The sequence below is a fragment of the Streptomyces xylophagus genome (genome assembly GCF_000716435.1).
Taxonomy (GTDB): domain Bacteria; phylum Actinomycetota; class Actinomycetes; order Streptomycetales; family Streptomycetaceae; genus Streptomyces; species Streptomyces xylophagus.
The window spans coordinates 57,672-169,601 of the sequence record NZ_JNWO01000009.1; the positions used below are offsets into that span (position 1 = coordinate 57,672).

Annotated in this window: 111 protein-coding genes, 1 pseudogene and 1 riboswitch (2 of these 113 running past the window's edge); of the genes and pseudogenes, 62 read left to right on the top strand and 50 right to left on the bottom strand. The window is 69.7% G+C overall.

The genetic code is table 11. The annotated features are described in order from the left end of the window. Positions 1-2,347 carry the 5' portion of an endonuclease/exonuclease/phosphatase family protein gene (locus tag OO70_RS22305; RefSeq protein WP_078651529.1) on the bottom strand. The gene continues 32 nt to the left of window position 1, outside the view, so 2,347 of the gene's 2,379 nt are visible here — the first part of the coding sequence; the start codon lies at positions 2,345-2,347; its stop codon lies beyond the left edge, outside the window. 399 nt (positions 2,348-2,746) lie between these two features. Between OO70_RS22305 and OO70_RS22310 the strand changes: the two genes are divergently transcribed. Then, on the top strand, positions 2,747-4,510 hold the full coding sequence (locus OO70_RS22310) for a beta-ketoacyl-[acyl-carrier-protein] synthase family protein (protein WP_051741500.1): 1,764 nt from the start codon (positions 2,747-2,749) through the stop codon (positions 4,508-4,510). A 54-nt stretch (positions 4,511-4,564) separates the two neighbouring features. Here OO70_RS22310 and ku read toward each other — a convergent pair whose 3' ends face one another. Then, a complete protein-coding gene (ku, locus tag OO70_RS22315) occupies positions 4,565-5,602 on the bottom strand; it encodes a non-homologous end joining protein Ku (protein ID WP_456113477.1) in 1,038 nt (345 codons plus the stop codon). Between the two features lie 76 nt (positions 5,603-5,678). On the opposite strand from ku, the gene ligD reads away from it, so the two are divergent. Continuing rightward, on the top strand, positions 5,679-6,560 hold the full coding sequence (gene ligD / locus OO70_RS22320) for a non-homologous end-joining DNA ligase (RefSeq protein WP_043674270.1): 882 nt from the start codon (positions 5,679-5,681) through the stop codon (positions 6,558-6,560). Positions 6,561-6,654: 94 nt separating this feature from the next. Beyond that, positions 6,655-7,959, top strand: a complete 1,305-nt coding sequence (locus OO70_RS22325; protein WP_234336906.1) for a vanadium-dependent haloperoxidase — start codon at positions 6,655-6,657, stop codon at positions 7,957-7,959. Between the two features lies 1 nt (position 7,960). Here the strand turns inward: OO70_RS22325 and OO70_RS22330 are convergent, their stop codons facing one another. After that, the gene (locus tag OO70_RS22330; RefSeq protein ID WP_043674271.1) at positions 7,961-8,764 is read right to left on the bottom strand and encodes a nuclease-related domain-containing protein; all 804 of its coding nucleotides are present in this window, start codon (positions 8,762-8,764) and stop codon (positions 7,961-7,963) included. Positions 8,765-8,860: 96 nt separating this feature from the next. Here OO70_RS22330 and OO70_RS22335 point away from each other — a divergent pair, with 96 nt between their 5' ends. The 11 genes from OO70_RS22335 (at position 8,861) to OO70_RS22385 (ending at position 18,934) form a co-directional block, all read left to right on the top strand. After that, positions 8,861-9,367, top strand: coding sequence for a protein-tyrosine phosphatase family protein (locus OO70_RS22335; protein ID WP_043674273.1), 507 nt, complete (start codon positions 8,861-8,863; stop codon positions 9,365-9,367). Positions 9,368-9,492: 125 nt separating this feature from the next. After that, entirely contained in the window at positions 9,493-10,227 is a 735-nt protein-coding gene (locus tag OO70_RS22340; RefSeq protein ID WP_043674275.1) for a hypothetical protein, read from the top strand. Further along, positions 10,227-11,471: a sensor histidine kinase gene (locus OO70_RS22345; protein ID WP_043674278.1), complete on the top strand. Its 1,245-nt coding sequence runs from the start codon at positions 10,227-10,229 to the stop codon at positions 11,469-11,471. The genes OO70_RS22340 and OO70_RS22345 overlap by 1 nt, the downstream gene beginning before the upstream one ends. 156 nt (positions 11,472-11,627) lie before the next feature. After that, complete coding sequence (locus OO70_RS22350) at positions 11,628-12,122, top strand: SH3 domain-containing protein (RefSeq protein WP_043674284.1); 495 nt, start codon at positions 11,628-11,630, stop codon at positions 12,120-12,122. Positions 12,123-12,183: 61 nt separating this feature from the next. Then, positions 12,184-13,548, top strand: coding sequence for an FtsW/RodA/SpoVE family cell cycle protein (locus tag OO70_RS22355; protein WP_043674287.1), 1,365 nt, complete (start codon positions 12,184-12,186; stop codon positions 13,546-13,548). A gap of 8 nt (positions 13,549-13,556) precedes the next feature. Continuing rightward, positions 13,557-15,017 (top strand): penicillin-binding transpeptidase domain-containing protein, encoded by a 1,461-nt coding sequence (locus OO70_RS22360; RefSeq protein WP_043674886.1) that lies wholly within the window; start codon positions 13,557-13,559, stop codon positions 15,015-15,017. A 45-nt stretch (positions 15,018-15,062) separates the two neighbouring features. Next, positions 15,063-15,581 (top strand): DUF3291 domain-containing protein, encoded by a 519-nt coding sequence (locus OO70_RS22365; RefSeq protein WP_043674290.1) that lies wholly within the window; start codon positions 15,063-15,065, stop codon positions 15,579-15,581. 59 nt (positions 15,582-15,640) lie between these two features. Next, a complete protein-coding gene (locus OO70_RS22370) occupies positions 15,641-16,579 on the top strand; it encodes an AurF N-oxygenase family protein (protein WP_043674293.1) in 939 nt (312 codons plus the stop codon). Positions 16,580-16,721: 142 nt separating this feature from the next. Next, a complete protein-coding gene (locus tag OO70_RS22375; protein WP_043674296.1) occupies positions 16,722-17,369 on the top strand; it encodes a TetR/AcrR family transcriptional regulator in 648 nt (215 codons plus the stop codon). Positions 17,370-17,379: 10 nt separating this feature from the next. Then, on the top strand, positions 17,380-17,706 hold the full coding sequence (locus OO70_RS22380) for a hypothetical protein (protein ID WP_043674298.1): 327 nt from the start codon (positions 17,380-17,382) through the stop codon (positions 17,704-17,706). A gap of 103 nt (positions 17,707-17,809) precedes the next feature. Beyond that, positions 17,810-18,934 carry a C40 family peptidase gene (locus OO70_RS22385; RefSeq protein ID WP_234336907.1) on the top strand — a complete coding sequence of 375 codons (1,125 nt, stop codon included), beginning with the start codon at positions 17,810-17,812 and terminating at the stop codon, positions 18,932-18,934. Here OO70_RS22385 and OO70_RS22390 read toward each other — a convergent pair. From OO70_RS22390 to OO70_RS22410, 5 genes are all read right to left on the bottom strand, one after another. Beyond that, entirely contained in the window at positions 18,931-20,184 is a 1,254-nt protein-coding gene (locus OO70_RS22390) for a styrene monooxygenase/indole monooxygenase family protein (RefSeq protein WP_043674301.1), read from the bottom strand. The two genes, OO70_RS22385 and OO70_RS22390, sit on opposite strands and share 4 nt — an antisense overlap. A 69-nt stretch (positions 20,185-20,253) precedes the next feature. Continuing rightward, positions 20,254-20,916: a GTP-binding protein gene (locus OO70_RS22395; RefSeq protein WP_043674304.1), complete on the bottom strand. Its 663-nt coding sequence runs from the start codon at positions 20,914-20,916 to the stop codon at positions 20,254-20,256. After that, complete coding sequence (locus OO70_RS22400) at positions 20,897-21,307, bottom strand: DUF742 domain-containing protein (RefSeq protein WP_033282123.1); 411 nt, start codon at positions 21,305-21,307, stop codon at positions 20,897-20,899. Before OO70_RS22400 ends, OO70_RS22395 begins: the two co-directional genes overlap by 20 nt. After that, positions 21,304-21,807: a roadblock/LC7 domain-containing protein gene (locus OO70_RS22405; RefSeq protein WP_043674308.1), complete on the bottom strand. Its 504-nt coding sequence runs from the start codon at positions 21,805-21,807 to the stop codon at positions 21,304-21,306. The genes OO70_RS22400 and OO70_RS22405 overlap by 4 nt, the downstream gene beginning before the upstream one ends. Beyond that, positions 21,804-24,551, bottom strand: coding sequence for a sensor histidine kinase (locus OO70_RS22410; protein WP_043674311.1), 2,748 nt, complete (start codon positions 24,549-24,551; stop codon positions 21,804-21,806). Before OO70_RS22410 ends, OO70_RS22405 begins: the two co-directional genes overlap by 4 nt. Before the next feature lie 352 nt (positions 24,552-24,903). Between OO70_RS22410 and OO70_RS22415 the strand changes: the two genes are divergently transcribed. Beyond that, complete coding sequence (locus tag OO70_RS22415; protein WP_043674314.1) at positions 24,904-25,692, top strand: protein phosphatase 2C domain-containing protein; 789 nt, start codon at positions 24,904-24,906, stop codon at positions 25,690-25,692. A gap of 15 nt (positions 25,693-25,707) precedes the next feature. On the opposite strand, the gene OO70_RS22420 is transcribed toward OO70_RS22415, so the two are convergent. After that, a complete protein-coding gene (locus OO70_RS22420) occupies positions 25,708-26,229 on the bottom strand; it encodes a MarR family winged helix-turn-helix transcriptional regulator (RefSeq protein WP_043674317.1) in 522 nt (173 codons plus the stop codon). A gap of 218 nt (positions 26,230-26,447) precedes the next feature. Between OO70_RS22420 and OO70_RS22425 the strand changes: the two genes are divergently transcribed. Then, positions 26,448-27,266, top strand: coding sequence for a lysozyme (locus tag OO70_RS22425; protein WP_043674321.1), 819 nt, complete (start codon positions 26,448-26,450; stop codon positions 27,264-27,266). Positions 27,267-27,341: 75 nt separating this feature from the next. Here OO70_RS22425 and lon read toward each other — a convergent pair whose 3' ends face one another. Next, complete coding sequence (lon, locus tag OO70_RS22430) at positions 27,342-29,759, bottom strand: endopeptidase La (protein WP_043674326.1); 2,418 nt, start codon at positions 29,757-29,759, stop codon at positions 27,342-27,344. Positions 29,760-30,001: 242 nt separating this feature from the next. On the opposite strand from lon, the gene OO70_RS22435 reads away from it, so the two are divergent. Next, complete coding sequence (locus OO70_RS22435) at positions 30,002-30,814, top strand: GNAT family N-acetyltransferase (protein ID WP_051741529.1); 813 nt, start codon at positions 30,002-30,004, stop codon at positions 30,812-30,814. On the opposite strand, the gene OO70_RS22440 is transcribed toward OO70_RS22435, so the two are convergent. Beyond that, complete coding sequence (locus OO70_RS22440; RefSeq protein WP_043674894.1) at positions 30,790-31,362, bottom strand: TIGR03086 family metal-binding protein; 573 nt, start codon at positions 31,360-31,362, stop codon at positions 30,790-30,792. The genes OO70_RS22435 and OO70_RS22440 overlap by 25 nt on opposite strands. A 141-nt stretch (positions 31,363-31,503) precedes the next feature. Here OO70_RS22440 and OO70_RS22445 point away from each other — a divergent pair, with 141 nt between their 5' ends. Beyond that, on the top strand, positions 31,504-33,012 hold the full coding sequence (locus OO70_RS22445) for a sulfatase family protein (RefSeq protein WP_051741502.1): 1,509 nt from the start codon (positions 31,504-31,506) through the stop codon (positions 33,010-33,012). Here the strand turns inward: OO70_RS22445 and OO70_RS22450 are convergent. After that, on the bottom strand, positions 33,009-33,947 hold the full coding sequence (locus OO70_RS22450; protein WP_043674332.1) for a rhomboid-like protein: 939 nt from the start codon (positions 33,945-33,947) through the stop codon (positions 33,009-33,011). The genes OO70_RS22445 and OO70_RS22450 overlap by 4 nt on opposite strands. 193 nt (positions 33,948-34,140) lie before the next feature. Between OO70_RS22450 and OO70_RS22455 the strand changes: the two genes are divergently transcribed. The 5 genes from OO70_RS22455 (at position 34,141) to OO70_RS22475 (ending at position 41,140) form a co-directional block, all read left to right on the top strand. Beyond that, entirely contained in the window at positions 34,141-34,818 is a 678-nt protein-coding gene (locus tag OO70_RS22455; protein ID WP_043674335.1) for a spermine/spermidine synthase domain-containing protein, read from the top strand. 113 nt (positions 34,819-34,931) lie between these two features. Further along, on the top strand, positions 34,932-35,672 hold the full coding sequence (locus tag OO70_RS22460; protein ID WP_043674338.1) for a response regulator transcription factor: 741 nt from the start codon (positions 34,932-34,934) through the stop codon (positions 35,670-35,672). Next, on the top strand, positions 35,669-36,775 hold the full coding sequence (locus OO70_RS22465) for a sensor histidine kinase (RefSeq protein ID WP_043674341.1): 1,107 nt from the start codon (positions 35,669-35,671) through the stop codon (positions 36,773-36,775). Before OO70_RS22460 ends, OO70_RS22465 begins: the two co-directional genes overlap by 4 nt. 281 nt (positions 36,776-37,056) lie before the next feature. After that, entirely contained in the window at positions 37,057-40,872 is a 3,816-nt protein-coding gene (locus OO70_RS22470) for a multifunctional oxoglutarate decarboxylase/oxoglutarate dehydrogenase thiamine pyrophosphate-binding subunit/dihydrolipoyllysine-residue succinyltransferase subunit (protein ID WP_043674344.1), read from the top strand. An 85-nt stretch (positions 40,873-40,957) separates the two neighbouring features. Continuing rightward, entirely contained in the window at positions 40,958-41,140 is a 183-nt protein-coding gene (locus tag OO70_RS22475) for a DUF6104 family protein (RefSeq protein ID WP_019075209.1), read from the top strand. 56 nt (positions 41,141-41,196) lie between these two features. Here the strand turns inward: OO70_RS22475 and OO70_RS22480 are convergent, their stop codons facing one another. Further along, on the bottom strand, positions 41,197-42,042 hold the full coding sequence (locus OO70_RS22480; RefSeq protein ID WP_043674897.1) for a hypothetical protein: 846 nt from the start codon (positions 42,040-42,042) through the stop codon (positions 41,197-41,199). Between the two features lie 175 nt (positions 42,043-42,217). Here OO70_RS22480 and OO70_RS22485 point away from each other — a divergent pair, with 175 nt between their 5' ends. Both OO70_RS22485 and OO70_RS22490 read left to right on the top strand, forming a co-directional pair. Then, positions 42,218-43,411, top strand: coding sequence for a DUF4097 family beta strand repeat-containing protein (locus OO70_RS22485; protein ID WP_078651530.1), 1,194 nt, complete (start codon positions 42,218-42,220; stop codon positions 43,409-43,411). Between the two features lies 1 nt (position 43,412). Continuing rightward, positions 43,413-44,492, top strand: a complete 1,080-nt coding sequence (locus tag OO70_RS22490) for a PadR family transcriptional regulator (RefSeq protein ID WP_043674351.1) — start codon at positions 43,413-43,415, stop codon at positions 44,490-44,492. A gap of 77 nt (positions 44,493-44,569) precedes the next feature. Here the strand turns inward: OO70_RS22490 and OO70_RS22495 are convergent, their stop codons facing one another. The 4 genes from OO70_RS22495 to OO70_RS22510 all read right to left on the bottom strand — a co-directional run bounded on the left by OO70_RS22495 (position 44,570) and on the right by OO70_RS22510 (position 48,060). Then, on the bottom strand, positions 44,570-45,139 hold the full coding sequence (locus OO70_RS22495; protein WP_043674354.1) for a Clp protease N-terminal domain-containing protein: 570 nt from the start codon (positions 45,137-45,139) through the stop codon (positions 44,570-44,572). Beyond that, the gene (locus OO70_RS22500; RefSeq protein WP_043674355.1) at positions 45,139-45,348 is read right to left on the bottom strand and encodes a helix-turn-helix domain-containing protein; all 210 of its coding nucleotides are present in this window, start codon (positions 45,346-45,348) and stop codon (positions 45,139-45,141) included. The genes OO70_RS22495 and OO70_RS22500 overlap by 1 nt, the downstream gene beginning before the upstream one ends. A gap of 156 nt (positions 45,349-45,504) precedes the next feature. Beyond that, complete coding sequence (locus tag OO70_RS22505; protein ID WP_043674358.1) at positions 45,505-46,470, bottom strand: zinc-binding dehydrogenase; 966 nt, start codon at positions 46,468-46,470, stop codon at positions 45,505-45,507. Positions 46,471-46,836: 366 nt separating this feature from the next. Next, the gene (locus tag OO70_RS22510) at positions 46,837-48,060 is read right to left on the bottom strand and encodes an NAD(P)-dependent malic enzyme (RefSeq protein WP_043674361.1); all 1,224 of its coding nucleotides are present in this window, start codon (positions 48,058-48,060) and stop codon (positions 46,837-46,839) included. A 500-nt stretch (positions 48,061-48,560) separates the two neighbouring features. On the opposite strand from OO70_RS22510, the gene OO70_RS22515 reads away from it, so the two are divergent. From OO70_RS22515 to OO70_RS22525, 3 genes are read left to right on the top strand one after another with little or no spacing between them, the layout of a single operon-like run. Then, positions 48,561-49,517 carry an ABC transporter substrate-binding protein gene (locus OO70_RS22515; RefSeq protein ID WP_043674364.1) on the top strand — a complete coding sequence of 319 codons (957 nt, stop codon included), beginning with the start codon at positions 48,561-48,563 and terminating at the stop codon, positions 49,515-49,517. A 33-nt stretch (positions 49,518-49,550) separates the two neighbouring features. Continuing rightward, the gene (locus OO70_RS22520) at positions 49,551-50,489 is read left to right on the top strand and encodes an amino acid ABC transporter permease (protein ID WP_043674368.1); all 939 of its coding nucleotides are present in this window, start codon (positions 49,551-49,553) and stop codon (positions 50,487-50,489) included. Next, positions 50,486-51,292: an amino acid ABC transporter ATP-binding protein gene (locus OO70_RS22525; protein ID WP_324604869.1), complete on the top strand. Its 807-nt coding sequence runs from the start codon at positions 50,486-50,488 to the stop codon at positions 51,290-51,292. Before OO70_RS22520 ends, OO70_RS22525 begins: the two co-directional genes overlap by 4 nt. 79 nt (positions 51,293-51,371) lie before the next feature. On the opposite strand, the gene OO70_RS22530 is transcribed toward OO70_RS22525, so the two are convergent. The 3 genes from OO70_RS22530 to OO70_RS22540 form a co-directional block, all read right to left on the bottom strand. Then, positions 51,372-52,163, bottom strand: coding sequence for a hypothetical protein (locus OO70_RS22530; RefSeq protein WP_043674369.1), 792 nt, complete (start codon positions 52,161-52,163; stop codon positions 51,372-51,374). Further along, positions 52,160-52,654 (bottom strand): SigE family RNA polymerase sigma factor, encoded by a 495-nt coding sequence (locus tag OO70_RS22535; protein WP_043674902.1) that lies wholly within the window; start codon positions 52,652-52,654, stop codon positions 52,160-52,162. The genes OO70_RS22530 and OO70_RS22535 overlap by 4 nt, the downstream gene beginning before the upstream one ends. Before the next feature lie 127 nt (positions 52,655-52,781). Further along, on the bottom strand, positions 52,782-53,540 hold the full coding sequence (locus OO70_RS22540; RefSeq protein WP_043674373.1) for a class I SAM-dependent methyltransferase: 759 nt from the start codon (positions 53,538-53,540) through the stop codon (positions 52,782-52,784). Positions 53,541-53,654: 114 nt separating this feature from the next. Between OO70_RS22540 and OO70_RS22545 the strand changes: the two genes are divergently transcribed. Next, a complete protein-coding gene (locus OO70_RS22545; RefSeq protein WP_043674375.1) occupies positions 53,655-54,284 on the top strand; it encodes a CGNR zinc finger domain-containing protein in 630 nt (209 codons plus the stop codon). On the opposite strand, the gene sodX is transcribed toward OO70_RS22545, so the two are convergent. Then, the gene (gene sodX / locus OO70_RS22550) at positions 54,188-54,622 is read right to left on the bottom strand and encodes a nickel-type superoxide dismutase maturation protease (protein WP_043674905.1); all 435 of its coding nucleotides are present in this window, start codon (positions 54,620-54,622) and stop codon (positions 54,188-54,190) included. The two genes, OO70_RS22545 and sodX, sit on opposite strands and share 97 nt — an antisense overlap. A 145-nt stretch (positions 54,623-54,767) precedes the next feature. Here sodX and sodN point away from each other — a divergent pair, with 145 nt between their 5' ends. From sodN to OO70_RS22570, 4 genes are all read left to right on the top strand, one after another. Next, complete coding sequence (gene sodN, locus OO70_RS22555) at positions 54,768-55,163, top strand: superoxide dismutase, Ni (protein ID WP_019058247.1); 396 nt, start codon at positions 54,768-54,770, stop codon at positions 55,161-55,163. A 142-nt stretch (positions 55,164-55,305) separates the two neighbouring features. Continuing rightward, positions 55,306-55,716, top strand: a complete 411-nt coding sequence (locus OO70_RS22560) for a helix-turn-helix transcriptional regulator (RefSeq protein ID WP_019072194.1) — start codon at positions 55,306-55,308, stop codon at positions 55,714-55,716. A gap of 10 nt (positions 55,717-55,726) precedes the next feature. Further along, positions 55,727-56,143 (top strand): VOC family protein, encoded by a 417-nt coding sequence (locus tag OO70_RS22565; protein WP_043674377.1) that lies wholly within the window; start codon positions 55,727-55,729, stop codon positions 56,141-56,143. Positions 56,144-56,186: 43 nt separating this feature from the next. Continuing rightward, positions 56,187-56,939 (top strand): VOC family protein, encoded by a 753-nt coding sequence (locus OO70_RS22570; RefSeq protein ID WP_043674379.1) that lies wholly within the window; start codon positions 56,187-56,189, stop codon positions 56,937-56,939. Between the two features lie 4 nt (positions 56,940-56,943). On the opposite strand, the gene OO70_RS56115 is transcribed toward OO70_RS22570, so the two are convergent. The 7 genes from OO70_RS56115 to OO70_RS22605 all read right to left on the bottom strand — a co-directional run bounded on the left by OO70_RS56115 (position 56,944) and on the right by OO70_RS22605 (position 62,746). Continuing rightward, complete coding sequence (locus OO70_RS56115; protein ID WP_051741504.1) at positions 56,944-57,297, bottom strand: DUF952 domain-containing protein; 354 nt, start codon at positions 57,295-57,297, stop codon at positions 56,944-56,946. Positions 57,298-57,306: 9 nt separating this feature from the next. Then, entirely contained in the window at positions 57,307-58,524 is a 1,218-nt protein-coding gene (locus OO70_RS22580) for an RNA polymerase sigma factor (RefSeq protein ID WP_043674381.1), read from the bottom strand. Positions 58,525-58,529: 5 nt separating this feature from the next. Continuing rightward, positions 58,530-58,943: a YciI family protein gene (locus tag OO70_RS22585; protein WP_043674384.1), complete on the bottom strand. Its 414-nt coding sequence runs from the start codon at positions 58,941-58,943 to the stop codon at positions 58,530-58,532. 85 nt (positions 58,944-59,028) lie between these two features. Next, entirely contained in the window at positions 59,029-59,214 is a 186-nt protein-coding gene (locus OO70_RS22590; protein ID WP_043674386.1) for a hypothetical protein, read from the bottom strand. A 4-nt stretch (positions 59,215-59,218) separates the two neighbouring features. Beyond that, positions 59,219-59,824 (bottom strand): GNAT family N-acetyltransferase, encoded by a 606-nt coding sequence (locus OO70_RS22595; RefSeq protein WP_043674388.1) that lies wholly within the window; start codon positions 59,822-59,824, stop codon positions 59,219-59,221. Between the two features lie 292 nt (positions 59,825-60,116). After that, positions 60,117-61,226 carry a family 2 encapsulin nanocompartment cargo protein polyprenyl transferase gene (locus OO70_RS22600; RefSeq protein ID WP_043674390.1) on the bottom strand — a complete coding sequence of 370 codons (1,110 nt, stop codon included), beginning with the start codon at positions 61,224-61,226 and terminating at the stop codon, positions 60,117-60,119. Between the two features lie 113 nt (positions 61,227-61,339). Then, positions 61,340-62,746, bottom strand: a complete 1,407-nt coding sequence (locus tag OO70_RS22605; protein ID WP_043674393.1) for a family 2B encapsulin nanocompartment shell protein — start codon at positions 62,744-62,746, stop codon at positions 61,340-61,342. A 298-nt stretch (positions 62,747-63,044) separates the two neighbouring features. Between OO70_RS22605 and OO70_RS22610 the strand changes: the two genes are divergently transcribed. Then, positions 63,045-63,635 carry an N-acetylmuramoyl-L-alanine amidase gene (locus OO70_RS22610; protein ID WP_043674395.1) on the top strand — a complete coding sequence of 197 codons (591 nt, stop codon included), beginning with the start codon at positions 63,045-63,047 and terminating at the stop codon, positions 63,633-63,635. Positions 63,636-63,673: 38 nt separating this feature from the next. Continuing rightward, positions 63,674-64,597, top strand: a complete 924-nt coding sequence (locus tag OO70_RS22615) for a 1-aminocyclopropane-1-carboxylate deaminase/D-cysteine desulfhydrase (protein WP_043674398.1) — start codon at positions 63,674-63,676, stop codon at positions 64,595-64,597. Between the two features lie 26 nt (positions 64,598-64,623). Here the strand turns inward: OO70_RS22615 and OO70_RS22620 are convergent, their stop codons facing one another. Next, entirely contained in the window at positions 64,624-66,219 is a 1,596-nt protein-coding gene (locus tag OO70_RS22620; RefSeq protein ID WP_043674400.1) for a Na+/H+ antiporter, read from the bottom strand. A 62-nt stretch (positions 66,220-66,281) separates the two neighbouring features. Between OO70_RS22620 and OO70_RS22625 the strand changes: the two genes are divergently transcribed. The 3 genes from OO70_RS22625 (at position 66,282) to OO70_RS22635 (ending at position 68,355) form a co-directional block, all read left to right on the top strand. Beyond that, entirely contained in the window at positions 66,282-66,542 is a 261-nt protein-coding gene (locus tag OO70_RS22625) for a UBP-type zinc finger domain-containing protein (RefSeq protein WP_043674403.1), read from the top strand. 266 nt (positions 66,543-66,808) lie between these two features. Continuing rightward, a complete protein-coding gene (locus tag OO70_RS22630) occupies positions 66,809-67,222 on the top strand; it encodes an ATP-binding protein (protein WP_020130755.1) in 414 nt (137 codons plus the stop codon). A 17-nt stretch (positions 67,223-67,239) separates the two neighbouring features. After that, the gene (locus OO70_RS22635) at positions 67,240-68,355 is read left to right on the top strand and encodes an RNA polymerase sigma factor SigF (protein WP_078651517.1); all 1,116 of its coding nucleotides are present in this window, start codon (positions 67,240-67,242) and stop codon (positions 68,353-68,355) included. A 16-nt stretch (positions 68,356-68,371) separates the two neighbouring features. Here the strand turns inward: OO70_RS22635 and OO70_RS22640 are convergent, their stop codons facing one another. Beyond that, positions 68,372-68,830 carry a hypothetical protein gene (locus OO70_RS22640; protein WP_043674408.1) on the bottom strand — a complete coding sequence of 153 codons (459 nt, stop codon included), beginning with the start codon at positions 68,828-68,830 and terminating at the stop codon, positions 68,372-68,374. 116 nt (positions 68,831-68,946) lie between these two features. Here OO70_RS22640 and OO70_RS22645 point away from each other — a divergent pair, with 116 nt between their 5' ends. Together OO70_RS22645 and OO70_RS22650 are read left to right on the top strand one after the other, a co-directional pair. After that, positions 68,947-69,915, top strand: a complete 969-nt coding sequence (locus tag OO70_RS22645) for a diacylglycerol/lipid kinase family protein (RefSeq protein ID WP_043674410.1) — start codon at positions 68,947-68,949, stop codon at positions 69,913-69,915. Positions 69,916-70,234: 319 nt separating this feature from the next. After that, the gene (locus OO70_RS22650; protein WP_006142322.1) at positions 70,235-70,492 is read left to right on the top strand and encodes a WhiB family transcriptional regulator; all 258 of its coding nucleotides are present in this window, start codon (positions 70,235-70,237) and stop codon (positions 70,490-70,492) included. A gap of 230 nt (positions 70,493-70,722) precedes the next feature. On the opposite strand, the gene OO70_RS22655 is transcribed toward OO70_RS22650, so the two are convergent. Both OO70_RS22655 and OO70_RS22660 read right to left on the bottom strand, forming a co-directional pair. Next, positions 70,723-72,189 (bottom strand): sensor histidine kinase, encoded by a 1,467-nt coding sequence (locus OO70_RS22655; protein ID WP_043674413.1) that lies wholly within the window; start codon positions 72,187-72,189, stop codon positions 70,723-70,725. A gap of 377 nt (positions 72,190-72,566) precedes the next feature. Beyond that, positions 72,567-73,196, bottom strand: coding sequence for a TetR/AcrR family transcriptional regulator (locus OO70_RS22660; RefSeq protein WP_043674415.1), 630 nt, complete (start codon positions 73,194-73,196; stop codon positions 72,567-72,569). A gap of 108 nt (positions 73,197-73,304) precedes the next feature. On the opposite strand from OO70_RS22660, the gene OO70_RS22665 reads away from it, so the two are divergent. After that, entirely contained in the window at positions 73,305-74,057 is a 753-nt protein-coding gene (locus tag OO70_RS22665; protein WP_043674912.1) for an SDR family oxidoreductase, read from the top strand. A 35-nt stretch (positions 74,058-74,092) separates the two neighbouring features. Here the strand turns inward: OO70_RS22665 and OO70_RS22670 are convergent, their stop codons facing one another. Continuing rightward, a complete protein-coding gene (locus OO70_RS22670) occupies positions 74,093-75,163 on the bottom strand; it encodes an SIS domain-containing protein (protein WP_043674418.1) in 1,071 nt (356 codons plus the stop codon). Between the two features lie 215 nt (positions 75,164-75,378). Here OO70_RS22670 and nagB point away from each other — a divergent pair, with 215 nt between their 5' ends. After that, a complete protein-coding gene (gene nagB / locus OO70_RS22675; RefSeq protein ID WP_043674423.1) occupies positions 75,379-76,164 on the top strand; it encodes a glucosamine-6-phosphate deaminase in 786 nt (261 codons plus the stop codon). A 104-nt stretch (positions 76,165-76,268) separates the two neighbouring features. Here the strand turns inward: nagB and OO70_RS22680 are convergent, their stop codons facing one another. From OO70_RS22680 to OO70_RS22695, 4 genes are all read right to left on the bottom strand, one after another. Further along, positions 76,269-77,807 (bottom strand): glycoside hydrolase family 3 protein, encoded by a 1,539-nt coding sequence (locus tag OO70_RS22680; protein WP_043674424.1) that lies wholly within the window; start codon positions 77,805-77,807, stop codon positions 76,269-76,271. Between the two features lie 9 nt (positions 77,808-77,816). Further along, positions 77,817-78,680, bottom strand: coding sequence for a carbohydrate ABC transporter permease (locus OO70_RS22685; protein ID WP_043674426.1), 864 nt, complete (start codon positions 78,678-78,680; stop codon positions 77,817-77,819). Continuing rightward, positions 78,677-79,660, bottom strand: coding sequence for a carbohydrate ABC transporter permease (locus OO70_RS22690; protein WP_043674431.1), 984 nt, complete (start codon positions 79,658-79,660; stop codon positions 78,677-78,679). Before OO70_RS22690 ends, OO70_RS22685 begins: the two co-directional genes overlap by 4 nt. Before the next feature lie 99 nt (positions 79,661-79,759). Beyond that, a complete protein-coding gene (locus OO70_RS22695) occupies positions 79,760-81,046 on the bottom strand; it encodes an extracellular solute-binding protein (protein WP_043674436.1) in 1,287 nt (428 codons plus the stop codon). 309 nt (positions 81,047-81,355) lie between these two features. On the opposite strand from OO70_RS22695, the gene OO70_RS22700 reads away from it, so the two are divergent. From OO70_RS22700 to OO70_RS22745, 10 genes are all read left to right on the top strand, one after another. Then, positions 81,356-82,120 (top strand): GntR family transcriptional regulator, encoded by a 765-nt coding sequence (locus tag OO70_RS22700; RefSeq protein WP_043674441.1) that lies wholly within the window; start codon positions 81,356-81,358, stop codon positions 82,118-82,120. Between the two features lie 101 nt (positions 82,121-82,221). Beyond that, positions 82,222-84,369 (top strand): carbon starvation CstA family protein, encoded by a 2,148-nt coding sequence (locus OO70_RS22705; protein ID WP_043674444.1) that lies wholly within the window; start codon positions 82,222-82,224, stop codon positions 84,367-84,369. Beyond that, the gene (locus tag OO70_RS22710; protein ID WP_043674449.1) at positions 84,341-84,541 is read left to right on the top strand and encodes a YbdD/YjiX family protein; all 201 of its coding nucleotides are present in this window, start codon (positions 84,341-84,343) and stop codon (positions 84,539-84,541) included. The genes OO70_RS22705 and OO70_RS22710 overlap by 29 nt, the downstream gene beginning before the upstream one ends. 173 nt (positions 84,542-84,714) lie before the next feature. After that, the gene (locus tag OO70_RS22715; protein ID WP_043674452.1) at positions 84,715-84,978 is read left to right on the top strand and encodes a DUF3311 domain-containing protein; all 264 of its coding nucleotides are present in this window, start codon (positions 84,715-84,717) and stop codon (positions 84,976-84,978) included. Beyond that, positions 84,975-86,576, top strand: coding sequence for a monocarboxylate uptake permease MctP (gene mctP, locus OO70_RS22720; RefSeq protein WP_043674458.1), 1,602 nt, complete (start codon positions 84,975-84,977; stop codon positions 86,574-86,576). The genes OO70_RS22715 and mctP overlap by 4 nt, the downstream gene beginning before the upstream one ends. 107 nt (positions 86,577-86,683) lie before the next feature. Next, the gene (locus tag OO70_RS22725) at positions 86,684-87,190 is read left to right on the top strand and encodes a GNAT family N-acetyltransferase (RefSeq protein ID WP_043674460.1); all 507 of its coding nucleotides are present in this window, start codon (positions 86,684-86,686) and stop codon (positions 87,188-87,190) included. Between the two features lie 42 nt (positions 87,191-87,232). Beyond that, positions 87,233-87,389: riboswitch (cobalamin riboswitch) on the top strand. A 100-nt stretch (positions 87,390-87,489) separates the two neighbouring features. Then, positions 87,490-89,919: a ribonucleoside-diphosphate reductase subunit alpha gene (locus tag OO70_RS22730; RefSeq protein WP_043674463.1), complete on the top strand. Its 2,430-nt coding sequence runs from the start codon at positions 87,490-87,492 to the stop codon at positions 89,917-89,919. Further along, positions 89,919-90,947, top strand: coding sequence for a ribonucleotide-diphosphate reductase subunit beta (locus OO70_RS22735; protein ID WP_043674465.1), 1,029 nt, complete (start codon positions 89,919-89,921; stop codon positions 90,945-90,947). The genes OO70_RS22730 and OO70_RS22735 overlap by 1 nt, the downstream gene beginning before the upstream one ends. A gap of 285 nt (positions 90,948-91,232) precedes the next feature. Next, on the top strand, positions 91,233-93,317 hold the full coding sequence (locus tag OO70_RS22740; protein ID WP_043674467.1) for a putative Ig domain-containing protein: 2,085 nt from the start codon (positions 91,233-91,235) through the stop codon (positions 93,315-93,317). A gap of 126 nt (positions 93,318-93,443) precedes the next feature. Then, positions 93,444-93,905: a hypothetical protein gene (locus OO70_RS22745; protein WP_043674469.1), complete on the top strand. Its 462-nt coding sequence runs from the start codon at positions 93,444-93,446 to the stop codon at positions 93,903-93,905. Here OO70_RS22745 and OO70_RS55390 read toward each other — a convergent pair. Beyond that, positions 93,880-94,038 (bottom strand): hypothetical protein, encoded by a 159-nt coding sequence (locus tag OO70_RS55390; RefSeq protein WP_199827375.1) that lies wholly within the window; start codon positions 94,036-94,038, stop codon positions 93,880-93,882. The genes OO70_RS22745 and OO70_RS55390 overlap by 26 nt on opposite strands. Positions 94,039-94,131: 93 nt before the next feature. Here OO70_RS55390 and OO70_RS22750 point away from each other — a divergent pair, with 93 nt between their 5' ends. Continuing rightward, positions 94,132-95,094 carry a GlxA family transcriptional regulator gene (locus OO70_RS22750; RefSeq protein WP_043674473.1) on the top strand — a complete coding sequence of 321 codons (963 nt, stop codon included), beginning with the start codon at positions 94,132-94,134 and terminating at the stop codon, positions 95,092-95,094. Positions 95,095-95,140: 46 nt separating this feature from the next. Here the strand turns inward: OO70_RS22750 and OO70_RS52595 are convergent. The 9 genes and pseudogenes from OO70_RS52595 to OO70_RS22790 all read right to left on the bottom strand — a co-directional run. Next, a pseudogene (locus tag OO70_RS52595) lies at positions 95,141-95,704 on the bottom strand (terpene synthase family protein); the annotation flags it as partial. A 233-nt stretch (positions 95,705-95,937) separates the two neighbouring features. Continuing rightward, complete coding sequence (gene def / locus OO70_RS22755) at positions 95,938-96,588, bottom strand: peptide deformylase (protein ID WP_043674476.1); 651 nt, start codon at positions 96,586-96,588, stop codon at positions 95,938-95,940. Positions 96,589-96,827: 239 nt separating this feature from the next. Then, positions 96,828-97,808, bottom strand: coding sequence for a tetratricopeptide repeat protein (locus OO70_RS22760; RefSeq protein WP_043674479.1), 981 nt, complete (start codon positions 97,806-97,808; stop codon positions 96,828-96,830). A 104-nt stretch (positions 97,809-97,912) separates the two neighbouring features. Next, positions 97,913-99,163 (bottom strand): HD-GYP domain-containing protein, encoded by a 1,251-nt coding sequence (locus tag OO70_RS22765; protein WP_043674482.1) that lies wholly within the window; start codon positions 99,161-99,163, stop codon positions 97,913-97,915. Positions 99,164-99,167: 4 nt separating this feature from the next. Continuing rightward, positions 99,168-100,475: an HD-GYP domain-containing protein gene (locus OO70_RS22770; RefSeq protein WP_043674485.1), complete on the bottom strand. Its 1,308-nt coding sequence runs from the start codon at positions 100,473-100,475 to the stop codon at positions 99,168-99,170. A 114-nt stretch (positions 100,476-100,589) separates the two neighbouring features. Beyond that, the gene (gene rsrA / locus OO70_RS22775) at positions 100,590-100,892 is read right to left on the bottom strand and encodes a mycothiol system anti-sigma-R factor (protein WP_043674488.1); all 303 of its coding nucleotides are present in this window, start codon (positions 100,890-100,892) and stop codon (positions 100,590-100,592) included. Continuing rightward, complete coding sequence (sigR, locus tag OO70_RS22780) at positions 100,889-101,572, bottom strand: RNA polymerase sigma factor SigR (RefSeq protein ID WP_019072149.1); 684 nt, start codon at positions 101,570-101,572, stop codon at positions 100,889-100,891. The genes rsrA and sigR overlap by 4 nt, the downstream gene beginning before the upstream one ends. A gap of 236 nt (positions 101,573-101,808) precedes the next feature. Next, positions 101,809-102,474: an alpha/beta hydrolase family protein gene (locus OO70_RS22785; RefSeq protein ID WP_051741507.1), complete on the bottom strand. Its 666-nt coding sequence runs from the start codon at positions 102,472-102,474 to the stop codon at positions 101,809-101,811. A 1-nt stretch (position 102,475) separates the two neighbouring features. Further along, a complete protein-coding gene (locus OO70_RS22790; protein ID WP_043674491.1) occupies positions 102,476-103,291 on the bottom strand; it encodes an SOS response-associated peptidase in 816 nt (271 codons plus the stop codon). A 50-nt stretch (positions 103,292-103,341) separates the two neighbouring features. Between OO70_RS22790 and OO70_RS22795 the strand changes: the two genes are divergently transcribed. The 4 genes from OO70_RS22795 (at position 103,342) to OO70_RS22810 (ending at position 106,939) form a co-directional block, all read left to right on the top strand. Continuing rightward, positions 103,342-104,064, top strand: a complete 723-nt coding sequence (locus tag OO70_RS22795) for a M50 family metallopeptidase (protein ID WP_043674494.1) — start codon at positions 103,342-103,344, stop codon at positions 104,062-104,064. A 124-nt stretch (positions 104,065-104,188) separates the two neighbouring features. Beyond that, the gene (gene aroA / locus OO70_RS22800; RefSeq protein WP_043674496.1) at positions 104,189-105,517 is read left to right on the top strand and encodes a 3-phosphoshikimate 1-carboxyvinyltransferase; all 1,329 of its coding nucleotides are present in this window, start codon (positions 104,189-104,191) and stop codon (positions 105,515-105,517) included. Between the two features lie 12 nt (positions 105,518-105,529). After that, complete coding sequence (gene rsgA / locus OO70_RS22805; RefSeq protein ID WP_043674498.1) at positions 105,530-106,540, top strand: ribosome small subunit-dependent GTPase A; 1,011 nt, start codon at positions 105,530-105,532, stop codon at positions 106,538-106,540. Between the two features lie 75 nt (positions 106,541-106,615). Further along, on the top strand, positions 106,616-106,939 hold the full coding sequence (locus OO70_RS22810) for a DMT family transporter (protein ID WP_043674501.1): 324 nt from the start codon (positions 106,616-106,618) through the stop codon (positions 106,937-106,939). A 55-nt stretch (positions 106,940-106,994) separates the two neighbouring features. Here OO70_RS22810 and OO70_RS22815 read toward each other — a convergent pair whose 3' ends face one another. Beyond that, positions 106,995-107,600 (bottom strand): TetR/AcrR family transcriptional regulator, encoded by a 606-nt coding sequence (locus OO70_RS22815; RefSeq protein WP_043674504.1) that lies wholly within the window; start codon positions 107,598-107,600, stop codon positions 106,995-106,997. A gap of 216 nt (positions 107,601-107,816) precedes the next feature. Here OO70_RS22815 and hisN point away from each other — a divergent pair, with 216 nt between their 5' ends. The 3 genes from hisN (at position 107,817) to OO70_RS22830 (ending at position 110,133) form a co-directional block, all read left to right on the top strand. Continuing rightward, a complete protein-coding gene (gene hisN / locus OO70_RS22820; protein WP_043674507.1) occupies positions 107,817-108,617 on the top strand; it encodes a histidinol-phosphatase in 801 nt (266 codons plus the stop codon). 214 nt (positions 108,618-108,831) lie between these two features. Next, positions 108,832-109,401, top strand: coding sequence for an NUDIX domain-containing protein (locus OO70_RS22825; protein WP_051741508.1), 570 nt, complete (start codon positions 108,832-108,834; stop codon positions 109,399-109,401). A 69-nt stretch (positions 109,402-109,470) separates the two neighbouring features. Beyond that, positions 109,471-110,133 carry an HAD family hydrolase gene (locus OO70_RS22830; protein ID WP_234336908.1) on the top strand — a complete coding sequence of 221 codons (663 nt, stop codon included), beginning with the start codon at positions 109,471-109,473 and terminating at the stop codon, positions 110,131-110,133. 152 nt (positions 110,134-110,285) lie between these two features. On the opposite strand, the gene OO70_RS22835 is transcribed toward OO70_RS22830, so the two are convergent. Then, entirely contained in the window at positions 110,286-110,486 is a 201-nt protein-coding gene (locus tag OO70_RS22835) for a hypothetical protein (protein WP_043674509.1), read from the bottom strand. 181 nt (positions 110,487-110,667) lie between these two features. Next, positions 110,668-111,057 carry a DUF6415 family natural product biosynthesis protein gene (locus tag OO70_RS22840; protein WP_043674923.1) on the bottom strand — a complete coding sequence of 130 codons (390 nt, stop codon included), beginning with the start codon at positions 111,055-111,057 and terminating at the stop codon, positions 110,668-110,670. Between the two features lie 226 nt (positions 111,058-111,283). On the opposite strand from OO70_RS22840, the gene OO70_RS22845 reads away from it, so the two are divergent. Beyond that, the gene (locus OO70_RS22845; protein WP_043674512.1) at positions 111,284-111,544 is read left to right on the top strand and encodes a hypothetical protein; all 261 of its coding nucleotides are present in this window, start codon (positions 111,284-111,286) and stop codon (positions 111,542-111,544) included. Further along, positions 111,516-111,930: the 5' portion of a DUF6879 family protein gene (locus OO70_RS22850; RefSeq protein ID WP_043674515.1), read on the top strand. It continues 113 nt past the right edge of the window; 415 of the gene's 528 nt are visible here — the first part of the coding sequence; its start codon is at positions 111,516-111,518; its stop codon lies beyond the right edge, outside the window. The genes OO70_RS22845 and OO70_RS22850 overlap by 29 nt, the downstream gene beginning before the upstream one ends.

Sequence of the window (111,930 nt, forward strand, 5' to 3'; positions counted from 1 at the left end):
GGACGATCTGCGGATCGTGGTCGCTCGCCTGGTCCGCGAACTCCGCGTTGATGTGGACGACGTCGTAGTTGAACGACGTCACCGCGGGGCTGGTCAGGATGTGGTCCAGGGTCTGGGAGTTGCCGTCGTAGACGTAGGTGTAGCGCTCGGCGGCGGGGAGGGTGGTGATCAGGGGCTTGAGGACCTTGTCGGCCGTCAGCGTGGTCACCGTCTGGGAGAACTCGTAGTCGTTCAGGTCGCCGAGGACGACCGCCTTGGCGTTCTTGTCCGCGGCCAGCAGGGTCTTGACGAAGGTGTTGACCTCCGCGGCCTGGGCCGCGCGCTGGGTCTCCGAGCTGCGGGCCGGAGGCTGGTAGCGGCCGTGGATCGGCTGGTCGCCGCCCTTGGAGATGAAGTGGTTGGCGATCACGAAGACCTGCTCGCCCTGGAAGGTGAACTCGCCGACCAGGGGCTTGCGGCTGTCCTCCCAGGCCGCGTTGGTCGGGTCGATCCGGCCCGGGGAGTAGGTGAGTTCGACGCCGTGGCGGGTCTTCACCACGCTCGTGGCCGTGGTCGCGTCGCCGCCCGGGTGGTCGGTGAAGGAGACCCGCTTGGGGTTGAAGAGGAAGACCTGGCGGATGTTGCCCCCGGGCTCGCCGCCGTCCTGGTCGTTGGTCGGCGAGATGTAACGCCACTTGTAGACCGGGCCGCCGGCCGCGCGGACCGCGTCCGTGAAGCGCTTCAGGGTTCCCTCGGCCGTCACCGTGCCGTCGTTCGTCGCGCCGTTGTCGTCCTGGATCTCCTCCAGGGCCACGATGTCGGGCGAGTTGAGGTTGACCGCGACGCCCTCGGCGAGCCGGTCGAACTTCTCCTGGGTGTCGAGCGCGTCCAGGTTCTCCACGTTGTACGTGGCGACCGCCAGCTCGTCCTTCTTCTGACGGCGGGTCACCTCCTGCTTCAGGCCGTTGTCGACGAGGGTGCCGAGCTGGGTGGCCTGGACGTTGTAGCCGCCGTATGTGGAGTAGTCGAGGGGGCCCGTGGTCGTACCTGAGAGTTCGTCACCTACGTTGGCCGCGGGGAAAGTTGAGGTCGTGTCGAGCGACATCACCTCGATGCGGCCCGTGTTGGGCTGGTCGTAGGAGGAGTAGAGCGTGCCGCCGCGCGCCGTGGCGTTCTCGTCCGGCTTGACCGTGACCCACAGCTCGCCGTACGCGTCGCTCGCGCCGACCACGCGTGCGTCGGCGAACGTGACCCGCATGCCCTCCAGGGACTCGAAGAAGTCCTGGGAGTAGACGGTCGGTTGGAGCGCGAGGGACTCGATGCTGCCGCCGGACGCGGTCGGGATGTAGGCGTCGGGGATCGAGGTCGCGTCCAGTGTCACGGCGTCCGGCAGGGCGTTGCCGCTGGAGAGGACCGTGGTGGTCGGGCCGGTGATCTCGGTGTTCGACTGGCTGGTGCTGCTCGGGTAGTACTCGCTGACCTTGCCGGTGACCAGGATCGAGTCGCCGACCGACACCGTGGGCTTGGTGGAGCCGGTGTAGACGAAGACGGCCTCGCTGGTGCGCGGGTCGGTGTCGGGGGTCGGGTCCTGGATCCAGTAGCCGAGGGAGCCGCTGCTGCGGACGCCGGTGACGATGCCCGGGACGCGGGTGACCGTCTGGCCGGAGTACGGCGAGAGGCGGGTCGTGCCCTGGATGTCGTGGACGCGCACGGTGCCGGGGTCGGTCGGCGAGCCGCCGTCACCGCCGCCGTCGCCCGAACCGGGCGTCTGTCCGGCCGAGTTGACCGGCGACGGAGTGCCCGCGGTGAAGTCGGCCGCGTTGTCGTCGGTGTCGGCGAGGGAGTCGGCGCGCGCGACGGCGGCCGTGTTGGAGGCGCCGGTGGCCGGGCCGCTGCCCTCGCGGACGACCGCGGTGCCGTAGCCCGTGAGGTCGACGATGCGGGTGTCGGCCGCGCAGTCCGCGGCGGTCTTGCAGGTCAGCGCGGTGGTGCCGGAGACCAGGGCGATCGTGCCGGAAGTGGCGCTCATGGCGATCGAGCCGCTGGCGTCGGTGGTCGGCAGCGCGGTCGTGCCGCCGCTGCCCGTCCCCTCGCCGACCAGGTAGCGGGCGCCGGGGGCGACCGAACCGGTGAGCGCGGTGACCTGCCAAGTGGAGCCGGAGGACGGCGTACCGGGCAGGTACTGCACGCTGTAGCCCGACAGGTCGTAGGCCGCGGAACCGGCGTTGCCGAGTTCCACGAAGTCCCGGGTCAGGGTGGCTCCCGAGTTGCCACCGCCGCCATACACCTCGGCAATCACCGCTGAGGCGGAGGGAGTTGCGGACGCGGCGGGCAGGGCGGTGAAGGCGAATGCTCCCGCCGCGCCCACCGCGACGATCGCTTGGGCGGTGCGGCGGGCGCGGGGTCTGCGCCCTTCAGGTCTGGACACGCTGGCGGTCTCCTCGTACTTCGTGTAGCTGCCGATACCGGTACCTGTGGGGAGTCGGCTCAAGTTACGCGCGTAGAAAGGGAGTTGCCAGAGGGCCTCGCGTTAAATCCAGGGAACAAGTGAGTGCGGGGACGGCGATCGCGGTCGCGAACGTGATGTTCCACACATAACCCTGGTGATCAACTTGGGCAACTCGCCCCATTCGGGCGGGCCTTGAGGGCTCTCGCACCACAACCGGTTCACCTTTCAACCGTGGCCTTTTTCGTTTTCGTCCTATTCACTCTGGATGGTTTGCCGTAAGGCATAAGCCCGTTCCGTCCCCAGGAAGTGTGTAGAGATATGTCCCATTCATCCGATTCGTCGCAAGTCCCCTTCGCTCCCCACCCGGTGACCGCCGCCGAGGTCATCCCCGGTGACCTGATCGCCCTGGCCCCGGGCGACGCCGAACGCGACTGCTGGTACGTCGTGACCCACACGCTCCCCGAGACGCCCGAGACGATCCGGGTCACCCTGCGGCCGCCGCTCGGCGGCACGGACCACGACGAGGTGCTCGGCCGGGACCGCCGGGTGACCAGCGCGTGCCGCCGCCTGGACGCCGGGGCGGTGCCGCGACTCGTCTCCGACGACCTCGCCGGCGCCGAGTTCCGGGAGGGCGACCGGGTGACCTCGCTGCGGGTGGTCGATCCGGGGGCGGCCGAGGTGTCGTACGAACGGCGTTGGGGTGTGTGGCACCGGGACCTCGACGGGGCGACGGAGGACGTCGCGACCGATGCCGAGGTGCGGCACTGGGGTGGCGCGGAGTTCGTCGTACGGCATCATCCGCGGCCGGAGCGGGAGGTGGCCGCGCACGGGCCGCGGCGGGTCGTGGTCACCGGGCTCGGGGCCGTGACGCCGCTCGGGGTCGGGGTCGGGGAGCTGTGGCAGGGGCTGTTGGACGGGCGGCACGGGATTCGGGAGCTGGACGGCGAGGAGTTCGCGGAGCTGCCCGTACGGCTGGCCGGGACCGTGCCCGTCGATCCGGCGGAGCTGCTGCCGAGGGCGGCGGCGCGGCGGATGAACCGGGCCGCGCAGTTCGCCGTTCTCGCCGCGCGGGAGGCGTGGGGTGACGCCGGGTTCGTGGCGGGCGGCACGCGGGAGAGCGGGCTCGATCCCGAACGGGTCGGTGTCAGCCTCGGCGCGATCCTCGGGGACGCGTCCGTGCTCGTCGGCGGCGACCGCAAGCTCCGGGACAAGGGACCCCGTGCCGTCTCACCGCTCACCACCCCCATGACCGTGCCCTCGCAGGCCGCGTCCCAGGTCTCCCTCGATCTGCACATCACCGGCGAGGCCCGCACGGTCACCGCGGCCTGCGCCTCCGGCACCGAGGCGATCGGCGCGGCCATCGACCGCATACGGTACGGCCGCGTCGACATCGCCCTCGCGGGCGGGGCCGAGGCGGTCGTCACGCCGGCGATCATGGCGTCGTTCGCCGCGATGCGGGCGTTGTCCACGCGGGGGTTGGCGGACGGTTCGTCCCCGTCGCAGCCGTTCGGGAAGGGCCGGGACGGATTCGTGAACGGGGAGGGCGCCGGGGTGCTCGTCCTGGAGGCCGAGGAACACGCACGCGCGCGTGGAGCGCGGATCTACTGCGAGGCCGCCGGGTGGGGGCTGTCCGCCGACGCGCACCACATGGCGGCGCCGGATCCGTCGGGTGCCGGGGTCGCGCTCGCAGTACGGCGGGCGGTGCGGGACGCGGGCGGGCATGTCGTGGACGTCGTCCATGTGAATGCGCATGCCACGGCGACAGTGGAAGGTGATCTCGCCGAAGCCGGCGCGCTGCGGGCCGTGTTCGGGCGACGGGACGTTCCCGTCACCGCGCTCAAGGGGCACCTCGGGCATCTGCAGGGCGCGGCGGGCGGGGTCGAGGCCGTGGCCACGGTGCTCACGCTGCATCACGGGGTGGTGCCGCCGACCGTGGGCGCGGAGGAGTTGGACGAGGCGATCGGGCTCGATGTGGTGACGGGGGTGGCGCGGGAGTTGCCCGGGGGCGGGGATCTCGCGTTGAGCAACTCGTTCGGGTTCGGGGGGCACAACGCGGTGCTGGCGCTGCGGCGGGTGGGGTAGCGCTGCGCGGGGACTGACGAGGGGGCGCGAGAGGGTCGGCGAGGGGGCTGCGGCTCAGGCTGTTCGTTTGCGGGGAGTCGCCTTCTTTGCCGGGGTCTTCTTCGCCACCGTCTTCTTCGTGCTCTGCGTCGACTTCTTCGCCGATGCCGAGGCTGCGGCCTTCTTCGTGGTGGCCGCCTTCTTCGTCGCCTTGGACGTCGACTTCCTGCCCGTGGCCTGCTTGGGGGTCGCTCGGGAGGAGCCCGAGGAGATCGGCCTGACCTCGGCCTTCGCCGCCGCATCCGCACGACCCGCCTGCTCACGACCCGGTTCCTCGCCGCGCGACTCCTTCGCCTCGCGGACGCTCTTCTCCAGGGCCGCCATCAGGTCGAGGACCTTGCCGCCGGGGGCCGGGGCCGGGGAGGTCGCGGGCTGTTCGCCGGAGGCCTTCGCGGTGATCATCTCCTCGACCGCCTCGCGGTAGTCGTCGTGGAGGTCCGCGAGGTCGACCTCGCCGAGGGTGTCCATCAGGGCGTCCGCGAGGTCGAGTTCCTTGTCGCGGACGGTGACCGTCGTGTCGGGGGCGACGCCCTCGGGGGCGCGGATCTCGTCCGGCCAGAGCAAGCCGTGCATGGCGATCACGTCGTCGACCACGCGCAGCATGCCCAGGCGTTCCCGGCCGCGCAGCGCGTACTTCGCGATGGCCACCTTCTGGCTCCGCTTCAGCGCCTCGCGCAGCAGGGTGTACGGCTTGGCCGCGGGGACGCCGTTCGCGGAGAGGTAGTACGCGGCGTCCATCTGGAGCGGGTCGATCCGGTCGGCCGGCACGAACGCCACGATCTCGATCGTCTTCGCCGTCGGGATCGGCAGCTGGGCCAGGTCCTCGTCCGTGATCGGGATCATCGTGCCGTCCGCGTCCTCGTACGCCTTGCCGATCTCGGACTGGGTGACCTCTCGGTCCTCCAGTTCGCAGACCTTGCGGTAGCGGATGCGGCCGCCGTCCTCGGTGTGGATCTGGCGGAAGGAGACGGAGTGGCTCTCGGTCGCGTTCACCAGCTTGATCGGGATGCTGACCAGGCCGAAGGAGATGGCGCCGTTCCATATGGATCGCACCTGCGGCACCCGCCTTCCAGTTGTCGACCGGTTTGTTTTTAGACCGGTTTATTACGTTTCGTGGGATTCTCATCGTATGACGCCGATCACGGAGGTGGAGGGGCGAAGGCTCGCGCTCAGCAACCTGGACAAGGTGCTGTACCCGGCGACCGGCTTCACCAAGGGCGAGGTCCTGCACTACTACGCCACGACCGCCGAGGTCCTGCTGCCCCATCTGCGCGACCGGCCGCTGTCCTTCCTGCGCTATCCGGACGGGCCGGACGGTCAGGTCTTCTTCGCGAAGAACGTGCCACCGGGTACGCCCGACTGGGTCACCACCGCCGAGGTGCCCCGGTCGGAAGGACCGGCCCGGATGGTGCTGGTGCAGGATCTGGCGTCCCTGATGTGGGCGGCGAACCTCGTCACCGAGTTCCACACGCCGCAGTGGGTGATCGGGGCGCCGGGCCTCGCCGACCGGCTCGTCCTCGACCTCGATCCGGGGGTGCCGGCGACGGTCGTCGAGTGCTGCGAGGTCGCGGTGTGGCTGCGGGAGCGGCTCGCCGCCGACGGGATCTCGGCGTACGTCAAGACGTCCGGGGCGAAGGGGTTGCATCTGCTGGCGGGGGTGGAGCCGGTGCCTTCGGAGCGGGCCGTCGAGTACGCGAAGTCACTGGCCGTGGAGGCGGAGAAAGCCATGCCGCGGCTCGTCGTGCATCGGATGACGCGGAGTCTGCGGCCGGGGAAGGTGTTCGTCGACTGGAGCCAGAACGCTGCGCGGAAGACGACGGCGACGCCGTACACCTTGCGGGCACGGTCCGGGCCGACCGTCTCCGCACCCGTGGCCTGGGACGAGATCGAGGCGTGCCGTTCCCCTCGCCAACTCGCCTTCCTCGCCCCGGACATGGGCCCCCGCCTGCGGGATCACGGCGATCTGCTGGCCCCGCTCCTCGACCCGGGGCACGCCGCTCCCCTGCCCTGAGTTCAGCGGGCTGACCAAAACGCGGAATTCCCCGGTCCGCCCCGGCGGCGGGTCCACCCTTGGCCCACCGAAAAAGAGCCCAAGGGGGTCACCCGTGAGTAAGGACCAGCATGGACTGACAGCACCACGCTCCCGCACCGTCCGCCGCGGCTTCCTCGTCGGCCTGACGGTCCTGACCCTGGGCGCCGCGCCCTGGGCCCCGACCGCCGCCGCGGTTCCCGCACCCGCCGCGAACGCCGAGGTGATCACCGACTGGAGCGAGACCGCCGTGGCCACGGTCAACGGCGACGCCAAGCGTCCCGGAGCGGAGCAGTCCCTCTGGTACGGCTTCGTCTCGGCCGCCGTCTACAACGCGGTCGTCGGCATCGAGGGCCGCTACACCGAGTACAAGTGGCACGAGCGCGGGCCCCGGTCCGCCTCCCCGGAGGCCGCCGCGGCGACAGCCGCCCACCGCATCCTGCTCACCTACTTCCCGGCTTCACAGGCCCGGCTCGACACCGCGTACACCGCCTCCCTCGCCAAGATCCCCGACGGAACGGCCGAGAACCAGGGCGTCGCCTTCGGCGAGCGGGCCGCCGCGAGGATCGTGCAGTTGCGCGAGAACGACGGGCGCGGTGCCCCGGTCACGTTCGACAAGCCGCCCGCGCCCGGCATCTGGCGGCCCACCCCGCCAGCCAACGCCCCGATGGCCGTGCCGTGGCTCGCGAAGGTGCGGCCGATGCTGCTCGACTCGCCGGATCGACTACGGCCGGGACCACCGCCCGAGCTCACTTCGAAGCGGTACGCCAGGGACTTCGCCGAGGTGAAGGCCATGGGAGCGAGGACCGGCTCGGCGCGGACCGCCGCGCAGACCGAGACCGGGCTGTTCTTCGGTGACGTACTGCCGGTGCAGTTCCAGGCCGCCCTCCGCGGCTACACCACCCGCCACGGGCTGGGCCTCGTGGACGCGGCCCGCCTGTTCGCGGCCGTGGGCACGGCAACGGCCGACGCCTCCATCACCGCGTGGAACACCAAGCTGACCTACGGCCAGTGGCGCCCCATCACCGCGATCCAACTGGCCGACACCGACGGCAACCCGGCCACCGCACCGGACCCGTCCTGGGTGCCGCTGCTCGACACGCCTCCCTACCCGGACTACATGAGCGGCCACTGCACCAACGACGGCGCGGCGATGCGCGTCCTGTCCCGCCTGACCGGCGGACACATCGACTTCCGTATCTCGTCGGCCGTGACCGGCACCACCCGTACGTACACGTCCGCGGCCGCCTACAACCGGGACGTGATCAACGCCCGGGTCTGGGGCGGGATCCACTTCCGCACGAGTGACATCGTCGCCAACCGGATCGGCACCCGGATCGGTGATCTCACGCTCGCCCACTACTTCAGGCCGCTGAAGTAGCTCACAGCCTCCCCCACGTGTGCCGGTCCCGCGCCATCGCGTGCAGCGCCTCCACGTCCGCCGGCTTCAACACCCCTCCTGTCCTTGCCAGTCCGGACAGTTCCGTGTCCTGGAGTACGCGGACCTCGCGGAGCGGGGCCGTCACCGTGACGTCCGCCGGGCCGGCCAGGGCGAGGACCGGGTGGACCTCGGCGGTCAGCGCGTACGAGGCGCGGTCCGCGTCGGAACGGACGCGGCGGAGCAGCGGGAGGGGGTCCCGGCGGCCCAGGGTGACCATGGGGTCGGCGATCCGGACGCGTTGTTTGCGGGCGTACAGCGTGTGCAGGACGAAGAGGCCGCCGGGGCCGATCGCCAGGTGGTGGAGGCGGTCGCCGCCGGGGAGCGGGATCGAGTGGAGGGCGTGCCAGCCCGCGCCGTCGAGCGCGTCCAGGGCCTCGCCGACGGCCTGTTCCGCCAGCAGGGCGCGGCGGCGCGGGTCGGGGCGGAGCCGGTGCTGGGGGCCCGGGTCCCGGTCGAGGGCCACGTGGAGCGCCTCGCCGGGGCGGTTGGGGGCCAGGTCGTCGTCCGGGAGGAGACTGAGCCGCGCGAGTTCCGCGGGCGTCGGCACCGGTGGCGGGCCCACGGTGACCGGGCCGGTGAGGAAGGGACCGAGGGCGTGCAGCACGTCCTCTCTGCGGTCCTCGCTGAGCAGGTTGATCCGCGCCGCCTCCCTGTCGTACCAGGCGACGTTCCTTCCGTCCGTGTGACAGACGTACAGCCGTTCCTGACCATGGCGCCAGGTCGGTACGACGCGTAGTCCACTCATGCGTCATCACCCCTCGACCATGGGAACAGGCGGGGTGCTCAAGGGGCAAGAACCCGGTTACCTTTGGGTCAGTCGCTGGGGCTTGGGGAGGCGCCGTTGCGGACGCGCAGGAGGCAACCCGACGTACCCGCTCCGGACAGTCCGTGGAGCGAGATCGTCACCGGTCTGTGGATGGGCGGACACGAGTTCAGGGGGCGGTCGGGGCAACTGGAGTTCGCGGTCGTGCGGGACGAGTTCGCTCTCGTGCAGACGCTGCTGCGCCTGCCGGGGCACGGGCCCGACCCGGGCGTGGAGCACCATGTGTGGCCGATTCCCGACGGACCGCTGGACGGGACACAACTGGCGGGCGTGATACGGCTGGCCGTCGCCGCGTGCGACGCGCTGGCCGAGGGCCGGAAGGTCCTGGTCCGCTGTTATCACGGCTACAACAGGTCGGGCCTGGTCGTCGCCCACGCGCTGGTCCGTCGTGGGTACTCCACCGAGGAGGCGATACGGCTGATCCGCACCCGCCGTTCCCCGTGGGCGCTGCACAACGAACTGTTCGTCGAGTATCTGCGGGCGGGACTGTCCACGGCCCGGCTGCTGGAGGAACTGGCCGAATAGCCGAGTGATCGAGTGACCGAGCGGCCGGGTAATCGTTTCCCCTGCCTGCCCTCGAGTGCGAACAAAAAGGACTTCCGTACGAATAGGGTGTACGGGTCCCACACCAGCACCTCTCCAGGAGAACAGTGCCGCTCAGCCGTCCCGCCCGCGCCACCGCCGCCGTCGCCCTGCTGCTCGCGACGGCGGTGGCCTGCGGTGACACCGGTGACCTGCGTGCTGCGGGGGCGACCCCGACGGCGACCAGCCCCGCCAGGCTCTGGCCGAATCTCTCGCCCGCCTCCTCCCCCGCCTACGACTTCGACGAGGCGGACACGGAGACCGTGAAGGGCGTCACCGTCCCCGGGGACGACATCCGCAAGGTGGACCCGGTGGCCGTCGTACGGGCCGAGATCGCCGCGAACCCCACTGACTACGACGGCTCCAAGGCGCCGTATCACGGGACCGCCGAGGGGATCGCCGACTGTGCGAAGGGCGGGGACCGGAGCGGGTGTCCCGTCCTCAAGCCGTACTACCGCGACCTGACCGGCGACGGACACGACGACCTGACGCTCGGCTTCCGGTTGCTGCCCACGAAGATGACCGCCGTGCGGGTCTACACCGTCGAGAAGCACCGGCTCGTGCAGGTCATGGCCAACGACGACGCGGTGAGCGGGGTCGAGCTGGCCGGGCGTTCGGTGATCATCCGCTCGCCGTCCGAGCTGGCGGGGTACGAGTACCGCGTGCAGTGGACATGGGACGCGGACCAGAAGGCGATGCTGCTGACCCACGACGAGTTCCTGCGCACCGGCGGCCGTAAGCACGGAGTCCGCCGCGCGACCCCCGCGCCCGCCTCTTCGCCCACCCCTTCGGCGACCCCGTGATGCGGCTCGCGCTGCCCCGGTGGGCCGGGACCCTCGCCTTCAAGGCCGCCGCGTTCATCACGGTGATGTGCTGCGCGCTGGCCGCCATGCTCGGCGTCCTCGTGCATGTGTCGGTGACCGACCGGACCGTCGGCCAGGCCCGCAGCCTCGCGCTGTCGCGGCTGAAGGAGGCGACGATGCAGTACGAGGCCGGGGACTCGCTCGTGCACGGCGCCGGCGTCGATCCCGAGAGCCTGCCCGTGCCGTTGCGGGAACTGGCGGCGGACGGGGAGCGCGGCACGATGGTCGGCCGGCACCGGGGGCGCCCCACCATGTGGGCGGCGGGCCCGGCCTCCGGCGACCGGGTACTGGCCGTCGCGGTCGACTACTCGCAGGGCGCCGACACCATCGCCGGGCTCGACCGCGCCATCGTGTGGTCCTCGGCGCTGGCGATCGGGGCGACCCTGCTGGTCGGCGCGTTCGCGGTGACCCGGGTGACCCGGCGGCTGCACGGGACCGCGCAGGTGGCCCGGCGGATCAGCGCGGGTGACCTGGACGCGCGGGTCGACGATCCCCGTACGAAGGACGCGACCCTGCCCCAGGACGAGGTGGCCGCGGTGGCCGCCGCGCTCGACACCATGGCCTCGTCGTTGCAGGGCAAGCTGCTGACGGAGCAACGGTTCACCGCGGATGTCGCGCACGAGCTGCGCACCCCGCTGACCGGGCTGCACGCGGCGGCCGAGCTGTTGCCGCCGGGGCGGCCGACCGAGCTGGTACGGGACCGGGTCGCCGCGCTGCGCACCCTCACCGAGGATCTGCTGGAGATCTCCCGGCTCGACACCCGGCGGGAGAAACTGGAGCTGGACACCGAGCGGTTGGGGGCGGTGGCCGAGCGGGTCGTACGGGGTTCCGGTACGGACACCGAGGTCAGGGTCGTGCGGGACGAGTGGGTGGAGACGGATCGGCGGCGGCTCGAGCGGGTGCTCGGGAATCTTGTCGCCAACGCGCATCGGCATGGGCGGGGGCGGGTGGTGGTGAGCGTGGACGGGGCGGTGGTGACCGTGCGGGATCACGGGGACGGGTATCCGGAGTACCTCGTCGCGCACGGGCCTCAGCGGTTCCGTACGGAGGGTGGGGCTCGGGGGCATGGGCTGGGGTTGACCATCGCGTTGGGGCAGGCGGAGGTTTTGGGGGCTCGGTTGGAGTTCTCGAATGTGGACGCCGGGGATGGTGGTGGGGCGCTTGCGACGTTGACCTTGCGATGAGAGCGGTAGTTCGTTGACTGCGGGCCGGTGGGGGCTGGTCGCGCAGTTCCCCGCGCCCCTAAAGAACCTCGTGTGGACCAGTGTGACGAGCGGCCCCTGCACTCCCCTCCTAATGTGGCGATTAGTCAGGTTCGCCCCATTTCTGGAGGTACCCCCATGCCCCTCAGCCTCTCCCTTCGCCGTCTTGGTATAGCGGTCGCCGCCGGTGCGCTCGTGACCGCTGCCGCTGTCACTCCCGCCGTGGCCGACGACGAGTGGGGCGACGAAGACCCGGGCATCAGCCGCCCGGCGGACGACGACGGTGGCCGTGGCGACTACAACCAGCAGGACGACGACGGCGGTCGCGGCGACTACAACCAGCAGGGCGACAACGACGGCCGTGGTGACTACGACCAGCACGGCGAGCACAACAACCCCCGCCTGTACCGGGGCGTCGTCACGGCGCACGAACTGGCCCTGCGCTCCCGACCGGACCGCGGCAGCAGGATCATCCGGTACGCCCACCGCGGCGAGCACGTCTCGATCTTCTGCAAGACCAGCGGCTCCAACGTCCAGGGCAACCACCTCTGGTACCTGCTCACGGACGGCACCTGGGCCTGGGGTTCGGCGCGCTACATCGACAACATCGGACCCGCGCCCCGCTGGTGCTGACGGACGAGACACACTCCGCACCCAAGGCACACAACACGTCCCATTTGGGTAAGTTCCGGACATGACCAACGCCGGAACCACCGTCACAGCGGACCCTCCCACACCCGCTGTACGCCTCCCCCGGCGCCGCGGCATCGAACTCACCCTCATCGTCGTAGCCGTACTCCTCTCGGTGTACGGCTACTGCGCTGTCGGTCTCGCCAAGAACGGCACGGTCCCGCCCGGCGCCGCCGGTTACGGCGCCGGGCTCGGCGTGCTCGCCCTGCTGGCCCACTTCGCAGTGCGCTTCCGGGCCCCGTACGCCGACCCGCTGCTGCTCCCGATCGGCGTGCTCCTCAACGGCCTCGGCCTGGTGCTCATCTACCGGCTCGACCTGGAGACCCCGGGCGACCGCGCCGCCCCCACCCAACTCGTGTGGTCGACGCTGGGCGTGACCTTCTTCATCGTCGTGGTCGTCGCCCTCCGCGACCACCGCGTCCTGCAGCGCTACGCGTACGTCTGCGTGGCCGCCGCCCTCGCCCTCCTCACCCTCCCGGTCCTCTTCCCGGCCGTAAACGGCGCTCGCATCTGGATCCGGATCGCCGGATTCTCCATCCAGCCGGGCGAGTTCGCGAAGGTGCTCCTGGCGATCTTCTTCGCCGCGTACCTGGCGGCGAACCGCAACGCGCTCGCCTACGCCGGCCGCCGCGTGTGGCGCCTCCAACTCCCCACCGGCCGCGTGCTCGGCCCGATCGTCGCGATCTGGCTGCTGAGCGTCGGCGTCCTGATCATGGAACGCGACCTGGGCACCTCGCTCCTCTTCTTCGGCCTGTTCGTGACCCTCCTCTACGTCGCCACCGGCCGCACCGGCTGGATCGCGGTCGGGCTGCTGCTGGCCGCCCTCGGCGCGGTCGCCGTCGGCTGGCTCGAACCGCACGTCCACAGCCGGGTCCAGGACTGGCTGCACCCCTTCGCGTCGATCGAGGCGGGCCACGGCCCGAACCAACTCGCCCAGTCCCTCTTCGCGTTCGCGGCCGGCGGCATCCTCGGCACGGGCCTCGGCCTCGGCCACTCGATCCTCATCGGCTTCGCCGCCAAATCGGACTTCATCCTGGCCACAGCGGGCGAGGAACTGGGCCTGTCCGGCCTCTCCGCGATCTTCATCCTCTACGGCCTTCTCGTGGAGCGCGGCTACCGGGCCGGCCTGGCCCTCCGCGACCCCTTCGGCCGGCTGCTCGCGGTGGGCCTCGCCTCGATCGTCGCGCTCCAGGTGTTCGTGATCGCGGGCGGGGTGACGGGCCTGATCCCGCTCACCGGCATGGCGATGCCGTTCCTCGCCCAGGGCGGCTCCTCGGTCGTCACCAACTGGGCGATCGTGGCCCTGCTGATCCGGATCAGCGACTCGGCCCGCCGCCAGTCCGACTACGACATCGAGGTGGCAGCGTGACCGACGCCATGACCCGGCACATCCGCCTCGCGGCGGTCTTCTGCACCCTGCTCCTGCTCGCCCTGCTGGTGAACGCCACCCGCATCCAGGTCTTCCAGTCCCCCACCTACGACGGCAACCCCGCCAACCGCCGCCCCACGATCGCCCGTTACGACCAGCCGCGCGGCGCCATCCTCGTCGGCGACAGACCGGTCACAGGCTCCCGCGACTCCGGCGAGCAGCTCCGCTACGAACGGACGTACAGGAACGGGCCGTTGTACGCGCCGGTCACCGGCTTCGCCTCGCAGGAGTACGGGACGACGTTCCTGGAGCACTCCGAGGACGGCATCCTCTCCGGCACCGACTCGATGCTCTCGCCGTTCCCCCTGTGGAACGACCTGACCCGCGCCCAGAACTCCGGCGGCAACGTCGTCACCACCCTCAACCCGGCCGCACAGCAGGCGGCTTACGAAGGACTCGGCGCGCGCACGGGGGCGGTGGCCGCGATCGAACCGTCGACCGGCCGCATCCTCGCCCTGGTCTCCACCCCGTCCTACGACCCCGGGGCCCTGTCGGGCAACGGCCGTGCCGCGAACCGGGCTTGGGCGCGACTGAACGCCGACACGAACAAGCCGATGCTCAACCGGGCGGTACGGCAGACGTATCCGCCGGGTTCGACGTTCAAGGTGGTCACCGCGGCGGCGGCGCTGGACGCGGGTGTGGTGACGGACCTGGACGCGGCGACGACCTCACCCGACCCGTACACCCTCCCCGGCACGTCGACCACGCTGACGAACGAGGGCGACGGCTGCGGGGACGCGCCGCTCCGGTCCGCCTTCGAGTGGTCGTGCAACACGGTGTTCGCGAAGCTGGGCGTGGATGTGGGCGTGCGGGACATGGGGGCCACGGCGGAGGCGTTCGGCTTCAACGACGCCGACGTGAAGGTCCCGTTCGCGGTCTCCCCCAGCACCTTCGACACCTCGGTGGACAAAGCCCAGTTGGCGCTGTCGTCGATCGGGCAGTACAACACGCGGGCCACGCCGTTGCAGATGGCGATGGTCGCGGCGGCGGTCGCGAACGGCGGGCAGGTGCGGCAGCCGTACCTGGTGGAGCGCACGACACGGAAGGGCGGCGAGACGATCTCGACAGCCGGATCGTCCCGTCCCGTCCGCCAGGCCATGCACCCCGCAACTGCCGTACAGATGAAGGAACTCATGGAAGACGTGGTCACGGAAGGCACCGGCACGAACGCGGCGATCCCCGGCGCGACCGTCGGCGGCAAGACCGGCACCGCGCAGCACGGCATCGGCAACTCCGGTACGCCGTATGCCTGGTTCGTGTCCTGGGCGCAGGGCGACCGCGACATGGAGCCGAAGGTGGCGGTCGCGGTGGTGGTGGAGGACGCGTCGGCGGACCGCTCGGACATCAGCGGGGGCGGGGACGCGGCGCCGATCGCGAAGGCGGTGATGGAGGCGGTGCTCAATTCGTGAGACGGGGGTACCGGGAACGAACGGCGCCGACCTACCGTTCGGTACATGACTGAGCCCTTAAGCGCCCCCGCGTACGAACTCGCCCAGGTCAACATCGCCCGTCTCCGATTCCCCCTGGATTCCCCGGAGTTGAAGGACTTCGTGGACGCCCTCGACCCGGTGAACGCCGTCGCCGACGCGGCCGAGGGTTTCGTGTGGCGCCTCCAGTCCGACTCCGGCAACGCGACCGACGTCCCCGTCCTCGGCGACGACTGGCTGATCGTCAACATGTCGGTGTGGCGCGACCCGAACGCCCTGACCGCGTTCATGTACCAGGGCCGGCACCGGGAGTTGCTGGCGCGCCGCCGCGAGTGGTTCGAGCTGATGCGGGAGGCGATGTCGGCCCTGTGGTGGGTCCCGACGGGCCACCACCCCACGGTGCGCGAGGCGGAGGACCGCCTCCTCCACCTGCGGGCCCACGGCCCGACGCCGTACGCGTTCACGCTGCGGACGTCGTTCCCGGCACAGGGGGCGGAGCCAGTGGCGCCGGTGGACATCCCGGAGGGGCTGGGCTGTTCGGTCTAGGACAGCGGGGTCTCGCGAGGGGGTTGACGGGCTTGCTGACAAGCAGTCTCATAAGTGCCATGACGAGCCTCACGGACGTGGACGCCATGGTCGGGCTGCGCGACGCACTCGGGCTGCTGAAAGACCGCGAGCAGGTCGCCGAGCGGCTGCTCGCCTCCTCCGCGAAGCACTCCTTCGACCCCGACAAGGAACTGGACTGGGCCGCGCCCTTCGAGGAGGGCAAGTGGTTCTGGCCGCCTGAACTGGTGTCGCTGTACGACACCCCGCTCTGGAAGCGGATGGGCGAGGAGCAGCGCATCCTCCTCTCGCAGCACGAGGCCGCGGCGCTCGCCTCGCTGGGGATCTGGTTCGAGCTGATCCTGATGCAGCTGCTCGTCCGGCACATCTACGACAAGGCGGCGACCAGTGCGCATGTGCGCTATGCGCTGACCGAGATCGAGGACGAGTGCCGGCACTCGAAGATGTTCGCTCGGCTCATCTCCCGGGGTGATACGCCCTGGTATCCGGTGAGCCGGGCCCATCAGAACCTGGGGCGGTTGTTCAAGACGATCTCCACGACCCCTGGTTCCTTCACGGCCACCCTGCTCGGGGAGGAAGTCCTCGACTGGATGCAGCGGTTGACGTTTCCGGATGAGCGGGTGCAGCCGTTGGTGCGGGGGGTGACCCGTATCCATGTCGTGGAGGAGGCGCGTCATGTCCGGTACGCCCGCGAGGAGTTGAGGCGCCAGATGGTGACCGCGCCGCGGTGGTCCCAGGAGTTCACGCGGGTCACCTCCGGGGAGTTCGCGCGCATCTTCTCGATCGCGTTCGTGAATCCCGAGGTCTACACGAACGTGGGGCTCGATCAGCGGGAGGCGGTGGCTCAGGTGCAGGCGAGTGGGCATCGGCGGGAGGTCATGCAGGCGGGGTCGAAGAAGCTGACGGACTTCTTGGACGACATTGGTGTGCTGCGAGGTGTCGGCCGACGGTTGTGGAGGGCTTCGGGGCTATTGGCTTGAGTTCACAGTGCGGGTCGGTGGGGGCTGGTCGCGCAGTTCCCCGCGCCCCTTAAGAGCGGCTCCACTGGTCCCACCTATAGGGGCGCGGGGAACTGCGCGACCAGCCACGACGCACCCGCAGCCGCCGGACTACCCTGCACCCATGCCCCCTGCCGCGCCCGCCTACCGCCGCCTCAACGTCGAGGAGCGGCGCAGCCAGCTCCTCGACGCCGCTCTCACCCTCTTCGCACACCGCGCCCCCGAAGAGATCTCCCTCGACGACGTGGCAGAGGCGGCCGGGGTCTCACGCCCCCTCGTGTACCGGTACTTCCCGGGCGGGAAGCAGCAGCTCTACGAAGCCGCCCTCCGCTCCGCCGCCGAAGAACTCCAACAGTGCTTCGACGAACCCCGCGAGGGCCCCCTCCTCCCCCGCCTCGCCCGCGCCCTGGACCGCTACCTCGGCTTCGTCGACCAGCACGACGCCGGGTTCAGCGCACTGCTCCAGGGCGGCAGCGTCGTGGAGACATCGCGTACGACGGCCATCGTGGACGGCGTACGGCGGGCCGCCGCCGTACACATCCTCAGCCATCTCGGCGTCGCCGAACCCGGCCCACGCCTGCGGATGACCGTACGGATGTGGATCACGGCCGTAGAAGCGGCGTCCCTCATCTGGCTCGACGAGGACAAGCAGCCGCCCGTCGACGAGCTGCGGGACTGGCTGGTAGAGCAGTTCGTGGCGGTGCTCTCGGTGACCGCGCGGCGGGACCCGCAGACGGCCGCGCTGGTCCAGGGCCTCGCGGTGGATGGCTGACACTGGTGGCGTGAAGAGCGAAGACACCCCGTTCGAGGGCGGCCCGATGGACGGTCGCTCCCTGCCCATCCTGCTCGGCCCGACCGGCACCCCGCCGAAGACCTACCGCATCCCGGTCCCCGACGCGGCCGGCGGCCCGCCCACGGTGCTCGTGTACCGCAGGGTGCCCCGGGGCCACAGCAAACGGCTGGGCCTCCCCAAGGGCTGGAAGTACGAGTACGACCCCGAAGGCAAGCGCGGCAGCACTCTGCGCTGGCCCTGGACAAAGCCGGACTCCGCACCTGACTCCGCACCGGACGCCACGCCGGGCGGCAAGCCGGACAACACCCACGGGTGACGCCGTTGCGCCGAACCGCGCACACCCGGCGCGCGGACCCGGCGCCCGCGACTGATGCTCACGGTGCGGGGCGGAAGGGCCGCCGCGCACCGGAGGTGATGACGTGTCAGGAAGGCTCCTGCGTCTGGTCTGTACGGCGGCGGTGGCGGCCGGCACCGTCCTCGCACCGCTGCCCGCCGCGGCCGTACCCGATCCGCAGGCCCCCGGACAGCGGCCCGTGGCCGAACTGCTGACGGACCTTCAGACCCTGTACCGGGACGCCGAACAGGCCACCGAGACGTACAACGCCACCGAGGAGAAGCTGAAGAAACAGCGCGCCGAGGTCGACCGCCTCGACGCCGAACTGGCCCGCGCCCGCCTCACCCTGCACGACAGCCGCGGCGCGGCCGGCCGGCTGGCCCGCGAGCAGTACCAGAACAGCACGGCCATCTCCCCGTACGTACGCCTGCTCCTCGCCCGCGATCCGCAGCACGCGCTCGACGAGCGCCATGTCATCGGGCAGTTGGCGCGGGAGCGGGCCGAGACGGTGGGCCGGCTGGTCGGCAGCGAGAAGAAGAGCGACGGCCTGGCCCGCGAGGCCCGCAAGGCCCTGGACGGTCAACTCACCCTGGCCGCCCGTCAGAAGAAGGACCAGGACGACGTCCGCAAGCGCCTCGCCGACATCGAGAAGCTCCTCACGTCCCTCACCCCCGACCAACTCACCGCGCTGACCGACGCCGAGAAGACCACCACCGACAAGGCCCAACAGAAGCTGGTCACTTCAGGCGCCCTGGGCGACGACACCCGCGAACCCTCCCGGGAGGGAGACCGGGCCCTGCGCTACGCCGTACAGCAGATCGGCAAGCCGTACGAGTGGGGCGCGGAGGGCCCGAAGACGTACGACTGCTCGGGCCTGACGTCGGAGGCATGGGGTCATGCGGGTACCCCGATCCCGAGGACCAGTGAAGAACAGTGGGCCGAGCTGCCAAGGGTCCCGCTCAATGAACTCCGCCCCGGCGACCTGGTGATCTACTTCCCGGAGGCCACGCACGTGGCGCTGTACTTGGGCGACGGAAAGATCGTCCAGGCCCCCCGCACAGGCGAGACGGTCCAGGTATCACCTGTGGCGTCCTACCCCATCCTGGGAGCCGTACGTCCAGATTCTTTGCCTAAAGGGGCGCGGGGAACTGCGCGACCAGCCCCAACGGACCCGCACCCGCCGACTCCCCACAGCCCCAACGGCGACTAGGCCCCCGCCACAGAAGCCAGGTACGCCCCAGTCTTCTCCGGCTCATAGAAGAAGTTCTCGAAATCAGCCGGATCATCAAACGCGTTGGCGAACCGATCCGCCACCGGCTGCAACTCCCCAGCCGCCCCAATAAGGTTGAGAACATGCTCCGGCGGCGGACCCAACATCGCGTTGGTCCACTTCGTAACGTGCCGCGCAGTCGACCAGTACCGCTCGAACGTCGCAGACATCCAGTCCCCGTCGAACTCCTTCTCCCCGTGCTCAAGGATCGACGCGAGATACGACGCGGCGCACTTGGACGCGGAGTTGGAGCCCTGCCCGGTGATCGGGTCGTTCGCGACGACGACGTCGGCGACGCCGAGCACCAGGCCACCGCCCGGCAGCTGACCCACCGGATTACGGACGGTGGGCGCGTACCGCCCGGCCAACGTCCCACCCGCGTCGGTCAGTTCGACGCCCCGCGCCCGCTCGTACTCCCACGGCGTGAACTTCTCCATGAGTTCCAGGGTCAGGGAGAGGTGTTCCGCCGGGTCCTTGATGCCGTTGAAGACGTCCAACGGCCCGCCGGGTATGCCCTCCCAGAACAGGATGTCCGCGCGCCCGGACGTGGTGAGCGTCGGCATGACGAACAACTCGCCCACGCCCGGCACCAGGTTGCAGCGGACCGCGTCGTACTCCGGGTGTTCCGGGCGCGGGCCCAGACCGTGGACGTAGGAGACGGCCAGCGCGCGCTGCGGCTCGGTGTACGGGGAGCGCTCCGGGTCGCGGGCGAACATCGAGACCAGCTCGCCCTTGCCCGCCGACACGAGGACGAGGTCGTACGTACGGGAGAAGTAGTCGAGGTCGCCGACTGCCGCGCCGTGGATGACCAGTTGGCCGCCGCGCTGGGCGAACGTCTCCATCCAGCCGGCCATCTTGACCCGCTGGTCGACCGACTGCGCGTACCCGTCGAGCCTGCCCACCCAGTCGATCGCGCGCTGTGTCGGCCCCGGGTCGTGCGAGCCGGGGGCGGCGACCGAGACGCCGAGTCCTTGGATCTTCGGGGCCTGGGACTCCCAGAAGTTCACCTGGAGCTCGCGCTCGTGGCCCAGCGCCGTGTCGAACATGCACTGCGTCGACATGACCCGCCCGGAGCGGATCTCGTCCGCGGTCCGGTTGGACATCAGGGTGACCTCGTACCCGTGCGACTGGAGTCCGAGGGCGAGTTGGAGCCCGGACTGGCCGGCTCCGACGACGAGTATCTTCCGCATACGGGTGGTGGCTCCTTGGTCGCGACTGCTCGATGACTGCTCGAGGACTGGTCGGGGACTGGTCGGGGACTACTCGGGGGTGACGTCCAGCGCGTGGCCGACGAGTGCGAGCAGGGTCTCGATGGCCGAGATCCGCCGCCGCGCGTCCATGATCACGACAGGTACGTGCGCGGGGATCGTCAACGCCTCCCGCACGTCCTCCGGGTCGAACCGCTCGCTGCCGACGAAGTGGTTGACCGCGACGATGTACGGCAGCCCGCAGCTCTCGAAGTAGTCCAGCGCGGGGAAACAGTCCTTGAGGCGGCGGGTGTCGGCGAGGACGACGGCGCCGATCGCGCCGCGTACCAGGTCGTCCCACATGAACCAGAACCGCTGCTGCCCCGGCGTACCGAAGAGGTAGAGCACCAGGTCGTCGTCGAGCGTGAGGCGGCCGTAGTCCATGGCGACCGTGGTGGTCATCTTGCCGGGGGTGGCCGTGAGGTCGTCGGTCTCCTCGCTGGCCTCGGTCATCAGCGCCTCCGTCTGGAGGGGCTCGATCTCGGAGACGGCACCGACCAGGGTGGTCTTGCCGGCCCCGAAGCCGCCGGCCACCACGATCTTCGTGGCGACGGGCGCGCGGGTGCGGTCCGTCTGCCAGGGCCGCAGTTGCTCCTCTTCGTCGAGGAGTCGCTTCTCGTCGTTGAGGAGCGGGGAGACGCCGTAGGCGGCGGCGTCAGAGACGACGGAGTCCACTCAGCACCTTTTCCAGCAGAGCGCGGTCAGGACGGCCCGTACCGTGCGCGGTTCCGGTTCCGTACACACGGATCTTTCCCTGGTCGGCGAGGTCGCTCAGGAGCACGCGGACCACGCCGAGCGGCATCTTCAGCAGCGCGGCGATCTCGGCCACCGTGCGCATACGGCGGCAGAGTTCGACGATGGCCCGCATCTCCGGCATGACCCGGGTGTTGAGCGAGCCGTTCGTCAACTCCTTGCGCTCCTCCGGGGCTTCGAGCGCCGCCACGAAGGTCTCCACGAGGAGGACATGGCCGAAACGGGTACGGCCGCCGGTGAGCGAGTAGGGGCGTACCCGGGCGGGCTTGCGGTCGCCGCCGCGCACCGGGAGCTTGTTGGGCGTACGGCTCATCGGGCGCTCCCCCCGGACACGTCTTCGAGGGATTTTCGCAGCTCGCTGCGGAGTTCGGGCGTCAGCACATGGCCGGCCCGGCCCACGAAGAGCGCCATGTGGTACGACACGACGCTCATGTCGCAGTCCGCGGAGCCGTGCACGCCGAGCAGCGAACCGTCGCTGATCGACATCACGAAGAGGCTGCCCTCCTCCATCGCGACCATCGTGTGCTTCACCGGCCCGGAGTCCATCAGCTTCGCGGCGCCGATGGTGAGGCTGCCGATGCCGGAGACGATGGTGGCGAGGTCGGCGGCGGAGCCACGCGGAGTGGTGCGCTTGGCTTCGAGTGCCTCGCGGGCCTCCGTGTTCCTCCCCGGATCGGAGGAGAGGAGCAGCAGGCCGTCCGAGGAGACGACCGCGACCGACTGGATGCCGGGCACCTCCTCGATGAGGTTGCTCAGCAGCCAGTGCAGGTTGCGGGCTTCACTGCTCAGTCCGAAGGTACTGGGCGCGGTCAACTGCTTGCCTCCTCGACGGTGCCCCCCGTGGCTGCTTCGGATCGTGCGGTTGCGCTTCGCGGTGCCGGGACCGGGTTCTGGCCGGTCTTCTCGGCGATCTCCGCTTCTACGTCCCGGTAGCCGGCGGAGGCGCCCGCGCGGAAGCCGCCCAGTCTGCGGCGCAGGGCGTCGGCGTCTACGGTGCCGGTTCGCCGGCGCGGGGCTTGTGCGGGTTGGGTGATCTTGGGGGTGCGTTTGGGGAGGCCCTTGGCTGTCACCGGGTCCTCGTCGGGTGCTCGCTCGTGTTCCACGGCTTCGGCTTCGCCTTCAGCCGTGATCTGATTCCCACCCGCACCGCCCGTGCGGCCTTCGTTGTCGGGTGCGGGTGGCCCCTGTGGGGCGGACTCGCCGTCGGCGGCCGACCGTTCGTCTGCGGCCGTGACTGCTCGGTCCTCCGGCGCCGGCGGTAGCAGGAGTTCCATCGTCATTTCCGCCGGGGACTCCGCCGGAATGGTCTGCCGTACCGCCTTCTCCGCGAGGGCGACCAAGGGGTCGTCCTGCTCCGAACGGCCGTACAGGACGTTGGAGTTGACCTCCGCGTCCGCGCCCGGCAGGGAGTAGGAGTGCGTCTCGCCGGTCATCGGCGCGGACGACGGGACCGCCGAGGTGGGGGCCCCGGCGAGCAGGGGGCTCGGGAGGACCACGACCGCCGCGATGCCGCCCTGCTTCTGGTCGCGGAGCTGGACGCGGACGGCGTGGCGGTGGGCCAGGCGGGCCACCACGTACAGGCCGAGGCCGAGGCCCTCCTCGCCCTCGTGGTCGTAGGGGGAGTCCGGGTCGAACTCGGTGAGGCGGGTGTTGAGGTTCTCCATGCGGCTGACGGTCATGCCGATGCCCTCGTCCTGGACGGAGAGCATGACCTCGCCGTTCTCCAGGAGCCAACCGGAGATCTCGACAGGGGTGTCCGGCGGGGAGAACGAGCTTGCGTTCTCCATGAGTTCGGCCAGGAGGTGGGAGAGGTCGTCCGCCGCGAAGCCCGCCACGTGGGCGTGCGGCGGGAGTGCCGAGATGCGGACGCGTTCGTAGCGCTCGATCTCGCTGACGGCCGCCCGGACCACGTCGACCAGCGGGACCGGGCCCGCGTGCTGCTGGACGTGTTCGGTGCCGGCGAGGACGAGGAGGTTCTCGCTGTGGCGGCGCATGACCGTGGCGAAGTGGTCGAGCTTGAAGAGGGTGGAGAGCCGGTCGGGGTCCTGCTCGCGCTCCTCCAGGCCCTCGATGACGGCGAGTTGGCGCTCGACCAGGCCGAGGGTGCGCAGCGCGAGGTTGACGAAGGTGCCGCCGATGCTGGTGCGCAGGCGCTCCAACTGGGCGGCGGAGTCGGTGACTTCGGAGCGGAGTTCCTCGCGGGCGTCGGCCATCTTCTGACGCTGGCCGACGAGGTGCTTGCGGTCGGCCTCCAGGGTGGCGATGCGCTCGTGGAGGGCGGCGGCGTGCGCGTGCAGGGTGTTGACCGAGCGGACGACCTGGGCGAACTCGTCGTTGCGACCGGTGAACTTGATGGGCTCTTCGGTGGTCGGGTCCTCGGCCTCGGCCAGGCGCGCCGAGCCCCGGCGCAGCACCGACAGCGGGCGGGTGAGGGTGCGGGCCATGGCGGTGGCGATGCCGACGGCCAGCAGCATGAGGGCGCCGAGGATCGCGACGCGGAGTTCCAGCGCCTTGACGTCGTCGTCGCGCAGCTGGGCGAGATCCTTGACGCGGTTCACATAGAGCGCGGATTCGTCGCCGCGCATCAGGTCGACGCGGGCGGAGAGCGCCGCGTCGAGCTTCTTGGTGCTGGTGTCCAAGTCGCTGTCGGACAGCGTGGGTTGGTCGGTGAGGGAGGCGAGGTACTTCTCGGCGGAGTTGACCTCGGGTCCGGTGACCGTGGAGTCGTAGCCGGCGACGGCCGACTTCGGCGCGGTCTCGCGGAAGTCGGCGAGGGCGGCGTCGGAGCGCAGCCGGGCCTGCTGCGCGGCGGCGCTGAGGGCGTCGCGCTGCTTGGACTGGGCGCTCGTGGAGGTGGTCTCGGTGACCGCGAGGCCGGTGATGGGGCTGATGACCGTCTGGGTGGTCGTCGGCACGTTCAGGGCCGCGAGGAGCAGTCCGCGGGCGGCGGCGGCCTGCTGGACGGCGGCGTCGAGTTCGGCGAGCGCGTAGGCGCCGGAACCGGCCCGCGGCGGCATCTTCTCGGCCAACTGCTCGGCGAGCCGGTGCAGTTCGGTGATGGCACCGGAGTACGCGTCGTGCGCCTCCAGGGCGCTGCTCTTGCCGGTGAGCGCGGCCCGTCGTACGGCGGCGACGTCGTCGAGGTCCGAGCGGAGCGCGGCGGGAATGTCGGTGTCGGCGCGCAACTCCTCGACCTGCCGGTCGACGCGGGCGCTGCGGTCCTCGTCGGGGGCCTGGGACTTGGGGCGTCCGGCGGCGATGTACGGGGTGACCTCGTCCCGCTCGTCGGCGAGCGAGTGGGCCAGCGACAGGGCGTCCTGGGTCTGCCCGGCGAGCGTCACCAGGTCCTGGGAGTCGCTCAGTTGGCCCGAGGCGGTGATGAGCGACGGGACACCGGCCGCGGCGATGGCGGCGGCCACGACCGCCACGGCGATGATCAGCCGGTTGCGTACATGGGTGCTGCGCCCCCTGCCCGCGGGGTCGGGCGCGGCGGCACCGGTGGCGCCCCCCTGAGGGGCCGTCTGCTTGCCTGTGCGCCGAGGCCGCTTCTTCTGCACCGGTGCTCGCATTCCTGACTCGTGTACCCATGGGCCCGGGTGACGCTCCGTCATCCCGGTACGGCGACCCTCCCAGTGCCGGTGGGCAGCGGTCGCGCATCATCCGGGCCGCCACCCGAAGGAGTGAACCCCGGAGGGGAGTTGGCGGGCAAGTTCCGGCGGCCGGTCCAACACCCTCGCGCAGGGTGCCGGTTGGACGTGAGCGGCGGGCTTTGGCAGGATTCGCCGCCACGCATTCCCGGAGTGATCCATTCCCTCCCAAACCAGGCGTCTGACCTGCACGACTGCGCCGATTCGACCATGCGTGCCAACCATTTGCGGACCCTGTGAAGAGGTCGTGCAGACTGGCCGAATGCGTACGGAACTTGTCTCGGAACCCGGCGACCCGGGCCGCCCCAACGAGGACTTCGCGAGCGTCGGCCTTCCGGCCTCGGGACAGGGCGGTTCACTGATCGTCCTGGACGGAGTGACACCGCCGAGAGGGGAGACGGGCTGTCTGCATTCGGTCCCCTGGTACACCGCCCGGCTGGGCGGCGCACTGACCGAACTGACCGTTTCCTGCCGGGATCTGACCCTCGCGGAGATTCTCTCCCGGGCGATCCTCCGAACAGCCGAGGCCCACTCCACCACCTGTGACCTTTCTCACCCACGCACCCCGCAGGCAACGGTCGTACTGGCCCGCTGGTCACCGCGGGAGATCGAATACCTGGTCCTCTCGGACTCGGCCCTGCTGCTGGAATCACCGGCCGGCGAGGTGACCGCCGTACTGGACGACCGCCTGTCCCGCCTGCCACGCAGCGCTCTCGCGACGGACGCCATGATCGACGCCACGCTCCGCAACAAGGAGGGCGGCTTCTTCACCGCCGCCGCCGATCCGTCGGTCGCGGCACGGGCGGTGACGGGGTCGCTCCCCCGCACCGACGCCCGCGCCCTCGCCGCCCTGACGGACGGGGCGACGAGGTGGGTGGAGAAGTTCCACGAGGGCGACTGGGCGGACTGCTTCGCCCTCGTACGGAAGGAAGGGGCATCGGAGTTGGTGACCCGCGTACGGGCGCTGGAGCGGGCCGACGAGGAGACACGGACGTATCTACGGCGGAGCAAGACGCACGACGACGCGACGGTCGTGTACGTCGAGCTGTGACCCCCTACTTGACGCTCACTTCTCCATGACGCCGTTCAACTGGTGCAGGAGCCGGGCGAGTTCGGCGACCTCCCGGCGGTCCCAGTGGGAGAGCTGGGTGACATAGCGGGCCCGCCGGGCCTCGCGGACATGCGTGACCCGGCGGCGGCCCTCGTCGGTGAGGTCGACCAGCCAGGCACGGCCGTCCGCCGGGTCGGGCTCGCGGGCGATCAGGCCCAGCTCCTCCAGGGCGCGCAGCTGACGGGACATGGTGGCCTTGCCGACGCCGATGTAGGCGGCCAGCTCGGTGGCCCGCTGCCGGCCGTACTCCTCCAGCCGGACCAGCAGACCGTACGCGGCCGACTCCAGGTCGGGGTGGACCTCACGGGCCATCTCGCCCTGGTTGGCCCGGGCCCGACGCAAGAGAAACGTCAACTCGCGTTCCAGGGAAAGGTATTCCTGGTCCGGAACCCCGCCGACGCCCGCGGCGAGCCCGCCGGCGTCCACAGGAAGCCCGTCGTCGCTTCTGCCCTCGCCCTTGTGCACATCAGCACCCATTGGTCCGCTTTCCCGCTCGTGAAAGTTTCCGCCAAACACCGTCATCGCCGCAGCTCCGCCAGTATTTCGCAGGGCTAGACCAACGGCAGCGTCCGGACCCCCTTCCCACCCGGTGTTCTCGGTGCGTAGCTTCTCCACCAGGCGAAAGCTGGCATGCCCACGCCACACACGGCACTTCTCCCCAGCACCTCCCGCCACCGCGCCCTCGGAGGCACGCCATGCCCGTGCACAGACCCGGCTCACTCCGCCCACGGCACCTCGCCCTCACCCTCGCCCTCTCCGGCACCCTGCTGGCAGGGCTCTCCCTCCCGGCCACCGCCACCACCGTCCCCGCCCGCGGTTCCGCCCACATGGGCATCGGCGTCCTGGCCCACGACGGCCAGGCAGTCACGCCCGCCGGCGCCGAGGCCACCCAGACAGAGGGCGTCGACGTCAGCGGCTACCAGGGCGACGTCGCCTGGTCGACCCTGTGGAGCAGCGGGGTCAAGTGGGCCTACACCAAGGCGACCGAGGGGACGTACTACACGAACCCCTACTTCGCCCAGCAGTACAACGGCTCCTACAACGTCGGCATGATCCGCGGCGCCTACCACTTCGCGACCCCGGACACGACGACCGGCGCCACCCAGGCCAACTACTTCGTCGACCACGGCGGCGGCTGGTCCAAGGACGGCAAGACCCTCCCCGGCGTCCTCGACATCGAGTGGAACCCGTACGGCGCGTCCTGCTACGGCAAATCGACGGCGGCGATGGTCAGTTGGATCGCGGACTTCCTCTCCACGTACAAGTCCCGCACCGGCCGTGACGCCGTGATCTACACGGCGACGAGCTGGTGGACCTCCTGCACCGGCAACTACGCCGGTTTCGCCTCCGCCAACCCCCTCTGGATCGCCCGGTACGCCTCGGACGCGGGGACGCTGCCGGCGGGGTGGTCGTACTACACGATGTGGCAGTACACGTCGTCCGGACCGACGGTCGGGGACCACGACGTGTTCAACGGGGCGCTGGACCGGGTGGTGGCGCTCGCCAATGGGTGAACAGGGGTGAACGACGAAGGCCCGGGCCCCCCTTGAAGGGACCCGGGCCTTCGCCCATTCATCCGGTCGCGTCCGTCACGCCGCCACCGGAACCTCCGGCGTCGCGCCGTTCGTCGCCGGCGACAGCGCCAGCTCCAGGACCTGGCGGACGTCCGTCACCGCGTGGACGTCGAGCTTGTCCAGGACCTCGGCCGGAACGTCGTCCAGGTCGGGCTCGTTGCGCTTCGGGATGATCACCGTGGTGACCCCCGCCTGGTGCGCGGCGAGCAGCTTCTGCTTCACCCCGCCGATCGGGAGGACCCGGCCGGTCAGGGAGACCTCACCGGTCATGGCCACGTCCGTGCGGACCAGCCGACCGCTGAGCAGCGACGCGAGAGCGGTCGTCATGGTGACACCCGCGCTCGGGCCGTCCTTCGGCACCGAACCCGCCGGGAAGTGGATGTGCACGCCCCGGTCCTTCAAGTCGGCGACGGGCAGCTCCAGTTCGGCTCCGTGTGAGCGCAGGAACGACAGGGCGATCTGCGCGCTCTCCTTCATCACGTCACCGAGCTGACCGGTCAGGGTCAGCCCCGCCGCGCCCGTCTCCGGGTCGGCGAGCGACGCCTCGACGTAGAGGACGTCACCGCCCGCGCCGGTGACCGCGAGCCCGGTGGCGACACCGGGGACCGCCGTACGGCGCTCCGCCGGGTCCTGGGCGGACTCGGGCACGTGGTGCGGCCGGCCGATCAGGCCGCGCAGGTCGGCGTCCTTGACGGTGAACGGCAGCTCCCGCTCGCCCAGCTCGTGCTGCGCGGCGATCTTGCGCAGCAGCCGGGCGATCGACCGCTCCAGGGTGCGGACACCGGCCTCACGGGTGTACTCACCGGCGAGCTTGCGCAGCGCGCTCTCGTCGATGACGACCTCGTCGTCCTTGAGCCCCGCCCGCTCCAGCTGGCGCGGGAGCAGGTGGTCACGGGCGATGACGACCTTCTCGTCCTCGGTGTAACCGTCCAGCCGGACCAGTTCCATACGGTCGAGCAGCGCCTCCGGGATGGCTTCGAGCACGTTGGCCGTCGCCAGGAACACCACGTCGCTCAGGTCGAGTTCGACCTCCAGGTAGTGGTCCCGGAAGGTGTGGTTCTGCGCGGGGTCGAGCACTTCGAGGAGCGCGGCGGCCGGGTCACCCCGGTAGTCGGACCCCACCTTGTCGATTTCGTCGAGCAGGACCACCGGGTTCATGGACCCGGCCTCCTTGATGGCGCGGACGATACGACCGGGCAGCGCGCCGACGTATGTACGCCGGTGACCGCGGATCTCGGCCTCGTCCCGCACACCGCCCAGCGCGACCCGGACGAACTTCCGCCCCATCGCGTGCGCGACGGACTCACCGAGCGAGGTCTTGCCGACACCGGGCGGACCGACGAGGGCGAGCACGGCACCGCCGCGCCGACCGCCGACGACTCCCAGCCCCCGCTCCGCGCGCCGTTTGCGCACGGCCAGGTACTCGGTGATGCGCTCCTTCACGTCGTTCAGGCCGGCGTGCTCGGCATCGAGGATCGCCTTGGCGCCCTGGATGTCGTACTCGTCCTGAGTCCTTTCATTCCACGGAAGTTCAAGAACGGTGTCCAGCCAGGTCCGAATCCACGACCCCTCGGGCGACTGGTCGGAGGACCGCTCCAGCTTCTCGACCTCCTTGAGCGCGGCCTCACGGACCTTCTCGGGGAGATCGGCGGCCTCGACGCGGGCGCGGTAGTCGTCGGACTCCTCACCGTCGCTCGAATCGCCGTTCAGCTCGCGCAGTTCCTTGCGGACGGCTTCGAGCTGGCGGCGCAGCAGGAACTCGCGCTGCTGCTTGTCGACGCCTTCCTGCACGTCCTTGGCGATGGTCTCGGCGACATCCTGCTCGGCGAGGTGGTCGCGCAGGTGCTGGGTGGCGAGCTTCAGCCGGGCCACCGGGTCGGCGGTCTCCAGCAGCTCGATCTTCTGGTCGGTGGTCAGGAAAGGTGAGTAACCGGAGTTGTCGGCGAGCGTGGACACATCGTCAATGGCCTGCACGCGGTCGACGACCTGCCAGGCCCCCCGCTTGCGCAGCCACGCGGTGGCCAACGCCTTGTACTCCTTCACGAGCTCGGTGACCGAGCCGGGCAACGGTTCGGGCAGGCTCTCGTCGAGCGCGGTGCCCTCGACCCAGAGCGCGGCACCAGGACCGGTGGTCCCGGCCCCGATCTTCACGCGGCTACGGCCGCGGATCAGCGCACCCGGGTCTCCGTCGGCCAGCCGGCCGACCTGCTCGATGGTGCCGAGCACGCCGGTGCTGGCGTAGGTCCCGTCGATCCGTGGCACCAGCAGGACCTTGGGCTTTCCGGGCTCGGACCGCGCGGCGGCCTGTGCGGCCTCCACGGCGGCGCGTACATCCGTGTCGTTCAGGTCCAGCGGAACCACCATTCCGGGCAGCACGACCTCGTCGTCGAGCGGCAGCACGGGCAGGGTGAGCGGTGTGGACGTCGAAGCCATGATCTCCCCTTAGGCAGTCAAGTTGAGCTATGCCGACTCAATGCTTGGGCGCCTTCGATTGTTCCCCACCGCTTGTTCGCCGTGAGCGATCGGCTGCTCCACGACTGCCTCGCCCCAGGTGAACGCGGAATCGGCGCCCTGGCTTCCCGCCAAAACCGGTTGCTGCGGCCGGGCGCCTCCAGGACCCTCTCCCCGTGACAGAGACCGAGACACAGGCCCTCCTCGCCGCCTACGACGACCAGATGCGCGGCGCCCCTCCCACCCCTCCCGCCGGGGTGACGTACGAGAAGGACGGGCCGCTGTTGCGGATCGTCGGACAGTTCCGGGGGTTCGTGAGCGGACCGCGTGACCTGGGGATACGCGGGCCGGAACTGGACAAGCTGATCGGCCGCCAAAGGGACTTCTTCGCGGCGCGCGGGGAGGGCATGGAGTGGAAGACGCGCGCCCATGACGAACCCGCCGACCTCATCGACCGGCTGCGCGCGGCGGGCTTCGTGCCCGAGGACCAGGAGACGGTGCTGATCGGGCGGCCCGAGGAGATGGCCGTACGTGAGCCCGTGCTGCCGGACGGAGTCACGGTGCGCCGCGTTGTCGACGACGCCGACATGCACCGGATCGCGGCCATGGAGTCGGCCGTCTGGGGGCAGGACTGGAGCTGGCTCGCCGACGACCTGACCGGCCGCGTCGCCTCCGCGCCGGACGAGATCGCGATCTACGTCGCCGAGGCCGGCGGCGAGGTGGTGTCCGCAGCCTGGCTGGTCTTCCGGCCGGGGACGGAGTTCGCCAGCCTGTGGGGCGGCTCGACGGTCACCGAGTGGCGAGGCAAAGGCATCTACCGCGCCCTCGTAGCCACCCGAGCCGCTCTCGCCACCGCCCGCGGAGTCCCGTACCTGCACGTGGACGCCTCGGACGACAGCGCACCGATCCTCTGCAGGCTGGGATTCCGGGCGGTCACGACGACCACGCCGTACGTGTGGTCACCGGACCGACCGGATCAAACCGATCAGCCGGATCAGCCGGATCAGCCGGATCAGGAGACCGTGCGCCCCAAGTAGGCCAACAGCCGCCCGTGCGGAGCCGCCCCCGGCGCGGGCTGCACCTCCGGGCCGAAGACGCCCGGCATCCGGTACGCGTCGAAGCCGCCCATCCCCCGCATCACCGACAGCAGCTCCCCGCACAACTCCTCGTCCACCAAAGCCTGTTGGCCCGTCGCGACCGCCAGGTCCACGCCGTGGACGCAGACCTCCGTGAAGTGGATCAGCGCGGCCATCGGGCCGGGCAGCGCGCCCAGCGAGATGTGGACGGTGGTGCCGAGGGCGCCCGGGCGGTTCCAGGCCGCGCTGTCCACCTCCGCCGCCTCGGTGTACGCACCCTTGGGGTCGGCGCCCAGCCAGTCGGACTCGTGCTCGGCACCCGGATCGGTGCCGTTCAGTTCGGCGGCGAAGATGCGCATGCCGCCCACCGTGTGGTTCAGGAGAGTGCCGGCGTCCCACTCCGCGCACGGGGTGGGGTGCGTCCACTGGTCCCCGGCAACTCCCGCCACCACCAAGCCAGTTGCATCGATCGCCCGCTCTATCCGCCGTACCGCATTCGTATGCGTCACCCGGACCTCCCCCGTCCAAGACAGCGATCCGCTCGCCATGTCATCGCTACACCCCCGCAACGGCATTCACAGCCAACTGCCGCAAAATGCAAGCAGATTCACAGCCAGCGGTCGGTCCGTACGGGGACACGGGGGGATGAAATGAGCGACCCAGTGGGTGAGGGTCAGCCGCAGCGCGGGCCGCGCAGGCGCGCCGTCGTGGCCGGCGCCGCCGTGATCGCCACCGCCGCGGCGATCCCCGTCGCCCTCCACGCGGCGAAGGGCGAAAAGCACACGCCCGCGGCCCGACCCGCCACGCCCGCCCGTGACCTCAACTCCCCTTCTCCCTCCCCCACTTCGCACTCCCGCGCCCGGGGCGACAACCGGCCCAACATCCTCGTCGTCGTCACGGACGACCAGCCCAAGGACACCGACTGGGCGACCCCGCAGACCGTCGACTGGCTCGGTGACCAAGGCGTCACCTTCGAGCGGGCGCACGCCAACACCCCGCTGTGCGCGCCCTCCCGTGCCTCGATCATGTCGGGCAGGTACGCCCACAACCACGGCGTCCTGGACACCCGGCACCCGTACCACCTGGACCAACACACCACCGTGCAGCGGCAGTTGCACAACTCGGGTTACCGCACAGGCCTGTTCGGCAAGTACCTGAACTACTGGCACACCGGCGACAACCCGCCCCACTTCGACGAGTGGCTCCTCCAGGAACCGGTGGCGTACTACAACGGGCATTACAACGACGGCGGAACCGTCCGGAACATCCCCGGTTACAACACCACCGTCATCAAGGACCGCGCCCTCGCCTTCCTGGAGGGGTCGAGGACGGACCGGCGGCCCTGGTTCGCCTACGTCGCCACGCGCAGCGCCCACGAGTTCAACATTCCGGAGAAGAAGTACGCCGACACCCGCGTCCCGGAGTGGACGGGGCGGCCGTCCGTCTTCGAGACCGACAAGGCCGACAAACCCGCGTTCCTGCGCAAGGCGAAGCACGGTCTGGCCGCCGGACAGGCCTTGCGCGCCCGGCAGTTGCGCACCCTGCTGTCCGTGGACGACGCGATGCGCGACTTCCGCGACAAGCTGCGGGCGCTCGGCCAGCTGGAGAACACGCTCGTGCTGTACACCAGCGATCACGGGCTGTGCTGGGGCGACCACGGCTGGCTGCGCAAGTCGGTGCCGTACCGGCCGAGTCTGGAGGTGCCGTTCCAGCTGTCCTGGCCGGCCCGGGGTCTCGACAAGGGCACCTCTGACGACCGTCTCACCGGTCACGTCGACATCGCGCCCACCCTCCTGGACGCGGCCGGAATCACCCCGGACACCCCGCACGACGGCCACTCGCTGCTCGGCACCGGCGACCGGGACCATCTGCTCGCCGAGTGGTGGTGGAACCGGCAGGACAAGGAGCCGATCCACACCTGGGCGACGTACATCGGCAGGTCCGAGCAGTACACGGAGTACTACCGCACGCGCCTCGACAAGAACGGCCTGCCGACGGACGGCGACGGCAAGGTGCTCTTCCGTGAGTACTACGACCTGCGCGCCGATCCCTACCAGCTCACCAACAAACTGCACGAGGCAACCGCCGCGCAGGAGGCGCGACTTGGCATCCCGGCGCTGGCTAAGGGACTGAACGCGGCCAGGCGGGCGGGCAGTTAGACCCGAGCCGCCTCAACCGAAGCCACCTCAACCGGAGCCGCCTCGACCCGAGTCACCCGAGCCACCACCCGCTCGGCCCGCGCGGCCCGCTGCCAGCGCCGTATCAAGGGCCAGGTCGCGACGCCTATCGTGAGCGAGATCAGATGGCCCCAGTTCGTCATGGGGTCGGTGAACTCGATCAGGTCCTCGACCAGCGACCAGCCGAACAGGCCGATCAGCGGCAGGCCCAGCCACGGCCGCAGCAGACCGGCCAGCGCTCCTATGCTCGTCGCGACGCCGAAGCTGATGCCGTAGTCGAGGCGGTGCAGCGAGCTGTTGGGCAGATGGCCCGCCAACACGGCGATTCCCACGGTCCCTTCGGTCGCGAGCGTGGCCAGGATGTGCCCGGACAGGAACACCCCGGCGGCCCGCACCCCGCCGATCCGCCGTTCCAGCGCGGTCAGTACGAGCAGGAAGAGGAACGCGTACGGCGACATCATCCCGCCGACGATCCACAGCGCACTGGAGATCAGCACGAGGAACGGGTCGCGCACGAGGTGGGCCACATCGGTGCTGGAGGCCTGGTGCAGTTCGTTCACGAGGGTCGGATCGGCGTACTGCGCCACGAGGGAGGTGACGAGGAGCAGCAGCGCGTAGCCGAAGGTGAACGGCGTCCCGGTGGGCGTGGGCAGCAGCCGCCAGGGGTGGAGGCGGCGGAGCGCCACCAGGAGTCGCGACTCCCGGGGAAGAGCAGGGGTGGACGCCGACACGGACACGGCCGCCGGGCCGGGGAGCGCGAGGACCAACTCCCCTTCCGTCACCGCGACTTCCCGCTGTCTCGGCATCGCGTCCAGCAGGCCGGGGTCCAGAGCCGAATCCGGCCCGGAATCATCGGCCGAGGGCGCGCCCGGGGGCGTGGCGGAGGCCTTTGTGTCGGCCGTCGCGGTCCGTTCCACTCTGAGGCGCCCCTTCCGTTTCACCCCACCCTTCGCCGTCCGACGTGCCGCTGTCTATGACCGACGCCACGCGAGAGCCGATTCACAGCAACCCCAGAGCTTTCTCACGCGTCCGCGGGTAGCTTGCACCCGGACGGGTCCACCCGGGGTTAATTCGGCTGCCCTTTCCGGTGAAACTGCCAGGATGGATCGCATGACCACCGCGTACGACACTCCCGTTGTCCTGGACCGTCGCGAGGGCCCCTACGGCGAGGTGGTGCTGCGCCGGCACGGGGAGTTGCTGCAGATCATCGCCAACGGCTGCTTCCTGATGGACACCTCGGACGGCCGCTCGGAGCGACTGCTGGTCGACGCCGCGTACGACGCGCTCGACGGGCGCCCCGAACCGGCCGTGCTGATCGGCGGGTTGGGCGTGGGGTTCTCGCTGGCGCACGCCGCGGCCGATCCCCGGTGGGGGCGGATCACGGTCGTGGAGCGGGAGCCCGCGATCGTCGAATGGCACCGCTCCGGGCCGTTGTCGGCCCTCTCCGCGGCCGCTCTCGCCGACCCGCGGACCGACATTCTGAAAACGGACCTGGTCGCATTCGTCAATGAGACTTGCGCCACTTTCGACGCGCTCTGCCTCGACATCGACAACGGCCCCGACTGGACCGTCACCGACAGCAACGACAACCTCTACTCGCAGGCCGGACTGGCAAGCTGCGCAAGGGTGTTGAGGCCTGGCGGGGTGCTCGCCGTATGGTCTGCGCAGCCCTCTCCGGAATTTGAGCGAACCTTATGGAATGCCGGGTTCCAACAGGTGCGTACCGAAGAGATCCCCGTTGCCCGAGGAGTTCCCGACGTCGTGCACCTCGCCGTCCGACCTGGATAGCAAAGGAGTTGCCGCTGCCCGTACCCTGCTTGCCTGACGCAGATCATTCAAGCGTCAAGCGCAGTCATGGGATCACCCCACTGGTTCCGGAAAGCACACTTCAGGGGCGGGCGATGGAGCAGACACATACCTCCCACAACGGTACGGCCACGGCCACACCGGGCGCACAGCGCCGGGTGCTGGTGGTCGAGGACGACCCGACGATCGTCGACGCCATCGCGGCACGTCTGCGCGCCGAGGGATTTCTCGTGCAAACCGCGGGCGACGGGCCGTCGGCCGTCGACACCGCCGAGGCCTGGCAGCCCGATCTGCTGATCCTCGACATCATGCTGCCCGGCTTCGACGGGCTGGAGGTCTGCCGCCGTGTGCAGGCCGCCCGCCCGGTGCCGGTGCTGATGCTCACCGCGCGCGACGACGAGACCGACATGCTGGTCGGACTCGGGGTCGGCGCCGACGACTACATGACCAAGCCGTTCTCGATGCGGGAGCTGGCGGCGCGGGTCCATGTCCTGCTGCGCCGCATGGAGCGTGCCGTGGTGGCCGCGTCCACCCCGCGCTCGGGCATCCTGCGGCTCGGCGAGCTGGAGATCGACCACGCACAGCGCCGGGTACGGGTGCGCAGCGAGGACGTGCACCTCACGCCCACCGAGTTCGACCTGCTGGTCTGTCTGGCGAACACCCCGCGTGCCGTGCTCTCGCGCGAGCAGCTGCTCGCGGAGGTGTGGGACTGGGCGGACGCCTCCGGGACCCGTACCGTCGACAGCCACATCAAGGCGCTGCGCCGGAAGATCGGCGCCGAGCGGATCCGCACGGTCCACGGCGTCGGCTACGCACTGGAGACACCCACGCCATGAACGAAGGGCCGACGTCACGGAGGAGCCCCGGGGAACCCTGGGGCGGCGTACGCCCGTTCTCGATCAAGACCAAGCTGGGCGCGCTCGTCGTCATCTCGGTGCTCATCACCACCGGGCTGATGATGATCGCCATGCGCACGGCGACGGAGCTGCGCTTCATCACGGTCTTCTCGATGATCGCCACACTGCTGATAACGCAGTTCGTGGCCCATTCGCTCACCGCGCCGCTGGACGAGATGAACACGGTGGCCCGGTCCATCTCGCGCGGCGACTACACGCGCCGGGTGCGCGAGAACCGCCGTGACGAACTGGGCGACCTGGCCGAGACGATCAACGTCATGGCCGACGAGTTGGAGGCCCAGGAGCGCCAGCGCAAGGAACTCGTCGCGAACGTCTCGCACGAGCTGCGCACCCCCATCGCGGGCCTGCGCGCCGTACTGGAGAACGTCGTCGACGGCGTCTCGGCCGCCGATCCGGAGACCATGCGCACGGCGCTGAAGCAGACCGAGCGTCTCGGGCGCCTCGTCGAGACGCTGCTGGACCTCTCCCGCCTGGACAACGGCGTCGTACCGCTGAAGACCCGCCGCTTCGAGGTGTGGCCGTATCTCTCGGGCGTGCTCAAGGAGGCCAACATGGTCGCCTCCGCGCGCGGGGGCATCGCGTCGGGCTCGGGGAGTCACACGCGGACGGACGTCCATCTGCACCTGGACGTGTCCCCGCCGGAGCTGACCGCGCTCGCGGACCCGGAGCGCATCCACCAGGTCGTCGCCAACCTGATCGACAACGCGGTCAAGCACAGTCCCGCGCACGGCCGGGTGACGGTCAAGGCGCGGCGCGGCTCGCTGCCCCAGTCGCTGGAGCTGGAGGTCCTGGACGAGGGGCCCGGCATCCCGAAGGCGGAGTGGGCGCACATCTTCGAGCGGTTCAACCGGGGAGCGGTGAGCTCGCCGCACGGACCCGGCAGCGACGGCGGTACGGGCCTCGGCCTGGCGATCGCCCGCTGGGCGGTGGATCTGCACGGCGGCCGGATCGGTGTGGCCGAATCCGACCGTGGCTGCAGGATTATCGTCACCCTTCCGGGACTGTCATCCGTGCCAAGTTGACGTAAAGTTCGACCCGGAGCCACAAGATCCACGGCGGTCCGCGCTGACGGACACGTGTGATCAGGCACAGGCCCGCGCCGTTCGTGCGCCCGGCCGGCGTCAACTCACCTCATCCGTAGCGGAACCACGCTTGTTTCCCGCCATTTCAGCCCTCGAAACACACTTTCCGGTGTGACTTACACGACGATGGACCGGCCCGACCTGACCTTGGCGGTCATGGGGGCGTAGCCTTAATTCCCGCTGTCCATCACCTTGTGAAGCGGAAGAGGGCGGTTGCCGCCGTGTCGTCACAGTCCCCCAGTAACTCGACCATCTCGACCGAGTCCGACCAAGCCGCGGGTAAGAATCCCGCGGCGGCGTTCGGTCCCAACGAGTGGCTCGTCGACGAGATCTATCAGCAGTACCTCCAGGATCCGAACTCGGTAGACCGAGCCTGGTGGGACTTCTTCGCCGACTACAAGCCGGGCGCGGCCTCCGCCCCGACCTCGACCTCGGCGGGTACTGCGGCCGCGGGGGCCGCAGGAACCACCACCCCTGCTCCGGCCCCGGCCGCACCCGTAGCCCCGGCTCCGGCTGCTCCTGTCGCGCCCCCGGCTCCGGCGGTCCCCGCGCCGGCGCCCGCAGCCGCCGCTCCGGCGCCGGTGAAGGCCGTAGCCCCCGCTCCGGCCCCCGCCAAGCCCGCCGCGGTCGCGAAGCCCAAGGCCGAGCCCGCGACGGAGGCCCTTGGCGGTCCCGAGTACGTGACGCTGCGCGGCCCCGCCGCCGCAGTCGCGAAGAACATGAACGCCTCGATCGAGGTGCCCACGGCCACGTCCGTGCGCGCGGTCCCGGTCAAGCTGCTCTTCGACAACCGCATCGTCATCAACAACCACCTGAAGCGCGCCCGGGGCGGGAAGATCTCCTTCACCCACCTCATCGGCTACGCGATGGTGCAGGCCATCAAGGCCATGCCGTCGATGAACTACTCCTTCCAGGAGAAGGACGGCAAGCCGACCCTGGTCAAGCCGGAGCACGTCAACTTCGGTCTCGCCATCGACCTGGTGAAGCCCAACGGCGACCGCCAGCTCGTCGTCGCCGGCATCAAGAAGGCCGAGACGCTGAACTTCTTCGAGTTCTGGCAGGCCTACGAGGACATCGTCCGCCGCGCCCGCGACGGCAAGCTGACGATGGACGACTTCACCGGCGTCACGGTCTCCCTGACCAACCCCGGCGGCCTCGGCACCGTCCACTCGGTCCCCCGCCTGATGCCCGGTCAGTCGGTCATCATGGGCGTCGGCTCCATGGACTACCCCGCGGAGTTCCAGGGCACCAGCCAGGACACCCTGAACAAGCTCGGCATCTCGAAGGTCATGACGCTCACGTCGACCTACGACCACCGGGTCATCCAGGGCGCCGCCTCCGGCGAGTTCCTGCGGATCGTCGCCAACCTCCTGCTCGGCGAGAGCGGCTTCTACGACGAGATCTTCGAGGCGCTGCGCATCCCCTACGAGCCGGTCCGCTGGCTCAAGGACATCGACGCGTCGCACGACAACGACGTGACGAAGGCCGCCCGCGTCTTCGAGCTCATCCACTCCTACCGGGTCCGCGGCCACGTCATGGCCGACACCGACCCGCTGGAGTACCGCCAGCGCAAGCACCCCGACCTGGACATCACCGAGCACGGCCTCACCCTGTGGGACCTGGAGCGGGAGTTCGCGGTCGGCGGCTTCGCCGGCAAGTCCCTGATGAAGCTGCGCGACATCCTGGGCGTGCTGCGCGACTCGTACTGCCGCACCACGGGCATCGAGTTCATGCACATCCAGGACCCGAAGCAGCGCAAGTGGATCCAGGACCGCATCGAGCGCTCGCACTCCAAGCCGGAGCGCGAGGAGCAACTGCGCATCCTGCGCCGCCTGAACGCGGCGGAGGCCTTCGAGACCTTCCTGCAGACGAAGTACGTAGGCCAGAAGCGCTTCTCTCTTGAGGGCGGCGAGTCGGTCATCCCGCTCCTCGACGCGGTCATCGACAGCGCGGCCGAGTCGCGCCTCGACGAGGTCGTCATCGGCATGGCCCACCGCGGCCGCCTGAACGTCCTGGCCAACATCGTCGGCAAGTCGTACGCCCAGATCTTCCGGGAGTTCGAGGGCAACCTCGACCCGAAGTCGATGCACGGCTCCGGCGACGTGAAGTACCACCTGGGCGCCAAGGGCACGTTCACCGGCCTGGACGGCGAGCAGATCAAGGTCACCCTCGCGGCGAACCCGTCCCACCTGGAGACGGTCGACCCGATCATCGAGGGCATCGTCCGCGCCCGCCAGGACATCATCAACAAGGGCGGCACGGACTTCACGGTCCTGCCGCTCGCCCTGCACGGTGACGCGGCCTTCGCGGGCCAGGGCGTGGTGGCCGAGACGCTCAACATGTCTCAGCTGCGCGGCTACCGCACCGGCGGCACGATCCACATCGTCATCAACAACCAGGTCGGCTTCACGGCGGCTCCCGAGTCGTCGCGTTCCTCGATGTACGCCACGGACGTGGCCCGCATGATCGAGGCCCCGATCTTCCACGTGAACGGCGACGACCCGGAGGCAGTGGTCCGCGTCGCGCGGCTCGCCTTCGAGTTCCGCCAGGCGTTCAACAAGGACGTGGTGATCGACCTCATCTGCTACCGCCGCCGCGGTCACAACGAGTCGGACAACCCGGCCTTCACCCAGCCCTTGATGTACGACCTGATCGACAAGAAGCGCTCGGTGCGCAAGCTGTACACCGAGTCCCTCATCGGTCGCGGTGACATCACCCTCGAGGAGGCCGAGCAGGCCCTCCAGGACTACCAGGGCCAGCTGGAGAAGGTCTTCACGGAGGTCCGCGAGGCGACGGCCCAGCCCGGCGCCGCCCCGATGTCGGACCCGCAGGCCGAGTTCCCCGTCGCGGTCTCCACCGCGATCTCCACGGAGGTCGTCAAGCGGATCGCCGAGTCCCAGGTCAACATCCCGGACAGCTTCCACGTCCACCCGCGTCTGCTGCCCCAGCTGCAGCGCCGGGCGACGATGGTCGAGGACGGCACGATCGACTGGGGCATGGGCGAGACGCTCGCGATCGGTTCGCTGCTGCTCGAAGGCACGCCTGTCAGGTTGTCGGGCCAGGACTCCCGCCGAGGCACGTTCGGCCAGCGTCACGCGGTCCTCATCGACCGTCGGACGGGCGAGGACTACACCCCGCTCCAGTACCTCTCCGAGGACCAGGCGCGCTACAACGTCTACGACTCCCTCCTCTCCGAGTACGCGGTCATGGGCTTCGAGTACGGCTACTCGCTGGCCCGCCCCGACGCGCTCGTGATGTGGGAGGCGCAGTTCGGCGACTTCGTCAACGGCGCGCAGACGGTGGTCGACGAGTACATCTCGGCGGCGGAGCAGAAGTGGGGCCAGACCTCTGGCGTCACCCTCCTCCTCCCCCACGGCTACGAGGGCCAGGGCCCGGACCACTCCTCGGCCCGCGTGGAGCGCTTCCTCCAGCTCTGCGCGCAGAACAACATGACGGTCGCGATGCCGACCCTCCCGTCGAACTACTTCCACCTCCTGCGGTGGCAGGTGCACAACCCGCACCACAAGCCGCTGGTGGTCTTCACCCCGAAGTCGATGCTGCGCCTCAAGGCCGCCGCGTCGAAGACGGAGGAGTTCACGACGGGTCAGTTCCGCCCGGTCATCGGCGACGCGTCGGTGACGGACCCGGCGGCCGTCCGCAAGGTCGTCTTCGTCACCGGCAAGCTGTACTACGACCTGGACGCCGAGCGGGTCAAGCGCGGCTCCACGGACACGGCGATCATCCGCCTCGAGCGGCTGTACCCGCTGCCCGGTGCCGAGGTCCAGGCCGAGATCGCCAAGTACCCGAACGCCGAGAAGTACCTCTGGGCCCAGGAGGAGCCGGCCAACCAGGGCGCCTGGCCGTTCATCGCCCTGAACCTGATCGACCACCTGGACCTGGCGGTCGGCGCGGACGTGCCCCACGGCGAGCGCCTGCGGCGGATCTCCCGCCCGCACGGCTCGTCCCCGGCCGTCGGCTCCGCCAAGCGGCACCAGGCGGAGCAGGAGCAGTTGGTGCGTGAGGTGTTCGAGGCGTAACCGCCCCGACCTGTCGTACGCGGCCGGGCCGCACCCCCACTCCGGGGGTGCGGCCCGGCCGTTTGCGCGCACTTATCCTTGACCCATGTACTTCACGGACCGTGGCATCGAGGAACTGGAGAAGCGGCGCGGCGAGGAAGAGGTCACCTTCGAGTGGCTGGCCGAGCAACTGCGCACCTTCGTCGACCTGAACCCGGACTTCGAGGTCCCGGTGGAACGCCTGGCGACATGGCTGGCGCGACTGGACGACGAGGACGACGACGAGTAGTTCCTACGGCACGAGTTCGCACGGCACGAGTTTCTACGACGGCCCCGCCGACGGCGTCAGTCGCGCGGGCGGGCGAGGTCGTAGGCAAGGCCCAGTGCCCCGTGGGCCAGGAGAAGCGTCCCCGCGACGGTCCAGCCTCCGCTACGGCGTCGTAGGCCCCAGGCCGTGAGGGGAAGGCCCGCCGTCACCTGGGCGAGGGCCAGGGCGCGGGCGGCGGGTGTGCCGGACCAGGGCATCCAGGGGCCGAGGCGGCTGCTGTCGACCGCGTCGAGTTCCGCGCGGACGGCCTCGCGCCAGCCCGACCACTCGACCTGCTGGGCGTCGGGTTGGACGCGGGCGATCTCCCGGAGGCGGTCGGCCGGTTCACCAGGGGTGAGCCCTGCCGGAAGTGCCACTCCCGCGCGCGTGAGGACCGCCAGGAGGCCGCGCAGGCGGGTGCGGGCGTCGGCCTCGGGGTCGGGTTTCGTCAGGTGGTCGAGGGACTGCAGGTCCAGTACGGGATCCAGGCCCAGGCGGGCGGCGAAGGTGCGCATGGCCTCGTCCTCGCCGGCGGGCGTGCCGTCGGTGAGCCAGACGTAGCCGACGGGGCGGCGGAAACCCGAGGCCAGGGTGTAGCCCGCGCGGTCGGCGTCCCACCACAGGGCGAGTACGGGCCAGGGGGCGCCGACGGCGAGTGCCGTGGCCCAGCCGGTGAGGACGCGGTCGACCGGTTCGTCGCCGTGCAGCCAGGGCTTGCCCTCGGGGACGAGCACACTCCAGTCGTCGCCCGCGCGGGTCAGCAGCATGCGTTCGCGGAGCAGATGTGCCGCCTGGGCGACGGACTCGGGTTCCGCCCGGCAGAGCAGCAGGGCGCCCGGGGTGGCACCGGTCCGGCGTCCGGCCTGGGACTTCTCCGTCGACATGGTCACACGCTAGGACACATTGGCGAATTTCGTCGGGTGTGCGGTGGGCCGGCGGCCGGTCACCGACCACCGGAACGAGTGTCTTGACTTTCCGCATCCACGATATATCGTGTTTCTCGGAAGACGCGATATGGCGCGTCGTGTCCTGTCCGGTTCGGCCGAGGAGGTCTGCATCATGTCCGAGTGGTCCGTCGCAGAGCCCAGGAAGCTCACGTTCGACGAGCCCGTGAGCGATCTCCATGTACGCATCGTCAACGGAACGGTGAACGTCGTGGGGACGGACGAGGGTTCCGCCCGTCTCGAGATCTCCGAGATCGACGGGCCGCCCCTCGTGGTGACCCAGGAGAACGGCACGCTGACGGTGGCGTACGAGGACCTGCCCTGGAAGGGCTTCCTCAAGTGGCTCGACCGGAAGGGCTGGCGGCGCAGCGCGGTGGTCTCCCTGGCCGTTCCCGCGCGCACCCGGGTCGAGGTCGGGGTGGTCGGCGCCGCGGCCGTCGTCTCCGGGATCAGCGGGCCTTCGGTGGTGCGAGGCGTCACGGGTGACACGACCCTCGTCAGCCTCTCCGGTACGGTCCGCGCCGAGACGGTCTCGGGGAACCTGGAGGCCCAGGCCGTCACCGGCGACCTCCGCTTCCACTCCGTCTCCGGCGACCTCACCGTCGTCGAGGGCTCGGGGCCCTCCGTGCGCGCCGAGTCGGTGAGCGGCTCCATGATCGTGGATCTCGACCCGGACGGCCCGACCGATGTCCGGTTGACCAACGTCTCGGGCGAGATCGCGATCCGGCTGCCGCATCCGACGGACGCCGACGTCGAGGCGAACACGGCGAGCGGTTCGATCTCCAACGCCTTCGACGGACTGCGGGTGCACGGCCAGTGGGGCGCCCACAAGATCACCGGCCGCCTGGGCGCGGGCACCGGCAAGCTGCGGGCAACGACCGTCTCCGGCTCGATCGCCCTCCTGCGCCGCCCGGCGACGGAGGACGAGGACGGGCCGTGGGACGGGGCCACGGAGCAGACGGTCACGGCGACACGGGCCGACATGACGAAGGGACCCGATCCGGCAAAGGGTGCCGACCCGACAAAGGGGCCCGACGTGACGACGGAGCCCGACCCGGCGACAGGGCCCGAGGGCGGCGGGCAGGGCGACCCGGTCGAGGAGGCGGAGCCCGGAGACACGGGACCGGACACGTCGGACGACTCCTCGGACGACACCGCGGACGCGCCTGCGCCGGACGCTTCGGACGACACCGCACATGCCCCCGTGGACGGGGCTCAGGGCGACTCGGGGGACAATTCCGTTTCCGGCCCGGACGATGCTTCCGGCACCGCCGCGGCCGACGGCACGACCGACAAGAAGGTGCTCTGACATGCCTCCCGTCTTCGCCCACGGCCGCCTCCGCCTCTACCTGCTGAAGCTGCTGGACGAGGCCCCCCGACACGGCTACGAGGTCATCCGCCTCCTGGAGGAGCGTTTCCAGGGGCTGTACGCGCCGTCGGCGGGCACGGTCTACCCGCGCCTGTCCAAGCTCGAGGCCGAAGGCCTGGTCACCCACACCACCGAGGGCGGCCGCAAGGTGTACTCCATCACGGACGCCGGCCGCGCCGAACTGGCCGACCGCAGCGGCGAGTTGGCCGACCTGGAGCTGGAGATCCGCGAGTCGGTCGCCGAACTGGCCGCCGAGATCCGGGCCGACGTCCGTGGCGCGGCGGGCGACCTGCGGCGCGAGATGCGCGCGGCGGCCTCCGAGGCCCGGCAGGGAGCGAGGACCGGTCGGGGTCGACCGGGCGAACACGACGCCCCCGCCGGGGACTTCACGGACTTCGGTGACAAGGAGTCGTGGCGCGCCGCCAAGGAGGAGATGCGCCGCGCCAAGCAGGAGTGGAAGGAGCAGGCCCGGCGCGCCAAGGACGAGAGCCGGCGGGCCCGCGAGGAGGCCCAGCAGGCCCGGCGCCAGGCCAAGGAGGCACAGGCCCGGGCATGGGCGCAGGCCCAGGAGGAGATGCAGCGCATCGGCCGCCAGGTCCAGGAGCACGCCCAGGACCACTTCGCGCGCGGCGACTGGCCCACGGGAGTGCGGGAGAGCCTCACCGAACTGGCCAAGGAATTCGGCGACTTCGGGAAGGAGTTCGGCAAGGACTTCGGGTTCGGGGGGCGGCCGAGTACCGGCAAGTCGGCCCCGACCACGACACCCGGGGGATCGGCGCCCGAGTACGGCCAGACCCCGGAGGACTTCCCCGCCGAGTACGAACCGGCCTGGGCCCACGAGGACTCCACCGGCGAACCGGCCCGCGACCTGGACCGCCTCCTCGACCGCTTCCGGGACGACATCCGCGACGCGGCCCGCGACCGCGGGGTCACCGAGGACCAACTCCGCGACACCCGGCGCCACTTGTCGGCGGCGGCGGCACACATCGGGGCGGTACTGCGTGGTGGCCGCAAGGCCTGAGCCGTCACACATGACAGGGGCGCCGGGACACCCGACCCAGGCGCCCCGCCCCGACCCAGGCACCCCGCCCCCGCCACTCAGCCCGCCTTCGCCTCTCCCCCGCCGTACAGCACCCGCGTCGCCGCCTCGTGTGTCACCCCGTGGTCGGCGAGCACCTCGCCCGGCACGCCGGGGAGGATGGTCAGGGCGAGGAGGAAGTGCTCGTCGCCGATGTGCCTGTCGTGGTGGGCGACGGCGATGCGCAGCGCCTTCTCCAGGACGTTCTTGGCGCCCCGGCTGAAGGTACGGCGGCCCGACCACCACTCCTTGTCCTTGCGGTCACCGGACATCGCCCCGACGCCGTGCACCTCCTCCACGCGGGCGACGATCTCCGCGACGTCGATACCGAGCCCGGCAAGGGCGTCGGCCTCGGACTGGGACAGCCCGGCCCGTCGGCGCGCGTCGCCCAGAGCCTGTCGTACGGACTCCTTGCGTTCCTCGGGAGCGAGACCGAGGGCGGTCAGGGCGAAGGAGGCCCGGCTGGCCCGGCGGTCGAGGAGAGCCAGCAGCAGGTGTTCGGGGTCGACGGAACCGGACCCCGACCGCTCGCATTGCGCCACCGCACCCTGCACCACGGCCCGGGCGTCCTTCGTGAACCGTTCGAACATCACTGCCTCCCGTACTTCTTGTGCACGGCCTGCCTGCTGACACCGAGTTCCGCGGCGATCTCCTGCCACGACCAGCCCCGATTGCGCGCACTGCGCACCTGCACCGCCTCCAGCTGCTCCACGAGCTTGCGCAGCGCGGACACGGCACGCAGGCCGATCCGTGGATCACGGTCACCCGCGCGCTCGGCGAGATCCGTTGCTTCGGTCATGGTGTCAACTTACGTTGACATCGCCCCCATGTCAACCAAAGTTGACGGACGGTGTCGGCGCGGCGGCATACGCCTGCGGCCGGCCCGGGAACCCGGACCGGCCGCAGAGTCGTAGAAAGAAGGCCGCAGAGTCGTAGAAAAAAGCGGGAGGAAGCGCTAGCCGTTCGTGAGCACGATCTTGCCGAACTGGCCGCCGGAGTCGAGGCGTTCGAAGCCCTCGCGGGCCCGGTCCAGCGGGAGGACCTCGTCGATGACCGGCCGCACACCCGTCGCGGCGCAGAAGGCGAGCAGGTCCTCCAGCTCGTCCTTGGTGCCCATGGTCGAGCCGACGACCTTGAGTTCGAGGAAGAAGATGCGGGTCAGTTCGGCGTGCGAGGGGCGGTCGCCGCTCGTGGCACCGGAGATGACGAGCGTGCCACCCGGCTTCAGGGACTTGACCGAGTGGGACCAGGTGGCCGCGCCGACGGTCTCGATGACGGCGTCCACGCGCTGCGGCAGCCGCGCCCCCGGCTCCACCGCCTCCAGGGCGCCCAGCTCCAGCGCCCTCTTCCGCTTGGCCTCGTCCCGGCTGGTCGCGAGGACCCGCAGCCCGGCCGCCTTGGCGAGCACGATCGCGGCCGTGGCGACACCGCCGCCCGCGCCCTGCACGAGCACCGAATCACCGGGCCGTACACCGGAGTTGGTGAAGAGCATGCGATACGCCGTCAGCCAGGCCGTGGGCAGGCAGGCGGCCTCCGCGAAGGACAGTTCCTTCGGCTTCGGCAGCACGTTCCACGTCGGTACGGCGACCTGCTCGGCGAAGGTGCCCTGGTAGTGCTCGGTGAGGATGGAACGAGGTTCCCTGGGGCCGACGCCGTGACCGGTCTGGCCGATGACGGAGTGCAGGACGACCTCGTTGCCGTCCGCGTCGACGCCGGCCGCGTCGCAGCCGAGGATCATCGGCAGCTTGTCCTCCGCGAGGCCGACGCCGCGCAGGGACCACAGGTCATGGTGGTTGAGGGAGGCGGCCCTGACGTCGATGGTGCTCCAGCCCGGCCGGGCCTCGGGGGCGGGACGCTCCCCCAACTCGAGGCCGGAGAGCGGCTGGTCGCGGTCGATTCGGGCGGCGTAGACGGCGAACATGACCTTGACGATAGGCTCCGCCGGTTGACCAGGGAACTACCTCGCGCTGTGACACATGCCCTCTTGCGCGAGGGGGGCGGGGTGTTTGCGTGACCGTCTTCTGGGGGCTGCGCCCCCGGTGCCCGTAGGTACCTGCGGGCCGGAGCCCGTGGGTATCTGCGGCCACCGACCAGCCCGGCCACCCACAGGCAAGGTCCACCTGTAGGCGGACCGAACGGGTGGGCGGGTGGGAAAAAATGGGCCCACGGCCTGAGCCCGCCGACGGACCCGAGCCACCCACGGGCTACGCCCACCCCTCAAGTCACCCGAACGGGTGGGCGGGTGGGCAAAAAAATGGCCCCGCCCGAACGGACGGGGCCATCGGAGCTACCGCCGGGCAACACCCTCCGCCCGCGCCGCCGCGGCCACAGCGGCCGTGACCGCAGGCGCGACCCGCTCATCGAACGGCGACGGAATCACATAGTCCGCCGCGAGATCGTCCCCCACGACACCGGCCAACGCCTCCGCCGCCGCGATCTTCATCCCCTCGGTGATTCGAGAGGCCCGCACCTGAAGCGCGCCCGCGAAGATCCCCGGGAACGCCAGCACGTTGTTGATCTGGTTCGGGAAGTCGGACCGCCCCGTCGCGACGACCGCCGCGTACTTGTGTGCCACATCGGGGTGCACCTCGGGATGCGGGTTGGCCATCGCGAAGACGAACGCACCCTCCGCCATGGAAGCCACCGCGGGCTCCGGCACCGTACCGCCGGAGACGCCGATGAAGACGTCCGCGCCTTCCAGCGCCGCCTCCAGCGTCCCGGAGAGCCCGGCCTTGTTGGTGAGCTCGGCCAGTTCCCGCTTCACCGGGGTGAGGTCGTCCCGGTCGCGCGAGACGACGCCCTTGCGGTCGGCGACGGCGACATCCCCGAGCCCCGCCTCCAGCAGGAACTTGGCGATGGCCACCCCGGCCGCACCAGCACCCGAGATGACCGCACGCAGGTCACCGAGCTCCCGCCCGGTCAGCTTCGCCGCGTTCCGCAGGGCCGCCAGCGTCACGATCGCCGTACCGTGCTGGTCGTCGTGGAAGACCGGGATGTCGAGCCGCTCCTGGAGCCTGCGCTCGATCTCGAAGCAGCGCGGCGCCGAGATGTCCTCCAGGTTGATGCCCCCGAAGGAGGGCGCGAGGCGCTCCACGGTCTCGATGATCTCGTCGACGCCGGTGCAGGCCAGCGCGATCGGCACCGCGTCCACGCCGCCGAACTGCTTGAACAGGATCGCCTTGCCCTCCATGACGGGGAGGGAGGCCTCGGGACCGATGTCGCCGAGTCCGAGCACGGCCGTACCGTCCGTCACGACCGCGACCACGGACGACTTCCATGTGTAGTCGTGGACGAGTTCCGGCTGCTCCGCGATCGCGGTGCACACGCGCGCGACGCCGGGTGTGTACGCCAGGGACAGGTCGTCCTTGTCGCGGATCGGCACGGTGGCCTGCACGGCCATCTTGCCGCCGCGGTGCAGCGCGAACGCCGGATCGAAGGAATCGAGGGGCTCGGCCCCGCCGTCCTGATCCGTACTGCTGTCGCTGCGAGGATTGACGATCTCCGCTGCCACTTTGTCTTACCCCTTAGGTCTTCATTGATTTGAGGGTGGCCACTCCCTGGTGAGGGGTGGGCGGGCACCGCGCAGGGCCCAGAGAGTTGATGCGTACGAGCACCTGCGCGACGGGCGCGCCGCACACGCGCCCTGAGCCCCGGATGAGGGGTGTAAAGAACCTTCTTACCGGACGGACGGCACCGAGGACGAGTCCAATAGGCGCAAGGTCACATCTCGTCGGCCGAGGGCGGAACGATGATCGATCACATCGTGAGACATGGCGAAGATCTTCCGGCCGGAACGAGTGATTCCAGCAGATGGTCCGTGATCAGGCCGTCCTGATGTACCGACCTGATGCGATTCGGGGGTCACCCGTTATCCGATTTTGACATGGCTGGTCCCCTGAATGGTTCAGTCCGAATGGCAAGATGCCCTAATCACACGAGGTCGCGACACCCGAAGGTGTGTGTTCTCGTCGACCCGTCGGCACCGCCATCCATCCGCCGGAGGAAACCACCATGACCGCAAGCTTCACCCGTCGTACGACCGCCGCGCACACCCGGCTCACAGCGGTCGGTGCGATCGCGGTCGCCGGCGCCCTGCTGCTCACCGGTTGCGGTGACCAGACCAAGAAGGACAAGGACTCCAGCAGCGCGTCCACCAGCTCGGCGCCGCTGGCCTCCAAGCTGCCCGCGTCGATCCGTAGCGCGGGCGTCGTCAAGGTCGGCTCGGACATCGCGTACGCGCCGGTCGAGTTCAAGGACAACTCCGGCAACGTCGTCGGCCTCGACCCCGACCTCGCGGCCGCGATGGGCAAGCAGCTCGGCGTGAAGTTCGAGTTCGAGAACGGCACGTTCGACGGCCTGCTCACCGGTCTGCGCTCCAACCGCTACGACATCGCCATGTCCGCGATGACGGACAACAAGAACCGCCAGGACGGCGTCGACCCCGACACCGGCAAGAAGGTCGGCGAGGGCGTCGACTTCGTCGACTACCTGACCGCCGGTGTCTCGATCTACACGCGCAAGGGCCAGACCGAGAACATCGCCTCGTGGGCCGACCTGTGCGGCAAGAAGCTCGCCGTCGAGCGCGGCACGGTCTCCGAGGACCTCGCCAAGTCCGAGACGAAGAAGTGCACCGGCGGCAAGAAGATCACCATCGAGGCCTTCGACGACGACCAGCAGTCCCAGACCCGCCTGCGCTCCGGTGGCGCCGACGCGGCCTCCTCCGACTTCCCGGTCGCCGCCTACGCGGTGAAGACCTCCGGCGGCGGCAAGGACTTCGAGCTGGTCGGCGACCAGGTCGAGGCGGCGCCGTACGGCATCGCGGTCGCCAAGAGCGACACCCAGCTGCGGGACGCGCTGCAGGCCGCGATGGACGCCGTGATCAAGAGCGGTGAGTACGAGAAGATCCTGACGAAGTGGGGCGCCGAGGACGGCGCGGTCAAGTCGTCGGTCATCAACGGCGGCAAGTGACCGCGGATCCGCTGTCGCTGAGAGGCAACATCCGTGACTTCTGACATCGACAAGACGGCGGGGCCGGTGGACACGCCCCCGGCCGGCCCGGGGACCATCAAGGCCATCCCGGTCCGCCACTACGGGCGCTACGTCTCCGCCGTCATCGCGATCGGCATCCTGGTCGCGATCGTCTACGCGTTCGGCCAGGGCAAGATCAACTGGCATGCCGTACCGGACTACTTCTTCGACCACCGGATCCTGACCGGTGTCTACAAGACCCTCCTCCTGACGGTCCTGTCGATGGTGATCGGCATCGTCGGCGGCATCGGCCTGGCGGTCATGCGGCTGTCGAAGAACCCGGTGACCTCGTCGATCGCCTGGTTCTACATCTGGTTCTTCCGCGGCACCCCGGTCCTGGTCCAGCTGTTCCTCTGGTTCAACCTGGGCCTGGTCTTCGAGTACATCAACCTCGGTCCGATCTACAAGAACTACTGGTCGGACTTCATGACGCCGTTGCTGACGGCGCTGCTCGGCCTCGGCCTCAACGAGGCCGCGTACATGGCGGAGATCTGCCGTGCCGGCCTGCTCGCGGTCGACGAGGGCCAGACCGAGGCGTCGCACGCGCTGGGCATGAGCCACGCCAAGACGCTGCGCCGGATCGTGATCCCGCAGGCGATGCGGGTGATCGTGCCGCCCACGGGCAACGAAGTGATCAACATGCTGAAGACGACCTCGCTCGTGGCGGCCGTCCAGTATCCGGAACTCTTCCGCTACGCCCAGGACATCGGCCAGAACTCCGGTGCCCCGGTGGAGATGTACTTCCTCGCCGCCGCCTGGTACCTGATCATGACGTCCGTCCTGAGCGTCGGGCAGTACTACGTCGAGCGGTACTACGCCCGCGGTTCCAGCCGTGCGCTGCCGCCGACCCCGCTCCAGAAGATCCGGGCGAACGTGCTGTCCATCGGCCGTCCGAAGGGAGCAGCGGCATGACCGACAAGCTCACCAAGACCGAGTCCACCACGACCGACCCGTCGGTCCCGATGGTCAAGTCCGAGGGCGTCCACAAGTCGTTCGGCCCGGTCGAGGTCCTCAAGGGCATCGACCTGGAGGTGAAGTCCGGCGAGGTGTTCTGCCTCATCGGCCCCTCCGGCTCCGGCAAGTCGACCTTCCTGCGGTGCATCAACCACCTCGAGAAGATCAACGCCGGCCGGCTCTACGTCGACGGCGAACTGGTCGGCTACCGCCAACAGGGCGACAAGCTCTACGAGTTGCGCGACCGCGAAGTGGCCGTGAAGCGCCGGGACATCGGCATGGTCTTCCAGCGCTTCAACCTGTTCCCGCACATGACGGCCGCCGAGAACATCGTCGAGGCGCCGGTGCAGGTCAGGGGCGTCAACAAGGGGCAGGCCAGGGAGCGTGCGATGCAGCTCCTGGAGCGGGTGGGACTGGCCGACAAGGCCCAGAGCTACCCCTCCCAGCTCTCCGGCGGCCAGCAGCAACGGGTCGCGATCGCCCGGGCGTTGGCGATGGACCCGAAGCTGATGCTGTTCGACGAGCCGACGTCGGCCCTGGACCCGGAGCTGGTCGGTGACGTCCTCGACGTCATGCGCGACCTCGCCGAGTCCGGCATGACGATGATCGTGGTCACCCACGAGATGGGCTTCGCCCGCGAGGTCGGCGACAGCCTCGTCTTCATGGACGGCGGCGTGGTGGTCGAATCCGGCCACCCGCGTGACGTCCTGACGAACCCTCAGCACGAGCGGACCCAGGGGTTCCTCTCCAAGGTGCTCTAACGGTACGAGAGTTGAAGGGGCGGTACGAGATCCTCGTACCGCCCCTTCCGCTTTCCCTATCGGTACCCTCCGCTTTCCCCTATCGCTGACTCTTCATCAACAGGTCGGGATTCAGGGCCAGTTCGCGCAGCTGGCTCCTGGTCAGCGGCGGGGACGCGAGCAGCGGGCCCAGGGAGTTCCGGCCCGTGAAGCCGGCGGTGTCGTCGACCTCGAGGGTGCCGCCCTTCTTCAGATAGCGCGTGACCATGAGGTACTCGCCCCACTTCTGGCGTGTGTCCTGCATGACGGCGAGGTGGGTCCAGTTCTTGCGGAACTCCAGGACGTCGCCGTTCGCCAGCCGCTCGTAGCTGCACGTCCCCGAGTCCTCCTTGGTCGGCATGTCACAGGGGTGGCTCCAGCCGGCGACCGGCTTCGGGCTGGTGAAGTTGAGGACCCTGATGAACCCGACACCGCCGTCCCTGGTGACCGCGTAGCTGCCGTAGTACGAGCCGACCGGGCCGGACATCGGGAACTCCGTCTCCTTCCACAGCACGTAGTCCATGCTCACCTCACGGATCTCCCCGACACCGGCGGGCAGCAGCTTCGCGAAGGCGGCCGCTTTCGCGGTGCGCGCGCCGGGGGGCTGGGTCACCTGCGGCTTCCCGTCCTTCGTGCCCCCGTCGCCGCCCGACAGCAGCCCGGGTCCGACCACCACGCTCCCCGCGACCACGGCCGTGACGACGCCCGCCAGCACCCCCCTCCGGCGCGACCGCACCCGCGCGGCCCGCGCGAACAACGCCTCCGTACCGCCCCCCGACGGAACCTGGACCCCTTCCAGGGCCCGCCCCAGCAACTCCCTCACCTCGGGCGGCTCGACCTCGTTGAGACTCATACGTGTTCCCCTCCCTCGCGCACCACGGCCCTCATCGCCGCGAGCCCCCTCGCCGCATGGCTCTTGACGGTGCTCTCCCGCATGTCGAGCAGCTCCGCCGTGGCGGCCACGCTGAGGTCCTCCCAGTAGCGCAGCACCAGCACGGCCCGCTGTTTGGGCGTGAGTCCCGCGAGCGCCGCCCGCACCATCAGCCCGGTGTCGTTGTCCGCCAACTCCCCGGGAACGTCCGGCACTTCGCCGTAGGCCTGCTCGCGCCGCCAGAACCGTCGCCGTCCCGCGATGAAGGTGTTGACCAGCGTCTTGCGCGCGTACGCCTCGAGGTTGTCCAGCCGCCCGTGCCGGCGCGCGCCGAGGACCACCTTCACCAGCGCCGTCTGAACGAGGTCCTCCGCCTCGTCCCGGTTCCCGCACAGCAGATACGCGCTGCGGAACAGCGCCGTACGTCTGCCCTCGACAAAGGCGTGCAACGCCGTGTCCGCGCCTCTCCGCACCACTCCCCCTCCCCGGCCCGCCACCCCCGACGTGCCGCCTCACTCCTATCAGTGCGGCGGGCCGGCCCTCAGGACGCAGCAGAGGCGGTACGGATTTCCCGTACCGCCTCTTTCCGCGTGTGCGGGGCTACTTCAGTGCGAGCAGCAACGTGTCGGAGGGCGAGCACCACACCGCCCGCGCCTCCCCGAACCCCTTCTCGCGCAGCACGCGCGCGTGCTGCGCGGGGGAGGGCATGTCGCCGTCGGCGTGATCGCCGTAGATCTCGAAGCGCTCGGCCGTGGGCGCGGCGAGAACCGGGTCCTGGGCGGCGAGTTGCCACCAGTCGGCCCAGTCGAGGGCGCCGCTCTTCATGGCCTGATCCATACGGGCGTGGCGCTGGGTGCGCTCGATCGCGTTGATCCGTGGCGTGGTGTCGTCGATCATGTGGTCGGCGTTCATGAAGACGCCGCCGTAGCGGACGAGGCCGGCGAGTGTGCCGTAGAGGGCCGCGAGGGGTTCGCTGCGCAACCAGTGCAGGGCCGTGGCGGTGAGGACGGCGTCGTACGAGTCGTACGGCAGCCTCGTCGCCCACTCGGGGTCCTTGAGGTCGGCGGTGACGAAGGAGACCCTCTCGTCGCCCTCGAAGGTGCCGCGGGCGATGGCGAGGAGGGCGGGGTCGAGGTCGACACCGGTACTGGTGGCGTTCGGGAAGCGGTCCAGGAGCCGCGCCGTGATGCTGCCGGTGCCGCAGGCCAGGTCAAGGATGCGCGGCTCGGGCCCGACGCAGGCCTCGACCATGTCGAGCATGATCCGGAAGCGGTCCTCCCGGTCGGGCATGTACCACTCCTGCTGCCGGTCCCAGCTCTCCTGCCAGGCCTGCCAGTCGGTTCCGACACCGGTCGTCATGAGGACCCCCTGTCCACGCGCTGTGGCAATGCCACTGTCGTAATACCCTGGAAGCACGATCAGCTGTTACCCGACCGCACCCACGACCATAGAGCGCCTCCGTAAGGACTACAAGTGGAACTGGCCTATTACTCGGACTACGCCGTACGCCTCGTCAACACCGAGGAACCGGCGCGGGGCAAGGACGCCCTGACCTCGGTCGAGGCCGTGCGGGACCTGTTCGGCACGAACAAGGAGGCGGCCCGTCGCGCCACCGACGCCGACGTCACGCGGTTCCGTTCGGTCCGGGGGCGGCTGCGGGCGGTCTTCGAGTCGGCGGACGGCGGCGACGAGACGCTCGCGGTGAACCTGCTGAACTCGCTCCTGCTGGAGTTCCCGGTGAGCCCGCAGATCTCCGGGCACAACTTCCGGGACGAGGACGGCCGCCCGCTCTGGCACATGCACCTCGCGGACCACCCGTCGAACGCGACCGCCGGCTACGCGGCGATCGCGGCGATGGGCCTGGCCTTCCATCTCACCGAGTACGGCGTCGACCGCCTGGGCCTGTGCGAGGCCGCGCCGTGCCGCAACGCCTACCTGGACACCTCGACGAACCGCTCCCGGCGCTACTGCTCGGACCGCTGCGCGACCCGCGCCAACGTGGCCGCCTACCGGGCCCGGAAGCGCCTGGAGGCCGACCGGTCGGGGAAGACGGGCCTGGCGGCCGAGAGCGCCCAGCGGACGAGCGCGAACGGCGAGCGCTGACCGGCCTTCGGCGGCCGGTACCGAAAACGCACCTTGCCCAGCACCAGATCCTCGGGCACGGCGCCGTAATCGGTGCTGTCCCCGCCGGCGAACGCGTTGTCCCCGAGCACCCACCACCCCCCGTCCCGCCGCTCGGCGGCCCGCTTGACCACCAGCAGGTCCTGCTGGAACGGATGCCGCAGCACGACGATGTCCCCGGGCCTGATCCGCGCCCCGTACTGCACCACGAGCAGATCCCCGTGCAGCAGCGTCGGCACCATCGACGGCCCGGTCACCTCCGCCGTCCCGAAGGGCAGTACGGCCCTCCCCCGCTCGGTCTCCTGCGACAGCTCCGGCATCCCCGGCACCTCCCCGGTCCTATCCTCCACCAGTCTGAGTCCGACCCTGGACTTTTGTCCTAAGCCCATGGGGGCACTCGCGAAATCAGCTTCTCCAGGGAGTAATGTCCCACCTGAGAAGACGATCACGAGGAAGGAACGCTCCATGCTTTCCCGCCTGTTTGCCCCCAAGGTGAAGGTCAGCGCGCACTGCGACCTGCCCTGCGGTGTGTACGACCCGGCCCAGGCCCGCATCGAGGCGGAGTCGGTGAAGGCCGTGCAGGACAAGATGGCCGCCAACGACGACCCGCACTTCCAGGCGCGCGCCATCGTCATCAAGGAGCAGCGCGCCGAGCTCGCGAAGCACCACGTCTCGGTGCTCTGGAGCGACTACTTCAAGCCCCCGCACTTCGAGAAGTACCCGGAGCTGCACCAGCTGGTCAACGACACCCTGAAGGCCCTCTCGGCCGCCAAGGCGTCCACCGACCCGGCGACGGGCCAGAAGGCGCTCGACTACATCGCCCAGATCGACAAGATCTTCTGGGAGACCAAGAAGGCCTGACATCCAGTCGGCCCATCCCGACCGGCGATCGGTGCACCATCGCAGGTCAGCGGAGATGAGGAAGGGGCCCCGCCGGTTCGCCGGCAGGGCCCCTTCGCCGTTCCCGACCGCCGAAAGCAGCCCCCATGCCATCCTGGACCCCGTGAACCGCGAAGACCTCGTACGGCTGCGCCAGGCCCGCGACCGGATGAACCGCGAGTACGCCGAGCCGCTCGACATGGCCTCGATCGCGCGGACCGCGCTGATGTCGCCGGGGCACTTCCAGCGGAGCTTCCGCGCCGCGTACGGGGAGACGCCGTACAGCTATCTCATGACCCGGCGGATCGAGCGCGCCAAGGCGCTGCTGCGGCGCGGCGACCTGAGCGTGACCGAGGTGTGCATGGCCGTCGGCTGTACCTCGCTCGGTTCCTTCAGCTCCCGCTTCACCGAGCTGGTCGGCGAGACCCCGAGCGCCTACCGCGCCCGCTCCCACGAGGCAGGCGCGGTGATCCCGTCCTGCGTGGCCCGCACCTTTACCCGGCCGAACCGGGCGGGACCGCCGCTCCGCCCCTAGCCTGTCCTGCATGGACCTGAAACTCCGCCAGTGCTTCATCGCCGTCGACGACCACGACAAGGCGCTCGCCTTCTACTGCGACGTCCTGGAGCTGGAAATCCGTAACGACGTCGGTTTCGAGGGCATGCGGTGGGTGACCGTGGGGTCGCCGTTGCAGCCGGACGTGGAGATCGTCCTGGAGCCGCCGGCCGCGAACCCGGACGCCTCCCCCGCCGACAAGCAGGCCATGGCCGAACTGCTCGCCAAGGGCACCCTGCGCGGGGTCAACTTCACCACCGCCGACTGCGACGCCCTCTACGCCCGCGTCCAGGAGTCCGGCGCCGAGGTGGTCCAGGAGCCGACGGACCAGCCGTACGGTGTCCGCGACTGCGCGTTCCGCGATCCGGCCGGGAACATGCTGCGGTTCATGGAGCGGAGCGGGGACTGAAATCCGCGTGGGCCGGTCGCGTCCTCCGGCTTACGATCACGCCATGAGCACCCCCGCCGGCATCCGCTGGACCTACGCCTTCGTCGACCGCCCGCTCGGTGTCCTCGACCCCGCCCGCACGTTCTGGACGGCCGTCACGGACACCCGGCTGTCCGAACCGCGTGGTGGGGAAGGGGAGTTCGTCACCCTGCTGCCGGAGGGAGCGGATCCCTGTGTGAAGGTCCAGGGTGTCGGGTCCGGCCCGGGCGGGGCTCATCTCGACTTCTCCGTCGAGGACGTGCCGGCGTTCGTGGCGTCCGCGCTGGCGCTCGGCGCGGAGACCGTCGCCGAGCACGACGGCTGGACCGTACTCCGGTCCCCCGCCGGGCAGTTGTTCTGCGCCGTCCCCTGGCACGGCGAGTCCGTACGACCGCCCGTCGTGGCCGGCACCCGCCTCGACCAGGTGTCCCTCGACATCGGACCCGCCTCCTACGACGGCGAAGTCGCCTTCTGGGGCGCCCTGTTGCCCGACTGGACCGCACTGTCGGGCGCGCTCCCCGAGTTCCATGTGGTGAAGCCCCCGGCCGGCCTGCCGATCCGCATCCTGCTCCAACGCCTCGACGAGGAACGCCCCGCCTCCGCCCATCTCGACCTGGCCTGCGCGGACATCCCCGCGACCACGACCCGGCACGAGCGGCTCGGCGCGACCGTCGTCTCCCACGGCAGGCACTGGACGGTGATGCGTGACCCGGCGGGCGGCACCTACTGCCTGACGGGACGCGACCCGGAGACCGGCGGGCTGCCCAGCCGCTCCTAGCGACTCACCCCGCCCACACCTCCACCCCCACGACCGCCTCGACCGGAATCGGCCCGTACACATGCGGGAACTCCTCCCCGCCCGGCTCCGGTGCCTCGTACTTCAGCGGTACGCCGAGTCGTCCCGGGTCCACGGCCAGGACCACCAGGTCGTCGGGGCCGTCGTAGGAGCCGTACAAGAAGGCTGCCACGCGCGGGAGTTGGGCGCGGGTCGAGCAGTGGATGAAGCCCTCCTCCTGGAGGGTGCGGCCACGGGTCGACCACTCGTAGGTGCCGCGTTCGCGGGCCGCGTCCCAGAGGGCGCGTTCGGTGATGTGGAGGATGGTGGCGGGGGCGGCGGTGGGTTCGGATTCCGGCATACGCCCACGCTACGGCCTCAGCCGCGCCGCCCGCGCCCGCAGGTAGCGCTGCTCGGGCAGGCTGAGGGTCTTGGCCGCCGCCGACTCGTAGGCGGCCCTGGCCGCGGTGAACTCGCCGGCCCGTTCCAGGAGGTGGCCGCGGACCGCGTCGGGGCGATGGCCCTCCCCCAACTCGTCCGCCAGGAGGTCCAGTTCAGCCAGGCCCGCGTGCGGACCATCGACCATGGCGACGGCGACAGCCCGGTTGAGGCGTTCGACGGGGCCGGGGACCAGGCGCACCAGCACCTCGTACAGGCCGAGGATCTCGTGCCAGTCCGTCGCCCGCGCCGACGGCGCCTCGTCGTGTACGGCGGCGATCGCCGCGCGCAACTGGTACGGCCCCGCGGGCCCCTGGGACAGCGCCCGGGTGACGAGGGCGACGCCCTCCTCGATGGCCGCCCCGTCCCAGCGGTCGCGGTCCTGTTCGTCGAGGGGGACGAGTTCGCCGTGCGGACCGGTGCGGGCGGCCCGGCGGGCGTCGGTGAGCAGCATCAACGCGAGCAGTCCGGCCACCTCGCCGACCTCCGGGAGCAGCAGGTGCACGGCACGGGTCAACCGGACGGCCTCGCCCGCGAGTTCGCGCCGCGTCAGACTCGGGCCGGACGTCGCCGTATAGCCCTCGTTGAAGATCAGGTACAGCGTGTGCAGGACCGCGGGCAGCCGTTCCGCCCAGTTGTCCGGCCGCGCGAAGCGCACACCCCGCACCTTCGCCTTCGCCCGGCTGATCCGCTGCGCCATCGTCGCCTCGGGGACGAGGTACGCCCGGGCGATCTCCGACGTCGTCAGTCCGCCGACCGCCCTCAGGGTGAGCGCGATCTGCGCGGTCGGGGTCAGCTCCGGATGGCAGCAGAGGAAGAGGAGGGAGAGGGTGTCGTCCTCGCGCGGCGGCTCGGCCGTGTACGGGTCCCGAGGCTCGAGTGCCACGGCCTTCTCCTCCCGCGCCCGCCGCGCCTCCTCGCTGCGCAGCGCGTCCGTCAGCCGCCGCGAGGCGACTCGAATCAGCCAGCCGCGCGGATTCTCCGGCACGCCGTGCTCCGGCCACTGCCGGGCCGCCGCGAGCAGCGCCTCCTGTACGGCGTCCTCGGCGGTGTCGAAATGGCCGTACCGGCGCACCAGCGCGCCGAGGACCTGCGGCGCGTGTCGGCGCAGCAGGTCCTCGATGCCTGTGGTCCCGGTGGTGTCGCGCATAGGGCTCAGATGTCCGCGGTGCCGTCCTGGATGGGGCGGATCACCACCGCGCGGTTGACGGCACCTTCGGGCAGGGGGCAGCGGGTGACACGGTCGGCGATCTCCGTGACGCGCTCCAGGCTCGCGCACTCCAGGACCCAGTAGCCGGCCATCAGCTCCTTGGTCTCGCTGTACGGCCCGTCGGTGATCACGGCCTTGCCGTCCGCGCCCAGCGCGACCAGCCGGGTCCTCGCCGGCTCGGTCAGCCCCTGCGCGTCGATCAACTCACCCGTCTCGGACAGGTCGTCGTTGATGGCGCCCATGTGGGCGAACATGGCCTGCATCTCCGCCTCGCTCCAGGCCGGGGACCCAGGGGTGGGCTTGCCCTGCATGCCGTCGTAGTCCGCCTGTGTGCCCTGCACCATGACCAGGTACTTCATGAGTCCGCTCCTTCGGCTCGCGCCACCCGTACCGGGTGGCTCTCACAGGAGACATCGGAGCCGGGTCGGGATTCTCGACACGGGTTCAGGATTCTTTCGGGCCGGAGTCGGCCCCGGGTTCGGCGCCCTCGCCGACGTACGCCTCGCACTCGGGATTCCGGCACGGGCCGGCCACCCACTTCGGTACCCATGCGCCCAGCGTCTTGTAGCGCTTGACGACGGTGGCCACCGGCTGTCCGCAGACGGGACAGGTGTGCTCTTCTCTGCCCATGCACTCAGCCTAGAACCGCGCGGGGCTCGCGCCACATCGGATACATCTGCGGACCGCCCGGCAGGTCGAGGGTGCGGTCGGTGAACGTGTAGCCGAGCCGCTCGTACAGCTTGGTGCTGCGCTCGCTGCTCGCCTCCAGGTACGCGGGCAGGCCCTCGCGGTCGCAGCGGTCCAGGACGTGCCGGATGAGCGCGGCGCCGAGCCCCTCGCCCTGCCGGTCCGGTCTTACGGCGATCATCCACAGGTACTCGTGGGCGCGGCCGGTGGGATGCCCCTCCTCCATGAGTCGGGCGATCGTCTCGACCCGCTCGTTGTCGGGGTCGACCGCTTCCCGCAGTTGTACGGCTTCGTCCTCGCCGCTCTCCGGGTGCGCCTCGGCCGGTACCGACAGCCACAGCGCGCACCCCGCGCCGTCCTCGGCGAGGTCGATGCGGCCGTCGGCGAACACCGCGTCGGCGAAGGCGGCCATCAGCTTGTGGTGGGTAGCGCGGCGGTAGTCGGCCCCGGGAAAGATCCAGCCGCTCACCGGATCGTCCTGGAACGCCTCGTCCAACAGCCGGACGACCAGCTCCCGGTCACCCTCGCCCGCCGCCCGTATCTCCACGCCCATGTCCTGCCCCCTAGCTCTCAACCACCGTTACCTGAACGGGTGTTGAGACTAGCGGGACTTACGGGCGAGTGAGCCGAAGGGGCGCGCCTGTGTCGAGAGCGCGAACGCGCGGAGGCCCGAAGGGTCGAGCACGATCGCGCTCTCGACACAGGCTTTGGCGCCCCGGAGGCGAACCGAGCCTTAAAAAAAGGGCGAGCCCCGCGCACCGTGGGGATGCGCGGGACCCGTCGGTCCGGAGCCCCGGTGGCCGTGCGGAGTCAGGGCCGCACCGCTCCCGAGGGCTCCGGAGTCATCAACTGCTGCGCCGGGTCACGAACTCGGCCAGCGCGAGCAGTCCGCCCGCGTCCTGCGGGTCCGGAATCGCCCGGGCCAGCTCCTGCACGGCCCGCGCCATCCGGTCGGCCGCCTGGGCCTGCGCCCAGTCCCGGCCGCCCGCCCGCTCGACGGCGAGCGCGGTGCGCTCCAACTCCCCTTCCTCGTACGGCGTTCCGTACAACTCCGCGAGTTCTACGGCCGCCGGTGTGCCCGAGGTGAGCGCGGCCACCACGGGCAGGGACTTCTTGCGGACGGCGAGGTCGGCGCCGGCCGGTTTGCCGGTGCGGCGGGGGTCGCCCCATATGCCGATGACGTCGTCGATCAGCTGGAAGGCGAGCCCGGCCTGGCGGCCGAACGCGTCCAGCGCCTCGACGTCCTCGGCACTCGCCCCCGCGTACAGCGCGCCGATCGCACAGGCGCAGCCGAGCAGTGCGCCGGTCTTGGCCTCGGCCATGGTGAGCACCTCGTCGAGGGTGACCTCGCCGGGGTCGCGTTTCTCCATGGCGGTGTCCGCGTGCTGGCCCTCGCACAGTTCGACGACGCAGTCCGCGAGCCGGGCCGCGGCGGCCGAGGACGCCGGGTGCGGATCCTCGGCGAGCAGCCGCAGCGCCAGTGCCTGGAGCGCGTCGCCGGCGAGGATCGCGTCGGGGTCGCCGAACACGGTCCAGGCCGTGGGGCGGTGTCTGCGGGTGGGGTCCCGGTCCATCACGTCGTCGTGCAGCAACGTGAAGTTGTGGACCAGCTCCACCGCCGCCGCGGCCCGCACCGCGCCCGCCCGCGCCGGCTCGCCGCCGAGCGCGGTGGCCGCGGTGAGGACGAGGGCGGGGCGGATCGCCTTGCCCGCGTTGCCCGCCGCCGGTGTGCCGTCCGCGTGCTCCCATCCGAAGTGGTAGAGCGCGATCCGGCGCATCGAGCCGGGCAGCGAGTCGATCGCCGAGCGCAGCTCGGGGTCTACGGTCGTCCGGGCCCCCTCCAGGATCACCGCCGCCTCGTGCCCGTCGGGCGACGGTGTCGGCGGTGCCGGTGTCCCGTCGAGCGGCCGCGTCCCGTCGGCGTGCTGTTTCGTCTCCGTCCCGAACTCGGCCATGGGGTCCCCCTCGGAGAATCCGCGGACGGTGGCGTTTCCACTGCGGCTGAGCACATGTGACCGGGGTGTACCCGCCCTGACGGGCGGGGACACCGCGTCCAGCTGCTGAAACGTCACCTCCAGCGGCCGATCTCGACGTTCTCCAGGACGCCGAGGGCGTCCGGCACGAGGACCGCCGCCGAGTAGTAGGCCGTCACCAGGTATTTGATGATCGCCTGTTCGTTGATGCCCATGAAGCGCACCGACAGGCTCGGCTCGATCTCGTCCGGGATGCCGGCCTGCTGGAGGCCGATGACGCCCTGGTCGGCCTCGCCGGTACGCATGGCGATGATCGAGGTGGTCCGCCGGTCGCTGACCGGGATCTTGTTGCACGGATAGATCGGCACCCCGCGCCAGGTCGGGATGCGGTTGCCGCCGACGTCGATGGACTCCGGGACCAGTCCGCGCTTGTTGAGCTCGCGGCCGAACGCGGAGATCGCGCGCGGGTGGGCGAGGAGCATCCTGGTGCCGCGCCGCCTGCTGAGCAGCTCGTCCAGGTCGTCCGGGCTGGGGACGCCGTCGTGGGGCTGGAGCCGCTGGTCGTACTCGCAGTTGTTGAGCAGGCCGAACTCGCGGTTGTTGATCAGCTCGTGCTCCTGGCGTTCCTTCAACGCCTCGACGGTGAGCCGGAGTTGCTGCTCGGTCTGGTTCATCGGCTGGTTGTAGAGATCGGCCACGCGCGAGTGGATGCGCAGGACGGTCTGGGCGACGCTCAGTTCGTACTCGCGCGGCCGGGCGTCGTAGTCGACGAACGTGTGCGGGATGTCCGGCTCGCCGGAGTGGCCCGCGGCGAGGTCGATGGCCTTCTCGCCGTACTTGTTGGTGCGCTGCTCGGGGATCGCGCGCAGCTGTGTGAGGTGTTCGCGCAGGGTGTCGGAGCGCTCCGCGACCTGCTCGACGTCTCCGCGGGCCAGCACGAGCACCGTGCAGGCGGTGTCCGCGCGGGCCGTGTACTCCCAGATGGCCGCCGGGTCGAGCAGTCCCTGGTCGCCGAAGTAGGCGCCGTCGGCGAGGACTCCGAGAACCGTGTCGTCGCCGTACGGGCCCGTGCCGACCTTCTCCACCCTGCCGTGCGCCAGCAGGTACACCTCGTCGGCCTGGCTGCCGAACGACGCGATCGCCTCCCCCGGGGCGAACTCGCGCTGGCGGCAGCGGACGGCCAGCTCCGCGAGCACCTCCTCGTCCTCGTAGTCCCGCAGCGCGGGCAGTTCGCCCAGCTCCGCCGGGATGACCTCGACGCGGTCGCCGGTCTTCACGAATGTCACCCGGCCGTCGCCGACCGAGTAGCTCAGCCGTCGGTTCACCCGGTATGTGCCACCCTGCACGTTCACCCACGGCAGTGTGCGCAGCAGCCAGCGCGAGCTGATCTCCTGCATCTGCGGTGCGGACTTCGTGGTCGTGGCCAGGTTCCGCGCAGCCGCCGTGCCAAGGCTCTGCTGCGGCTTGTTCTGCTCCGCGCGGACCTCTTCGCCTACCGACATAGAGAAATGCCCTCCCCATTCATGCCGGGCACCTGTGCGCCCGGCATCGTTCTCGCGCACCAGCCTTCCTCACGGAGCGTGCCGATGGTATTACCCGAAAGAGCGGGAATGGATCTTCAACTGCTGGGCACGGGGCCTGTTTACGTCGAATGTTGTTCGAGTGGCCGCCGGGGCCGGCGTTGTCCGGATCGGCTCGCACGCCGTACGAACAAGTCGCCTGTACCGCGCTTTTTCGGTACAAGCAGCGATACGAGACGGCCTTGAACGGCGGCCGTCGCACAGCACGAAGGAGGCGTTCATGGCCTCACCCATGTCCGCGGGCGGTTTCCTGGCCGGCCTGCGAGCGGAGGGCGTCACGGTCGTCGAGGTCGGCGACTGGGAGCACCACAACCGCAACCACAAGGGCCCGTGGGGCCCCGTCCACGGCGTGATGATCCACCACACGGTCACCAAGGGCAGCGCGTACACGGTGGACCTGTGCCGCGAGGGCCGCCCCGACCTGCCCGGTCCGCTGTGCCACGGCGTCATCACCAAGGACGGCACCCTCCACCTGGTCGGCTACGGCCGCGCCAACCACGCGGGCCTCGGCGACGACGACGTCCTGCGCGCAGTGATCGCCGAGAAGGCGCTGCCGCACGACAACGAGGCCGACACCGACGGCAACCGGCACTTCTACGGCTTCGAGTGCGAGAACCTCGGCGACGGCGAGGACCCCTGGCCCGAGGCCCAGTTGGAGGCGATCGAGAAGGTCTGCGCGGCGCTCTGCCGCCACCACGGCTGGTCGGAGCGGTCGGTGATCGGGCACCTGGAGTGGCAGCCCGGAAAGGTGGACCCGCGCGGCTTCACGATGGCCTGGCTGCGCGAGCGGGTCCGCGACCGGCTGAAGTAGCTCCCCGGGACAAAGGTGACCTGGGTGACAATGGCGCCGTGACCAGCCCCGACCTCGCCGCCCTACGGCCCCGGCTCCCCTCGCCGGTGGAGGAGATCGCGGACGAGCGCTTCGGCCGGCACGGCATCCGGCTGCTGCTCAAGCGGGACGACCTCATCCACCCTGACCTGATCGGCAACAAGTGGCGCAAGCTCGCGCCCAACCTCACAGCGGCGGCCGGACGTACGGTCGTCACGTTCGGCGGCGCCTACTCCAACCACCTGCGCGCCACCGCCGCCGCGGGCCGCCTCCTGGGCCTGCGCACGGTCGGCGTGGTCCGCGGCCAGGAGCTGGCGGACCGCCCGCTCAACCCGTCCCTCGCCCGGTGCGCGGCCGACGGGATGCGCCTCCACTTCGTCGACAGATCGACGTACCGGCGCAAGACCGAGCCGGAGACGCTGGCTTCACTCCTGCGCGCGGTGGACGCGGAGGACGCGTACGTCGTCCCCGAGGGCGGCAGCAACTCCCTTGCCGTACGCGGCTGCCGGGCCCTGGGTGAGGAACTACGCGCGCGTGCCGACGCCGATGCCGATGCCCATGTCGATGTTGTCGCCCTGGCCTGCGGGACCGGCGGCACGCTGGCCGGGCTGGCCGCCGGACTCGCCCCCGACCAGCGCACCTTGGGGATACCGGTCCTCAAGGGCGGCTTCCTGACCGCCGACATAGAGGGCCTGCAACAGCGCGCCTGGGGCGGCCGACGGGGCGACTGGTCGCTCGACGACCGGTTCCATTTCGGGGGCTACGCGCGCGTGCCGGCCGAACTCGACGCCTTCGCGGAGGACTTCGAGGACCGGCACGGGCTGCCCGTCGAGCGTCTCTATGTCGCCAAGTTGCTGTACGGACTTGTTGCCCTCGCCGAAGCGGGGGCCTTCCCGCGCGGGAGCACGGTCGCCGCGATCGTCACCGGGCGCCCGTTTTCGTGAACGGCCGCCCGGCGTCGTAGAAAACGCTAGGCCGCCTCCCGATAGGCCGCCGCCTCCTCCAGGTCCAGCCTGCGCAGCAGGGTGCGGAGCATCTCGTCGTCGATGTAGCGGCCGTCGCGCAGGCGCACGAACATCGAGCGCTCGGCGCTGATCATCTCGCGGGACAGACGGCGGTAGGTGTCGTCGACGGTCTCGCCGGTGACGGGGTTGGTGGCGCCCAGGCGCTCCCAGACGGCGTTGCGGCGGCGCTCCAGGACCTCGCGGAGGCGGTCGGCGAGCGGAGGGGGCAGGGCGTTGCGTTCGTCCTCCAGGAGGGCCTCCAGGCGCTTTTCGGCGACTCTGGACGCCTGCGCCTGGGCGTTGGCCTCGGCGAGCGTCTCGGCCTGCTGGTCGCGCCCGGGAAATTTCAGCAGCCTGATGATCGGGGGCAGGCTCAGGCCCTGCACCACCAGGGTCCCGATGACCGTCGTGAAGGTCAGGAACAGGATGATGTTGCGCTGCGGGAAGGGGCCGCCGCCGTGCACGGTGAGCGGGATCGAGAAGGCGATGGCCAGCGAGACCACGCCTCTCATGCCGGCCCACGCGGTGGTCATCGCCCCCTTCCAGGTGGGGCTGTCCTCGCGCTCCCTGATGCGCGCCGACAGCAGCCGGGGCAGGAAGGCCGCCGGGTACACCCACACGAACCGGGTCGCGACGACGACCAGGAAGAGGGCGATCGCGTACCAGGCGGCGTCCAGGCCCCGGTACTCGCCAAGTCCCTTGAGAACCACCGGCAGTTGCAGCCCGATCAGCGCGAACACCGCCGACTCCAGCACGAAGGCGACCATCTTCCACACCGCCTCCTCCTGGAGACGGGTCGCGAAATCGACCTCCCACGCGCGGTGCCCCAGATAGAGCGCCACGACCACGACGGCGAGCACTCCGGAGGCGTGCACCTGCTCGGCGACCGCGTAGGCGACGAACGGGATCAACAGGGAGAGCGTGTTCTGCAGCAGCGCCTCCTTGAGGTGCGTGCGCAGCCAGTGGATCGGCACCATCATGATCAGCCCGACGCCGACACCGCCGACGGCCGCGAGCAGGAACTCCCCGATGCCGCCGGCCCAGGTGGCACCCTCGCCGACCGCTGCCGCGAGGGCCACCTTGTAGGCGGTGATCGCGGTCGCGTCGTTCAGCAGGGACTCGCCCTGGAGGATCGTCGTGATCCGTGAGGGCAGTCCGACCCGGCGGGCCACCGCCGTCGCGGCGACCGCGTCCGGCGGCGCCACCACCGCGCCCAGCACCAGTGCCGCGGTCAGCGGCAGCCCCGGCACGATCACGTACGCGGCCCAGCCGACGACGAAGGTCGCGAAGAGCACGTAGCCGACCGACAGCAGTGCCACGGGCCGTACTTGGGCCCGCAGATCGAGGTACGAGCTGTCGGTGGCCGACGTGTACAGCAGCGGGGGCAGCAGCAGCGGCAGTACGACGTCCGGGTCGAGGGTGTAGTCGGGCACCCCCGGGACGTACGAAACGACCAGCCCGACCGCGACCAGCAGCAGCGGTGCCGGCACCGGGGTGCGCCGGGCCCCGGCGGCCACCGCGGCGCTTCCCGCCACCAGCATCAGCAGTGGCATCACGTCCATCGTCCTCGCCCGCCCTCGTTTTTCCGCGCGGCCAACCGCACACCCGTCGTAATCTGGCAATCATGAAACAGTGCACGCACGCCGACGCGCTGCCGCTCCCGGAGCCGGGGCCCCAGAGCGAGACCTGTCTTGAGTGTCTGGCGGCCGGCACCCACCCGGTGCAGTTGCGACTGTGTCTCTTCTGCGGCCATGTCGCCTGCTGCGACTCCTCGCCCTCCCGCCACGCCACAGCACATCACAAGGACTCCGGGCATCCGGTGATGCGGACGTTCGAGCCCGGGGAGAGCTGGCGCTGGTGCTTCGTCGACCACGTACTCCTGTGACCCCGTAATCCGACCGCCGGTTTCGACGGTTCGACCGTCTGACGTCTGGGTACGTCAACCCGGCGCGCGCTCTTCCCAATTGGGCCCGCAGGACCCCTAGCCACGGAGCGTATCCGTAGGTTTACTATGAGTGACAGCATGGGGTTGGGGTCCCGGGGACAGGAAAGTTCAGAGCGCGGTAGCGTCACCGCTGAACCAAGTATCGCGTTACCCCGGGGGGCGACCCCTGGGCCCCCGAAAGAGCTTGTACCACCTTGGAGGTGAGGGTGTCCCAGATCGCAGGCGAGCCCGCGACCCAGGACTTCGTGGAAGTCCGGCTGCCGGCTGCGGGTGCCTACCTGTCGGTGCTGCGTACGGCCACGGCCGGCCTCGCGGCCCGTTTGGACTTCACCCTCGACGAGATCGAGGACCTCCGCATCGCGGTGGACGAGGCCTGCGCGATCCTGCTCCAGCAGGCCGTGCCGGGCTCGGTGCTCAGCTGTGTCTTCCGCCTCGTGGACGACTCGCTCGAAGTCACCGTCTCCGCCCCGACGACGGACGGTCACGCCCCCTCGCGCGACACCTTCGCCTGGACCGTGCTCTCGGCCCTCGCGGGCAAGGTCTCATCGGCGGTCGACGAGGACAAGACCGTGACGATCAGCCTCTACAAACAGCGCGGCGCGGGACCCGGGCCGGCGTGAGGAACGGGGACGGGCCGGTGCGGGACGAAGAGCGCGGCACACGGGAGCCGCCGGCCGAGGGCGGCCCGGGCGGATCTCGCCTCACGGCGGACGACAGCCCCCTCGTGCCGCGCGGCGGAATCCCCGAACAGGCCCGGCCGCACCCGGAGGAAGAACCCTCGGAGGCCGGATTGATGGACGACGGTCAACGTGAGCAGGACGGTGCTGTGCGTATTGGTGGGGTCTCCCCCGCACCTGGGGGTCCCTCCGCTCAGGCTGGGTCGAGCGTGGGGGAGGAGGCGAGAGCTCGGGGAAGGGCGACGGGCGGGACGATGAGCGAGCACGAGCGAAACGCCGAGGACAGCGTGCAGAGCACACCGAGCGTGCACAGCACGCGGCACGAGGACCGCAGCGGAGCGCGCGCACTCTTCATCGAGCTGCGCACGCTCAAGGACGGCAGCGTCGAGTACGCGGAGCTGCGCAACCGGCTGGTCCGTATGCACCTGCCGCTCGTCGAGCACCTCGCGCGCCGCTTCCGCAACCGCGGCGAGCCGCTGGACGACCTGACCCAGGTCGCCACCATCGGCCTGATCAAGTCGGTCGACCGCTTCGACCCGGAGCGCGGCGTCGAGTTCTCGACGTACGCGACCCCGACGGTCGTCGGCGAGATCAAGCGGCACTTCCGCGACAAGGGCTGGGCGGTCCGCGTCCCGCGCAGGCTCCAGGAGCTGCGCCTCGCGCTGACCACGGCGACCGCGGAGCTCTCGCAGCGGCACGGCCGTTCGCCCACGGTCCACGAGCTGGCCGAGAAGCTGGGCATCTCCGAGGAGGAGGTCCTGGAGGGCCTGGAGTCGGCCAACGCCTACTCCACGCTGTCCCTGGACGTTCCCGACACGGACGACGAGTCCCCGGCGGTCGCGGACACGCTCGGCGCGTACGACGAGGCCCTGGAGGGCGTCGAGTACCGGGAGTCGCTCAAGCCGCTCCTGGAGGATCTGCCGCCCCGGGAGAAGCGGATTCTGCTGCTCCGGTTCTTCGGCAACATGACGCAGTCGCAGATCGCGCAGGAGGTCGGCATCTCGCAGATGCACGTGTCCCGGCTGCTGGCCCGGACACTGGCCCAGCTGCGGGAGAAGCTCCTCGTCGAGGAGTAGGACACCGAGTCGGAGGTCAGCCCTTCGGCTCTTCGGTACGGCGGCCGGGCCCTCGGATTCCGAGGGCCCGTGTCGTCGCCGGGTTCACCAGCAGCACCAGCGAGGCGACCGCGACCACCGCGAGCGCGATCCCGGCCGGAATGGCCACACTGTCGGCCCGGAGCAGGTTGTAGGCCACGGGCAGCGCCATGACCTGGGTGATGACGGCCGGGCCCCGGCTCCAGCTGCGCCGCCCGATCAGTCCGCGCGCGGCGAGCAGCGGCAGCAGCGCGAGCACCACCAGGGTCACGCCACCGGTCACGGCCTGCCGGCGGTCGTCCGGTTCGCCGGTGAGACCCAGGACGAGCATCCACACCCCGGCGACGGCCAGCGCGAGCCCCTCAAGTGCGACGAGGACCGCCGCGTAGGTCAGGCGGCGCGGACGGGGTCCGTCGGGGCCGTCGGTCTCCGGGGCGGGGGTCTGCTCAGCACTCACCCCAGAAGGGTAGCCCTCGGAAAACGGCCCCAGGTGTCCAGGCTCACGCCCTCTCCTCTTACCCAACCCCTACCTCGGTATGGGACGGGTACCCCCCAGTAGGTACGCTGCAACTCATGCGTGCACTTCTCGTGGTCAATCCGGCGGCAACCACCACAAGCGCACGTACGCGCGACGTCCTGCTCCACGCGCTCGCCAGCGAAATGAAGCTGGAGGCCGTCACCACGGAGTACAGAGGCCACGCGCGCGACCTCGCCCGACAGGCGGCGGAGAGCGGGAACGTCGACCTGGTGGTGGCCCTCGGCGGCGACGGCACCGTCAACGAGGTCGTCAACGGCCTGCTGCACACCGGCCCCGACCCGGAGCGCCTGCCCAGCCTCGCCGTGGTCCCCGGCGGCTCCACCAACGTCTTCGCCCGCGCCCTGGGCCTGCCCAACGACGCCGTGGAGGCCACCGGCGCCATCCTCGACGCCCTTCGCGAGGGCAGTGAGCGCACGGTCGGCCTGGGGCTGACCTCCGGGACACCCGGCACCGAGGACGAGGCCGTACCGTCCCGCTGGTTCACCTTCAACGCCGGGCTCGGGTTCGACGCGGGGGTGGTCGGGCGGGTCGAACAGCAGCGGGAGCAGGGCAAGAAGTCCACGCATGCGCTGTACGTGCGCCAGGTGGTCCGGCAGTTCCTCGGTGAGCAGCACCGCCGGCACGGGACGATCACGCTGGAGCAGCCCCGTGAGGACCCGGTCACCGATCTCGTGGTGGCCATAGTCTCGAACACGTCGCCGTGGACGTATCTCGGCAATCGCCCGATGTACACGTCACCTAAGGCGTCGTTCGATAAAGGCCTCGACGTACTCGGTCTCAGCCGTCTGTCCAGCGCCGCGGTTGCCCGGTATGGCACCCAGTTGCTCACTTCGTCCCCCGAGCGTGGACCCCACGGCAAGCACGCTGCGGCTCTCCACGACCTGAGCGAGTTCACCTTGCAATCCAAGGTCCCATTGCCCCTCCAGATGGACGGCGACCACCTCGGACTGCGTACGAGCGTGACGTTCACAGGCGTACGCCGTGCACTGCGTGTGATTGTGTGAGCAGAAAGGGCTGAAGTCCTTTCACTCGAACGTTTAGACCAGGGTCCACCCCATGGAAGTACGGCTGTGACCTAGTCGACACCGAGGAATCAAAAAAAACTTTCCGGAAGGGGTTGTATCCGCCGCTGAGGTTTGCGAGTCTCTACGTGGCGATCGAGACGGCCCGCAACACCGGCCTCCACGGATCACCGGAACCCCTCTTCAATCCACAGGACCCCGCCAGTGAACCTGGCGTTCGGCCCTTCACTTGTTGAGGGATTCGTGAAAGCGTTCACATTCACAAGCAACCCGCACGTAATACCAAGGAGAGGTAGCAGCCATGGACTGGCGTCACAACGCCGTTTGCCGCGAGGAAGACCCCGAGCTCTTCTTCCCCATCGGCAACACCGGTCCTGCGCTGCTGCAGATCGAGGAAGCCAAGGCCGTCTGCCGTCGCTGCCCCGTTATGGATCAGTGTCTGCAGTGGGCGCTCGAGTCCGGCCAGGACTCCGGCGTCTGGGGTGGTCTCAGCGAGGACGAGCGCCGCGCCATGAAGCGCCGCGCCGCTCGCAACCGTGCCCGTCAGGCATCCGCCTGACGTTCACCCCGCAAAACAGCCTGAGCTTGGCGGCGCGTACAGCGAGTACGCATCTCCCGCCCCCGAGCCGCAGCGCGCAGTACCCCCGATGCGCATAGCAACGAGCGACTGGCCCCGGATCACCCAGTGATCCGGGGCTCTTTGCTGTTCAAGCACACGTGCGGCTGCTCAAGTACACGCGCGCGTACGGCTGTTCAGGCCCGCATGTGTGGAGGTCATGTGCTCATACGTCACTTGTGCGCCTGCACCGGCACGTCCAGGATCACCCGGGTCCCCCGCTCCGGCCCAGCCACCATGTCGAACGTGCCGCCCAACTCGCCCTCCACCAGCGTCCGTACGATCTGCAGACCCAGGTTGCCCGAGCGGTGCGGGTCGAATCCCTCGGGGAGTCCTACGCCGTCGTCCTGCACGGTGACCAGGAGGCGGGCGTCCTTCGAGGTGCCGCCGCGGACGGCCGAGACCTCGACCGTGCCGGTCTCGCCCTCACGGAAGCCGTGTTCCAGGGCGTTCTGCAGGATCTCGGTGAGGACCATGGAGAGCGGGGTCGCGACCTCGGCGTCCAGTATTCCGAAGCGACCGCTGCGCCGGCCGGTGACCTTGCCCGGGGAGATCTCGGCGACCATCGCGAGCACCCGGTCGGCGATCTCGTCGAACTCCACGCGCTCGTCCAGGTTCTGGGACAGCGTCTCGTGCACGATCGCGATCGAACCGACCCGTCGTACGGCCTCCTCCAACGCCTCCCGGCCGCGCTCGGAGTCGATCCTGCGGGCCTGGAGACGCAACAGGGCGGCGACTGTCTGGAGGTTGTTCTTCACCCGGTGATGGATCTCCCGGATGGTCGCGTCCTTGGTGATCAACTCCCGCTCGCGGCGCCGCAGTTCGGTGACATCCCGGAGCAGCACCAGTGAACCGATGCGCGTGCCCTTGGGCTTGAGCGGGATCGCCCGGAACTGGATGACCCCGTCGCGCGCCTCGATCTCGAACTCGCGCGGCGCCCATCCGCTGGCGACCTTGGCGAGCGCCTCGTCCACCGGGCCCCGGGTCGGGGCGAGTTCGGCGGTGGTCACGCCCAGGTGATGGCCGACGAGGTCGGCGGCGAGGCCCATGCGGTGGTACGCGGAGAGGGCGTTGGGCGAGGCGTACTGCACGATGCCGTCGCCGTCGAGGCGGATCAGTCCGTCGCCGACACGCGGCGAGGCGTCCATGTCGACCTGCTGGTTCGGGAACGGGAAGGAGCCGGCCGCGATCATCTGCGCGAGGTCGGACGCGCTCTGCAGGTAAGTGAGTTCGAGGCGGCTCGGGGTGCGCACGGTGAGCAGGTTGGTGTTGCGCGCGATGACACCCAGGACGCGCCCCTCACGTCGTACCGGAATCGACTCGACGCGGACCGGGACCTCTTCGCGCCACTCCGGGTCGCCCTCGCGCACGATCCGGCCCTCGTCGAGGGCCGCGTCCAGCATGGGGCGACGGCCGCGCGGGACGAGGTGGCCGACCATGTCGTCCTGGTACGAGGTGGGGCCGGTGTTCGGCCGCATCTGGGCGACGGAGACATAGCGGGTGCCGTCGCGCGTGGGGACCCACAGGACCAGGTCGGCGAAGGAGAGGTCGGAGAGCAGCTGCCACTCCGAGACCAGCAGGTGGAGCCACTCGAGGTCGGAGTCGTCGAGTGCGGTGTGCTGGCGTACGAGTTCGTTCATGGAGGGCACGTCTGCGAGCGTACCCGCCGGTCTGTACCTGTCCTAAAAACACCCGCGGGCCGCGGCGCCTGAGAGGGACCCTCAACCCTCCCGGCACCGCAGCCCGGAGCAGCAACGGCCACGGGGTGTGCGGTCCCGATCGGCCGATGGATGAGGAGCCGGGGCAGTCAGGGCAGAGAGCCTCGGTTCCTCGGTCCGTCTTCCTGTGCGGGGAAGACGGAGGCTTGCGCCTTTAACACATACACATTGTGGACTAGACCACTATCCGTGTCCATGCGTTGAAGGATGTTTGATGGTGGCGCTTTTCCGCTGCGATCCGCTCGGTCCGCCACTCGTAGGACGTCCCAGCATCCACGGCGAAGCCTAACGGTGTTGAGTCATGTGCGGGGCCAGATGTTCATGGCAATTTCGGCGACCGCCTCCAACTCCTGACGGCTCGCCCCGTCCCGCGCCTGCTGGGACATCCCCTGGACGACCGCCCCCGCGTGCCGGGCGAACGCGGCGGCGTCGAGGTCCGCGGGCAGCTCCCCCGCCGCGATGTCCGCTTCGATACGACGCTCGAAGGCGACGAGGTTGGCGTTGCGCCGCTCCCGCAGGGACTCCTCCACCTCGGGGGTCGTGCAGTTGGTGGCCGCGTGGATGACGAGACAGCCGTGCGGCCGGCCGGGTGCGGTGTACTCGGCGGCCGCCTCGCGCAGTATCCGCGCCACGGCGGCCCGGGCGGTGGGCTCCTCGGCGAGCGCCCGGCCGGTGAAGGAGCCGTAGCGCGTGCCGTACTCCGCCACGACCTCGGCGAACAGGGCCTGCTTGTCACCGAAGGCCGCGTAGAGGCTGGGGGCGCCGATGCCCATGACGCGGGTGAGGTCGGAGACCGAGGTGGCTTCGTAGCCGTGCTCCCAGAAGGCGAGGACGGCCTGCTCCAGCGCGGTCGTACGGTCGAAGGACCGCGGTCGACCACGAGCCTTACCGGTCTTGAACTGCGGTTTCGTCTCCTCGCTGCGCACCATGGAGTGAATTGTATAGCGAGTGCTAGAGAAATGTCGGTGGGCTGTTGTACGGTCTTTTCTGTAACGACCGCTAGGGAAATGCGGAGGGGTGTGGACATGAGCGTCGCCATGGGTGTGCTCGCGGGCAGGACGGCACTGGTCACGGGTGCGAGCAGGGGAATCGGGCGGGGCATCGCGGAGCGGCTGGGGCGGGACGGGGCGCGGGTCGCGGTGCACTACGGCAGGAGCGAGGCGGCGGCGAAGGAGGTGGTCGCCGCGATCGAGGGGGCGGGCGGCTCGGCGTTCGCGATCGGCGGGGAGCTGGGTGCGCCTGGGGACGTCGAAGGACTCTGGGCGGAGTTCGACCGGCACGCGGACGGGCTGGACATCCTGGTGAACAACGCGGGGATCGGATCCTCCTCGCCGATCGGGGAGATGGGGGAAGAGGAGTACGACCGCCTCTTCGCGGTGAATGTGAAGGCGCCGTTCTTCCTCGTCGGGCACGGGCTGGGCCGACTGCGGGACGGGGGCCGGATCATCAACATCTCGTCGGGGCTCGCCCGCAGCGCGGCCATGCCGCACAACATCGCGTACTCGATGACGAAGAGCGCCCTGGACGTCTTCTCCCGGGACCTGTCCAAGGTGCTCGGCCCCCGGGGCATCACCGTGAACTCGGTGGCGCCGGGCCTCATAGACACGGACAACACCGCCGAGTTCCTGCACGGGAGCGAGGACGGCTGGGCGCGGGCGGCGGCCTTCTCCGCGCTGGGGCGAGTGGGAGAGACCGCCGACGTGGCGGACGTGGTGGCGTTCCTCGCGTCGGACGGCGGGCGGTGGATCACCGGGAGCTGGGTGGACGCGACGGGAGGTTCGCTCACGTAAGGGTGCTGCTGGTCAGTGGGCCTCCGTCACCTTGTTCAGCGGGTCTCCGTCACCTTGGCCAGGGCGCGGGGCGCGTCGGGGTCCTGGCCTCGGGCGATGGTGACCTCGTAGGCGAGGAGCTGCAGCGGGAGGATCTCCAGGACGGGCTGGAGTTCCTCGGGGACGCCCTCGACGGGCAGGACGAAGCCGGCCGAGGCCTGGTCGACCTGGCCGGCCGGGCCGATGACGACGAGGTCGGCGCCCCGGCCGCGGAGTCGGTCGAGCACGGGCTGGAGGGCGGCGCCGCCCTTGCCGTCCGTGACGACCGCGATGACCGGGGAGACGTTGTCGACCATGGCGAGAGGGCCGTGCAGGAGGTCGGCGCCGGAGTAGGCGAGGGCGGGGATGTAGCTGGTCTCCATCAGCTTGAGGGCGGCTTCCTTGGCGGTGGGATAGCCGTAGCCGCGGGAGGTGATGACCATGCGTTCGGCGAAGCGGTAGCGGGAGGCGAGGGTGCGGATCTCGTCCTGCCGGGCGAGGAGTTGCTCGGCGAGATCGGGCAGCGCCTTGGCCGCCGCGCCGTCGCCGCCGCGAAGGCCCTCGACGAAGAGATAGAGCGCGAGAAGGGAGGCTGTATACGTCTTGGTCGCGGGGAGTGCCTTCTCCGGTCCGGCCATGATGTCGATGTGGTACTCGGAGACGGCGGCCAGCGGTGAGTCCGGGTTGTTGGTCACGGCGACCGTGATCGCGCCGGCCTCGCGGGCGGCGCGGGTCGAGGCCACCAGGTCCGGGGAGCCGCCGGACTGACTGACGGTGACGACGAGGACGTCGGTCAGGTCGGGGCGGGCGCCGTAGGCCGTGGTCGTCGACATCGAGGTGAGTCCGCAGGGCAGGCCGAGGCGGATCTCCAGGAGGTACTTGGCGTACAGGGCGGCGTTGTCGGAGGTGCCGCGGGCGGTGAGCAGCACGAAGCGGGGCCTGCGGGCGGCGACGTCCTGGGCCACCTGCCGGATGCGCGGGGCGCCCTCGTCCAGGATGCGGCGCAGGACGGCGGGCTGTTCGGCCATCTCGCGGGCCATGATCCGGCCGGGGAGTTCGCTGTCGGGGGCCGGCGTCGTGGCGGTCACGCGGGGTCCTCCGGAGGTCGGTCGCGACAGTGGTGCGGTGTCCATTTCACCCCGTCGGACGGAGATGCGCCTCTGTGGGGCGGTTACCGGTTTTCGGACAGGCGGCGAACTCTGGGAGGCAGGACCCTCCTCTGTTAGATTGGGGCACGGATTGGTCTAAACCACACAGCTCTTCCGGACTCCTCGAAGTCCCCTCTGCAGAACGGCAGGCCAGCGTGGAAGTTGTCATCGTTCCGGACGCCAAGTCGGGCGGCGAGCTGATCGCCGAGGCCATGGCACAGCTGCTCCGGCGCAAGCCGGACGCGCTTCTCGGTGTGGCCACCGGGTCGACGCCGCTGCCCATCTACGAAGCGCTGGCGGCCAAGGTCCGCGCCGGGGGCGTGGACACCTCGCGAGCGCGGATAGCCCAGCTCGACGAGTACGTGGGGCTGCCCGCCGAGCACCCGGAGTCGTACCGCTCGGTGCTGCGGCGCGAGGTGCTGGAGCGGCTCGGGGTCGGGATCGACGCGTTCATCGGGCCGGACGGAACCGCCGAGGACGTGCAGGCGGCCTGCGAGGCGTACGACCGGGCGCTGGGTGAGGCCGGCGGGGTGGATCTGCAGATACTGGGGATCGGCACCGACGGGCACATCGGGTTCAACGAGCCGTGCTCGTCGCTGGCCTCGCGGACGCGGATCAAGACGCTGACCGAGCAGACGCGGGTGGACAACGCGCGGTTCTTCGACGGCGACATCGAGCAGGTCCCGCACCACGTCATCACGCAGGGCATCGGCACGATCCTCGAGGCCCGGCACCTGGTGCTGCTCGCGACCGGCGAGGGCAAGGCGGACGCGGTCGCCGCGACCGTGGAGGGGCCGGTCGCCGCGGTGTGCCCGGCGTCGGCGCTGCAGTTGCACCGGCATGCGACGGTCGTGGTCGACGAGGGCGCCGCGTCCAAGCTGAAGCTCGCGGACTATTTCCGGCACACGTTCGTCAACAAGCCGGACTGGCAGGGGATCTGAGGTTCCGTTCGGACATATGCCGGTGCCGGGCCCCCTCGTGGAAGGCCCGGCACCGGTGTATTCGGAGGTGTTCCCCGGGTCGGGGTCGCTCCCCCGGCTCGCGGTCACGTCCCGGCGATGACCTCCGCCGCCGCGTGGCCGCAGACTCGGGCCGCGCCGTGGGTGGCGATGTGGAGGGCGCCTCGGGGAGCGGCCTGCGGTACGCCCATCTCGACCACGACGGTGTCGGGGCGGGCGGCCAGCAGGGTGTCGAGGGCAGCCGCCATCCAGGGGTGGCGGTGTTCGTCCCGGACCACGGCCACGATGCGCCGCGTCCCGGCCGCCTTCAGCACCACACGCCCCGCGTCCTCGTCCGCCCCGGCGAAACCGGCCGTCTCGGTGCCGGGCAGGAGACGGGCGAGTTCCGCGGCCACGCCCCAGGGTGTCTCGTCGCCGACGGCGATGTTGGCGACGGGGGTGAGGAGGGCGACGTAGGGCGGTTCGGTGAGCGGGGTGAAGTCGTCGGCGCCGGTGACCGTGAGGGCACGGCGGGCGGCGACGAGGCCGATGTCGACGCGCGTCACCTCTGCGGCGGGGGCGCGGTCCGTGTCCGCGGCGGAGCCCTGGTCCGGGGTGGACGCGGCCGCCGGCCCCGACGCCGTCCAGCGGGCCAACGCCCGTACCCGCTCGGCCGCTTCGGCCAGGCGTTCCTCGGGGAGTTCGCCCGCGCGCACCGCTCCGACCAGCGCGTCCCGCAGGCGTCGTACCGTCTCGTCGTCCGCGAGGCCGCCGCCCACGCAGATCGCGTCGGCGCCGGCGGCGATCGCGAGGACGCTGCCGCGTTCGATGCCGTAGGTGGCGGCGATGGCCTGCATCTCCATGCCGTCGGTGACGATGAGGCCGTCGTAGCCGAGTTGGCCGCGGAGGAGGTCGGTGAGGATGCGGAGGGAGAGGGTGGCCGGGCGGTCCGGGTCCAGGGTCGGGACCAGGATGTGGGCGCTCATCACCGCGCGGGTGCCGGCGGCGATGGCCGCGCGGAACGGGAGCAGTTCGCGCTGCTCCAGGACCGGCGAGTCCGCGTCGATGCGCGGCAGCGCGTGGTGGGAGTCGACCGCCGTGTCGCCGTGGCCCGGGAAGTGTTTCGTGCAGGCGGCGACGCCGGCCGACTGGAGGCCGGTGACGTAGGCGGCCGTGTGCCGGGCGACCAGTTCCGGGTCGGCGCCGAAGGAGCGGACGCCGATGACCGGGTTGGAGGGGTTGGAGTTGACGTCGGCGGAGGGGGCCCAGTTCAGGTTCACTCCGCAGGCGGCGAGTCGGCGGCCCAGCTCGTGGGCCACCGCCCTCGTCAGGTCCACGTCGTCCACCGCGCCGAGCGCGTGGTTGCCCGGGAAGGAGGAGCCCGTCCGCACTTCGAGGCGCGTGACGTCTCCGCCCTCCTCGTCGATCGCGACCAGCACGTCGTCCCGTTCGGACCGCAACTGGGCGGTCAGGGAGGAGAGTTGCTCGGGTGACGCGATGTTGCGGCCGAACAGGCCCACCGAGGCCAGGCCTTCGCCGAGGCGCCGCAGCAGCCAGTCGGGGGCCGTGGTGCCGGGGAAGCCGGGCTGCAGGACGGTGAGGGCGTCGCGCGTCAGGGTGTCTGTACCGCTGGCGAGTGTCGTCATCGGTTGGCGTTATCCCTTCACAGCGCCCGCGGTCAGCCCCGCGGCCATCTTGCGCTGGACGATGAGGAACAGGACGACGATCGGCACGGCCATCATCGTGGCGCCGGCCATCATCGGGGCGTACTCGGTGCCGTGCTTGGTGGTGAAGTTGCCGAGCCAGACGGTCGCCGTCTGGTGCTCCTGGCTCAGCAGCATGAGGGCGTACAGGTACTCGTTCCAGGCCTGGATGAAGCCGTAGACCGAAGTGGCGACCATGCCCGGGGCCAGGAGCGGGAAGACCACGCGGATGAAGGCGCCGGTGCGGGAGCAGCCGTCGACCATGGCCGCCTCCTCTAGCTCCTTCGGGATGTTGACGATGAAGCCGCGCAGGGTCCACACCGTGAACGGGAGGATGAAGGTGAGGTAGGTGATGACCAGGCCGGAGAGCTTGTCGTACTGGTCGAGGTCGTTCAGGAGCAGGAAGACCGGGATGATCATCGAGACCAGCGGGACCATCTGGACCGCGAGGATGCCGACGATCACGATCTTGCGGCCCCGGAAGGCGAAGCGGGAGATCGCGAGCGCGGCCAGCAGGCCGACGATGACGCCGATCACGACCACCGACAGGGACACGATGAGGCTGCGGCCGACCGGGCCCCAGAAGTCGGCGATGTCCAGCGCCCGGCGGAAGTTGTCGAGCGTGATGCCGGTGGGCAGCAGGCTCGGGTCCGGGTCGATGGCGTCCCGCGCCGGTTTGAACGCCGTGTCGAGCATCCAGTAGAGGGGGAAGCCGACGACGACGAAGACGAGCAGGCCGACGAGGTTCCAGCCGACCTTGGACTTCCGGCGCCCACCGGTCGGCTTCCGGGGCGCGTCGGTCGTGAGCGCGCTCATTCGACCTCTCCGATCTGAAGCATCTGACGCATGTAGACGGCGACGACACCGAGCAGCAGCACCACCGTGACCAGGGCTATCGCGGAACCCTGTCCGTAGTCGTTGACGACGAAGGCACGGTCGTAGGAATAGGTGCTGAGCAGTTGGAAGTCGGCCTCGGGGTGGCCGCCGCGCATCACGAACACCTGGGGGAAGACGCCCATGTCCCAGATCACCGACAGGGTCGTCAGCATCACGATGATCGGCTTGAGGATGGGCAGGGTGACGTACCGGAAGACGCCCCAGGCGCCGGCGCCGTCGAGGCGGGCGGCCTCCTCCAACTCCTGGGGGACCTGGGTGAGTCCGGCGCTCAGGGTGATCACCACGAAGGGCACCGCGCCCCACACCACCAGCAGCATGATCACGAGGAGACCCTGCGGTCCGCTCGCGAACCAGTTGTGGCCGATCATGTCGACGCCGGGCAACTTGCTGAGCAGCGCGTTGAAGACGCCGTAGTCCGAGTCGAAGAGCCACTTGAAGACGGTGGTCGCGACGATGACCGGCATGCCCCAACTGGCCACCAGGACAACGTTGATGAGCGTCTTCATCCAGCCGGAGACCTTCTGCTGGAGCAGGGCGAGTGCCATGCCGGCGACCATCGTGAAGATGACCGAGCCGGCCGCGAAGACGATCGTGCGGACGACAACGCCCCAGAACTCGCCGTCGCTCAGGACCCCGGAGAAGTTGTCGAAGCCGACCCACTCGGCGGGCTTGAAGCCCCACAGCTGGGACTGCCCGAACGACTGGAAGGACAGCGTGACCAGGCGGACCAGCGGATAGCCCATGACGAGGGCGAGGATCAGCAGGCAGGGCGCGAGCAGCAGCCAGGGAATCCCGGCCCCTCTCGACGTCCGCTTTCTGCGCGAGGCGTCGGGGACGCGCGGTGGCGGCGCCTGCCGCGGCGGCGGCACCTTGGCGGGGGTGGTCGTGTCGGCACTCATCGCGCGCTCCTCAGCGATCCCTCTGGTCGTACGGCCGTACGTGAGGCAGGGCCCTGCCCCGAAGGTCTCCCCCGGGTCCAACAGGGCCCTGCCCTCAGGTCACTTGGTGTTGATGACCTTGTCGATCGCGGTGTCCGCTTCCTTCGCGGCGTCCGCCACCGACTTCTTGCCGGTGCCGATGTTCTGCAGCATCGTCTGCAGAACCTGAGCCTTCTCGACCTGGCCCCAGCCCGGTGCCATCGGGACGAACCAGTTGGACTCGGCCGCGGTGGCCGGGACCGCCGTCGCGGGGTCGCTCTTCAGCGTCGCGAGGTCGGTCTTGTTGTTCGGCAGGTTGCCCTTGGCCATCAGGCCCTTCTGGCCGGAGGGACCGGTGAAGGCGTTGATCCACTCGGCTGCAAGGGCCTGCGCCTTGGACTTGACCGGGACGGCCAGGTCCGAACCGCCCAGGAACACGGGCATGTTCTTGCCGGACGGGCCGGGCATCACGAAGTTGACGAGGTCGGTCTTCAGCTTGCCGCCGGTCTTGTCGTTCTTCGGGTCGGCGGCGGTCGCGCCCTCCCACGCGGCGGCGAAGATCATGGACGCCTTGCCCTGGCCGTAGACGATGTAACGGTCGGACTCGTCCTTGGTCTTGTCGCCGTGCATGTACTTGTCGATGACCGACTTCCACTCGTTGAGTCCCTTGATGGACTCGGGCGAGGAGAGGCTGGCCTTCCACTCACTGCCGGACTGGGTGGCGATCGCGCCGCCGGCGTCGTAGACGAAGGACATGGCCGCGTACCAGTCACGGGTGGGCTGGTACCAGGCGCTGAACTTGCTGCCTTCCTTCTTCTGGATCTTGTCCAGGTCGGCGGTCAGCTCGGTGTACGTCGTCGGGGGTGTCTTGACGCCGACCGAAGCGGCGATGTCCGTACGCCAGTTGGCGACGCGGCCACCGGCGTAGTAGGGGACGCCGTAGGTCTTGCCGTCGTAGGTCACGGAGGCCTTGAGGCCGTCGAGCCAGGCGGAGGAGTTGGTGAACTTGGAAGGGTCGACGGGTGCGAAGGCGCCCTTGACCATGTAGCCCAGCATCTCGGTGTTGCCCATCTCGACCACGTCGGGGGCCTTGTCGGTGGCGAGGACCGCGTCGAGCTTGGTGTTCTTGTCCGGCCAGCCGTAGTACTCGTGCTTGATCTTGACGCCGGGGTGCGCCTTCTGCACAGCCGTGTCGGCCGCCTTCACCAGCTGGGGCCAGTTGTTCTGCGCGTCGACGGTGAGCCAGACGGTCAGCTCCTTGGCGTCGGCGCCGCTGTTCGAAGAGCCCTTGTCGTCGTTGCCCCCGCACGCCGCGATGGAGACCATCATGCCCGCGATACCGATCGCGGCTATCAGCTTGCGCTTCACGCCACCCTCCTCAGGGATGCCTGCCACACCTCCCGCCCATGGGCCGGGACCTGAACCAATGGTGTAGACCAGTACCCGGAGCTTGGACCAGACCAGAGGGCCTGTCAAGAGCCCCCGAAACACCCCTGACCAGCCGTTATGGGACCTACATATGCAGGAACCTTTAAGTAAGAAGGCAGCGAAAACAGCAGTGCCGGAGTACTCTCTTCCGCTAGACCACTTGGCGCTGTGGACTAGACCAAAAGCGACCGCGACGGTATACAGAAGGGATCACGAAGTGACCCTTGTCCGGAGCCGGGAAGGCAGAGCATGAGCACCGAGGTCAGCAGTGCGGAGAACGAGGGTGGGGCCACCGTCCGCACCGCGCGTGTGCCCAAGTACTACCGCCTGAAGAAACACCTGCTCGACATGACGGAGACACTGGCGCCCGGCACGCCGGTCCCGCCCGAGCGCACCCTGGCCGCGGAGTTCGACACCTCCCGCACAACCGTCCGCCAGGCCCTTCAGGAACTGGTCGTCGAGGGCCGCCTGGAACGCATCCAGGGCAAGGGCACGTTCGTCGCCAAGCCGAAGGTCTCCCAGGCCCTCCAACTCACCTCGTACACCGAGGACATGCGGGCCCAGGGCCTCGAACCGACCTCGCAGCTCCTGGACATCGGCTACATCACCGCCGACGACACCCTCGCCGACCTGCTCGACATCACCGCCGGCGGCCGGGTCCTGCGCATCGAGCGGCTGCGCATGGCCAACGCCGAACCGATGGCCATCGAGACGACCCACCTCAGCGCGAAGCGCTTCCCCGCCCTGCGCAGGTCCCTGGTCAAGTACACGTCTCTGTACACCGCGTTGGCCGAGGTCTACGACGTCCATCTCGCCGAGGCCGAGGAGACCATCGAGACCTCGCTGGCCACCCCGCGCGAGGCCGGCCTCCTCAGCACCGACGTCGGCCTCCCGATGCTGATGCTCTCCCGCCACTCCCTCGACAAGGAGGGCAAGCCGGTGGAGTGGGTGCGGTCGGTGTACCGGGGGGACCGCTACAAGTTCGTGGCGCGACTCAAGCGTCCGCAGGACTAGTTCGTGGCGCGACTGAAGCGCCCACAGGACTAAGGGACTTACGGAGTTACCCGGGTTGCTCTACGTTCCTCCCGTCGCCGCATGGACGGGAGGACCACCCGGTGCGTACCGCGAACGTCCGAACCATCGTCGTCTGGACCCTCGTCGCGCTCGTCGCCGCGGCGGGCTGGTCCGTACTCGCGCTGGCGCGGGGCGAGAACGTGTCGGCGGCCTGGATGGTCGCCGCCGCGCTCGGCTCGTACGCCATCGCCTACCGCTTCTACTCGAAGTTCATCGCGTACAAGGTCCTGAAGGTCGACGGCACCCGGGCCACCCCGGCCGAACGCCTCGACAACGGCATCGACTACCACCCCACCGACCGCCGCGTCCTGCTGGGCCACCACTTCGCCGCGATCGCCGGCGCCGGACCGCTCGTCGGACCCGTACTGGCCGCGCAGATGGGCTACTTGCCCGGCACGATCTGGATCATCGTCGGCGTCATCTTCGCCGGCGCGGTCCAGGACATGGTGGTGCTCTTCTTCTCAACCCGGCGCGACGGCAGGTCACTTGGGCAGATGGCCCGCGAGGAGATCGGCCCCTTCGGCGGCGCCGCCGCGCTGCTCGCCACCTTCGCCATCATGATCATCCTGCTCGGCGTGCTGGCCCTCGTCATCGTGAACGCGCTGGCCTCCTCCCCCTGGGGCACCTTCTCCATCGGCATGACCATCCCGATCGCCCTGCTGATGGGCTTCTACCTACGGGTACTTCGCCCCGGCCGCGTCTCCGAGGTCTCCCTCATCGGCGTCGCCCTGCTGCTGCTCGCCCTGGTCGCGGGCCGCTGGGTCGCCGAGTCGTCGTGGGCCGGCGCCTTCACCCTCGCGCCCTCGACGCTGGTCATCTGGCTGGTGGCGTACGGCTTCATCGCCTCGATCCTCCCCGTCTGGACCCTGCTCGCCCCGCGCGACTACCTCTCCACCTTCATGAAGATCGGCACGATCATCCTGCTGGCGATAGGCGTCGTGGTCGCACTGCCCGCCCTGAAGATGCCCGCCGTCACCGACTTCGCGAAACACGGCAACGGCCCGGTCTTCGCCGGTTCGCTCTTCCCCTTCGTCTTCATCACGATCGCCTGCGGCGCGCTGTCCGGCTTCCACTCGCTCATCTCCAGCGGTACGACGCCGAAGATGATCCAGAAGGAAACCCAGATCCGCATGATCGGCTACGGCGCGATGCTGATGGAGTCGTCCGTCGCCGTCATGGCACTGGTCGCCGCGAGCATCATCGACCCGGGTCTGTACTTCGCGATGAACGCCCCGTCGGGCGCGATCGGCACGACGGTGCAGAACGCCTCGCAGGTGGTGAGCAGTTGGGGGTACCACATCTCCCCCGCCGACCTCGCGCAGGCCGCGAAGAACGTCGACGAGGCGAGTCTGCTGTCCCGCACCGGCGGTGCACCGACCCTCGCGGTCGGCGTCTCGGAGATCTTCGCCAAGGTCACCGGCGGGAGTCTGCGCGCCTTCTGGTATCACTTCGCGATCATGTTCGAGGCGCTGTTCATCCTGACCGCGCTGGACGCGGGCACGCGCGTGGGCCGGTTCATGCTCCAGGACATGCTGGGGAACGTCTACCGGCCCTTCAAGAACGTGAGTTGGAGGCCGGGCCTGGCACTGACGAGCGCAATCGTGTGCGCGCTCTGGGGCTACTTCCTCTGGGTCGGCGTCCACGAACCCCTCGGCGGGATCAACCAGCTCTTCCCGATCTTCGGCATCTCCAACCAGCTCCTCGCCGCCGTAGCCCTGGCCGTCTGCACCACCCTCCTGGTGAAGTCCGGACGCCTCAAGTGGGCCTGGATCACCGGGATTCCGCTCGCCTGGGACGCGACGGTCACCCTGACGGCGAGCTGGCAGAAGGTGTTCTCCAGCGACCCGAAGGTCGGCTTCTTCAAGCAACGATCCGTCTTCCAGGACGCGATCGACGCGGGCAAGGTCCTGCCGCCCGCCAAGTCCATGGACGACATGCACACCGTCGTCACCAACTCCACGGTGGACGGGGTGCTTTCGGCCATTCTCGCGGTGCTTGTCGTGGTCGTCATCGCGGACGCCCTTCGTGTCTGCGTTCGACACGTCCGCCGCCCGGCGCTCTCCTCGCTCAGCGAGACGCCGTACGTCGAGTCGAAGATCGTGGCACCGGCCGGACTCCTCCCGACCCGAGAGGAGAAGGAAGAGGAGGCGAGGGCGCGCGATGTGGTCGGCGTTCAGGCGGGCGACTAGCGGAGTGCGGTGGTACGTCCGGGAGTTGATGGACGAGTCGGCGTACGAGCGGTATGTCGCGCACGTACGCCGGGACCACCCGGAGGCGGAGGTCCCGGACCGGCGCGACTTCGAAAGGATGCGGACGGACCGCCAGGAGGCCGACCCGAGGCAGGGCTTCCGCTGCTGCTGACCCTTGCCTGCCCCCTTGCCTGACCCCTCCCTGACCCCCGCTTTTGACACCGATGTCAGGCTTTCACTAAATCGACATGCCGATATGCGGACGGGGTCTTTCGCCGCGGTGATTCCGTGACCTACATTGCCTGCGCGTTACACAGGTGATCAGTGAGGGGACGGAGCCGCGAAATGTCAGATGTACCCGAAGTTCCGCCCGAAGTGGCGGCACCGGTGGTGACACCGGTGCGCGTCGTCATCGCCGTCTGCCTGCTCGCACCGTTCGTGGCGATGCTCTGGGTCGGCTCCTACGCCAAGACGGACCCCACGTTCATCGGCATCCCGTTCTTCTACTGGTACCAGATGCTCTGGGTGCTGATCTCGACGGCGCTGACGATGACCGCCTACAAACTGTGGCAGCGCGACCAGCGGGCCCGCCCCGGAGGTAACCGGTGAACGACGGCGTGAACGGCGTCGCACTCGCCGTCTTCATCTTCTTCTTCCTGGCCGTCACGGTCCTCGGCTTCCTGGCCGCCCGCTGGCGCCGGGCCGACAACGAAGCCAGCCTCGACGAATGGGGCCTGGGCGGACGGTCGTTCGGCACCTGGGTCACCTGGTTCCTGCTCGGCGGCGACCTCTACACGGCGTATACGTTCGTGGCGGTCCCGGCGGCGGTCTACGCGGCGGGCGCGGCCGGCTTCTTCGCGGTGCCGTACACGATCCTCGTGTACCCCCTCATCTTCACGTTCCTGCCCCGTCTCTGGTCGGTGTCGCACAAGCACGGATACGTGACGACGTCCGACTTCGTGCGGGGCCGCTTCGGCTCGAAGAGCCTGTCGCTGGCGGTGGCGGTCACCGGCATCCTGGCGACCATGCCGTACATCGCGCTCCAACTGGTCGGCATCCAGGCCGTGTTGGACGTCATGGGCGTGGGCGGCAGCGCGAGCTCCAACTGGTTCGTGAAGGATCTGCCGCTGCTGATCGCGTTCGGCGTGCTGGCCGCGTACACCTACTCGTCGGGCCTCCGTGCCCCCGCGCTGATCGCGTTCGTGAAGGACGGGCTGATCTACCTCGTCATCGCGGTGGCGATCATCTACATCCCGATCAAGCTCGGCGGCTTCGACGACATCTTCAGCGCGGCGGGCGCCAAGTTCAAGGCGGCCGGGGCGGGCGGACTCGTCCCCGCCCCTGCCGGCCAATGGACGTACGCCACACTGGCGTTGGGCTCGGCACTGGCGCTGTTCATGTACCCCCACTCGATCACGGCGACGCTCTCCTCCAAGAGCCGCAACGTGATCCGCCGCAACACCACGATCCTGCCCCTGTATTCACTGATGCTGGGCCTGCTCGCGCTGCTCGGCTTCATGGCGATCGCGGCCGGAGTCAAGGTCACCAACGCGCAGTTGGCGATCCCGCAGCTCTTCGAGAACATGTTCCCGGACTGGTTCGCGGGCGTGGCCTTCGCGGCGATCGGCATCGGAGCACTCGTCCCCGCCGCCATCATGTCCATCGCGGCCGCGAACCTCTTCACCCGCAACATCTACAAGGACTTCATCAAGCCCGACGCGACCCCGGCCCAGGAGACCAAGGTCTCCAAGATCGTCTCCCTCCTGGTGAAGGTCGGCGCCCTGGCCTTCGTCCTGACGATGGACAAGACGGTGGCGATCAACTTCCAGCTGCTCGGCGGCATCTGGATCCTCCAGACCTTCCCGTCCCTGGTAGGCGGCCTCTTCACCCGCTGGTTCCACCGCTGGGCCCTACTGGCCGGCTGGGCGGTCGGCATGGTCTACGGCACCCTGGCGGCCTACGGCGTCGCCTCCCCGACCCAGGATCACTTCGGCGGCTCGTCCAAGGAGATCCCCGGCATCGGCGAGATCGGCTACATCGGCCTGACGGCGTTCGTCCTGAACGTCGCGGTGACGGTGGTCCTGACCTTCGCCCTGAAGGCGTTCAAGGCCCCGGAGGGCGTGGACGAGACCAGCCCCGCCGACTACACGGCAGACGCGGGCGACCCGGGAGTAAAGGAAGAGCTACCTGTGATCGCCGGCCACTGAGACCCCCCTAGGGGCGCGGGGAACTGCGCGACCAGCCACGACGAACCCGCAGCGGGCCACCGAGAGCACCACCCTCGGCGGCCCGCTTTTCGTACACACTCACCCACATGGACATCCTCATCCGCCGAGCGAACCCCACCGAATACGAACCCCTCGGCACCCTCACCGCCCACGCCTACCTCGACGACGGCCTCCTCGACTACGGCGAAGCCGACCCGTACCTCCCCGTACTGAAGGACGTGGCAAGCCGAGCCGCATCCGCCGAGGTCCTCGTCGCGGTGGACGGCGACCACCTCCTCGGCGGCGTCACCTTCGTCCCGGGCCCCGGCCCCATCGCCGACATAGCCCGCCCCGGCGAGGCAGAGATCCGCGCACTGGCGATCGCCCGCGCCGCCCGCGGCCGCGGTGCCGGCGAGGCCCTCGTCCGCGCCTGCATCACCCGCGCCCGAGCCACAGAAGCCTGCACAACCATCGTCCTGTCGTCCCAACGCTCCATGCACGCGGCCCACCGCATCTACGAACGCCTCGGTTTCGTCCGCACCCCCGACCGCGACTGGAACCCCGTGCCACACCTGGACGATCTCACTCTGCTCACCTACAAGCTGACACTCTGAAACCACCGCGACACAACATCTGGGGGTGCCACGACAGCCCGGCACAAGATGTATGCTCATGCTCGCTGTCGCCGCAGGGGAATCCGGTGCGAATCCGGAACTGTCCCGCAACGGTGTACTTACGTGCATATGCACGCATGGTCAGTCCGAGGACCTGCCGACGGCGCGCCCGGCCACCCGGCCAGGGCGCATGACGTCCGGGCCTCGTGGAGTGGGCCGGTGGACGCGACGCCCCGTGCGCTCGTGTACTGCCGCCTGCCCTCCGCAAGGCCCCGTGCCGAGCGAGGGAGAGCCCCACCGTGACCATCGCGCCAGCAGAGCCGGCATCAGCGACCCAGGCGAACGAGGCGAACGTAGCGACCACGACCGGACCCGGAACCGACGTTCCCGGAACGGCCGTTCAGGACGCCGACGGCCCCGGCACTGCGATCCTGCGGACCCTGACCGAGCTGACCGCCGACCTTCCCGACGCCGACCCCGGCCGGGTCGCCGCCGCCACGTTGCGCGGCCGGTCCGCGCACGCGGACCTGACGGAACTGCGCGAACTGGCCACGGAGGCCGCCGCCGGCCTCATCTCCGAGGACCCCGCCTACTCCCGCCTCGCCGCCCGGCTGCTGACGATCAGCATCGCCGCCGAGGCCGCCTCCCAGGGCGTCACGACGTTCACCGAGTCCGTCGCCGTGGGCCACCGCGAGGGCCTCATCGCCGACCGCACCGCCGAGTTCGTGACGCTGCACGCGGCCCGCCTCGACGCGCTGATCGACACCGAGGCCGACGACCGCTTCGGCTACTTCGGCCTGCGCACCCTCCACAGCCGTTACCTCCTCCGGCACCCGATCACCCGCAAGGTCATCGAGACGCCCCAACACTTCATGCTGCGGGTGGCATCCGGCCTGGCCGAGGACGACAGCATCCGCGCCCTGGACGAAGTAGCCGCGCTCTACCGCCTGATGAGCCGCCTCGACTACCTCCCCTCCTCCCCCACCCTCTTCAACTCCGGCACCCGGCACCCCCAGATGTCGTCCTGCTACCTCCTCGACTCCCCGCTGGACGAGCTGGACTCCATCTACGACCGCTACCACCAGGTCGCCCGCCTCTCGAAGCACGCCGGCGGCATCGGACTGTCGTACTCCCGCATCCGCAGCCGCGGTTCGCTGATCCGGGGCACGAACGGGCACTCCAACGGCATCGTCCCGTTCCTGAAGACGCTGGACGCCTCGGTCGCCGCGGTGAACCAGGGCGGCCGGCGCAAGGGTGCCGCCGCGGTGTACCTGGAGACCTGGCACTCCGACATCGAGGAGTTCCTGGAGCTGCGGGACAACACCGGTGAGGACGCCCGCCGTACGCACAACCTGAACCTGGCGCACTGGATCCCGGACGAGTTCATGCGCCGGGTGAACGAGGACGGCATCTGGTCGCTCTTCTCGCCGGCCGACGTGCCCGAGCTGGTCGACCTGTGGGGCGCGGAGTTCGACGCCGCGTACCGCAAGGCGGAGGCGGCGGGGCTGGCCAAGAAGACCATCCCGGCCCGCGACCTCTACGGCCGCATGATGCGCACCCTCGCGCAGACCGGCAACGGCTGGATGACCTTCAAGGACGCGGCCAACCGCACCGCCAACCAGACGGCCGAGCCGGGCCACACGGTCCACTCCTCCAACCTCTGCACGGAGATCCTGGAGGTCACGGACGACGGCGAAACGGCGGTCTGCAACCTGGGTTCGGTGAACCTGGGCGCGTTCGTCACCGATGGGGAGCTGGACTGGGAGCGGCTGGACGAGACGGTCCGCACCGCCGTCACCTTCCTCGACCGTGTCGTCGACATCAACTTCTACCCGACCGAGCAGGCGGGCCGTTCCAACGCCCGCTGGCGCCCGGTCGGCCTGGGCGCGATGGGCCTCCAGGACGTCTTCTTCAAACTCCGCGTCCCCTTCGACTCCCCCCAGGCCAAGGCCCTTTCCACGCGGATCGCCGAGCGCATCATGCTCGCCGCGTACGAGGCCTCCGCCGACCTCGCCGAGCGCAACGGCCCGCTGCCGGCCTGGGAGAAGACCCGTACGGCCCGGGGTGTCCTGCACCCCGACCACTACGACGTGGAGCTGACCTGGCCGGAGCGCTGGGCCGCGCTGCGGGAACGTATCGCCCAAGTCGGCATGCGCAACAGCCTGTTGCTGGCGATCGCCCCCACCGCCACCATCGCGTCCATCGCCGGCGTCTACGAGTGCATCGAGCCGCAGGTCTCCAACCTGTTCAAGCGCGAGACGCTCTCCGGCGAGTTCCTCCAGGTCAACTCCTACCTGATCGACGAGTTGAAGCAGCTCGGCGTGTGGGACGCCCGCACCCGCGAGGCGCTGCGCGACGCCAACGGCTCGGTGCAGGCCTTCACTTGGATCCCGGCCGACGTGAAGGCGTTGTACCGCACCGCGTGGGAGATCCCGCAGCGCGGCCTGATCGACATGGCCGCCGCCCGCACCCCGTTCCTGGACCAGTCCCAGTCCCTGAACCTGTTCCTGGAGACGCCGACGATCGGCAAGCTCTCCTCGATGTACGCGTACGCCTGGAAGCAGGGCCTGAAGACGACGTACTACCTGCGCTCGCGCCCGGCGACCCGCATCGCCCGCGCGGCCCAGGCGCAAGCCCAAACCACCGTCCCCGTACAGCAGTTGACCCCCGACGAAGACGCGGTCGCCTGCTCCCTGGAAAACCCCGAGTCCTGCGAGGCCTGCCAGTAATGACCACCGAAGCCAAGGCTGTGACTCCTAAAAACCTGCTCGACCCGGGCTTCGAGCTGACCCTCCGCCCCATGCGCTACCCGGACTTCTACGAGCGCTACCGGGACGCGATCAAGAACACCTGGACCGTCGAGGAGGTCGACCTCCACTCGGACGTCGCCGACCTCGCGAAGCTGACGCCGGGTGAGCAGCACATGATCGGCCGGCTGGTCGCGTTCTTCGCGACGGGCGACTCCATCGTGGCGAACAACCTCGTGCTGACCCTGTACAAGCACATCAACTCCCCCGAGGCAAGGCTCTACTTGAGCCGCCAGCTCTTCGAGGAGGCCGTGCACGTCCAGTTCTACCTGACGCTCCTCGACACCTACCTCCCCGACCCGGAGGACAGGGCGGCCGCCTTCGACGCGGTGGAGAACATCCCCTCCATCCGCGAGAAGGCCGAGTTCTGCTTCAAGTGGATCAACGAGGTCGAGAAGCTGGACAGCCTCCAGACCCAGGCCGACCGCCGCCGTTTCCTCCTCAATCTCATCTGCTTCGCCGCGTGCATCGAAGGGCTGTTCTTCTACGGCGCGTTCGCGTACGTCTACTGGTTCCGCAGCCGGGGTCTCCTGCATGGTCTGGCGACCGGCACCAACTGGGTGTTCCGCGACGAGACCATGCACATGAGCTTCGCCTTCGAGGTGGTCGACACCGTCCGCAAGGAGGAGCCGGAGCTGTTCGACGACCAACTCCAGCAGCAGGTCACCGACATGCTGAAGGAGGCCGTAGAAGCGGAGCTGCAGTTCGGGCGTGACCTGTGCGGCGAGGGTCTGCCGGGCATGAACACCGACTCGATGCGCCAGTACCTGGAGTGCGTCGCGGACCAGCGCCTCCAGCGGCTGGGCTTCGCCCCGGTCTACGGCTCCGAAAACCCCTTCTCCTTCATGGAGTTGCAGGGCGTGCAGGAGCTGACCAACTTCTTCGAGCGCCGCCCGTCGGCGTACCAGGTCGCGGTGGAGGGCACGGTCGACCTCGACGAGGACTTCTAGCCCCGCCTCCGACCCCCTTTATGTATCGCTTACTTCGCGGACGGCCCATGGAGCTTCCATGGGCCGTCCATGGAGTTTCTATGGAGCGGCAAAGTTCATGGGGTGCGTCTGTTCGCGGTCTCGTCGACCCGGCTACGTTCTGCCCGTCCTGTTCATGTCATTCACCAGTGCCCCACAGGACGCTCAAAGTGTCATGCCCATGACGACGTCATCTGCCGCCGCTACGCGCGTCACAGGCCTGCCACCACGCCGAGGACCCCACTCCAACGATGGAGGCAGTACCCCATGCGTGAGAAGCCCAGACGGAGTCTGCGAAGACTGCTGACCGCCGCCATACCCGCCCTCACCCTCAGCGTCTTCGGGCTCGTGGCGGCCTCCCCCGCCGACGCGCAGCCCGCAGCCCAGGCAGTCGTCCAGTCCGCCCAGGTATCCAAGGTCACCCAGAACGCCAAGGCCCTGACCGCCCCCGCGGCCCAGGCCGTCCACTCCACCGGCAAGGCCGGCCAGAAGGTGCCGACCGAGCACCTGTGCGCGAAGGCGGCCCCCGGTTCGGCGGCCTGTTTCGCCCAGCGGCGCACCGACATCAAGCAGCAGCTCGCCGCCGCCGTGCACCCGGACGCCGCCGCCGCGGTCTCCGGCCTCAGCCCGGCCAACCTGCACAGCGCGTACGCGCTTCCCTCGACCGGCGGTTCCGGCCTCACGGTCGCTGTGGTCGACGCGTACAACGACCCCAACGCGGCCTCGGACCTGGCCACTTACCGCTCCAACTTCGGCCTGTCGGCCTGCACCGTGGCCAGCGGCTGCTTCAAGCAGGTCAGCCAGACCGGCTCGACCACGTCCCTGCCGACGAACGACACCGGCTGGGCGGGCGAGGAAGCGCTCGACATCGACATGGTCAGCGCGGTCTGCCCGAACTGCAACATCATTCTGGTGGAGGCCAGTTCGGCCACCGACTCCGACCTCGGCACCGCCGAGAACGAGGCCGTCGCCCTGGGCGCGAAGTTCGTCTCCAACAGCTGGGGCGGCTCCGAGTCCTCCTCGCAGACCTCCGAGGACACCTCGTACTTCAAGCACCCGGGCGTAGCGATCACCGTCTCCTCCGGTGACTCCGCCTACGGTGCCGAGTACCCGGCAACGTCCCAGTACGTGACCGCAGTCGGCGGCACGGCCCTCTCCACGTCCTCCAACACCCGCGGCTGGACCGAGTCCGTGTGGAAGACCAGCAGCACCGAGGGCACCGGCTCCGGCTGCTCGGCGTACGACTCCAAGCCGAGCTGGCAGACCGACACGGGCTGCACCAAGCGCATGGAGGCCGACGTCTCCGCCGTCGCCGACCCCGCCACCGGCGTGGCCGTCTACGACACCTACGGCGGCTCCGGCTGGGCGGTCTACGGCGGCACCAGCGCCTCGTCCCCGATCATCGCGGGCGTCTACGCGCTGGCCGGCACCCCGGGCACCAGCGACTACCCGGCGAAGTACCCCTACTCCCACACCAGCAACCTGTACGACGTCACCAGCGGCAACAACGGCTCCTGCTCGACGGCGTACTTCTGCACCGCCGAGACCGGCTACGACGGCCCGACCGGCTGGGGCACCCCCGACGGCACCGCCGCCTTCACCGCCGGCACCACGACCGGCAACACGGTGACCGTCACCAACCCGGGCAGCCAGTCCACCGTGACCGGCTCCACGGCCAGCCTGCAGATCTCGGCCACCGACAGCGCGAGCGCGACCCTCACCTACAGCGCGAGCGGGCTGCCGACCGGTCTGTCGATCAGCAGCTCGACCGGTCTGATCTCCGGCACCGCGTCCACCGCCGGCACCTACGCCGTCACGGTGACCGCGACCGACTCCACCGGCGCCTCCGGTTCGGCCTCCTTCACCTGGACGGTCAGCACCTCGGGCACCGGCACCTGCACCTCGTCCCAGCTCCTGGGCAACGCGGGCTTCGAGTCGGGCAACACGACCTGGACCGCGAGCAGCGGGGTCATCACCAACTCCAGCAGTGAGTCCGCCCACGCCGGCTCGTACTACGCCTGGCTCGACGGCTACGGCTCGACCCACACCGACACGCTGTCCCAGTCGGTGACCGTCCCGTCCGGCTGCACCGGCACGACCTTCACCTTCTACCTGCACATCGACACCGCGGAGACCAGCACCAGCACGGCTTACGACAAGCTGACGGTCACCGCCGGATCGACCACCCTGGCCACCTACTCCAACCTCAACGCGGCCAGCGGGTACGTCGCGAAGTCCTTCAGCCTCTCGGCCTTCGCCGGTACCACGGTCACCCTGAAGTTCAGCGGAGTCGAGGACTCCTCCCTCCAGACCAGCTTCGTCGTCGACGACACCGCCGTCACGACCAGCTGACCTCCTCATGAGCCGAGCCCCGGTCGTCTCGCAGCGGCCGGGGCTCTGTCATGTCCACGAATACTTCACAGTTCACAGGGGATCCGGATGCGTCGGTGACACGTCAAAGGGGCGAAGGAGGCCCCCATGCGTCGATCGATTCTCGGTCCGTCCCTCGCCGTCGCCACCCTGGCACTGGCCCTCACGGGCTGCGGCGGCACCAAGTCCGACACCGGCAGCGGCAGTGTGTCGCCGTCCCAGTCCCCCACGCCGAGCAAGAGCAAGGCGGCCTGTACGGCGAAGGAGACCCTCGCCGCCACCGACTCCAACGGCACGTTCTGCCTGACGACCGGCAACACCGTCCGGATTCTGCTGGACGGGACGACCGCCAGGCCCTGGGCGCCGGTCAAGACCGCCGGCAGCGGCCTGGAGGCCACCAACAGCGGAATCCTGATCCGGCCCGGCGACGCGAGCAACGCGTTCAAGGCGGTCTCGGCCGGGACCGTGAAGCTCACGTCGTCCCGGCCGCTGTGTGCGACCGCCGCGCACAAGATCTCCTGCAAGGGCATTCAGGAGTGGTCGGTCACCGTCGTGGTGACGACGTCATGATCCGGTGGGCGGTCCGGATCTGACGGTCGATGCGTCGGTCGTGCGCGATGCCGAGCAGCGACGGGAAGGCCACGGCCACGATGATGCCGAGGACGGTCAGTAGGGCGATGAGATTGTCCATGGCTGCGTTCATAGACACCAGTGTCCGCTCTTACACTCCTTACCGTCAGTGGCAGAACTGCCGTACACCCTCGATTTACTGCCAGTCCTGGCGCACACTGGCAGCATGCTCAAGAACGTGGCCGTAGTCCTGCTCGACGGTGTGCACCCCTTCGAACTCGGCGTCGTCTGCGAGGTGTTCGGCCTCGACCGCAGCGACGAGGGGCTACCTGTCTACGACTTCGCGGTCGCCTCGGCGGAGGGGCCGACGCTCTCCACCCACGCGGGCTTCTCCCTGGCCGTCGAGCACGGCCTGGAGCGGCTGGAGACCGCGGACCTGATCGCCGTACCGGCCGGTGCGACCTACGCCGCCCGGGAGTACCCGGAGGCACTGCTCGACGCGCTGCGGCGGGCCGTGGACCGGGGCGCCCGGGTGCTCAGCGTCTGCTCGGGCGTGTTCGTGCTGGCCGCCGCCGGGCTGCTGGACGGGCGGCGGTGCGCGGTGCACTGGCACCACGCGGAGCTGCTCGCCCGCCGGTATCCGAAGGTCGTCGTAGAACCGGATGTGCTGTACGTCGACGCGGACCCGGTGATCACGTCCGCCGGCACGGCCGCCGGCATCGACGCCTGTCTGCACATCGTGCGCAAGGAGCAGGGGCCGGAGGTCGCCAACGCCATCGCCCGGCGCATGGTCGTCCCCCCGCACCGCGACGGCGGCCAGGCCCAGTACATCGAACGGCCGCTGCCGCGCTCGCAGTGCGACACCGTCGGCGAGGTGCTGGTGTGGATGGCGGAGCACCTCGACGAGGAGGTCACCGTCGAACAGCTCGCCGCCCGCGCCCTCATGTCGCCGCGCACCTTCGCCCGCCGCTTCCAGCAGGAGACCGGGACCACGCCGTACCGCTGGATCCTGCGTCAACGGGTGCTGCTGGCACAGCAGTTGCTGGAGGGGACGGACGAGACGATGGACGCGATCGCCTGGCGCGCCGGCTTCGGCACCGCGCCCGCCCTGCGCCATCAGTTCGTCCGCGCCCTGGGCACCACGCCGAACGCCTACCGGCGCACGTTCAGGGGCCCGGAAGCCGCCTGAACGTACGCCCGTCACCTCGCCTCGACACAAGCCTGAGCAGCAGCCGGTGCGGGCGGAGGGTGATGCCGAGATTGTGGACCTCGTCGCCCGCGATTTCCTTGGGCAGGGAGCAGAGGTCGTTGTACCAGGCGGCGAATTCCTGGCTGAGCAGTGCCGCCCGCGAAGGTGAGCCGGCGCAGTGCGAGGTATTCCTCGACCGTGGGGACGGTCCCCTCGGTGCGGTTGCGGAATTCCCGGTCGTAGGCCTCGATCACCGCGTGGAAGTGGCGGGCGAACCGCGCGTTCCAGTGAGTCCAGTGCGGCATGCAACCGGAACCTCAACCGCCGCCAGGCGTCGGGCCGGCCGTGCACGATGTCCCGGTCGTGGCGGTCGTCCCAGACGAAGAACCACGCGCTGTAGTCCGCTATCGCCTGGAGCACCTTCGTCCGGTGCGCCCAAGTAGTACCCGGCCATCAAGTCCGTTCAGCAAAGGCCATCGGCGTATTCCCGGACCTTGTCCGCCGGCATGAGACGCTTTTCCAGCAGCCGGACACGTGTCTTCTCCTGGAGCCTCGGCCAATACGGATTCAGTTGCCGGGGAAACGCCGTGCTGTGTGAGAAAGCAGGCACGAACAAACCCCTCTCAGCCGCCAGTTGCGCACGCCCCTCCCGCTGTGCCGGGCGTGCGCCGTTGCGTATCCCCGCACTTCCCATTCAGCACCACAACTGACCGTTCTGGGAACGGATTTGCCCCCTTCGAGCAGAAACGATCGAATGTGCGAGGGACAGACGAACGGCGCCTGGTCAGGGAGTTGCACCTGAACAGACGCCGTACGTAAGGGGGTTGTGATAGTCCGTGGGACTCAGTCGTTGGCGACCACGGGATAGCGGGGCTCGTTCTCGGCCATCTGCCGCAGCGCGTCCTTGCGGTCACGCTTGGAGAGCCGGTCGATGTAGAGGTAGCCGTACAGGTGGTCGGTCTCGTGCTGCAAACACCGTGCGAAGTAGCCGGTGCCGCGGACCTTGATGGGGTTGCCCTGCTCGTCCTGCCCGGTCACCTCGGCGTAGTCCGGGCGGGCGAGCGGCGCATACGCGGTGGGCACCGACAGACACCCCTCGTTGCTCTCGTCCAGATGCCGCTTGTCGGCGGGCAGGTCGACCAGCTTCGGGTTGCAGACGACACCGACGTGCCGCTTGCCCTCGTCGTCCTGGCAGTCGTAGACGAAGACCTTCAGACCGACGCCGATCTGGTTGGCGGCGAGGCCGACACCCTCGGCGGTGCGCTGCGAGGCGAACATGTCCGCCACCAGCGTCTCCAGCTCCGCACCGAACTCGGTGACGTCCGCGCACTCCTTGTGCAGCACCGGATTCCCGACGACCGTGATCGCCCGCGAGGTCCCCCGCTCCCGCCAGACCGCCTCACGCTCCTCGGTCTCCTCGGTGTCGACGACGAATCCCTCGTCATCCACGGGGAGCACGCCCACGTGCTGCTGATCGGTGTCCTGCTGCGCCATGACGGACGTAAGCCTTCCTAGGTAAAACGGGGGGAGATGTTGCACGTACAGGGTACGTGGATGCGTTTCAGGGGCGCGGGGCTCTGGATATGTGCGGCAACGCCCTGTCTTTGAGGGGCGCGGGGCCGTGCTCATATGCGGCTCCGCCGCGTGGCGCGACCAGCGACAACGCCCTGTCTTTTAAGGGGCGCGGGGAACTGCGCGACCAGCCACGACGGACCCGCACCCGACCACCGGCCTCAGCAGACCTCTTCCAAATCCCGCCAGTCCCGGGAGTCAGGGCTGTCGGCAACCCACCCGTCCAACAACCCCCGAACCAACGACGCCGGCGCCGCAAGCCCACACTCCCGCTCCGGCACCCACAACTGCCCATCCGTCCGATGCCCCAACGGCCCAGGATGCCCGGGCTCACTGTGATCATGCGGATCAAGATGCTCCCCGTCACCCTCATCGGAAGGCATCCGGGACTCCGAACACATCCGACACAGCAACCGCACCGAAGACGACCAGTCCTCCGCCGCGAACCCCGCATCCGCCGCCAACTGCTCCAACGCATCCCGGTCAGCCTCAGCGGCAGCTTCAAGCAGCACCACCCACGTCGGCACAGGCGACGGCGCCCACAGCTCGATCTCGTCGAACACGGGGTACGAGTGCCCGGCCGCCGTGGTCCGCTCCCCGTGCGGCACCCCGTCGTGCAGCACGACCTCACCCCAGCGTCGCCCGGACGAGGGAAGCGGGATCGACAGCACCTCGATACGCGCCGGATCCAGCCGCCGCCCCCACACCACCTCGGCCTCGCCCTCCGGCGACAACCGGACAACGGCACTGCCGAGATCCATCCCGGCCGGCTCACCCGCGGCGGTGACCCCGCCCGGTACCCGCAGCCCGTACGCCTGCCAGGCCCGCCGGGCCAGCGGCCAGTCCTGGAGGGCGGTGGCCGCGATGCCGACGTTCCACCAGTCAGGCGCGCCGGCCTCCCGGTCGAGCAGCGCGACGGCCCGGAGCCCGGCTGCCCGGGCCTGCTCCCAGTCGTGCCGGAACTTGTGCAGCAGGGCGAGGTTGAACCAGGACTCGGACAGCCAGGGCTCCAGATCGGCGGCCCGTGTCAGCAGCGCGCCCGCGTCCTCGTACCGACCGTCGCCGATCAGCGTGAACGCGCGGTCTGTGGCCTGCCGCCAAGAGGCGGAGGGCCGGTGCCGTCCCTTGCCGAAGATCCTCACGATTCCCGCCTGCCAGTTCCGTTCAGTGGGCTGGCTCTGCCCCCGGACACCCTCTTCTTCGCATCCAACCACGTACGGCTGGGAGGGCGCTCATTACCCATGGGTTACCCAGCCGAAGGCAAGGTCAGACAGTCCCGGGACAGTACCCGGGCCAGCGCTTCCACGACCTCGGGAGCGTAGTCCCCGGCGGTCCCGAGGCGCAGCTCCTCCAGCGCCTGCAGAGGCCCGCCGGGGCCGCCTGCCCGCGTTTTCTCCTCGTACGCGTTCACGGCCCGGACGATCCGCGCGGAGACCGGCTGCTCCCGGCAGGGGTCGGCCTGCCGCTCCACGACGGCCGCCACCTGAGGACTCACCCCGGTCTGCCGTACGACGGCCCCGCCGAGCAGCGCTATCCGCCGCTGCTCCTCCGCCGGGAGTACGGAGGTGGCCCCTGCCGGTACCGGGTCGACGAGGCTGAGCTGGCCGATGTCGTGCATCAGGGCGGCGTACTCCAGGACGGTGAGGTCGGGCTCGGACAGTCCCAGGTCGCGCCCGACCGCCTGACACAGCGCGGCGACCCGGCGGGCGTGCCCGACCGGGGTGTAACCGGCTATCTCGGTGGACCGGGCCAGGGAGGCAATGGTCTGCCGGTAGGTGGTCCGTACGGCCGCGTACCGCCGGAACGACAGCTGGGTCAGCAGCAGCGGCACCGAGAACACGGGCAGCGCCCACAGCCCCACGACGGCGACCGCGAGCGCCATCACCGCGCCGGTCGCACACACCGCCGACCCGATCCCGAGCATGCCCCGCAGCTCGTCCCGCAACAGCGGCCCGAACGGCCAGCCCGTACGCGAGTGCGCGAGCCCGGCGGCGAGCACGGCGTCGCACAGCGCGGTGAGGGAGAGCAGCGCGAGCAGGAGCAGGGCGTAGGCGGGCCCTCCCCAGTGCCGGAACACCCCCTGGTTGTACAGGGGTTGGAAGCAGACGGCCGCGAAGCCGACGGTCAGTACGCGGCGGGCCATGTGGTCCGGCGTACCGCTCTGGCCGCGCGCGATGTGCGGCACACAGCCGACGAGCGAGGCGGCGACGACCACGGTGACCACCTGGAAGGCACCGTGGTGGGTGGGCTGCCCGGCGTCGGCGCCGAGCAGCGCGTAGGAGAGGGCTCCGGCGGCGCCGAGCGGGGCGGTTTCGCGGAGACCGGTGGTGCCGTTCCACCGGCTCAACTCCCCTACGGCGACGAGGACTCCGAAGGCGAGGGCGACTCCGCGTTCTTCGAGGCCGGTCCAGAGGGTGAGGGTGAGGGAGGTGGTGGCGAGGAGGAGGGCGGAGGTGTGGATGAGGGTGAGGATGACGGGGGGTCGGGGGGAGGGCATTTCGTCAACCCTTCATCCCACTGGAAACGGGCGGAGCGGGTGGGAAAACAATGGACGACTGGACCTCGTCAGCTGTCACCGAGGGATGCCACCCACACCGCCCGAGCGCCCGCACCAACGCCGTGACCATCAAGGGGTCGAACTGCGTACCGGCACAGCGCGACAGTTCCTCCAGCGCCACAGACACAGGCCGAGCCCGACGGTAAGACCGAGTAGACGTCATCGCGTCAAACGCATCGGCCACAGCAACAACCCGCGCAGACTCCGGGATCTGACTCCCCAACAGCCCGTACGGATACCCGCTCCCGTCCAACCGCTCATGGTGATGCAGGACAGCCGCACGAGCCTCCCCCAGAAAACCAATGCCCCGCACCATCTCGTGCCCGTACTCGGGATGCAGCTCGATCACCCGCCGCTCCTCGGGAGTCAGCGGCCCGTCCTTGCGCAGCAACCGCGTAGGGACGCCCAGCTTCCCCACGTCGTGCAGAATCCCGGCGAAGCGCAGCAGCTCGACCCGCGAGTCGTCCATGCCCAGCTCCCGCGCGATCATCATCGACGCCTGCCCGACCCGCTCACTGTGCCCGCGGGTGTACCCGTCCTTGATGTCGACGGCCTGCACCAACGCACGAATCGTCGCCTGATGCGCGGCACGTTCCCGGTGGTACTGGGCGAACACCCACCAGGACACCCCCATCGGCAACAGCACGAGCAGCGCGGCGACGGGACCGTAGGGGCTGCGCCACAGGACGGCCATCATCAGCCCGGCGAGCCCGTGCACGCCGATGGGCGCCAGGGACCGTAGAAACAGACCGCGCCAGGCCCGCCGTAGCGGCACCCGCTCGGCCAGCGCGAGAATCCCGCCGTCGAGGACGGTGAGGACCAGGCAGAAGGCGAGGACGGCGGCCAGGGCGGGCACCAGCGCGTACGGGAAGTCGGAGGCGACGACGGCGTTCCGCCCGCCCAGCGCCCAGTGCACGCGTGCCGCCGCCCAGACGGCCAGGGCGAGCTGCGCGGCCCGCCAGCTGCGCCGCAGCCAGGGCGAGCCCTGCTCGACGCGGGAGAACAGCGCGCCCGGCAGCGGGACGAGCGCGGCGGCGGGCGGGGGCAGCAGGAAGGCGGCGGCGAGCAGCACCGGGTAGAAGGTGCCCGCGAACCGGCGCCGGGCGATCTGCTCGCAGCCGGCGTAGAGGGCGGCCAACAGCGCGACCGCCCACCAGGGTGCGTGGACGGTCGGCAGCGGGCGCAGACAGAGCAGGGCGCCGAGGACGACACAGACCACGTACGCACGTGCCCGTGCCGGTGTCGCCTCCATGGCTGACGCCCCTCCCCCGACCATGCCTGTCCAGGCCGAGGAGCCTAGGGCGACCAGGGGGAGGCCGCGGGCGTATCACCCGCGGATTAGCACATTCGAGTGACGACAGCCCGTTCAGGACTCCTGCGGAGAAGCCGCCACGTCATGCTCGGGTACGACCTGCCCCGACCGGATCATCTCCAGGCGTCCCATCACCTTGGAGCGCAGATCCGACGGCACGTCGTCCTGCCCGCAGCACCGCTTGACGAGCTTCTTCACGGCCTGTTCGAGGCCGTACTTCTCCAGGCACGGCGAGCACTCCTCGAAGTGCACCTCGAACTTGGTGCAGTCCGCGTCCGGCATCTCTCTGTCGAGGAACTCGTAGAGATGGTCGAGGACCTCACTGCAGTCCGTTTCGTGCGGCTCTCCGCAGCTCATGAGCCCGAGCCTTTCGCTTCGTTCGACTCTCCGGCACCGGCCGGGACCAGTCCGCGGTCACGCGCGTAGTCCTCGAGCATGCCGCGCAGTTGACGGCGGCCCCGGTGCAGCCGGGACATCACCGTACCGATGGGTGTCCCCATGATGTCCGCGATCTCCTTGTACGCAAAGCCCTCTACATCCGCGAGATAGACGGCGATGCGGAATTCCTCGGGGATCGCCTGGAGCGCTTCCTTCACGTCCGAGTCGGGCAGGTGGTCGAGCGCCTGCGACTCGGCGGAGCGCAGACCGGTCGACATGTGCGACTCGGCGCGCGCGAGCTGCCAGTCCTCGATCTCCTCGGCGGCGGACCGCTGGGGTTCACGCTGCTTCTTGCGGTACGAGTTGATGAACGTGTTGGTGAGAATCCGGTACAGCCACGCCTTGAGGTTGGTGCCCTCACGGAACTGGTGGAAGGACGCGTACGCCTTGGCGTACGTCTCCTGCACCAGGTCCTCGGCGTCGGCCGGATTGCGGGTCATGCGCAGCGCGGCCGAGTACATCTGGTCGAGGAATTCGAGCGCGTCCCGCTCGAAGCGCGCACTGCGCTCCGCCGTGGACTCCGTGCTCGTGCCCTGGCCCTCGGGCTGCTCCGCCTGGCCGTGTTCGGTCCCTGCGTCGGTACCGGGAACCGGACCCACCTCCTCAAGATTCCGGGCAGCACCGAAGCCGGTACCACCAGAATCGGAGGATAGACGACGATCCGGTCCGCCCGCCGCCCCAATAGGGGTGGCCTTGGCCGCGTGCAGGACCGACCACTCCAGGTCGGAGCGGCTGCTGCGGGCCGGGCAGAAGGTCGAACCCATGCGGCGGACTTCCTTTCTACGACTGTCTATGTCCGCCACAACAGTGGTAAGGGTCTCGGCATTCCCGCCCTTTACCCAAGTGTTCGAGTCCACTCCACCACTCGCCCCGTGATGATCTCCAGGGCCTGGTCCTGACCGATCTCCGCCCGCTTCGGCACCGCGAACCCGTGATCGCCGTACGGCACCTCGACCAGCTCGAAGTCGCCCTCCGGGAACTCCGCCGGTTTCCCGAAGGGGTCGTTCCCGCCCTGCACGACGAGCGTGGGCACCCCGGCCCCGAGCAGTTCGTCGGCCCGCGACTTCTCCGGCCTGCCGGGCGGGTGCAGCGGGAAACTCAGGGCGAGGACGGCGGCGGCGCCCAGCTCCGCAGCCGTACGACAGGCCACCCGAGCACCTGCGCTACGGCCCCCGGAGACCACCGGCAGACCAGGCTTCGCCACGGCCGCCCAGATCCCCCGCCAGCCGATGTCCAGCGTCTTCGGCGCGGGCGCCACCTTCTTCCCGGCGACCCGCCAGGGCTGCTCGACCAGCGCGACGGTGACGCCGTGCGCGGGAAGGACGGCGGCGAGGCCCCGCAGGTCCCGGGCTTCGATACCACCGCCCGCGCCATGACTGACGGCGAGGACGAGCCGCGCCTTCTTGGCAGGGTGCGCCGGGTGCCAGGTGATGCGGGCATCCCCCGCGTCGGTCTCAATGATCTCGCTCGAGGTCACATCAGAAGTCGCGCTGGAAGTCACGTTAAAAGAGTGTGCCCTCCTCGGGCCCCTCCAGCTCCTTCAGCAGCTCCGGTCCGTTGTTGCGGACATTGCTGACGGCCGTGGACACCGGGTAGGCGCGCATCAGCCCGGCGGGCGGCGGCGCGAGCAGCTCGCGCAGGTCGTCGGGGTCGGTGCGGGAGGGGTCGAGCCAGGAGTCCCAGCGGTCCGGGGTGAGCATCAGGGGCATCCGGGGGTGGATGTCGGCCAGCGCGCGCGGCCCCTCGGCCGGGGCGACCGCCAGCGGGGTCGTCTCCGCCTCGGTGGTGATCACCGAGCAGGTGACCCACCAGGCCAGCGGATGGTCGTCGGGCAGCGTCCGGTCCCGCCAGAACTCGTACAGCCCGGCCATCGCGAACACCGACCCGTCGGCGGGAAGCACGAAATACGGCTGTTTCCGCTGCCGCTTCTTCTTCCCCTCGACCTCCAGCTCCCGCTCGTCCTTGGCGGTGACCCACTCGTAGTAGCCGTCGGCGGGGATGATGCAGCGCCGGGCCGCGAAGGCGCGGCGGTACGACGGCTTCTCGTGCACCGTCTCCGCGCGGGCGTTGATCATCCGGGCAGCGCCCTCAGGGGTCTTGGACCAGCTCGGCACGAGCCCCCACTTGAGCTTGCGCAGCTGGCGAACCGGCTCAGGACTGTCCGCGTCCTTAAGTGGACGGTCGAGGACTGCATAGACCTCTTTGGTCGGGGCCACGTTGTAGTCGGGGGCCAGAGCCTCCTCGGGCTCCCACTTCTCGATCTCAAAGACTCCTGCGAGATCCTCGGGCCCACGACTAGCTGCATACCGTCCGCACATACGTGCCAGACTGCCAGATTCGACGACACCCACGGGAGCCTCCGCAGCCAATGGACAGCACCGCAATCGCCTCGATACCCGCCCTCTGGGACGAGGTCTTCGGCAGCCAGCCCGACCCGGATCTGTGGGTGGTGATCGCCACCATGGTCGCCGCGCTGGCCGTGGTCGTCCCGCACGGTCTGTGGCGCCTCTCCCGCAACGCCATCACCATCGCCCACGAGGGCGGCCACGGCCTGGTCGCCCTGCTCACCGGCCGCACCCTCACCGGCATCCGCCTGCACTCCGACACCAGCGGCCTCACCGTCAGCCGCGGCAAGCCGCACGGCCTCGGCATGATCCTCACCGCGGCCGCCGGCTACACCGCTCCCCCGCTCCTGGGCCTGGGCGGCGCGGCACTCCTGGGCGCCGGCCACATCACGCTCCTGTTGTGGCTGTCGACCCTGCTGCTGATAGCCATGCTGGTCATGATCCGCAACGCCTACGGCGCCCTCACGGTCATCCTCAGCGGCGCAGCTTTCCTCCTGGTGTCGTGGCTTACGGGCCCGCAGGTGCAGGCTGCGTTCGCGTACGCGGTGGTGTGGTTCTTGTTGCTGGGGGGCGTACGCCCGGCCTTCGAGTTGCAGGCGAAGCGATCAAGGGGCGGCGCGGGAGACTCGGACGCGGACCAGCTGGCCCGCCTGACGCACGTACCGGCAGGTCTGTGGCTGTTCCTGTTCCACCTGGTGTCACTGTGCTCGCTGATAGGCGGCGGCAGGTGGCTGCTGGAGCTGTGACAAGCCCCGAAGGGGCGAGTCACAAACGGCGCGGGGCTGTATCTATTTGCGGCTCCGCCGCGCGGGCGCGACCAGCCACGACGGCGCAGCACCCGAAAGACGGCCTACTTATACAGTGGGTCACATGGCCCCGAACAACGACCAACCCGCCCTCTGGCCCGCCCCGCACGCGCGCGGAGCCGTCGACGCGACGGTCCACGTCCCGGGGTCCAAGTCCGTCACCAACCGCGCCCTCGTACTCGCCGCCCTCGCCAGCGAACCGGGCTGGCTCCGCCGCCCCCTCCGCTCCCGCGACACCCTCCTGATGGCCGGGGCCCTGCGCGCAATGGGCGTGGGCATCGAGGAGGGCGTAGGCACGGAGAAGGGCTCCGGAGAGTTCTGGCGGGTCATCCCGTCCGGCCTGCACGGCCCGGCCACGGTCGACGTCGGCAACGCCGGCACAGTGATGCGCTTCCTGCCCCCCGTCGCCGCCCTGGCCGACGGCCCCATCCGTTTCGACGGCGACCCGAGGTCGTACGAACGCCCCCTGAACGGCGTGATCGACGCCCTGCGCGTACTCGGTGCCCGGATCGACGACGACGGCCGGGGCGCGCTGCCGCTGACCGTGCACGGCGGAGGCGCACTGGACGGCGGGCCGGTGGAGATCGACGCGTCCTCGTCGTCCCAGTTCGTGAGCGCCCTGCTCCTCTCCGGCCCCCGCTTCAACCAGGGCGTCGAGGTCCGCCACATCGGCTCCACGCTCCCCTCGATGCCGCACATCCGCATGACCGTCGACATGCTGCGCGCGGTCGGCGCCCAGGTGGACACCCCGGAGTCGGGCGGCGAGCCCAACGTCTGGCGGGTGACCCCGGGCGCACTGCTGGGCCGGGACCTGACGGTCGAGCCGGATCTGTCGAACGCCCAGCCGTTCCTGGCCGCGGCGCTGGTGGCCGGCGGCAAGGTCGTCGTACCGGACTGGCCGGCGCGGACGACCCAGCCCGGTGACCGGCTGCGGGAGATCTTCACCGAGATGGGTGGTTCCTGCGAACTCACCGAGTACGGGCTGGAGTTCACCGGTTCGGGTGCGATCCACGGTATCGATGTGGACCTGAGTGAGGTCGGCGAACTGACCCCCGGCATCGCGGCCGTCGCCGCCCTCGCGGACACGCCGTCCACCCTCCGGGGCGTCTCCCACCTGCGCCTGCACGAGACCGACCGGCTGGCCGCGCTCACCAAAGAGATCAACGAGCTGGGCGGTGACGTGACGGAGACCGCCGACGGTCTGCACATCCGCCCGCGCCGCCTGCACGGCGGGATCTTCCACACCTACGAGGACCACCGCATGGCCACCGCGGGCGCGATCATCGGCCTGGCGGTCGAGGGCGTGCAGATCGAGAACGTGGCGACGACCGCGAAGACCCTTCCGGACTTCCCCGACCTGTGGGCCGGGATGCTCGGGAGCGATGGGGCGTAGGGGACTCACGCCATGCGTCGCTACGGCAAGAACACCGACGAGGACGACATCCGCCAGCGCCCGAACCGCAAGGGCAACCGGCCGCGCACCAACATCCGCCCCAAGCACGAGGAGGCGGTCGAGGGCATGGTCCTCACCGTCGACCGGGGCCGGCTGACCTGCCTCGTCGAGGACCGGGTCGTGATGGCGGTCAAGGCCCGCGAACTGGGCCGGAAGGCCGCGGTGGTCGGCGACCGGGTCGGCATCATCGGCGACCTGTCCGGCGACAAGGACACCCTCGCCCGCATCATCCGCATCGAGCCGCGCACCTCCGTGCTGCGCCGCACGGCCGACGACGACGACCCGTACGAGCGCGTGGTCGTCGCCAACGCCGACCAGCTCGCCATCGTCACCGCCCTCGCCGACCCCGAGCCGCGCCCCCGCCTGATCGACCGCTGCCTGGTGGCGGCCTACGACGGCGGCCTCGACCCGCTGCTCGTCCTCACCAAGTCGGACCTGGCCTCGCCCGACGAACTCCTGGAGCTGTACGGCGCGTTGGGCGTCCCGTACGTCGTGACGAGCCGCGAGGAGCTGGAGAACGGCACCGCGGTGGAGCGGGTCCGCAAGCAACTGGACGGCAAGATCACGGCGTTCGTCGGGCACTCCGGTGTCGGCAAGACGACCCTCGTCAACGCGCTGGTCTCGTTGGAGCGGCGGCGCAGCACCGGCATCGTCAACGCCGTCACCGGACGCGGCCGGCACACCACGACCTCGGCGCGCGCGATCCCGCTGCCGGACGACTCGGGCTGGGTGGTGGACACCCCGGGCGTCCGCTCCTTCGGCCTGCACCACGTGGACCCGTCCCGGGTCATCAAGGCCTTCCCCGACCTGGAGCCGGGCACGGTCGACTGCCCGCGCGCGTGCAGTCACGACGAGCCGGACTGCGCGCTGGACCAGTGGGTGGCCGACGGTCACGCAGACCCGCAGCGGCTGTACTCGCTGCGCCGGTTGTTGGCCACCCGTGAGCGAACAGACGGCGACTGACCACCGCGTGTTTGTGGGGACTCAAGTTCGGTAAGTGCATAATCGCACCGAGCCGGACAAACGGGAGGACAGCACATGGCGTGGCTGCTGGTTGTCGTGGCCGGAATTCTGGAGACCGGGTTCGCCGTGTGCCTGAAGCTGTCCCACGGCTTCACACGCCTGTGGCCCACGGTCGCCTTCTGCTCCTTCGCCCTGGGCAGCTTCGGCCTGCTCACCCTCTCCCTGAAGAAACTCGACGTGGGCCCCGCGTACGCCGTGTGGACCGGCATCGGCGCGGCCGGCACGGCGATCTACGGGATGGCCTTCCTGGGCGACCTGGTGTCGACGCTGAAGCTCGTGTCGATCAGCTTCGTCATCGTCGGCGTGATCGGACTCCAACTGTCCGGTTCCGCGCACTGACCAACGGTGTTACCTGGCTGGGCCCAACGGTGTTTCTTGGCTGGGCCCAGCACGGTTATTTGGCCGGCCCCAGCGCGCTGCGCACCAGTTCGCCGACCCCACCCGCCCCCGGCGGTGCCGCCACACAGGACAGCGCGAGCCGGACGACGAGTTCGCAGGAGCGGGCCAGGTCGGCGGTGTCCGGCTTGGCGACGCCGGGGCCGGCCAGCGCGGCGACGGCACGGTCGCGAACGACGGCCACGAAGTCGCCGGGCGAGGGCAGCGGTCCGTCGGCCCGGCGCTGTGCCGGTACGGCGGAGGAGGACGGCACCGCGGACAGGGTCGGCGAGGGCAGCCGTTCGCTCCAGCAGCCGGTGAGCATGGCCCGTACCAGCGCGTTCTCGCGGGCCGCGGACGTGGTCCACTCGGCGGTCGCGGTCAGCCGCTCGCGGGCGTCGCTGTGACTCCCCAGCGCACGCTCGACACCGACGAGATACCCGTCGGCCTCCCTTCTGACCAGCGCCCGCGCGAGCCCCTCCTTGCTCCCGAACTCGTTGTACAGCGTCTGCCGGGACACTCCGGCGGCGGCGGCCACGTCCACCATCCGTACGGTGGACCACGACCGGCGTGCCAGCGCCGTATAGGCGGCGTCCAACAGGGATTCCCGCGCTGCAGGCATCATTCGCCTCCCGGGGACGAGCGGCTCTGCGCCCAGATTTGACGCGCGCGGGAGCACTGTCAAGGGTTCGCGGCGGTGCCAGGGGGCGCACTTCGGCCATTGCGCGCGGGAGTTGACGGGACAGTGCCGCTCAGGAGAGGGAAGCGGCGGTCCGCCACCTCCCGTTTCGCCCACCGGACCCTGTAGCCCCGGCGCAACCCCTGAAGATACGGTTCACGCATGGCCGACTATCACGATGACCTGCGCCTCGCCCACGTCCTCGCGGACGCCGCCGACGCCGCGACGACCGCCCGGTTCAAGGCGCTCGATCTCAAGGTCGAGACCAAGCCGGACATGACTCCGGTCACCGAGGCGGACAAGGCGGCCGAGGAAGTCATCCGTGGTCATCTGCAGCGCGCACGCCCGCGCGACGCGGTCCTCGGCGAGGAGTACGGCATCGAGGGCACCGGCCCCCGCCGCTGGGTGATCGACCCGATCGACGGCACCAAGAACTACGTACGCGGCGTCCCGGTCTGGGCGACGCTGATCTCCCTGATGGAGGCTGCGGAGGGCGGCTTCCAGCCCGTCGTCGGCCTGGTCTCCGCGCCCGCGCTGGGCCGCCGCTGGTGGGCCGCGAAGGGCCACGGCGCCTACACCGGCCGCAGCCTGTCCTCCGCGTCCCGGCTGCGCGTCTCCCAGGTCTCGAAGCTGACGGACGCGTCCTTCGCGTACTCCTCGCTCACCGGCTGGGAGGACCAGGGCCGCCTCGGCGGCTTCCTCGACCTGAGCCGCGAGGTGTGGCGCACGCGCGCGTACGGCGACTTCTGGCCCTACATGATGGTCGCCGAGGGCTCGGTCGACATCTGCGCCGAACCCGAACTCTCCCTGTGGGACATGGCCGCCACCGCGATCATCGTCACCGAGGCAGGCGGCACCTTCACCGGCCTCGACGGCCGCCCGGGCCCCCACAGCGGCAACGCGGCCGCGTCGAACGGCATCCTGCACGACGAGTTCCTGGGGTATCTCAACATGCGGTACTGAGCTGGCTTGTGGCCCGGTAACTGATCGACACCATACGCAGGGTTGAGGCTACGGACCCCACTGGACGCCGCTGGCCGCGATACAAGTCCAGGGCACCAGTCGTTGATTCGACGCCACCTGTCGATCACACAGCCTGGAAATGTCGATAAGGCTGGCACCACCACGGGTGATCTCCTGGAGTCGCTCAGTGGCTGGGACGGGCTAACGTCTCGGCATGATCTCCGACGCATCGTCACCCGAACATGAGCTCACAGCCACCAGCTCGACCGTGGTCTACCAGAACCGCTGGATGACCGTTCGCGAGGACAAGACGGTCCGCCACGACGGCGCACAGGGCTTGTACGGCGTGGTGCACAAACCTGACTTTTCGCTGATCATTCCGCATGAAGACGAGGGCTTCCACCTCGTTGAGCAGTACCGATATCCAGTGAAGGCCCGCTATTGGGAGTTCCCTCAGGGCATGTGGGAGGACAGGCCGGACGCAGACCCGCTGGACTTGGCGCGCGGTGAACTCGCCGAGGAGACAGGCCTGACCGCTCGAACGCTGACGCCCCTGGGGCACCTATTCGAGGCCTACGGATACTGTGACCAGGGTTTTCACGTCATTCTTGCCACGGATCTCACCCGTGGCGAACCTCACCTGGACGACGAAGAAGCCGGCTTGATCAGCCGCTGGTTTTCCGAGGCGGAAGTGTGGAAGCTGATCGCCGAGGGCCGATTCAAGGACGCTCCGTCAGTAGCGGCCCTGACACTGTTCCAGCACTACCGCAAGGACAGCGACTGAGACTGTAGCGGAAGTACGCGAGGACGCCCAAGATCCGTCATCTCACGTGCTGGGTGGCATCCTTGGCCGGTGTTCCCATCCGATCACGCGGGCGCCGTGTTCTTCGATGTCGACGGCACCCTCGTCCCAGGCACGAGTTCGTCGGTATTCCTGGCCGGCTTCCTTGGCCATCGGGACGAGTTGGCCAAGGCCGAGGACGCCTACGCCTCCGGCGCCCTGGACAATCGGCAGGTTTCCGAGCTGGACGCCGTGGGTTGGGCGGGCGCGTCCGAGAAACAGGTCGCCGGCTGGCTCGACGGGATTCCCTTGGTCCCGGGCATCACGGAGACCGTGGCCTGGTGCTGGCGGAACAAATTGGTGCCCGTGCTGGCGACTCTCGCCTGGTCACCGGTCGGCAGCTACCTGACCGACCGCTTCGGCTTCCACACGTTCAGCGGACCGCAGCTGGAGACCACAGACGGACGGTTCACGGGCCGGGTCGCCCGTCACTTCGACGAGTACGACAAACGAGATTTCGCCCTCGCGCAGGCGCGGGAGTGGGGGTTGGCTCTCCGCTCCTGCGGAGCCGTCGGGGACAGCCGCTCCGACCTGCCACTGTTCGCATCCGTCGGGTTGAGCGTGGCATTCAATGCCTCGGCAGGAGCACGGGCGGCGGCGACCACCACGGTGGACGACAGCGACCTGCGAGCGGTGCTTCCCGTCTTGAGTCGCTTGGTCACAGCCACTCGTTGATGGCCGCTATGAGGACGTCCTCCGGGACGAACTTCGGTGGCCGGCCGCCACGGGAGCCGGGTTTCTTGCGGTTCCGCGCTTGGTCGGTCTTGTCCGGGATGGCGCAGTTTGCGTGACCGTTGGCAGAGCCGTGTCATCAGGGATGTTCCGCATCAGGACCTCCTCCGCTCCGCGATCATTACGCGAGCCAAGATGCGTGCCAGTGCGATGTCCGGCTCGACGAGGCCGGCGTGCTCGCGGTGTGCCCACACGTCCCGCCCCGGTCCGCTCATGCTCTCCTCGTTCCAGAGGTGAACTGCGTCGCCAGGATCGGTGATCGGCTCGTCGCAGTAGCGGCAGAAGCGCAGAGTCATGCCACACCCGCCATACGCGTGTGGCAGGGACAGGTACAACGTCGTACCAGGATCAGGCCGGCCCCATGGGGCAGTGGAATGTCATTGGTCTGACGGCAATCGTGGTGCAGTTCCTGGTATCCGTCCAGGGCGGCCACCGCGCACTCGGCGGAGCGCATCGAGGTGTCGTCGATGGCCGCGGTCACGGGCGCGCGCCGAGGTTCTCGTAGTGGTCGCACAGAGCGTTCAAGGTGCGTGCCAGGCGTCGGGCATAGCCAACTTCTACGCCAAATCTGCGGATCGGCTCGGCACGGAGCCTTCCCCGCGCCTCACTGACACAGGCAAGCGCGCAGTACCGGAGGATGCTGTCCTTCTTCAACCGCCTGACGGACTGCTCGACCTCGGGGATGAGCAGCTCCAGGTGGCCCCGAATCATCTGCGTCAGCCTCTCCAGCTCCTCAGCCGTTGGAGGCAGCGCCACGGCGTCTGGGTCCAGCAGAATTCCCACGGTCTCGCGCATGACGGTGATGTCAGGACGATCGACTTGCCGGCGCTCAGCGTCTTCGGATGCTGCGGTGGTGCGGTTCGCCATGTCGGCCCCTGCCCAGTCGGCCACGCCCGGGGCCGTTCGCGTGGTCGCCGGGTCTCGTCGTGCCTCTCGAAGCTAGAAGTGCGATAGACGCCCATGCCAGCAATGTGCAGATCTTTGCATTAATGCCAACCAGCCATGTTCCTTGGCGAGTTCGGCCTCTTGACCAGCTACGGCATCTGCCGGACTGTGTCGCAAAGAACTGCACATCACATGGATGGAGACAGTCATGTCGCTACGGTTCATCGGGATCGACCCCGACACCAAGACCGGGGACTCACCGACCGTGTGGGTCGACCAGGAGAAGGGCGAACTCGTCTTCCAAGGATGGAAGCCCGACCCTCAACTCGAAGCAGAGTGCGCCGCGTTCGAGGTACCAGGTCATGCCGTCGGCATTCCGGTGGAGGAGGCCGTCATCCGGATCCCTGCCAGGATGGCGCACATGATCAGGGAGGCGTGCGATGTCCTCGATCGTTCCGACGATCGCTGAACTCATGGACGAGTGCACACGCTCCGCTGTGCACCTTGAGATGCGAGATCACTACGGGGTGGCCGCAGAGGCTGACGACTTCCGGACATGGCTGGAGACCGGCTGTCTCGACACCGACCCCGGATCGCCGGACTGGGCACCCTGGGTGGACCTGGTCTCCCGTGCCGTGACGCGCGGCGTCGCGGTGCGGCGCGCCCGAATCGTGTCCGAACCCGTCACGGACTACATCCGCTACGAACACGCCTCCACCAGCGTCAACCTGCACGCCGGGGAACAAGTGCGCTGGTTGCCCCGCCGACGCACCTCGGACATCGCCCTACCTGGCAACGACTTCTGGCTCTTCGACGACCAGGTGATCCGGTGGGGCTACTTCTCCGGCGACGGAG

What these genes read in the sequence shown, in the direction of transcription:
- OO70_RS22740 (WP_043674467.1), top strand. Translation starts at nt 91,233, where the DNA reads ATGCGTGAGAAGCCCAGACGGAGTCTGCGAAGACTGCTGACCGCCGCC.
- OO70_RS22770 (WP_043674485.1), bottom strand. Translation starts at nt 100,475, where the DNA reads ATGGAGGCGACACCGGCACGGGCACGTGCGTACGTGGTCTGTGTCGTC.
- OO70_RS22650 (WP_006142322.1), top strand. Translation starts at nt 70,235, where the DNA reads ATGGACTGGCGTCACAACGCCGTTTGCCGCGAGGAAGACCCCGAGCTC.
- OO70_RS22590 (WP_043674386.1), bottom strand. Translation starts at nt 59,214, where the DNA reads ATGGGCAGAGAAGAGCACACCTGTCCCGTCTGCGGACAGCCGGTGGCC.
- OO70_RS22375 (WP_043674296.1), top strand. Translation starts at nt 16,722, where the DNA reads ATGCCCCCTGCCGCGCCCGCCTACCGCCGCCTCAACGTCGAGGAGCGG.
- OO70_RS22355 (WP_043674287.1), top strand. Translation starts at nt 12,184, where the DNA reads ATGACCAACGCCGGAACCACCGTCACAGCGGACCCTCCCACACCCGCT.
- OO70_RS22445 (WP_051741502.1), top strand. Translation starts at nt 31,504, where the DNA reads ATGAGCGACCCAGTGGGTGAGGGTCAGCCGCAGCGCGGGCCGCGCAGG.
- ligD (WP_043674270.1), top strand. Translation starts at nt 5,679, where the DNA reads ATGACGCCGATCACGGAGGTGGAGGGGCGAAGGCTCGCGCTCAGCAAC.
- OO70_RS22505 (WP_043674358.1), bottom strand. Translation starts at nt 46,470, where the DNA reads ATGTTCGCCGTCTACGCCGCCCGAATCGACCGCGACCAGCCGCTCTCC.
- OO70_RS22400 (WP_033282123.1), bottom strand. Translation starts at nt 21,307, where the DNA reads ATGAGCCGTACGCCCAACAAGCTCCCGGTGCGCGGCGGCGACCGCAAG.
- OO70_RS22810 (WP_043674501.1), top strand. Translation starts at nt 106,616, where the DNA reads ATGGCGTGGCTGCTGGTTGTCGTGGCCGGAATTCTGGAGACCGGGTTC.
- def (WP_043674476.1), bottom strand. Translation starts at nt 96,588, where the DNA reads ATGGCGCAGCAGGACACCGATCAGCAGCACGTGGGCGTGCTCCCCGTG.
- aroA (WP_043674496.1), top strand. Translation starts at nt 104,189, where the DNA reads ATGGCCCCGAACAACGACCAACCCGCCCTCTGGCCCGCCCCGCACGCG.
- OO70_RS55390 (WP_199827375.1), bottom strand. Translation starts at nt 94,038, where the DNA reads ATGAACGCAGCCATGGACAATCTCATCGCCCTACTGACCGTCCTCGGC.
- OO70_RS22475 (WP_019075209.1), top strand. Translation starts at nt 40,958, where the DNA reads ATGTACTTCACGGACCGTGGCATCGAGGAACTGGAGAAGCGGCGCGGC.
- sodN (WP_019058247.1), top strand. Translation starts at nt 54,768, where the DNA reads ATGCTTTCCCGCCTGTTTGCCCCCAAGGTGAAGGTCAGCGCGCACTGC.
- sodX (WP_043674905.1), bottom strand. Translation starts at nt 54,622, where the DNA reads ATGCCGGAGCTGTCGCAGGAGACCGAGCGGGGGAGGGCCGTACTGCCC.
- OO70_RS22620 (WP_043674400.1), bottom strand. Translation starts at nt 66,219, where the DNA reads ATGGACGTGATGCCACTGCTGATGCTGGTGGCGGGAAGCGCCGCGGTG.
- OO70_RS22485 (WP_078651530.1), top strand. Translation starts at nt 42,218, where the DNA reads ATGTCCGAGTGGTCCGTCGCAGAGCCCAGGAAGCTCACGTTCGACGAG.
- OO70_RS22435 (WP_051741529.1), top strand. Translation starts at nt 30,002, where the DNA reads ATGCGCGGCGCCCCTCCCACCCCTCCCGCCGGGGTGACGTACGAGAAG.
- OO70_RS22465 (WP_043674341.1), top strand. Translation starts at nt 35,669, where the DNA reads ATGAACGAAGGGCCGACGTCACGGAGGAGCCCCGGGGAACCCTGGGGC.
- OO70_RS22565 (WP_043674377.1), top strand. Translation starts at nt 55,727, where the DNA reads ATGGACCTGAAACTCCGCCAGTGCTTCATCGCCGTCGACGACCACGAC.
- OO70_RS22610 (WP_043674395.1), top strand. Translation starts at nt 63,045, where the DNA reads ATGGCCTCACCCATGTCCGCGGGCGGTTTCCTGGCCGGCCTGCGAGCG.
- OO70_RS22525 (WP_324604869.1), top strand. Translation starts at nt 50,486, where the DNA reads ATGACCGACAAGCTCACCAAGACCGAGTCCACCACGACCGACCCGTCG.
- OO70_RS22390 (WP_043674301.1), bottom strand. Translation starts at nt 20,184, where the DNA reads ATGCGGAAGATACTCGTCGTCGGAGCCGGCCAGTCCGGGCTCCAACTC.
- OO70_RS22540 (WP_043674373.1), bottom strand. Translation starts at nt 53,540, where the DNA reads ATGACGACCGGTGTCGGAACCGACTGGCAGGCCTGGCAGGAGAGCTGG.
- OO70_RS22645 (WP_043674410.1), top strand. Translation starts at nt 68,947, where the DNA reads ATGCGTGCACTTCTCGTGGTCAATCCGGCGGCAACCACCACAAGCGCA.
- OO70_RS22655 (WP_043674413.1), bottom strand. Translation starts at nt 72,189, where the DNA reads ATGAACGAACTCGTACGCCAGCACACCGCACTCGACGACTCCGACCTC.
- OO70_RS22660 (WP_043674415.1), bottom strand. Translation starts at nt 73,196, where the DNA reads ATGGTGCGCAGCGAGGAGACGAAACCGCAGTTCAAGACCGGTAAGGCT.
- OO70_RS22700 (WP_043674441.1), top strand. Translation starts at nt 81,356, where the DNA reads ATGAGCACCGAGGTCAGCAGTGCGGAGAACGAGGGTGGGGCCACCGTC.
- OO70_RS22350 (WP_043674284.1), top strand. Translation starts at nt 11,628, where the DNA reads ATGCCCCTCAGCCTCTCCCTTCGCCGTCTTGGTATAGCGGTCGCCGCC.
- OO70_RS22725 (WP_043674460.1), top strand. Translation starts at nt 86,684, where the DNA reads ATGGACATCCTCATCCGCCGAGCGAACCCCACCGAATACGAACCCCTC.
- OO70_RS22570 (WP_043674379.1), top strand. Translation starts at nt 56,187, where the DNA reads ATGAGCACCCCCGCCGGCATCCGCTGGACCTACGCCTTCGTCGACCGC.
- OO70_RS22745 (WP_043674469.1), top strand. Translation starts at nt 93,444, where the DNA reads ATGCGTCGATCGATTCTCGGTCCGTCCCTCGCCGTCGCCACCCTGGCA.
- hisN (WP_043674507.1), top strand. Translation starts at nt 107,817, where the DNA reads ATGGCCGACTATCACGATGACCTGCGCCTCGCCCACGTCCTCGCGGAC.
- OO70_RS22480 (WP_043674897.1), bottom strand. Translation starts at nt 42,042, where the DNA reads ATGTCGACGGAGAAGTCCCAGGCCGGACGCCGGACCGGTGCCACCCCG.
- OO70_RS22415 (WP_043674314.1), top strand. Translation starts at nt 24,904, where the DNA reads ATGCGTACGGAACTTGTCTCGGAACCCGGCGACCCGGGCCGCCCCAAC.
- OO70_RS22370 (WP_043674293.1), top strand. Translation starts at nt 15,641, where the DNA reads ATGACGAGCCTCACGGACGTGGACGCCATGGTCGGGCTGCGCGACGCA.
- OO70_RS22495 (WP_043674354.1), bottom strand. Translation starts at nt 45,139, where the DNA reads ATGTTCGAACGGTTCACGAAGGACGCCCGGGCCGTGGTGCAGGGTGCG.
- OO70_RS22425 (WP_043674321.1), top strand. Translation starts at nt 26,448, where the DNA reads ATGCCCGTGCACAGACCCGGCTCACTCCGCCCACGGCACCTCGCCCTC.
- OO70_RS22825 (WP_051741508.1), top strand. Translation starts at nt 108,832, where the DNA reads ATGATCTCCGACGCATCGTCACCCGAACATGAGCTCACAGCCACCAGC.
- OO70_RS22595 (WP_043674388.1), bottom strand. Translation starts at nt 59,824, where the DNA reads ATGGGCGTGGAGATACGGGCGGCGGGCGAGGGTGACCGGGAGCTGGTC.
- OO70_RS22685 (WP_043674426.1), bottom strand. Translation starts at nt 78,680, where the DNA reads ATGAGCGCGCTCACGACCGACGCGCCCCGGAAGCCGACCGGTGGGCGC.
- OO70_RS22625 (WP_043674403.1), top strand. Translation starts at nt 66,282, where the DNA reads ATGAAACAGTGCACGCACGCCGACGCGCTGCCGCTCCCGGAGCCGGGG.
- OO70_RS22530 (WP_043674369.1), bottom strand. Translation starts at nt 52,163, where the DNA reads ATGAGTCTCAACGAGGTCGAGCCGCCCGAGGTGAGGGAGTTGCTGGGG.
- OO70_RS22710 (WP_043674449.1), top strand. Translation starts at nt 84,341, where the DNA reads ATGTGGTCGGCGTTCAGGCGGGCGACTAGCGGAGTGCGGTGGTACGTC.
- OO70_RS22330 (WP_043674271.1), bottom strand. Translation starts at nt 8,764, where the DNA reads ATGAGTGGACTACGCGTCGTACCGACCTGGCGCCATGGTCAGGAACGG.
- OO70_RS22690 (WP_043674431.1), bottom strand. Translation starts at nt 79,660, where the DNA reads ATGAGTGCCGACACGACCACCCCCGCCAAGGTGCCGCCGCCGCGGCAG.
- OO70_RS22845 (WP_043674512.1), top strand. Translation starts at nt 111,284, where the DNA reads ATGTCGCTACGGTTCATCGGGATCGACCCCGACACCAAGACCGGGGAC.
- OO70_RS22665 (WP_043674912.1), top strand. Translation starts at nt 73,305, where the DNA reads ATGGGTGTGCTCGCGGGCAGGACGGCACTGGTCACGGGTGCGAGCAGG.
- OO70_RS22460 (WP_043674338.1), top strand. Translation starts at nt 34,932, where the DNA reads ATGGAGCAGACACATACCTCCCACAACGGTACGGCCACGGCCACACCG.
- OO70_RS22455 (WP_043674335.1), top strand. Translation starts at nt 34,141, where the DNA reads ATGACCACCGCGTACGACACTCCCGTTGTCCTGGACCGTCGCGAGGGC.
- OO70_RS22585 (WP_043674384.1), bottom strand. Translation starts at nt 58,943, where the DNA reads ATGAAGTACCTGGTCATGGTGCAGGGCACACAGGCGGACTACGACGGC.
- OO70_RS22680 (WP_043674424.1), bottom strand. Translation starts at nt 77,807, where the DNA reads ATGACGACACTCGCCAGCGGTACAGACACCCTGACGCGCGACGCCCTC.
- OO70_RS22420 (WP_043674317.1), bottom strand. Translation starts at nt 26,229, where the DNA reads ATGGGTGCTGATGTGCACAAGGGCGAGGGCAGAAGCGACGACGGGCTT.
- OO70_RS56115 (WP_051741504.1), bottom strand. Translation starts at nt 57,297, where the DNA reads ATGCCGGAATCCGAACCCACCGCCGCCCCCGCCACCATCCTCCACATC.
- OO70_RS22750 (WP_043674473.1), top strand. Translation starts at nt 94,132, where the DNA reads ATGCTCAAGAACGTGGCCGTAGTCCTGCTCGACGGTGTGCACCCCTTC.
- OO70_RS22605 (WP_043674393.1), bottom strand. Translation starts at nt 62,746, where the DNA reads ATGTCGGTAGGCGAAGAGGTCCGCGCGGAGCAGAACAAGCCGCAGCAG.
- rsrA (WP_043674488.1), bottom strand. Translation starts at nt 100,892, where the DNA reads ATGAGCTGCGGAGAGCCGCACGAAACGGACTGCAGTGAGGTCCTCGAC.
- OO70_RS22790 (WP_043674491.1), bottom strand. Translation starts at nt 103,291, where the DNA reads ATGTGCGGACGGTATGCAGCTAGTCGTGGGCCCGAGGATCTCGCAGGA.
- OO70_RS22815 (WP_043674504.1), bottom strand. Translation starts at nt 107,600, where the DNA reads ATGATGCCTGCAGCGCGGGAATCCCTGTTGGACGCCGCCTATACGGCG.
- OO70_RS22765 (WP_043674482.1), bottom strand. Translation starts at nt 99,163, where the DNA reads ATGCCCTCCCCCCGACCCCCCGTCATCCTCACCCTCATCCACACCTCC.
- OO70_RS22715 (WP_043674452.1), top strand. Translation starts at nt 84,715, where the DNA reads ATGTCAGATGTACCCGAAGTTCCGCCCGAAGTGGCGGCACCGGTGGTG.
- OO70_RS22490 (WP_043674351.1), top strand. Translation starts at nt 43,413, where the DNA reads ATGCCTCCCGTCTTCGCCCACGGCCGCCTCCGCCTCTACCTGCTGAAG.
- OO70_RS22580 (WP_043674381.1), bottom strand. Translation starts at nt 58,524, where the DNA reads ATGCGCGACACCACCGGGACCACAGGCATCGAGGACCTGCTGCGCCGA.
- OO70_RS22600 (WP_043674390.1), bottom strand. Translation starts at nt 61,226, where the DNA reads ATGGCCGAGTTCGGGACGGAGACGAAACAGCACGCCGACGGGACGCGG.
- OO70_RS22345 (WP_043674278.1), top strand. Translation starts at nt 10,227, where the DNA reads ATGCGGCTCGCGCTGCCCCGGTGGGCCGGGACCCTCGCCTTCAAGGCC.
- OO70_RS22310 (WP_051741500.1), top strand. Translation starts at nt 2,747, where the DNA reads ATGTCCCATTCATCCGATTCGTCGCAAGTCCCCTTCGCTCCCCACCCG.
- OO70_RS22735 (WP_043674465.1), top strand. Translation starts at nt 89,919, where the DNA reads ATGACCACCGAAGCCAAGGCTGTGACTCCTAAAAACCTGCTCGACCCG.
- OO70_RS22360 (WP_043674886.1), top strand. Translation starts at nt 13,557, where the DNA reads ATGACCCGGCACATCCGCCTCGCGGCGGTCTTCTGCACCCTGCTCCTG.
- OO70_RS22840 (WP_043674923.1), bottom strand. Translation starts at nt 111,057, where the DNA reads ATGGCGAACCGCACCACCGCAGCATCCGAAGACGCTGAGCGCCGGCAA.
- OO70_RS22365 (WP_043674290.1), top strand. Translation starts at nt 15,063, where the DNA reads ATGACTGAGCCCTTAAGCGCCCCCGCGTACGAACTCGCCCAGGTCAAC.
- OO70_RS22500 (WP_043674355.1), bottom strand. Translation starts at nt 45,348, where the DNA reads ATGACCGAAGCAACGGATCTCGCCGAGCGCGCGGGTGACCGTGATCCA.
- OO70_RS22795 (WP_043674494.1), top strand. Translation starts at nt 103,342, where the DNA reads ATGGACAGCACCGCAATCGCCTCGATACCCGCCCTCTGGGACGAGGTC.
- OO70_RS22515 (WP_043674364.1), top strand. Translation starts at nt 48,561, where the DNA reads ATGACCGCAAGCTTCACCCGTCGTACGACCGCCGCGCACACCCGGCTC.
- lon (WP_043674326.1), bottom strand. Translation starts at nt 29,759, where the DNA reads ATGGCTTCGACGTCCACACCGCTCACCCTGCCCGTGCTGCCGCTCGAC.
- OO70_RS22835 (WP_043674509.1), bottom strand. Translation starts at nt 110,486, where the DNA reads ATGACTCTGCGCTTCTGCCGCTACTGCGACGAGCCGATCACCGATCCT.
- rsgA (WP_043674498.1), top strand. Translation starts at nt 105,530, where the DNA reads ATGCGTCGCTACGGCAAGAACACCGACGAGGACGACATCCGCCAGCGC.